Here is a 115,343-nt window from a genome sequence, read left to right on the forward strand (position 1 = left end):
GGCGTTCAGGATGTCCTCAGGGCCGTTCACCAGCCCCGGAATCGCAGCGTCGGGGCACTGGGTCCAGCATTGGGCGCACCCGGTGCAGTTCTCCGCCACGAAGGCGGGAATCTCCATCCGGACGCCGCTCATGTCGCGCACCGCGCCGGTGGCGGCCGGAATCGCGCTGATGGCGGCAAAGGGGTCGGCGATGCCGTCCAGCCCTGTCGTGCAGCTGGAGCAGACCTGCTCCCAGAAGCGGCCAGGATTGCCGATGCCCGGTTCCGCGTCCGCCACATCGAGCATGCGCGGGATGTGCGCCACCGTGCCCGGCGCGTCGGGGGCGATGCTGGCAATCGCCTCGACCGGGTGGATCTCGTCGAAGCCGCGGCGGATGACGCGGACGTTGTCTTCCACGACCGCCGCCCCGCGGTGGCCGAACTTCTTCTTCAGCTGGTCGCGAATCCCGTCGAACAGCCGTGCCTCGCTCACCTCTTCCTGCTTGAGCATCGGCGAGGCGCGGAAAAAGGCGCCGAGGAAGGCGGCACCCTGCATCCGGTAGCGCAACTCGACGTCGCTGGCTTCCTCACGGGCGATCGCAAAGGCGTCCAGCACAAAGACCTTGATGTGCCGCTCGCGGATGGTGGTCCGCGCCTGCGCCGGCAGGGTCAGCCAGAACTCTTCGGGGGTCAGATCGCTCTGGATGACGAAGGTGCCCCCCTCGGCGAGTCCGGCGAGCGGGTCGCTGTGCCGGAACACGTTTGGATCGGGAGAGAGCACGACGTTGACATGCTTGAGCTCACAGTTCAGGCGCACCGGGTCGTGCGCGAGCACGGCGTAGAAGGTGGTCGGTTGCCCCTTCTTCTCGGAGCCGTACTTCGGGTTGGCCTTGATCTGCATGCCGAACAGCTCGAACGCCGTCATCGCGAGGTTCTTCCCCATCGTGATGGCACCCCAGCCGCCGACGGAGTGAATGCGGACCGCGGTGGAACTCTCGGGTAGGAGGTTGATGTGCCCGGCGGACGGCAGCGACAGTGCGCCGACGTCGGGGTAGCTGTCGAGCATCCGCTCCTGCCAGATCTGCAGTTTCGGCAGACGGGTGTCCGGCCGCACGAAGTCAATGCCGAGATAGAACTGGCGCTTCCGGGCGCCGCCCGGGAGCATGTTGTCGACCGCCGCCACGATGTCGCCGGGTTGGAGGTCGCGGCTGCCGAGCCCGAAGCACCCGGAGAAGAAATCGGGCACCTGGGTCGCCTTGAGGGCGGCGACGCCGGGGTAGGGGAGCTCATCGCCGGTGACGCGGCCGTTTTCCATCGCCTGCGACATCGCGCTGCGAATCTCGCGAAGCATCGGCGGATCGACGGCGAGGGGCTGGTCGGTCCGCTCCAGCACCACGACACCCTTCTTCCCGGCCAGCGCCTGGCTCAGCAGGTCGGCGGGGAAGGGACGGAACATCGTCAGGTTGAGCACGCCGACCTTCAGTCCGCGCTTGGCCCGCAGATAATCGGCGACCGCCTCGGCGTTGGATACCACCGATCCCTGACCGACGATCACATACTCCGCATCCTCGAGCCGATAGCGGCCGATCCGGGCATAGCGCCGGCCGGTCAGGGCGGCGTACTCCTCCATCGCCTGGTCGGTGAGGCCGAGGATGTGGTCGAAGTAGAAGGGGCGCTGCGCCGCCACGCCCTGGGCGTAGCTCTCCTGGTTCTGGACGACCCCAAGCATCGCGGGGTAGTCGAGATCGAACATTTCTGGGATGCGGCGCCGCGTCTCGCCGAACACCATCTGCTGGGCGGGCGTGGGCGACGGAATCCGGTCGGCGGGGTCGCCGAGGTAGGCCTTGATGAGCTCGCGCTCCGGCAGGCGCAGCGATTCGATCACGTGCGACGTCAGGAAGCCGTCCTGCGCGCAGATGCCGGGGTTGAGCGACAGCTCGGCGATTCGATGCGCAATCAGGTTGAGGTCCGCGACTTCCTGAACGTCCTTGGCGAACAGCTGAAAGAACCCGGTGTCGTCCACCGCGTGGTAGTCGTCGTGCCCGGCATGCACGTTGAGGGCGTGCTTGGTCATGGCACGCGCCGCCACGTTTAGCACGTAGGTGAGGCGTTTGCCCACCGCGGCGTAGAGCGACTCATGCATGTAGGCGATGCCCTGGCCGCTCGAGAAGTTCGTGGAGCGGAGGCCTGCCATCGACATGCCCGCGGTCACCGCGGCTGCGGCATGCTCCCCTTCGGGTTCGAAGAAGAGGAGGCGGCGGCCGTTGACGTTTCGGCTGCCGTCGGCGACCGCCGCAGCCCACCCCTCCCCCATCTGCGTCGACGGGGTGATCGGGTACGCACCGGCCGCTTCTCCGGCGGCCGTCTCCATGGCCACCACGGCGTAGCTGCCGTCGAGCGCCTCAAGGGTTCCTGGGAACGGAGGAGGCGCAGGCGCCTTGGCGTCGCGCTTGGGCCGAAAGATCGAGGTCATGCTGCCGCACTCCTGGACAGAGAAGGCTCCGGGACGAACTGGACCCCGTTGAGCCAGACAATCGCGCCGGTCGGGCACCTGGCAATCGCACCCTGATCGGCCTGCGCATCAAAGTTGTAGTCCACCACGGCCACACCACTGGCGACGCTGATCAGCCCGTCGGGGGCATCCTGCACGCACTTGCCGCACGCGGTGCAGGCCACCGTGCACTGTTCGAGTGCCACGTCGCCATTGAGGAGGTTCTTGCATTGCACGAAAAGGTGGGTGTCCACCGGGAGCATGGTGAAGAGCCCCTTGGGGCACGCCTCGACGCAATCGCCGCACGCGGTGCACTTGGCGGGATCCACGGACGGGAGCCCGGTATCGGTCATGGTGATTGCGCCGAAATCGCACACCCGCTCGCAGTCGGCGAGTCCGAGGCATCCCCAGGCGCATCCCTTGCCGCCCCCAGCCACGGCGGTGGCTGCCGAACAGGTCTGCAGCCCGCGGTACTCGGCCAGCGCCCCGGCCACGTCGTGGCCACCCGCGCACTGCAGCCTGGCCACTCGGCGTACTGCTGTCCCCGCATCGACTCCGAGGAACCCGGCAATGGCCTTGTGTGCCTCATCGGTGCCAACCGTGCACTGACTCGGCTGTACCAGCCCCTCGACCGCCTGCTCGGCAAAGGCTCGGCACCCCGGGAGCCCGCATGCGCCACAGTTGGCGTTGGGCAGCAGGGACGACACGACGTCGATCCGGGGGTCTTCCCAGACCCACAGGCGGCGGTTGGCCAGCGCGATCAGGACCGCGAAGACCAGCGCTACCCCGCTGAGGATCAGGACCGCCAGCATCGTCATCGGTTCAGCTCCCGGCGAGTCCGGACTGGCCGAGCAGCCAGCTGGCGATCCGGTCCACGGCATCCTCGGCACCCACGGCCGGCTTCGCCGATCCGCCGTTCACTGGAATGTTGAAGGGGGTGCGGCCAAGGTCGGCCAGGAGGGTCCGCTCTTCCCCCATCTGCCAGGCGCTGGTGCCACCCACGGCCTTGCGGGGTTCCTCGCCGAGGGTGCGTACGGTCAGGCGCTGCCACGGTTCGTGCCCGGCCGTCGGGTCATGCAGGAAGACGGCCGAACCCTCGGGCATGACGGCCGCCACAGCGGGGCCGTCGAACGTGGCAACGCGATCGAGGCCGGTGCCATCGATGGTCTGGAGGACGAAAGTGCCGGGGGTGATGCAGCGCGCGAGCGGAGCGGGGGCCGCGGGGCCCCGCACCACGAGCACGATCTTCTCGCGCCCGTCGGCGAAGTCGCTGAGCGCTCCCACGTGCAGGTCGGCGCCCTCGAGCGAGACGATGAGCGGCGGGGCGTAGCGCCGGGCCGCCTTGCTCCACGACCGGAATTCCACTGGATCGAGGAGCGCGTCGTGTTCCTCCGGCTGGTACCGGCCGCCGCGCACCACCTCCGAGAGAATGACGGCGCCGAAGGCGCGGCCAATCTCCGCGAGTGCGTCGCCGACCGCGACACCGAGGCGGCCGCCCTGCTTCAGGTCCACGAGAAAGGCCTGGTCGCCCTGGTCGCGCAGCCCCTGGAGGGTCGCGATCGCACGGTGCATCGCCGCAAGCGCCGCGGGCTCGACGGGATTGACCGCGGGAAAGAGCTCCGCGAAACGGGTGGCGTCGACGCGACCGGCGGCAAAGCTTCCGAGCTCCATCCCGGCGCGCTGCCCGCGCTGCCCGGCGTCCGCGGCCTGTTCGACGAGGAACGCCTCGGCCTGGGCGAGCGCGCCCTCGATGAGGGACCGGAATTCGGCGATCGGCTGTGCCATCGCCGCGACCGCGTCGGTGAATCGAGTGTCAGACGGCATAGCGATCCAACTCCGCGTCGATCAGGGTGACCCGCTCTTCCGGCGTGCGGGGCGGTACTCGGCGAATTTCCTCATAGCGCGGCCGCGAGGGGTCACGGTAGAGGACACCGAGATGGATGTGGTCGGTGGAGCTCGCGACGCGCCGGGCGGCATCGAGATCGTGTGGATCGTGCCGCACCTGCGAGCGGTAGATCTTCTCGAGCTCGGGGACCACGACGCCGTCGTCGTGGATGAGCATCGCGATGTTCGCCGGATCCTGCACCGCCGCCTGGTAGACCGCCGCGGAATAGATCGGGCAGCGCTGCAGGATGCGCACGAAGCTGAGGCCGCGATGGTGATACGCGGCGCGGAGCGTGGCATAGAGATGCGCCGGGACCCACTCCGCGGTTTGCGCCACGAACGAGGCGTTGGTCACGCCGAGCGACACCGAGAGCGGGTTCAGCGACGGCAGCACGCCGCCCTGCGGCATCGTGTTGCTGGAAAATCCCTGGGGCGTGGTCGGCGACGTCTGCTTCTTGGTCAGGGCGTAGATCCCGTTGTCGAGCAGCAGGACCGTCAGGTTGACGTTGTACCGGAGGGCGTGCACCCAGTGCGCCGCGCCGATCGAGGTGCAGTCGCCGTCACCCATGACCACGAACACCTGCAGGTCGGGGCGGGTGAGCTTGATGCCGGTCGCAACCGGCAGCGCCCGGCCATGGATGCCGTGGAATCCGTAGGTCTTGAGGTAATGCGGGAATCGGCTGGAGCACCCGATGCCGGAGACGAACATGGTCTGCTCCGGCGTCAGCTGCTCGGCGGCTAGGAGCTTCTGGACCGAGGCCAGGATGGAGTGGTCGCCGCAGCCGGGACACCAGCGCGCGCGGGCGCCTTCATAGTCGTTGAGTTCGTAGTGTGACTCGTGCTCGCCGGGCTGGAGCACCGGCAGGAGCCCGCAGGTGATACTCATGCTGCACCTCCCCGCGGGGTACGCTCGCGGATGGCGTCGAGGATGGAACCGGGCCGCAGTGGCTCGCCCGGCACGCGCGTCCAGCAGTCCACATCGACCAGTGTGGTGGCCCGGAGGACCCAGGCCAGCTGGCCGCGGCGGCGATTCTCGTCGGTGATATAGGGATCACCGGGCTCGTCGCTGTAGTTGATTTCCACCGTACACACCTTGGCGAACCGGGCGAAGATGTCCTTGAGGCCCGGCTCGAGTGGCGACAGGAACCGGAGATGGACCGCCGAGACGCGGATGCCCTCGCTCCGCGCCCGGTCCACTGCCTCCTCGATGGCGCCCTTGGTGCTTCCCCAACCCACCAGGAGCAGGTCGCCCTCGGCATCGCCGTAGAGCGGTGGGGGCGTCAGCAGCGACTGCAGCACGGCCAGCTTGCGGCTCCGCATCGCTGAGGAGCGCTGGTGGACGCCGGAACTGTAGGCCACCTTGCTTCCCTCGTCGTGCGACAGGCCGGTCACCGTATAGGCGCCACCCGGCTGCCCGGGGACGATCCGCTGCGACAGGCCGGTCTCCGGATCCCACTGATATGCCTTTTGGCCCGTGGCCACCGGTGCCAAATCGATTGGGGCGGCCTGCCAGCTCGTGTCGGGCTTGGGACGCGGGAAGGGGGTCACTCCGGTGGCCAGGTTGGCGTCCGACAGCACCATGACGACGGTGCGGAACGCTTCGGCGATCCGGCGGGCGGTCACCATGATGTGGAAGCATTCCTCGATGGTCGCCGGCGCCATCACGACATGCGGGGCGTCGCCCGGGCTTGCGAAGAGCGCGGCGAGCAGGTCCGACTGCTCCACCTTGGTCGGCAATCCGGTGCTCGGCCCGCCGCGCTGGACGTCGACCAGCACCAGCGGGATTTCCGTCATGATGGCCAGCCCGAGGAATTCGGTCTTGAGGGCGAGGCCGGGACCGGAGGTGACGGTCAGGGCCACCTTCCCGGCGTAGGATGCGCCGATCGCCACGCCCACGGCGGCAATTTCGTCCTCGGCCTGGTGGACAATGCCGCCGAACTTCTCGAACACCTCGCTCAGGTAATGCGACACCGAGGTGGCCGGGGTGATGGGATACATGGAGCAGAGCTCCATCCCCGCGGCGATCGCGCCAAGGCCGCACGCCTCGTTCCCGTTCATCACCACCAGCGCCTCGGTAATCGGCGGAGGCGTCACGTCGATCCGGAAGTCGATGTGCTGTTCCGCCCAGGCAAACCCGAGCTCAAGCAGGGCGACATTCTGCTCGTAGACTTCCTCGCTCTTCTTCCGGAAGGTGTGCGCGATCTGCTCCTTGATCCGCTCCATGTCCCGCCCGTAGATGCAGGCCAGCATCCCGAGCGCAAACATGTTCTTCCCCTTGCGGGGGTTGTCCACCAGCGTCAGGCACTCCACTTCCATCGGCACCGGGATGATCCGGTACTGCCGGTGGGAGAGCTCCTCCATCGCAGCGGTCCAGGCCGCCCGGATCTCGGGGTCGTCGTGGGTGGCCCACTTGTCCTCGACGATGAGCACCGCGTCGGGGGCCAGCGCGTCCAGGCGGTGGCGTGCTACAAGCACCTGTTCATTGAACGCCATGGCCAGGTTGGTGGCGTCGCCCCAGTTGGTGACGGGACCTGCGCCGAGACGGATGCGGTACCCACTGGCCCCCTCGGGAGCCCGCGGCGGGGGCTGAATTTCAGCCGGGATGATCTCGACGGTCCAGACCCCGTTGCCCATCTTGGCAGAGACGCCGCCGAAGATTTGCCCACACTTCTGGGCGCCCTCTCCGGAGTCGGAGACGATTTCGATGGTGTGCTCGGGCAGGCGCGTGATGGTCGGCGCCGGCGGCACGATGGTCGAACTGGAGGTAGCGGTCACGAGTCGTTCTTCCTCACGTGAGGGTGCCGAAGCGGCGTCGCTCGGCCATGATGTCGTGGGCGATAGGCTCCGTCGGTGGAGCGGGGTGCCGGTCGCGCCCCCTGTTCTCCCGAAGGAGCGCCAGTTCGCCCAGCAGGTCCTCGTACACCTCGACGTCGAGCAGCACGGCGGCGGAGCGCCCGTGCTGGGTCAGAATCACGGCGCGTTTGGTGTCGCGGATTTGCTGGAGAAAAGCGGAGGCATGTGCCCGGAATTCGGTAACCGGGCGCACGTCCTGCGAGGGACAGAGGCGGGGCAGTTTGCGGTTCGTCATAGCGTACGCTCACAAGTACATGTGAACAGGCTGTGACGGAGTTTGCAAAGGGAGTCGTGAAGGACTTATGAAGGTGCGATGAGCCAATCCAGAAGGTCGGAGTCGGTGCCCGGCGAGGGGCGAATCAGTCGAGCGACTTGCGCATCTGGACCATATGGACCGGTTGCTTCAGCTTGCCGGGGGCGGGGAAGGGGGTGACGCCCACCGGTGTGAATCCCCACTTGGCGTAGAACGATGGAAGCTCGGTCCGGAGGTTGACGATGTCGATCTCGAGCATGCGGCATCCCGCGGCCCGGCAATGGGCTTCCGCCGCCTCCACCAGGGTCCGGCCGAGGCCGGTTCCCTGCACATCGGGGTCGACCGAGAGCAGCCCGAAGTACCCGCAGTCGCCGCGGAGTTCGACGTAGACCGCGCCGGTCAGCCCGCCACCTGACACCCCAGGGGTCACCAGGAAGTCGGAGTTGCTGGCTTCGATCCTGGCCCGGACCTCCGGCTCGGCGATGCGCTCGCCATTGATGAAGAACGCCTCGACCCGATAGGCGGTGTTGATCAGCCGGGTCAGGACCGGTGCATCGGCGGGGGTGGCGAGGCGGGGTATCGTCATCATCCTCCCAGGGCAATTGCTATTCCCGACTGAATCGCACGAACCGGGGATAGTAAATCGTTGAATCCCCGACGAGGCTGTCGAAGTCGGCAGAGGTGTTCGTGGAATAGGACAGGACGAGGTCGGCACCGGCAAGGTGCGGGTGCGCCTTTCCCTGGTAGATCATGATCCGTGGCGTATCGTACTCCGGCGGTCGATAGAGCGTGTCGGGGTTGGACCAGGGACCGGTCAGTTTCGGGGCGGAGCGCACCACCAGGACAGCAGGACCGAATCCCACCGACTGCACCTCAAGATAGCATCCGCTGATGTCGTCCCGATGGACGGTCAACTCGGTCGCGCCATTGCGCATCACGGGTGCGGGCTCGCGTTCCGACACGCCATCCGCAATCCATGTCCCATCCGCGGCCAGCCACGCCATGTCGCGAAGGTTGCCTTCGTAGGCGCTCGTGTCCGGCCATCGCACGAGATAGACATCGCCGCCGCGTGGTTCACGGGAGCTGTAGGCGTAGAGGTACCCGTCTTCGGCGAGCACGCTCGCGGAGCCGACGATGGCCTGGAGCTCGTTCTTCGGCGTGTCGAGCCAGGAGACGTCCCACTTCGATGGCTCCGCGTCGGGATTGGCGATCAAGACCGCCCGCCAGTCGGCGACCTCGAAGCCCAGCCCGGTCGGGATGCCATGGACCTCCATCAGGAAGAGCAGCAGTCGATCCCGGATGCGGATGCCGTGTCCCGGCCAGTACCGTACCTCGCCGCTGTCCGGAAAGTAGGCGATCGGAACTCCCTGGAGATCGGTGCCCCAGTAATACCGGATGGTGGCGCCAGCGGGGTCATACCCCTGCTGGATAGCGACGGTGTTGCTCACCATCCTCGTCGCCGGATTCCGCCGAGCGCCCGTTGCGTCAGGATCGATGAACGTATCGCCGAAGAGCCAGAGCACGCGTCCTGCGCCCAGGTCAACGGAGTAGGCACCGTCTGCTCCGACCCAGTTGGGGTCGCCGCGGAAGAGCTGGTCGGCTGATTCCCATGCCTCGGCCTGAAACGCGGGAGGGCAGGCGGGTGGCCTCGCGTCATCGCACGCGATCGTGCACGCAGCGAGGACGACGACGGGCCGCGCGAGCTCTAGCAGGGGGTATCCCGAAGGCACAGGTCAGTCATCGGTGCACCTGGGTGGGGAGGCCGAGAGGGCGTCTCAGCCCGCGCTATTCGTCAGGAGATGGCAACCTACCGGTGGGTGGCGACTTCGCCAGCATCGTCAGCCTTGCCGCCACCCCCTCCATCTGGCGGGCGCGGTTCTGGGCCCAGCGGGGGAGACGGAGGGCGCCCACCATGAAGAGGACTCCGCCGGCGAGTACGAGGGGGAGCAGCTGTTGGATCGCTTCGCCAAGCCCGCCCTCAGATACCAGGACCACCGCCGGTCCCAAGGCAATGCCCAAGAGCGCCAATCCACTGAGCATCAATCCTCGGGCATTGCCGTTCACGGTGCGCAGCCGGAGTCGGTCACCGCTTGGGGTCGGTTCGAGGAGCGCCTGGAGATTGCCGTTGGTCCACTGCCGGAGGGAGCCATCCCGGCGGACATGTCCGCGGGCGTGAAAGGTCTCCCGCAGGTCCACTACGAGCTGGTCCCACTCCTCGTCGGTCAGCCGCCGCCCGAGCTCCACGGTCCTGCCAACGCCGAGGGGAAGGCCGAGGAACCGCCGGCCCGCCGGCAGTCCAGCTCGGTCAAGCCCCTGCGCCGCCTGTGCCACCAGTTCCATTGGGATTCCGACCTCGCGGCCGATCTCCTGCAGGTCGGCCAGAGTCATCCCCTCGCCCGATGGCAACTGCCGCCGGGCGGTCTGCTGTGCCTCGGCGGCCCGCTTGAAGATTTCGGCGACTTCCTGTTCGTTGTAGCGGCGGTCAGTCATTCGGTATAAGATGCCTCGCCCCTCGGGTCCGTGCAAACGGCGCCTCGGGGATATACTGGGGGCAGGTTTGGACGGGCTATCAGGCCAGGGAGGCGACTCATGCGGGGCAAGGCGCACGACGACGAGTATGGCGACGAGGAACCGGAGTGGGAGTCAGGGACGCTCTCCGAGCATCTCGACACTGACGCCGAGACCGAGATCGAGTGTCCCTATTGCGGCGAGATCGTCGAGATCGTCATCGACAAGGCCGGTGGGGCCACCCAGGACTATGTGCAGGACTGCGAGGTCTGTTGCCAGCCCTGGCAGGTCCATGTCAGCCTGGGAGTCGGTGGGGCCGTGGAGGTGCGGGTGGAGCGGGCGGGTTGAGCTCAGCAGCAGCCGGCATATACGGCTGCCACGACAAACGGGATCAGGACGCCCACCCCGATGAGGATCAGCGTCTTGGACGTGCTCGCGATTCCAACCCGAATTGAATCAACTTCGCCGAGCGGAATTGAGACCCGGCAGTTGGTGCACGTTGCCTCTAACTTGAACGGAATCCCGCTGAGGGTATCGGGGGTGATCTGCACGGCCCGGAGCCAGAGCACCTGATCGGCGGTCCATACCTTGTATTGCGTGTTGGGCGGAACCTCAACCGGCTCGACTCCCCGCGCAGACGACCAGGAGATGCACGCTGGAAGCGGTAACGTGAAGCCGAGCAGGAGCGCCGTCCGGGCGATTGCCATTTTCGAGTGATGCCGCATCCACCCCCTCCGCGAGACCATCGGGGAATCGCCCCCCCCCACGGGGGCCGTCCCTCCAGAGCAGCCAACCGCGCCCTGATCACATTCACAAGCGGCGGGGCATCCACCGGGTCGTGGTCGTGCCCCTGGCCGGATGCTCCGTCATGCTACGGCCCCGCGGGCGCCGTCCACAGATTGTCCGCCCGGTCCACTTCCGGATAGACGTGCGCCGGGTCGATCTCGATCTGGGTCAGGGCCGGGCTCGCCGGCGCGCGGAAGGCCCAGGTGGCGTTGTCCCCCCGGAACCAGGTTTCCACCGGCAGCTTGACCGAGCGCGTGGTGCCGTTGGCAAAGGTGATCTGCAGCGCCACCGGTGCCACCATGTCGCCGCGGTTGGACAGGAAGACCCGGACCAGGTCCTGGCCGTTGGTGGTCGTGACCTTGACCGAATCGATCGCCTGATCGAGGTGGTCGGTCCGGTAGAACCAGCTCCGCCAGAACCAGCTCAGGTCCTCGCCCAGCCCGTCGTTCATCGAGCGGAAGAAGTCGGCAGGCGTCGGGTGCTTGAAGGCCCACCGGCGGGTGTACTCGGCAAACGCCTCGTCGAAGGCCGTCGAATCCACCACCTGATCCCGCAGGAAATGGAGTCCCACCGCCGGCCGTCCATAGGCATTCCATCCACTCATCAGTCCGTTCGGCTCGCGATCCTGCGGCACCATGATCGGTTCTTCGGGGCCGCGCCGGGCCAGGAACTGCTGCCAGGATCCCATGTAGCCGAACTCCAGCGACTTCACGCGGGTGGTGTCATCGGGATAGCGGTCGCGGAAGCTGAAGTAGTCGATGAAGGTGTTGAATCCCTCGTCCATCCACGGGTAGAGCCGCTCGTTTGAGCCGACGATCATCGGGTACCACTCATGCCCCTGCTCGTGGGCAATCGTGTAGTACAGCTCCTTCGGGCTGTCGGCGTCGTCGAAGGTCATCATCGGATATTCCATCCCGCCCACCGGCCCCTGGGCACTTACCGCGCTCGGATAGGGGTAGTGGAACCAGCGGGAGTGCAGCATCACCGAATGCCGCGTCATGTCGGCCGCGTCCTGCCAGGTGTCGAGCTGCGAGGGCGGATAGAAGGCCTGCATCAGGATGCCGCTCCAGCTGCTGGCGTCCCACAGGTAATTTGGCGCCGTGGCCCACGCGAAGTCGCGCACGTTGTCCGCGTGCCAGCGCCAGGTGCGCGTGGCACCAACGCGTGCCGGCAGCAGCGCCGCCGTGCCGACTTCGTCGGGACGGATGATGCGGACAATCGTGTCGGACTTGGCCGCTGCGGCCAGCCGCGTCCGCAACATGGCGGGCAGGACTTCGGTCGGATTCTGGAGCAGGCCGGTGGCCGTCACGGTGAATCCGGCGGGCATGGTGATGGCCACGTCGAAGTTGCCGTATTCCAGGTAGAACTCACCGCTCCCGATGTACTGGTCGGTGTTCCATCCCCGGACATCGTCATAGACCGCCATGCGCGGGTACCACTGCGCGACCTGGTAGAGCCAGCCCAGGTCGCCCTGCTTGGTGCGGCCGGTGCGGCCCTGCCGTGGGATCTGGTGATGCCAGGCGATATCGAGGCGTACCACCCCCTTCGGGGGGAGGGGCCGATCCAGGTTGACCCGCATCATCGTGCTGTTCATGCGATACGTGAGCGGCGCCTTCGTGGTCCTGGCGGCAGGCCCGCGCACCACATTGAGTCGCTCGATGGTGGCGCCCGCCTGGAATCCCGCTTCCTGGCGTGCATTGGGGTTGGCCAGCGGCGCCATCCGGCCGTCCGGGGCGCCGATGTTCATGTCCACCTGCATCCAGATGTACCGCAGGGTGTCGGGCGAGTTGTTGGTGTAGGTCAGCGTCTCCTCGCCATGGATCGTATGGGTCGCGGTATCGAGCGAAACCCGGATGTTGTAGTCGGCCCGCTGCTGCCAGTAGGACGGCCCCGGCACGCCGGACGCGGTGCGGTAGACATTCACCGGCCCAAGGTCGAGTTGGCGGAATGGAGAGGTGTCCGCGGTGCTGGGCGGCACTGGCGGCGGGGCGTCAGATGTGGATGGTTGCTGCGCGGCCGCGGCGGTCGACCAGAGCAGGGTGGCGCAGAGGAGGAGCTGGAGCGGCCGGCGGCCGGCGCCAGAAAGAGAAGCGTGGAGGATGGACATGCTCTACCTCGTCGAGAGTACCGTGGCTGTTTCGGCCAGTGTTTCGTCATGGAAGCTAGTCAATCGCGTGCTGGCTGCGTCACTCCTCGAGTAGTTCCCGGGCCCGCTCGAGTTCGGGGCTCGGTACCGAGAGCCGGATGGCCCGTGGCACCGCCCCCTGGAACGACGGCCCGAACACCCCCGCCTGGTCGTTCTGCCGGAGTACCGGGATGCCGGCGCTCTCCAGCTGCGCCTGCACGATGTCGGCCTCGAGGCCGGTGCTGTACGAGCCGATCTGGATCCACTTCGCTTCCATGTCGGTTCCCCGGGTGAGTGTGTGTTCCCGCTTGAAGATGATCCCCTTTCGCGCAATTCCAAACCCGCCTCGGGCGGCTCCCCGGTGCCGCCGAGAAAATCCCGGTGGACAGCACCACAATTCCGCCTCCCTCCCCGATACCAGCCCCGCTACCGCATAACGCCAGATGGATTCCTGCCGGATCAGGCAAATTGCTGCACTTCACAAAGCTAAGTCATGATAAGACAGTCACATAGCCAACTGCACTTTGTGGTACAAGGGGTGCTCTCCATTGGGGAGTCTCGTGTGTCAAAATAATAGTCAGTTTGTCGTGTGGCCCAAGGGGGCCTCCGGCCGGCTCTACAAACCGCTCGATCGAGGAGAAGCATCATGAACCGCAGGATTGGCTGGATTCACCTGTTCACACTCGTGGCCGCACTGGTGTTGCCGGGCCGCGTGCTCGCCCAGGCGGCGACCGCCCCGCAACCGCTGGTCATGACCGCCACGAACCTCATGGCCGGCGACCAGCGACACAAAGACGTCGCGCAGAATGGCGGGGACCAGAACGCCCTCATGGCCGGCGATGTGGTCCGCTACCGGCTGGTGTTCACCAACCTGAACGCCGACTCCCTCCGGAACGTCCAGTTCACCAACCCGATTCCCGGCGGGCTGCGCTATGTGGCGGCCTCCGCCGGCGCCGACCGGAGCGACGTGACGATCGATTTCTCGATCGACGGCGGCAAGACCTGGTCGGCGCAGCCGATGATCGAAGTGATCGTGGACGGGAAGCCGGTGCGCAAGCCGGCGCCGGTGTCGCAGTACACCACCATCCGCTGGACCGTCGGCGGCTGGGTGCAGTCGAAGTCGCAGGTGACCGCGGAGTACAAGGCTGAACTGCCGGCGCCCTCGGGCGCTCCGGCTGAGCGATAGATGCACGCCGAAGGAGCGTTTTCGAAGTCACACCTTACCACCCACAAGGAGTCGAACACCATGCGCCGCACACCCTTCATCCAGAGGACCCTGTCGGTCCTCACCGGCCTGCTGTTGGCCGTCGCGGTTTCCGGGCTGTACGCCCAGAGCCCGACGCCCGAGGGCACGGTCATCACCAACACCTCGACGGTGACGTACACCGACGCCAACGGCAACAGCTATACGCCGGTGACGGCGTCCGTCTCCGTCACCGTCGGATTCGTGGCTGGCGTCGACCTGACCGGCGTCGCCTCGGTGAGCCCCGCCTCGCCGAGCACCGCCGACACGCTGTTGTTCACCTACCAGAACATCGGCAACGGCAACGACAGCATCTCGGTCAGCGACGTGAACTCTGATGCCGGGACGATGGTCATCACCGGCTACCGAGTGAACGGGACGACCTACGCCGACCTGACGACGCTGAACGCGGCGCTCGCCTCGATCCTCGTGGCCCAGAACGGCACGCTGGCCATCCGGGTGATCTACAACGTGCCGGCCGGCCGCGGTGGCCTGCCGTCCAACTACACGATGACCGCTGCCTCACGACGGACCCCCTCAGTGACTGATGCGGCCACCACCATCGTTTCCCCGAACCTCTCGGCGGCCGTGAACGTCACGCCGGACGGAGCGCAGAACCTGCAGCAGCTGCCCAGCAATGCGACGAACTACACCTTCACCTTCACCGTCCAGAACGCCGGCAACGGCCCGGACAACTTCAACCTCGTCGCGTCACACCCCGGCACCGCGATTTCCATCGTCTCGGTGAACGGCACCGCCGGCAGCAGTGCGCTGCTCAGCGGCCTCGCTTCCGCAACGTCGCAGACGGTCGCCGTGGTCTACACGGTGCTGAACGTGGCGGCCGGCAGCAAGGACTCCCTGTTCCTGACCGCGACATCCGTCGGCAACAACACGGTCTCGGACAACGGCTTTGCCGACCTCACCGTCATCATGCCCAGCCTCACGATGGCGAAGGAGGCGTATCGCAATGACAAGCTGACCCTCATCACCGGGTCCGACCGCGTGCTGCCCGGTGAATTCATCCAGTACAAGATCACCGTCACCAACACGGGAACTGCCCCGTCTTCGGTGGTCCAGATCACGGACCCCCTCCCTGTGCAGCTCACCTACGATAGCGCGACCGGTGACGCGGCCGGCTGGACCTTCAGCAACGCGGGCAACAACGTGACCGCCGACCTGACGGGCACGCTGGCTGCCGGTGCAAGCAGGTTCATCTGGGTTCGTGCCCAGGTGAAGTGAGCGGACTGAACCGCTCGCATGAAGTTCGTTAACGCGGCGCATACGGCGACAGGCCGTTCGAGGCTCCATCCTGCCCAGTGGGCAGGGTGGGGTCTTGGCGTGCTTGCCCTGTTCGTGTCCGTCGCCAACCTGCGCGCCCAGGCCCTGCCGGCTGGGACCCAGATTTCGAATGTCGCGCAGGTGTCCTGGCAGGATGAAAACGGGCTGGCCTTCACGGCCGGCTCGAACATGGTGGTGCTGACCGTTGGCCAGGTTGCGGGCGTCGATGTCGAGCCGCCCCGCGCGTCGGTCAGCGATCCCGGCGCGACCGTGTGGTTTGCGCACACGCTGCAAAACATCGGCAACGGGACCGACAGCTTCACCGTTGCCGCGCGCTCCAGCGCTGGCTGGCCGCTCCGCGTCTACCAGGACGCCAACGGCAATGGAGCGCTCGATGCAGGGGAACAGCCCGTGGTGGGGCCGATCTCGCTGGTGGCGGGCGCCACCGCGAACCTGCTTCTCGCCGTGGATGTCCCCGCCGTGGCGACGGTCCGCGGCACCCTGGACACCCTCTGGCTCAGTGGTACCTCCCAGTTCGACGCTGCCGTCAGCGACAGCGTCGCCGATCAACTCCAGATCCGGGATGTCGGCATTGCGGTGTCGCTGGCGAAGTCGGTCGACCGGCCGACCGCGTCTCCGGGCGACATCCTGTCCTATACTATTGCGTACCAGGCGACCGGTCCCGATTCGGCCTCCAATGTCCGGATTGCCGACCAGATCCCGGCCGGGACCGTCTACCTGCCGGGCTCGCTCCGCCTGAACGGAGCGCCTCTCACCGACGCCGCCGGCGACGACGCGGGCACCTTCGACGCCCTCAACAATGTCGCGGTGTTCTCCCTGGCCACCGTCGCCGGGGGCTCCAGCGGTACGGTGAACTTCCAGGTCCGTGTCGGGCAGCAGGCCGTCACCAACACCGCCAGCGCCACCTACCAGACCGTGGCGGGCACTGACTCGGTGGCCTCCAACGCGGTGCAGACCGCCGTGGTTGCCCCGGAGGTGAGCCTGGTGAAGTCGCTCATCGGGCCGTCGACGGCCGGCATTGGCGACGCCGTGCAGTACCAGATGACCTGGCGCAACGCCTCGCCGACCGCGGTGGTGTCCGGCGCCGTGGTCACCGATACGATTCCGACCGGACTCGACTACGTCTCGTCCCTGCCGGCTGCCGTCCTCTCGGGGCGGGTGCTGCAGTGGTCGCTGGGCGACCTCGCCGCCGGCAGCACGGGGCAGATTCAGCTGACGCTGGCCGTGGCCGCGACGGTCACCGATACCCAGCGGGTCAGCAACACCGCTGTGCTCACTTCGGGCAACGCCCCGGAGCAGAGCTCCACCGCCTCTGAAGTCCTGCTCGTCGGGCCCGCCTCGCGGGAACTCTCCCTCACCAAGACCGCGGATGTCGTCGAGGTGAGCCTCGGCGAGACGGCGCCCTTCACCCTGGTGGTGGGCAACCGGGGCGTCGTCGACCTGTCGGACATCCAGATCCACGACCGACTGCCCGAAGGCACCCGGTATGCCAAGGGCACCGCCACCGGGGTGGACTCGGTGCAGTCGAGCGGGCGGGACCTCACCTTCTTCATCGCCGGTCCGTTGGCGCCCGGTGCCGAACACTCGGTGCACTACGCGGTCGCCGTCGTCTCGGCGTCGTCGACCACGCTGGAGAACACGGCGTTCGCCGTCGCGGGCGGAGTGACACGCTCCGCCAACGCGGTCGCCTCGCTCCAGGTCAACCGCTCCTGGGCCATGCAGGACCGCGCCGTGATCGGCAAGGTCTGGGTGGACGCAAACAACAACGGGATTCAGGACGTTGGTGAGGGCGGGATGCCGGGCGTGGACGTGTGGACGGAGGACGGCGATATCGCCACCACCGATACGGATGGCCGCTTCTCGTTCCGCAACATGCAGCCCGGCACCCAGCACGCGTTCCGGCCCGATCTCGCCACCGTCCCCCCCGGCTACCAGTTGGCGGACTCGGGCGTGGAGCGCTTGATCGTCACCCGCGACGCCACTGGCTGGACCACGCCCCGGGTGGATTTCCGCCTCGTGCCGAACGCCGCCCGCATGGCGGGAGTGCGGCTTCCCATCGGCTGGAGCCTGACGGCCCAGTCCATCGCGACACCCGTCGACACGGCCACCACCGCAACGAGGCTGCAGCAGCGCGACTCCGTCGCCGAGCACGGGTACCTGGACATCCCGCCGGTGGAGGTCCGGAACGTTGAGTTCGCCTCCAACAAGTCTGTGCTCTCGCCGGCGGCGATTGGCATGCTGGACACCCTTGCTCCCTGGTTCAACGCGAACCCGGAACTCTCGGTCATCCTCCGCGGGCATACCGACGCCGTCGGTTCCGTGGAACACAACCGCCAGCTTTCCGAGGAGCGCGCCAAGGCGGTCATGCAGCAATTGGTGGCGGCCGGTGTCGACCCCAGCCGTCTCATCCCGGTGGCGTTCGGCGCAACCAGCCCGGTGGCGGGCAACCAGACCGCCGAGGGTCGCGCGCGGAATCGCCGGGTCGAGCTGCGGATCGTCTATGCGACCCAGATCCGCGAGGTCGACGATCAGATCAAAGTGCTGAGCGCGGAGCCGCCGGCGGAATCGATGATGCTCGAGGTCGGCCTGCAGAACTCCTACGGGATGCCATTGTCCGACCTGAGCGTCACCTTCCCGGTTCCGCTCGACTCCGCCGAGCTGCTGATCAACGACTCCGTGGTGGGCCGCGCCGCCGGGGCGACGGTAGCGTTGCCGGCCATCCCGGCGCACGCCGCCTTCGCGCTCCGTGGCTGGAGCCGCCGACCGGACGCCGCCGCCTCCGCTGAACTCTCGCTGAATGGCAGTGCACTGAGCCGACTGGAGGTCGCCCTGGCTGACTCTGTCGTGCGGGTCACCGGCGTGACCGCTCCTGCCGTCACCACCGACAGCCTTCCCGACCTGGCGGCCCTGCCGCCCGGCGGCGAGGTGGCGGTCACCCTCTCCGCTCCCGAGGCGGGATGGCAGAACCAGACCACCTTTGTCCTGCCCTCCGGGTGGCGCACGCAGACGGACAGCGCCGCGCCGGTCTCGGCACCGGCCACCGCGCGGGTCGTGGAGGGGGGCGAGGCCCTGACCTGGAAGCTCCCCGAGGAGCCGACCGGACCGATGACTCTCGTGGTCCGCCCCGCGGGCGCCGTGGCGCCAAGCGCGCCGGCACGTTTGGAGCCGCTCCGCCCGCAGGAGGCGCGGCTCGCTGAGCAACAGAACGCGTTCCTGACCGGGCCAGGCGTGGAGATCTTCAGCCCGACCGACGGCTCGATTCTCAAGAGCGACCGCGCATACGTGGGCGTCCGGGGTGAGCCCGGTGCGCCGGTCACCCTCTTCGACGGCGACTCAGCCCTGGCGGAGGCCCGCCTCCGTCCCGATGGCGTGCAGGACTTCATCGCGGTGGAGCTCAAGCCCGGCCCGCATCGCCTGCGAGTGCGCATGATGAACTCCTGGTCGAAGGAGCGCTGGGACAGCAGCTCCGTCCATGTGACGGGAGCACCGGAGTCGTTCCATTCGGAGCAGCAGCGTGTGGCGCTCGTTGCCGACGGGCAGACGATCGCGACGGCCCGCGTCCGGGTGCTCGATGCCTGGGGCGTGCCGGTGGTGAACGGGCCGCAGGTCACTGTGGTCGCGGAAGGCGCCGAGGTGGTGAACCCCGACGCGGACGGTTCGTCGGTTGGCGTCCAGGTGGCGGCCGACGAAGCAGGCTGGCTGACCATTCTCCTCCGTCCCGGACATTCGGTGGGCGCGGGAAGCCTGCAGCTCTCCTACGCGGCCCTGCACGGGGAACTCCCGCTCGACGTCCTGCCAGCGGTCCAGCCGCTCCTGCTCACTGGCTCGGGCCTCATCGGTATCGGCGCCAGCTACGACGCCTATGGTGCCGTGACGGCCCGCGGACATCTGGACGACCGGACCTCGTTCCTGCTGAGTTACGACTCCCGGCGCCTCGATGCAGGGACCGACGCCTTTGCGCGCAGCGCCGACCCGCTGGCCGAGGCACAGTATCCCATCCTGGGCGACGCCAGCATCTACCGGACCTCCAGCGCCTCGACCTACCAGCTCTCCGCCCGCGTCGAACGCGGGTACGATTGGCTCGCATTCGGCGACATCGGCATCAACGGCGGACTCGGCTCGGAGTTGGGACTCAGTGACTACCGGCGCGCGCTGCCGGGCCTGGCCGCCCGCTACACGACCGGGCCGGTGGTGTGGCAAGGCTTCGGCGCGGTGACGACGCAGCTGTTGCAGCAGACCCAGATCCGGGGAGCTGGCTCATCTGGCCCCTATACGTTCGGCAGCACGATCCGCTTCGGCACCGAACAGGTGACGGTGGAGACGCGGGAGCGCAACAACGCCGAGCATATCCTCAGCCGCGAAGTCCTCACGCGGTTTGTGGACTATGAAATCAACTATGAGTCGGGTTCGCTGCTCCTGAAGCGGCCGGTGCCCGCCGCCGACACCTACGGCAACCCGGTTTACCTCGTGGTCATCTACGAGGCCGAGTCCGGCGGTTCCAGCAGCGAAGTCTGGGGCCTGCGTGCCGCAGTCGACGGCACCAGGTGGATCCGGAACACGCCGCTCGATTCGGCGCGTGTGGGCGCCACCTGGGTGCACGAGAGCCCCGATGCCGGCGGCCACCAGCTGCTCGGCGCCGACCTGCACCTCGTCGCACGGCAGGGGTTGACGCTGGGCGGAGAGGTGTCGTTCTCCAACGGTCCCGATTCGAGCGGCACCGCCACGGCGTTGGCTGGTTCGTACGGATTCCTCGGCGGGGCGGGGCAATTGACGGCCAAGTGGCTCGGGGTGAGCCGCGAGTTCGGGAACCCGGCGAACCCGGCGCTCCAGGGTGGCACCAGCGCCATCAACCTTGGCGCACAGTACAAGCGGAGCGGGCGCGAGTTTCAGCTCGGGTACAATTGGCAGCGATTCGACGTGCAGGACCAGGAGCGCCAGGAGGCGAGGGCGAGCGTCCTCCAGCCGATCGGGTCCGAGGTGCAGGTGCTCGGGTCGCTGGCCAGCCATCGCTTCCTGGGCCCCAATCTGGACGACGATGTCTGGGGCGCCGAAGCCAAGGTCAGCTGGAAGCCGGAGGGTCGTCTCGGGATGTGGACCGAGGGACGCGTCGATCTGGGGGGCACCGGAGCGTCGCAGAGCCCCAGCTTCGTCGGCGTCGGGGCCTCCTACGACGTCACGAGTGGCGTCTCCCTCGAAGCCAGGCATCGGCGCGCCTTCTTCCCCGGCGACTCGGGCAGTTACAGCGTGACCGACCTCGGGGTCCGGACCCGCATCGGGACGGGGACCGAGGCCTATGGTTCGTACCAGTTGGCCGGCATCTCCGGCGCCGACAACGCCGCCCTCGTCGGCCTGCGGAATCGCCTCCAGGTCGGATCGAGCTGGACGCTCAACACGCTCTTCGAGCGGCGGATGGGGCTCAACGCGGCCGGCACCCTCGACCCGGTGCGGGCCGCGCCCTTCCTGCAGCAGGAGGAGAATTACTGGTCGGTTGGCGCCGGGGCCGAGTACCTTCCACAGCTGGCGCCCTATCGCCTGAGCGCGCGCGCCGAGTTCAAGGATGGCGACATCAACAGCAACCGGTTGCTGTCCCTGGCGGGCGACGTGTCGCTGAATTCAGGGCTCGCCATTCTGACTCGGCAGAATGTGCTCAAGACCGAGCAGACGAACTCGGATACGACGATCTTCGGCCACGCCTACGGGTCGCTGTGGGGCGTCGCGTTCCGGCCGACACGCAGCAACAAGCTAAACGTCCTGGCCAAGTTCCAGTGGATCAACGTCCTGAATCCCAACCGCGGCAGCGTGCTGGGCGGCTCTGGCGAAGAGGGGCGGACCATCGTTGCGGTGGAGGGGATCTACCAGCCCTCGGCCATCAGCGAAATCGCCGCCCGTTTCGCGAGCCGGCGGAGCAGCTCAAGCCTCGTCGCCTCCGACGGCACCAGCGTGGCGCTCGGTTCACTGGCCGACTTCGTAGGGTTGCGGGGCAGCCTCGTGGTCATGCCTCGGCTCGAGGCCCGGCTCGATGGGCGGCTCTTGATGGAGCGGACCAGCGGTGAATCGCGGTATCAGCTTTCGCCGCAACTCGCCTTCCTGCCCCAGCAGACGCTCGAGGTCGTGACGGGGTACCGGTTCGGCGACCTGCAGGACCCCGATTTCGCCACCGATGGCGGCGACGGGTGGTTTGTCACCTTCAGCGCCCGCGTGACCGAGCAGAGCATCGCCTCGGCCGCCGACTTCTGGCGCCAGCGTTTCGGGGGGAGGTAGGTGTTCATGCATCGCATCCGCCTCTCGACGCCTCGCCGGGCGGCCCCACGGGTGTGGGCGTGGCTCGCGCGCACGATACTGGCGACCGTGGTGCTTGCCTCCCTGCCCGCAACGGCCGCGCATGCCCAGCTGCAGATCTACGGCACCAACGCGAACGGCATCTACCGGATCAACAGCGCCACAGGGGCGGGCGTCCAGGTGTACACCGGCACCCCATTCTCGGGAGGGTATGCCGCCGGCGCTGCCCAGCGCCCGAGCGACGGCGTGCTCTTCTTCGTGGTGGGCAGCGGGGGCAACGACGCCCTCTACCGCTGGGACCCGGCCACCCCGGCCACGGCGCCGGTATTCGTCGGCAACACCGGGGTCCCGTACATGCCCCGGCTTGGCTTCAGCACGTCGGGCAGCCTGTACGGCGTGGACATGGGGACGAACAGCATCTACCTGCTGAACCAGTCCACCGGTGCGGGCACCGCGACGGGTGCGGGGCTGACCGGTGGACCGGCCGGCAATACCGGTGGCGACCTCGCCTTCCACCCCAGCAACGGCTACATGTACATCCCGACGGGCACCGGCAACCCCTACACCCTCTACCGGGTGCCGGTAACGGGTGGGGCGCTCGCCAGTGTCGGCACCTTCACGGGCATGCCGTGCGACCCATCCGGTGCGGCGTTCGACGCCGCGGGCACGCTGTACGTGCAGTGCTCCACTTCCAATAACCTGTACACGGTGCCGCTCACCGGCGGGGCCGCGACATTGGTGGGGACGGGGCCCGCGGCCCTCCAGGACCTCGCGTCGGTGCCGGCGCCGCCTCCCACCGTTGCGATGAGTTTTTCGCCCGGCACACTGGGCGCCCCGGGTGCGACCTCCGTCCTCACCATTACGCTCACCAATCCCGCCTCCGTGCAACAGCGCGGGGCCGCCTTCACGCTCGGCTACCCCGCCAACCTGGTGAACGCCCCGACCCCTGCCGGGGCCACGACCTGTGGCGGCACCGTCACCGCTGCGGCGGGCGGCGGAAGTGCGACGCTCTCCGGCGGGACGATTCCCGCTGGTGGAAGTTGCACGGTCACGGTGACCGTGACGACGACCACGGCTGGCAGCTACGTCGTCACCCTTCCCGCCGGTGGCCTGCTCACGATCATCGGGGCCAACCTCTCATCGGCCTCCGCGACCCTCACGGTCGGCGCGTCGATCTCAGGCAGGGTGTTCGAGGACGCGAACTACGGAGGCGGCGCAGGCCGCAGCCTCGCGGCGTCGGGTGGCGTGGGGCTGGCTGGAGCGCGGGTGGAGCTCTACAACGGGGCGGGGGCGTACGTGGGCTTCACCACCACCGACGGTACCGGCGCATACAGCTGGCCGAGCCTGGTGGCCGGGAACTACACGGTCCGGGTGGTGAATCTCACGGTACCGTCCTCGCGCAGCGGCTATGTGGCCAGCCTGATCCCGGTCCAGACCTACCGCACCACCGCTGCGAGCGGCTCCGCGGTGGCGGTGACCGATCGCGTCGGCGGGCAGGACCCGGACGCCGTGGACGCCGGCAATGGTGGCGCCGGGACGACGATGAACATCGCCACAGGCGTGTTCACCGCCGGGATCACCGGGCGGGCGCAGTCGATTGCGCCGGTCACGATCAGCGGCGCCGGCAACATCGCCAGCGTGGACTTCGGATTCAGCTTCGACGTGGTGGTCAATCGGAACACCGCCGGGCAGGGGAGCCTCCGGCAGGTGATCACGAACGCCAATGCCCTCTCCAACACCGGCCTGGCGCAGGCGGGGCGGCCTGCCGGCACCGAGAACGCCATTTTCATGCTCGCTAATGGGACTGCGTTCCCCGGGACGAACATCGGGTACGCGAACCAGTTCGCCGGCGGCGTGGCCACCGTCAACCTGACCAGCGCCCTGCCGAGCATCACTTCGGCGCTGGTCCTCGACGCGCAGACCCAGCCGGGCTGGTCGGGGGTGCCGATCGTTGAACTGAACGGCAGCGGTGCCGGCAGCGGAAGCGACGGGTTGACCATCACCTCGGCCAACAATGTGGTGCGCGGTTTCGTGATCAACCGGTTCAGCGATCAGGGCCTCGTGCTCAGCGGTACCGGCGCCACCGGCAACCTGGTGGCTGGCAACCACATCGGGGTAAACGCATCTGGGAGCGCCACGGCAGCCAACGGCGGCTACGGAATCCAGATCCTGGGCGGCGCCAGCAATAACACGATTGGCGGCACGACCGCCACGACGCGCAACGTGATCTCCGGCAATGCCTCAGGAGGCGTCTGGCTGCGTGACGCGGCGAGCACCGGCAATGTTATTCTCGGCAACTACATCGGCCTTGATGCCGGCGGCACGGGCGCGCTGGGCAACGCCGGGGCCGGTGTTATGGTCAGCAACAGCGCGCGCGACAACACGATTGGTGGCACGGGTGTGGGAGACGGCAATCGGATCTGGTACAACCAGGGGGACGGCGTCGTGGCGACGTCGAACAACACGGATCGGATCGCCATCCTCGGGAACTCAATCTCGCTCAACATCGGCCTCGGCATCGACCTGAGCAACAACGGGGTGACAACCAACGACGGCAACAAGCGCAACAACCGCACGAACGACGGCATGGACTATCCGGTTTTTACCTCGGCGTCGGTGAGCGGCGCCCTGCTGACGGTCGCGGGATATGTCGGCAGCGCGCCTGGGCAGTCCGCGTTCGGCGGCGCGCGGGTGGAGGTGTTCAAGTCGGACAACGATCCCACCGGCTACGGCGAGGGTCCGGTCTACCTTGGTTTCCTTACCGCCGATGCGAACGGCAACTTCAGCGGCTCTCTCTCCCTGGGAGGTGTGGGCGGCGGCGACCGAGTCACCGGCACCGCCACCGACGCCAACAACAACACCTCGGAGTTCGGCCCGAATTTCCTGGTAAACTCGCCTCCGCCGGTGCTCACACTGACGAACACCGTCTTCCCGAGCGGCGCCCAGCAGCCCGGCACCGACCTGGTGTACACCCTCACCTTTGCCAATACCGGGGGTGCTGCTGCCACGGGGGTGGTGCTCGTTGATTCGCTGACGCCCCGGGTTGATTTCAAGGTGGGCTCGGTCACGTCCAACCTCGGCACCACTGGCCTCACGGTCACGGTGACGTACTCGAACAACAACGGCGCCACCTTCGCCTACACGCCGGTGAGCGGCGGCGGCGGGGCGCCGGCTGGGTACGACCGCAATGTGACCAATGTACGCTGGGCATTCACAGGAAGTTTGAGCGCCACGCCGCCCAACCACGCTGGGAGCGTGGGGCTTGCGGGGCGCATCCGCTAGCGCCCTCTCCGGCGCTAGAGGGCGAACACCATCCCCTCGCGCGCAATCGTGAACCCCCGCCGCACAATTTCCGTCTGTTGAGCCCCACCCTCGTCGAGGGCGGGGTTGGAGTTGTTGAGGTGGGTCAGCACGATCTGCGTTTCACCCTGGTCTGCCACCGCCTGCAGCGCGTCCATCGTCTGTGTCATCAGCGGATGCGGCACCTCCTCCACCGTCCGCCCAGGCAGTTCATCCATCGACCAGAACGAGCCATCCAGCAGCGCCACATTTACGCCCGCCACCGCCTCGGCGATGCTCCGTTTCCAGAGTGACCACGAGTTGATATCGGGAATGAAGAGGAGCGTCGCGTCTGGCCCGCGGAACAGGAACCCGACCGTGTCCGCCTGTTCGTCCCGGTGCGGAACCTTCCAGAGCTGGACTTCGAGGAGCGGATCGATGCGATGCCATCGGTCGAGCGACAGGGGCCGCAGGTCGATGCGACCCTGCTCGACCAGGAATCGCCAGGGATAGTTGCCGGCCAGGAAGTCGGCCATGGCCTGCGTGCAGTAGACCGGCGTCTTCTGCATTCCCATCCCCTCGTTGCCCAGCACGGCAAGGCCGGCGTAGTGGCCGATGTGGGCATGGGTGAGGAAGATGCCGTCGAATGGGCGGCGTGCGGCAGCCCGTTGACGAAACGCCGGCTCGGTGATCAGGTCGATCTGCCGAGTGATGTCGGGAGTCGCGTCCACCAGGTAGAACCGCTCTGCCTCCGGCTCCACCAGGGCGAGGGACGAGACGAATCGTCCATGACCTGCCGCCTGGAGGGCGCGTCCCTCGTTGCAGCGGTCGGTATAGCAGCCGACCTGGGGGAAGCCGGCGTCCTGCACCGAGCCAAGGACGAGGGCGTACAGGTCTGCGCCGGCGGGCCGGGAGATTGGTGGCCAGCCCGACGTCAGCCAGGACCGTGGCACCATTCCACTGGCGGCGAGGGCGGAGAGGAAGTGACGTCGGTTCATCATGGAATGCGCTGCCCCCTCGTGGCCTGATCGCCTGATGCACCATCCAAGATGGAGCGTGGAGAGTGTCGACGCCACCCGCCACGCTGTAGCCGGAACCGATGGCCGCATGGCTCCGTAGGGAAGCAATCACCAAGGAGAGTATTGATGATGCTGTGGAACCGGAGCGCCCGGACCGTTGTGCTGTGCCTCCTGGCGGGCACCCCCCTCCAGGCGCAGCGCGCCATCCCGCCCGACACCCTGTTCACGGTGTTCGACGGCGACACCATTCCCGACATGGGGGCGGTCGGCGGCGTCGCCGTCGACAAGCTGGGTTACGTCTATGTGGCGGACTTCCGCAACCAGCTTTGGCGCTACACGCCCGGGGGCTCGGTCGAGCGGTATGCGGACGGGTTCTACGGCTCGTCCGGGAACGCCGTCGGTCCGCGGGGCGAGGTCTACCAGTCCAGCTTCCACGGGAACTACATCACGCGGGTCAACCGCGACGGCAGCACGGAGCTGTGGGCCGACCGGGGGCTCGACGGCCCCGTGGGGATCGCGGTGGGGGAGGGCGGGGAACTCTACGTCGTCAATTGCCGCGGTGGCTTCGTTTCCGTGGTGCGACCCGACCACGAAGTCACGCGCCTGGTCGACGGGCCGCTCTTTGCATGCCCGAACGGGATTACACGGGACGACCAGGGCGATTTCTTCGTGGTGAACTTCTCGAATACGACGATCGTGCGGGTTACCCCCGGGGGCATGGCCAGCGTCTTCGCCGACGTGCCGGGCGCTGGGGGCAACGGCCACATCGTGTATGCCCGCGGCGGGTTCTATGTCACCAAGCTCCGCGGCCACCAGGTATTTCGCGTGGAGCGGGACGGGACCGTCTCGGTCGTGGCGGGAACCGGGGTGCAAGGGCAGTCCGACGGGCCTGCCACGACGGCGTTGATGAGTCAGCCGAATGGAATCGCCGTGTCGCCCTCCGGGCAGGAGTTGTGGGTGAACGAGCTGGTGTCGGGCGGCGGCGTCACGGGCGGCGCCGCCCGGTCGGTGCTGCGGCGAATCCGGCTGGTGTCGATGACCGACGTGCTGTCGACGACCACCGCGGGGGACGGGAGCGTGGAAGCCGCCTACCTGGCCTATCGGACGGCGCGGCCCAACGAGGAGACCTCGGCGAGCGCCATTGCGGTTGGGTACCAGTTCCTGCAGACGGGGCGAATCCAGGACGCCCTCGCGGTGTTTCGCCTGAACGCCACGGACTTCCCTGACGACCCCACGAGCCAGTACCAGCTTGGCGAGGCGTACCGGTTTACCGGCCAGCCGGAGCAGGCTGCGGCTCAGTACAGGACCACCCTGCGACTCGATCCGAACTATCCGCAGGCGGCCGCCCGACTGAAGGCGGTCGGCGGGGAGTGACGGAATCGAGGCGCTAGATGGGCCTGGTGGACCGGGGGTCGAACGACAGCAGCGCTGCCAGGACCAGTGCAGCCACCAGTCCCCATTCCAGCCCCGCGGGATGCGCGCCGACGACCCAGCATGTGAGGAGCATCCCGACATTCGCGATGATCGCGGCCACCCACAGCCCGCGCGCCTTCATGCCGTACCAGTAGTTGAGAATGTTGATGGCCCCGAGGTACACGAAGACCAGTCCGACGATGACGCCGATCTCGTCCATCCAGGGCGTCACTTCGATGAAGGTGTTGGCGATGAAGTAGGCGCCCGTCAGCGCGATCGCGCTGCCGGCAATCAGGTAGAGGTACCGCATCAGGCCTCCGTCGCGAGTGCGCTCGGAATGGGGGGGGAGAACGGCTCTCCACGCAATCTGGAGGCCGTCCCCGTGTCTCTGCTGATGGAACGGTGCAACAGGGCGATGCAAGGCAAGACAGAGAAGGCGTTTGCGGCCGGCAGCTCCCGCTGCCGGGGCGGCGGTCGCGGAGGGGCGCGCGTGGGGGTACGGTGCCGCTGACGGGCGTTTTGGGGGCCGCAGGGGGATTCTGCCGCAGTCCCTCCAGCCCACAGGAGGCGGTCCCCGTGGTTAGGATTCGAATGAGCGGACCGTCGGCCGAACTCGCGCAGCGAGGTGATTGCGCGGCGCGTCGTCGTCCGCAGGCCTGAAGGGAGGGTGCGCCGCATGATCGCCAGTACCTCGATTCCCCCGATCATCCAGGGTGGCATGGGCGTCGGCATTTCCGACTGGCGCCTGGCGCGGGCGGTGGCCGAGCGGGGGCAGCTGGGCGTGGTGTCTGGCACCGCCATCGATACGGTGCTGGTGCGCCGACTGCAGGACGGCGATCCTGACGGCCATATGCGACGTGCCATGGCTGCCTTCCCGATACCCGACGTGGCTGCGGAGGTGGAACGGCGCTACTTCCTCCCTGAGGGCCGTGAGCCCGGCGCACCGTACAAGCTTCTTTCCATGGACAAGCAGGTGGCGAGCACGGCACGGCAACTGGTCGTCGTCCTGGCCTCGTTTGTCGAGGTCTATCTCGCGAAGGAGGGCCACGAGGGGATGGTGGGGATGAATCTCCTCACCAAGATCCAGAGCCCGACCCTGGGGGCGCTCTACGGCGCCATGCTGGCCGGGGTCGACGTGATCCTCATGGGTGCTGGCATTCCCCGGGAAATTCCCGCCGCGCTGGACCGCCTCGCCGAGCATGAACCTGCAAAGCTGCGCTTCGAGGTGGAGGGGCTTCCCGCGGGCCAGGAGGAATCCCTCACGTTCGACCCCGCGGCCCTCTGGGCCACGACCCCGCCGGTGCTCCGACGGCCCCAGTTCCTGGCCATCATCGCCAGCAATTCACTGGCAACGGTCCTGGCCCGGAAGGCCAGTGGCAAGGTGAACGGGTTCATCATCGAGGGGCCAACCGCCGGTGGCCACAACGCCCCGCCGCGTGGTGCGCCGACGTTCAACGAGCGTGGTGAGCCGGTGTACGGCGCGCGGGATGAGGTGGATCTTGCGAAAGTGGCGGAGCTGGGCTTGCCCTTCTGGCTGGCCGGCGGCACGGGTCGGCGCGGAAGCCTGGGGGAGGCGCTGGCCGCCGGGGCCAATGGCGTCCAGGTGGGGACCTTGTTCGCGTATTGCGATGAGTCGGGGCTGGCCGACGAACTGAAGTATGGGGTGCTCTCCCATGTCGAGTCGGGCGAGGTCACGGTAACGACCGACCCGCGAGCGTCCCCGACCGGGTTTCCATTCAAGGTGGTGACCTGGCCCGGGGCCTCCGGAGCCGGCGGGGGACGCGAGCGGATCTGCGACCTTGGGGTGCTCCGGGTGCCGTATCACACGCCGGAAGGCAAGATCGGGTATCGGTGTGCGGCCGAACCGGTCGATGCCTACGTCAAGAAGGGCGGCAAGGCCGAAGACACCGAGGGCCGCCGGTGCCTTTGCAACGGACTCATGGCCGACCTCGGGCTGGGGCAGACCCGCGCGAATGACACAGTCGAGCCCCCTCTCGTCACCAGCGGCGACGACCTCCAGGCCATCGGTGCATTCCTGGCGGGACGGAGCCACTACAGCGCGGGGGACGTGCTCGACTACCTGTCCGCCTAGCTCGAACGAACCAAGTCTGGCGCAGGCAGGTGGCGTCTGCGGTATTTTGGTCGGCATCTTGTATGTGATGTGATACATCATGTTATAGACTGCAATCCATGCTATAGCAACGGATTATGTAGTTATACACAGGCGTGCCATACTGGCTGGACGGCCTCGCTGTCCCGGGGGTTCGCTTCCCTCAATGGTTCAGGGGGATTGACACGATCCTGCGCCGTGCTATCTTCCCCTTAATTATTCAGGGGAAACAAAATGGCCGACCTCGACCTGCTGCAGGGCACCCTCGACCTGATCATTCTGAAGGCGCTCATTTGGGGCCCCTCTCACGGCTATTCCATCGCGCGATGGGTTGCCGAGACCACGGAGGGGGATCTCCAGGTCGAGGAGGGTGCACTCTACACGGGCCTGCACCGGATGGAGCGGCGCGGCTGGATCGCCGCCGAGTGGGGGCTGTCGGAGAACAACAGGAAGGCCAAGTTTTACAGCCTGACCCCGGTTGGCCGGCGCCAGCTGCACGACAAGACCGCCGAATGGAACCGCTACACCCGTGCCCTCTCGCGTGTTCTGCAGACCGCCTGAGGACGGACGCCTATCATGCATCCCCGCTTCCGCCGCCTCTTCCGCATCGATCGCGGTGCCGTGGACGTTCCCGCGGCCATCGCGGACGAGCTCGACTTCCACTTCGCCGCCACCATCGACGAGCTCACCTCCCAGGGCTGGACCACCGAGCGGGCAACGGCGGAGGCCCATCGTCGGTTCGGCGACTTCGACCGCACCCGCCGTGACTTGCAGGCGATCGACCGGGGCCGGGTCAGCCGGGAGCGGCGCGTCCGGTGGTGGAACGGCATAGCCCAGGACACCCGCTACGCGCTGCGCGGGCTTCGGCTCTCCCCCGGCTTCACGCTCGGAGTGATGCTCACGCTGGGCCTGGGGATCGGCGCCAACGCGATGATGTTCGGGATCGTTGACCCGATGCTCTTCCGGACGCCCGACTACCTCGCCACGCCGGCGAACGCCAACCGGATCTACGTCCGGTCGGCCTATCAGGGGAGGACGTTCTATCGCGGGTCGCTCTCCTACGGCCTGCTGCAGGATATCTCGCGCGACACGCACAGCTTCTCACAGATCGTCGGATACTGGTCCTCCAAGCTGGCGGTTGGCGATGCCGACGCGGTGGAGGAACGGGTCTCCGGCGTCAGCGCCTCCTTCTGGCAGATGTTTCCTGTCCGGCCCGAGCTCGGCCGGCTCTTCTCCGAGGCGGAGGACCGGTATCCCGTCGGCGATCCGGTGATCGTGCTGAGCTGGCCCTACTGGCAGTCCCATTTCGGCGGCCAGCGGGATGTCCTGGGCAGCCATCTCAGGATCGGCCGGTTCGACTATACGGTCATCGGCGTCGCGCCCCGTGACCTGCTCGGCCTCGAGCGTCGCCGGACGATCGGTTTTGTCCCGCTGACCAGCCTCGCGGCCAATTCCTTTCCGGCTCGACGTTCCGGCATTCCCTACGACGGCTACAACATGAGCTGGTTGCAGGTGGCGGTCGAACGACGGGCCGGAGTGGACCTGGCCGTGGCCGCCGCCGACCTGCAGGATGCCGTCCTGCGCTCCTACCAGCGACGCCACGAACTCGAGCCGCAAAGTGCTCCCGTGTCCGAGCTCAAGCCGCAGGGCATTCTCGCCCCGATCCAGGAAGAAGCGGGCCCGAATCGCTCGGCCGTCACCAGGGTCGGCACCTGGCTCGCCGGTGTCGCCCTGCTGGTGCTCCTGATCGCCTGCGCCAACGTCGGCAACCTGCTGCTCGCCCGCGCGCTCCGACGCCGTCGGGAGATTGCCCTGCGTCTGGCGCTCGGCGTGTCGCGCGGCCGGCTGCTCCGGCAGTTGCTTACCGAGAGCCTCCTCCTGGCCATGCTCGGGGGTGCGCTGGCCATTGGCATGGCCAGCGTCGGCGGCGGCCTCCTTCGGCGCACAATGCTGCCCGGCTCCGAGGGACTTGGCACGCTGAGCGACCCGCGGACGCTGGTGTTCTCGGCGGTCGTGGCGGTGCTGGCGGCGGTGCTCTGCGGCCTGGCGCCGGCGGCACAGCTGCTCCGTTCGGACCTCGCCAGCGCGCTCAAGGGGAGCAGCCGGGAGGGGAGCTACCAGCGGTCACGCGTGCGGATCACCCTGCTGGTGCTGCAAGGCGCGCTGTCCGTGGTGCTGCTGGTCGGCGCGGGGTTGTTCGTTGCCTCGCTGCGGGCGGTCCGGGCCGATCCACTGGGGTACGACGCCGATCGCGTGGTGTACGTGGAGTCGGTCTATCGCGGCGAGACGCTGACCCGCGACGCGATGGACCAGCTGCAACAGCGGCTGGTGACGCGGGCCGGTGCGCTCCCGGGGGTCGAGGCCGCCGCCCGGACTGCCACCGTGCCGTTCTACATGGATTGGGGGGAGGACATCTTCGTGCCGGGGGTGGATTCCGCCAGCAACCGGGGCGATTTCATCTTCCAGGCGGTCAGCGGCGACTACTTCCAGGCGATGGGGACGCGCATTCTGCAGGGGCGGGGCATCACCAACGAGGACCGCGCGGGCTCGAGACCGGTCATCGTGGTGAGCGAATCGATGGCCGCCCTCCTCTGGCCCGGTCAGAATCCGCTGGAGAAGTGCGTCCGCGTGCGCAGTGAATCCGCGCCATGTCAGGACGTCATCGGGGTGGCCGAGGACATCAAGCGTGGATCCCTGCGGGAGGATCCGGGGCTGATGTACTACGTTCCGCTCGAACAGGTGCCGACGCCCACCAACGGAATCTTCGTCCGGACCACCGCTCCCGCGTCCGTTGCCGCGGCGGAGGTGCGCCGCCAGTTGCAGGCTGAAATGCCGGGCACCGCGTACCTCACGGCCGTTCCCCTGAGCGACCTCGTCGCGCCGGAAATGCGGTCCTGGCAGCTGGGGGCCACGCTGTTCACGGTGTTCGGCGGGCTGGCATTGCTCGTGGCCAGCATCGGCCTCTATAGCGTGGTGGCGTTCACTGTGGCGCAGCGGCGGCAGGAGATGGGAATCCGCGTGGCGCTGGGCGCGACGACCGGCGGCGTGGTGCGGATGGTGGTCGGCGACGCCGTCCGTGTCATGGGGCTGGCGGTCGGTCTCGGACTGGCAGCCTCACTCGCGGCCGCACGCTGGGTGGAGCCGATGCTCTTCCGGACGTCGCCTGGCGATCCGGTCATTCTCGGCGGCGTCGCGACGACCCTGCTCATCGTCGGCGTGGTCGCATCACTCGCCCCGGCGTGGCGCGCAGCACAGACCGACCCGGTGGCCGCGCTCAAGAGCGAGTAGGGGATTCATCTGCTCCAGCGGGGACCGTGCCGGGGCTAGCTCTTGCCCCGACGCGGGCGGCGGGTCTTCTTCCGGCGCGAGACCACCAGCGCCGCCTCCACCCACTCCTGCAGCTCCTCGGGGTTCTCCAGCACGTCCTCGGGTACGGTGTAGTACTGCATGCTCCCGCCGCCCGGGCCGTAGGGCTCGAAGGGCCCCATGCCCCGCGCCTCGAACATCGCCCGGTTGCTGTCATCCACCTTGAAATAGACGGTGTCCTCGTCGATCAAGGCGAAGAAGAGATCCGCGCTGTAGATCCCGACCCCGCCGAACATCGAACGAGCGCGGATGGCCGGCGCCACGCGACCGAGCTGCTCCAGCACGTAGGTCCGGAACGATGGGGAGACGCTCATGGGACACCCGCGCGGTCAGGGGGCGCGTACTGGCCGCTCGCCGAGTATGCGGTCCAGCGTCGACAGGAGATGGTCGATGTCATCGGCGTCCACAGTGAGCGGTGGGCGGATCTTCAGTACGTTGTCGTCCGGTCCCTCCGTCCCGATCAGGATCCGTTCCTGGCGCAGCCGGTTCTTGACGTAGTGGGCCACCCGCGTCGCCGGCGCCCGGGTGGCGCGATCGGTCACGAGATCGACGCCCACGAAGAGCCCGAGTCCCCGCACGTCACCGATGACTTCATGCCGAGCGTGGAGCGCCCGCAGCCCGTCGAGGAGGTGGGTGCCGGTCGCTGCCGCGTTGGCCTGCAGGCGGTCCTCCACCACGAGCCGCAGCACCTCGGTGCCGATGCGGCAGGACAGCGTGCTCCCGCCGAACGTCGAGAAGAACTCGATCCCGTTGCCGAAGGAGCGTGCAATCGCCGCGGTCGTGATCACCGCTCCGATCGGATGCCCGTTCCCCAGCGGCTTGCCGAGCACCACGATGTCAGGATCGGCCTGCTGCTGCTCGAACCCCCAGTAGTACGCGCCCAGCCGCCCGAGCCCGGTCTGGACCTCGTCGGCGATGCAGACCCCTCCCGCCGCCCGGATGCGCTCGTAGACGGCGGGTAGATACCCTGTCGGCGGGATGATCTGCCCCGCGACGCTCGGGAAGGTCTCCGCGATGAACCCAGCCAGGCGGCCGCCGCGGGCCTTCACCCGCTCGAGCGCGCCATCGACGGTACGCGCATAGCGCACGGCCGCATTGTCCCCGCGGTGCTCCCCGCGATAGGTGTCAGGCACCGGCACGACATGGACCCAGTCTGGTGCTCCTCCCCCTCCTGGCTTGTTGAACTTGTACGCCGAGATGTCGATGGCCCCGGTGGTGTTGCCGTGGTAGCCGTGGTCCACGACCACCATGTCCTTGCCTCCGGTGTGGGCGCGCGCCAGGCGGAGAGCCAGCTCGTTGGCCTCGCTCCCTGAATTGACCAGGAAGACGTGAGTCATCTGTGCGGGCATCTTGGCCAGCAGCGCCTTGCGAACTCGATCTGGGCGGGATGGAGGTAGCGGGTGTTCGTGTTCAGCCGTCCCATCTGGTCACACGCGACCGCGGCGAGCCGCGGATGCGCATGCCCCACGTGTGGCACGTTGTTGTAGGCGTCCAGGTGCGGGCGGCCCCACTGGTCGTACAGGTGCGTGCGCCAGCCGCGAACGAAAAGGCACGGTTCGTCGTAGCTGAGCCGGAGGTTCGACGCGAAGCGATCGCGCCGCTTGCCCGTGATCCCCGCAGTGTCGAGGGGCCGATACGCGACACGATCGTCCGGAAGGTTCAGGAGCGGGGCGGGGTTGGGAGAAATCGCACGCCAGAGGGCCAAGTCGTCGGGGTCGGCAACGCCGGGCCAGTTGGCCGGCATCGCCTCGGGCGCCGCCACCAGCTGGAAATGGAGGTGGGGCTGCCAGCCGCCGTTCTCCCCGGGCTCTCCAAGGTTGGCGAACACCTCTCCCCTCGCCACACGCTGGCCAGGCTTCAGCGCATCAACCATCGCCGAGGAGAGGTGGCCGTACAGCGTCGCGAAATCGTCGCCCGCCGGGGTCGTATGACGCAGGACGACCATGCCGCCGTAGTCCAGGTGCCCCTCCCGATACGCCACGACAGCTACGACCGCGTCACAGGGTGCGTGCACCTGCGTGCCGGCCTCCATGAAGAGGTCCACGCCAAGGTGCACGGTGCGTCGAGGGGCGCCACGGTAGGGTCCCGCGCGAAAGGCGGCGTCGGTGTAGATGCCGCGCGGCTCGCCGTAGCGACCAATCCATGCGGCCGTGCCGTGGACGTCCGGCCCGAGCGCCCGCGCCTCGGCATCGCGCATCTGGTCGAGATCCCGCGGCATCGCCGATTCGGCGAAGGCCAGGGAAACGACGGGGGCGGAAGGCAGGTCGGCGGGTACAACCGGGGCAAAGGAGCCGCGTGAGGAGTCGAGCCACGCAAGCACGCGGCCCGCCGCGTCCGTCGCCGGCAGTCCGCAGGCTGCCCGCAGGTGAGCCGCCATGCGCGCTTCCGAAAAGTCCTGCGCCCGCTCGAGGAATCGCCAGGCGGGTGCCTCGGAGACGACGACATACGAGTCACCCGGCCGCTCCTTTGCCACCATTGCCGAGTTGACGACGCTCACCGCCAGGCGCGTCAGCAGTAGCGGCCAGATCAGCTCGAGCTGCGCGCCCGACAGCGGTGTCTCGGCGTGGTAGCCGGCCACCAGTGCGGCGATCGCACGCTCCGGATGCGGATGATCGAGCGCCACGTAGGCAGCCGCGATGGCAATTTCCGCGACGATCGGCCCGAGGATGAGATCGCCGAGATCGAGGATGCCGGTGACGCGTGGGGTGCCGTCCTCCTCCGGCGCGACGAGGACGTTGTAGTCGTTCACGTCGTTGTGAATCGGTGCCAGTGGTTGCCCGCTGAGCGCGGACAGGAGCTTGGCGTGGCGCGCCAGCACGCGGCCGAGCAACGCCCGGCGATCAAGGTCCCCAATGCGGTCGAGATGCGCGGCGATCCATCCGGCGTGTCGCAGGTCCCACTTCATGCCCCGCTGCAGTTGCGGATGCGTGAAGCCCACCAGTGCACGATCCAGGCGGGCCACGCAGCCGCCGAGCTCATGGATGAGGGGAAGGGTGTGGGGGAAAGTGGAGGCGTACACCTCCCCGGGCAGGGCGGCGAGGAGCCACAGGAACCGGGGCTGCCCACGCTCGTCAGGCCGGGCACACCACAGCTCTCCGGAAGGAAGCGGTAGCACTGGCGGGACCGGGACCGTGTCGTCGCGTGTCCGGATCTGGACGTGCGCGGTGCAGAGCATCTCGACGAACGCGTGGTCCGATGACGACCGCATGACCTTCAGCACGAACTGTCGGCCATCGTGCGCGTCCACCCGGAAGTTCAGGTCGAACTCGCCCGCGAGCGGGTGCAGGTCGCCCTCGATTCCCCAAGCCTGGTGCAGCTGCTCCGCCCAATGCGCCCTGCCGTCCGTCATTGCGGCTCCCGTGGGTTGCCCTGCCGCAAAGCTAATCGGGGACGGCTACGCGCCGTCTGGAATGTTGGGCTCAACGAGGTGGGCCAGCAGCGCCAGCGACTCCTGCCAACCGAGGTGGCAGAACTCGACCGGAATGGGGGCCGGAATCCCTTCTTGGACGACCGTGAGTTCCGTCCCGCACGAGACGGGAGCCAGCGAGATCGAGACCTGCATTTCACCCGGTAGATTCGGGTCGTCGAATCGATCGGTATACCGAATTCGCTCGTTCGGGGTGAGTTCGACGTAGGTACCACCGAAAGAGTGGCTCGATCCGGTGCCGAAGTTGGTGAAGGACATGGTGTAGCCGCCACCCACGCGCGCGTCCATTTGGTGGACCCTGCCGGTGAAACCGTGTGGCGGCAGCCACTTTGCCATCGCATCAGGGTCAAGCAACGCACGGTAGACGCGCTCCGGCGGCGCCCGGAGGACCCGGTAAAGGCGGACGGTGCCTGTGGACATCGGTGGTCTCCGGCCCGGGTAACTGTCAGGTGGTGGATCGGCCGCGGGCGAGCCAGGCGTCGAGACTGTATGGGCCGGCGCCCCAGGCCGCAAAGGTCAGCCAGATGAAGGAATAGAGCAGCACCATCTCACCGCGATTGCTCCACCACCAGATCTGGCCGCTGTTGGCGGCATGGACCCAGAAGTAGGCCACGGCCATCTCGCCCGAAGCGATGAAGGCCGCGAGGCGGGTGCCGAGGCCCAGCACCAGGCAGGTGCCCGCGACCACTTCGATGACGCCCGCTGCGCCGAACCGTGTCATGAGGTCCACGGTGCCACCGTCGGAGCCCATGCCGCCAAACCACCCGAACAGCTTCTGCGCGCCGTGGGAGAAGTAGGTCAGGCCGGCCGCAATGCGGAGGGCTGTCTGGGCCGCGGGGAGGTAACGGCTGTTCGTGGGAGGGGTCACGGAATCACCTCGGGACGGAAGAAGAAAGTCTGGAGCGGTGCCCTCCGCGCTGCGCGCAGAGGACACCGCTACAGTGCCCGGTCAGAATGTCAGTTATTGCACTCGCTGGATTCCCGGTGGCAGCCACGTCCCGTTGAGCGCCTCCTCCTTCGGCCAATACAGGCGGAGCACCATGTAGATCGGGCCATTCGGCGCCGGCAGCCAGTTGGCCTTCCGGGCAGGGTCGGTGGGTGCGTCGTGCTGGATGTACATCGTCAGCGACCCGTCGGCGTTCTTCTTCAGCTGGGGGAGCATTGGCGAATTGATGAGGTAACGATTGATCGGGTTCTCGACCAGGAGTTGCGACTTGGCGTCGTACATCGTCACCGACCAGAACGCGTTCACCGGCGGCAGGGCATCGGCTGGAAAGGTCAGCGTATAGTTGGCCTGGGAGCCGTCTAGTATCCCGCCGTCGGCGTCGTTGTGCGTAATGGCATACGCCGCCTCCGCGGGGTCATTGGCCAGGATGCCGCCGACCGCCACCGCCGAGAGCTGTGCCCAATCACCGTTGTACACGCTGCGGTCGCCGATGCCCGAGGTGACATACACCCACCCAGCGACCTCCTTGCCGAGGGTCTGCAGCTTCGTCTTGATCGCCGCCTCGGCCGGCTTGATGGCCTCGGCCATCGCCGCCTTCGTGGAATCGCTCAGCGCGACGGTGGGGTAGGGCTTGCCGGCCTCGATGCCGATGCTGGCGAACTGCTTCCGGAGCGGCACCTCGACCGCGGCCGGTCCGGTGGGTGGGGCAAACTGGAGCAGGAAGGCGAGGTAGCGGAACACACCCGATCGCTGATCCGCCTTGTTGGTCGCCGGCCAATCGATTGCGGGAGCCGCCGGGGGGGCGGCCTGACCCAGGAACGCCGACAGCGGCTGGACCTGGTACTTCGCCTGAATCGCCTTCACGTTGTCGAGGTCGGCCGCGTTGAACAGCTGCGTCCTGAATGTGGCAAGCGCAAAGTCCGTCCCGGAAATGAAGACCTTGCCCACGCCGTCGGGAGTCGCGCCGGTCCAGGAGGGGCCGCCCACCATGTAACAGCCAGCGCCGTTACCGGTGGTCCGACTGCCCATGTACCCAAAATTGTAAGTGTAGAGCGACGTCAGCATGACCGAGTAGTAGCGATCCTTCTCGATCTCCGGCACACAGATCACCATGGGCTCCGCGCGCAGGTCCATCCAGAGCCAGGAGTATGGCGTGTCGCTGTTGGGAGTGATGATGGCGCTGTCGAGGGGAGTGTACACCTTCGGGACATTGGCGATCGTATTGAATGGCCCCTTGTACTCGCTGGAGCTCGTGTCAATCGCGTAGGGGTACATGATCCCGTACACCATGGACATGGGCAGTCCGTAGAGGAACGCCTGCTCCGCGATCGGCGTGACGTCGGCCGGGGATGGCGCGGGCTTGGCACAACCCGTCGCCAGGGAGATCGCCAGCGCAGCGGCAAGCGGGATGCGAAGTGCAGCGGCATGCGTCGTCATGGATATCGATTCGGTTGAGTGGGGGATGGAGCCATGGTGGATTGCGAATGGGGCGAACGCCCACCTGGTACCGAATCATAGGACGGACCTGCTGCCGGGGAAAGTGCACGTCCGATTGGGCGCCCGCCCGGCGCCAACCGGCCCCACTTGTCGATGGGTCGGCCAGCCGCCACGCCCCCCCCCTGCTACTGGCCTTGGGAAGCCTGCTGCCGCTGGAGTTCCGTGACCGCCGCCTCAAGCGCGGCGTCCCGGTTGGCGAGAAAGTCCTGAACCGTCCGTGGCACCAGGAGCTGAGGCTGTACCCCACGGCCCACCAGGTCGGTGCCGACGTTTGCCGAGGTGGAGACGCGCCCAAACCCGCCGCCGGGCAGCGCGAAGCCCACCGGGTCACCCGTGGTGCCTCCGGTCGCTTCGCCGATGATCGTTCCTCGTTCCATGGCCCGGAAGGTCTCGGCGAACACGTCCGTCGCCGAAATCGACCGGGGGCCGGTCAGGAGCACCACCGGCTTCCTGTAGTAGGCACTGGGCTGGCCCGGCGCGGTCTGCTTGTCGGCCGTGTACCAGGACCCGGCCGTGCCCCAGGCGCGCAGGGTCGGTACATACTGGCGCGACTTCCACTGCGGCAGGGGAATCGCGACCGGGGAGAGATAGCCGAGGATCGCGTACGCGATCAGCCCGCTCCCGCCATCGTTTTGCCGCACATCGATGATCAGACCATCGCTGGCCAGAACGGCGGGCCACGCGGCGAGCAGCGGCTCCTCGATGGCCGGGTCCCCGAAGGTATTGATGGCCAGGTAGGCCAGGTTGCCGGGCAGCTGGCGAAACTCCATCGCCGGAAGGGAGGTGACCTTCGTGTATCCTGAGCGAGTGAGTCGCAGCGTGAACTCGGCTCCCGTGGGCCGCCGGAAGCCGACCGTTACGGGAGTCTCGCGGTCACCGGCAAGCAGCCCGTAGGTGTACCGCAGGACCTCGGTGTGCTGCGGCGAATTGCTGCTCACGTATGGCGCGCGCTCACGCGCGACGAAGGCGGGGAGCGGCGTCCCGTCGATCGACACAATCTCGAGACCGCGCGACACGCCGAGCGAGTCCAGCGACGGGCTCTCCACCGCGGCCACGAACACGCGGTGGTCGATGACCTCGAGGCGAAGCGGTGGCGCGCCTTGCCGCCTCGTGATGTCCTTGGGCATGAAGACGTCGGTGTGCCCATCGTGGAGGAGGGCGACCATCGACTGGAGGACCCGATAGTACTCATAGGTGCTCGTCGTGGCGCGCACCTTCGGGATGTAGTCGATGAAGGTCTTGTCCCAGTCGAGGTCCGGCACCAGCGCGAAGTTCGGGAAGTTGATCTTCACCTCCATCCAGAGGCGACTGAGGCCGGCAATCTTCTCGTCTTCCGTGATGTTCTCGGCATAGGGCACACCCCAGGCGGCGTCGCTTCCCCAGATGACGCCGTCCCGTTCGAGCAGTTCCTGCCGGGAGGGTGTGGGCGATTGTGCGGCGGCAAGCGGGGCAGTGGCGAGGAGGATGGGCATGAGCAACAGGACCGGGAGTCGGCGGGGCACCATCGTGGCGGGCTCCTCAGGCGGCAGGTTCCAGTGCGGGGACGATGGTATGTCCTACGGACCGGGCGTCGGAAAGTGTCGCCTGGTTTGCGGCTCGGAAGCGGCCAGCGTACTGTAGATGTCGACTGCGACCAATTGTCACACACCGGCATCCCGACAGAGGTCCATGGCCACTCCAACCCTTCCCCAGAACCGGAGCATGACACCGATGCTACGTACCCTGTGCTGCCTGATGGTGCTGAACGCCACCGCACTCGCCGCCCAGCAGTCTCCCTTTGCCGGGACATGGCGGATTTCCTATCCGGTCGGGGCAACGATTGAAAACGGGGTAGCCACCCCGATCCTGGGCTCCGGTACGCTCGCCATCGCCACCGTAGCCGACTCCCTGGTCGGTGAACTCAACATGGACCCCGATCCCGAATTTCCCCCCCGGCCGGCACAGCGCCTGGCGGCCAAGGCAGCGGCGCCCGAGGCCACGTTCGTGTCGCACACGGAGGCTACCCTGAGCATGAACGGATCGGAGAGCAAGGCGACCGTGATCAGCACGTGGAAGCTGACCGTGAAAGGCGATTCGCTGTCCGGGACGGTGGAGCGGGTGCTGGAAGGGTACGAGGCCGCCAACCAGCCGCCGCACGAGGTGACCGGGGTGCGGCAGAAGAACTGAGGGGGCGGGGCAGCCTAGAAGCGAAATCCCACGCCGAACCCAATGGTCATCGGATCGATCTTCAGCTCCGCCAGATCGCTGCCGGACGATTGAAAGGTGAGGCGGTCGGTATTCCACCGCAGGTCAAGATTGAGCAGGACGGCCGGGGCGAGCGCGAACTCGACCCCGGCCTGGACCGCCGGGCCGAGGTACGGGGGAACATCAAGAGTGTCCAGCACCCCGGACTTTTCCCAAGCCACGGTGAAGGTCGCGCCGAGCCCCAGATATGGTTGCCAGGCTCCGTGGACTCGGGGCTGATACTGGACGAGCAGACTCATCGGCAACAACTCCACCGACCCATACCGCAGGGAAGGCCCGCTCGAGGGCACGGAATCGACTTCGCGGGACTCCGTGCGCAGGGTGAACGCCGCCGCCCAGCGCGCCCCGATCTGTCGCTGGAGCGCGATCTCCAGGCCGATCCCGCTGTAGCTCTCGAAGCCCGCCGGGGAAGAGCTGTACGAGCCGCCGGCGACAAAGGCCCGGGTAAACAGCGTCCAGTTCGGGGCTGTGGCCTCCTGGGCCTGTGTCGTTCCGATCACCCCGACAAGGAACAGGGTGAGCGCGAGGGCGGGTCGGTACTGGGTACGGAGGAGACGCATCGGTCGGTCCCGTGGAAGTCGCCACAATGATGCGGGCCCAGTCCTGAAGACCCCGTGAATTCGTGCTGAATCCATTGCACGGGGCCCGGCTTCAACCCATGCAACCCCCTGTTCGCGGTCCACCTGGGTCCACCCGATCGAGCGCTTGAGGAATCGCGGGGAGAGAGCCAGGGCGGCGAGAGCACCACGCCGTGCAGCCGGCACCAATACTGGGCTGATGGTAGGCTAAGGCCAGGGGAGGTAAATGGTTATGGCGTCAGGAATCGGGCGACGTGCAGCGGTGCCGTCATCGGGGTCAGGGGATCCAGGGCAGGAGGGAGGAACAGGCCGAGCAGGGTGAGCGCCAGGATCAGGGTGCCGAAGATGATGAGGGCGACGTTGGCGCCTGAAAAGTGGTCGTTCCGGGGGGCCTCGGGTGTCAGCTGGGCGTTGATGGCGTTCGCGGTCCTCTGTGCAGGGAGGAGCGGAAGAAAAGAGAATATTGTGATGAGCCAGTACGGATCGGGGAGGCGCCAGCACCCAAGCATGATGAAGTAGGCCGTTGCCATGGCGCCGGCGCTGAGGGCCGGCACGCCGGTCAGCCGTGCGCCCTCCCCGCGGATGCGCTTGAACAGGCTGTACGCAAAGAGCGGCGAGAAGAAGGCGCGCCAGAAGAGCGAGAGTGGCTCACCGGTCTGCGCGCGTTCAAACTTCCACTGCTGGTAGAACCAATAGACGTCGTACATGCCAAGTGAAGCGATCGAGAGCACGGACAGCTTGACGGCCGAGACGGCGAAGAACCGTGGTGTTGGTGCGGTGTCAGCGCCGGGTCCTGGCGTAGCGCTCATCTCACCCTCCATGGCATGTCAGAGCGGCCGGGGGATCGGGCGTCCCGTAGCTGGCCCGGAGGAGCCGGGGCGGCAGGCTGTCGGGCAGCTCGAGAACAAAGATGGTCGCGTTCTCGCCATCGCAGAGCTCCGGCACTGCCGGCCCACCCAGCGCGGCGATAAGCAGCCCAACCGTATTGGAATGCCCCACAATCAGCGCCGCGCTGCCGGGCTCCATCAATCGGATGGCTTGCGCGGTGGCCGCGGCCTGGGCCGTCTTGTCGCCGTGAATGGGAATGGACGTCGGCGTCAGGTGGAACGCCTCCGCTGTCGGGGCCGCCGTCAGCAGCGTGCGCCGGTATTCCGATACAAAGATCCCCTGGAGTGGAAACTCGGCGAGCGTGGTGCGCAGCGCCTGCGCGCGAGCCATCCCTGCCTCGGTCAGTGCCGGGTCTCCGCTCTCGGCCTGTTTCTCCGCGTGACGGACGATGACCACCGCGGACGCCTGGGCGGCCAGGGGGGTGGTGGTGAAGACGACGGCCAGCGCCAGTGCAGGGAGGAGCCCCTTGGCGGGGATCAGTCGGGCGACCCGAAGATCGCCGGCCAGTGCGCATGCCATGAGCTCGTCTCCCGCCTTCAGTCCAATGCGGTACAGGAAATCCCAGTGTAACCCCGGGTTGACTTGCGTCAAGCGGGCCGCGGAGAGGAAGGGGGGAGACGAGCCCCGGTCACTGCACGAGGAGATTCCTGGCGGGATCGAGCCGGGCGGCGCGCCACGCAGGGATGATGGCAGCCGCGAGCGCCACGGCGAGGAGGGTGAGCATCCCGATCGCGAAGGACCACGGATCGGCGGGCCCGACCTCGACAAGCATCGCCGCCAGCACCCGAGTAAGGAGGAACGCACCGACGAGTCCGACAAGTGCGCCCGGCAGGACAATCGTGGCGGCCCAGCGGACGACGAGTCCGATCAATTGCCCGGGCGTTGCCCCCAGCGCCGTGCGGACGGCCAACTCCCGCGTGCGCTGCACGACCGCGTGGGCGAGGACGCCATAGACGCCGATGGCGGCGAGCAGGAGTGCCACGCCGGCAAAACCAGTCAGGAGCGACAGGGTGAGCAGCCGGGGTGCGAGCTGACTCCGGAGGCGTTGGTCGAGCGTGCCGATATCGGCAGGGATCTGCGGGTCGATGCCCAGCAGGCGTGAGCGCACCGCCGCCATGAGCAGCGCGGCGGGCATGTCGGAGCGGACGACGAGGGTCATGCCCCGCGACCAGAAGGGAAGCTGACGGACGGAGGTGTACATCTCTGGCTCTGGTTCCGCTTCGAGTCCCCACTGCCGCACGTTGTCCACGACCCCCACCACCGTGATCCACGGGGCCGGCGATCCGTCGGGGCTGAATTCCATGCTGGTGGCTCGCACCCGCTTGCCGATCGGGTCCTGGTCGGGCCAGTACCGGTCCACCATGGCGCGATTGACGACTCCCACGCGTTGCGCGCCGGACGCATCGGCCTGTGTCAGCACCCGGCCCCGGAGCAGTGGGATCTCCATCGCCGAGAAATAGTCGTCGGTCACCACGCGGTACCCTGCGCCGGCACCCGGGCGCTCGAGGCCTTCGACCTCGACAAACGAGGTGCCTGCAAATCCGAGGGGAATCCAATTCCCCGCGCCGGCTGCGGTCACGCCAGGGAGCGTTCGCATCGCGGTGAGCGCGGCATCCCAGTAGGCCAGCCGCTGGGCCGGATCGGAGTCATAGCGCGGACCCGTCAGGGTGATCTCGGCGGTCACCACACCACGGTCGAAGCCGAGATTGCGGTCAAGGAGGGTCTGGAAGGAGCGAATGAGCAGGCCGGCGCCAATGAGCAGCAGCAACGCCACAGCGACCTCGCCGCCGACGAGGACGGCGCCGGCGACCCCCCGATTCCCGCGAGTGGAACTGCGTCCACCGCTGGCCAGCAGTTGGCGCAGGGAGACGCGGGAACCCACGAAGGCGGGGACGATGCCGGCGGCGACACCGGCCACCAACGACAGCCCGACGGCGAAGAGCATCACGCCGACATCGAGATGCACGTGGTTGGAGCGGGGGATTTCCGCGCCCCAGGCGGCGAGGACGGCGCGCAGGCCCGCCGCGGCCAGCCCCATGCCCAGGGCCCCACCGGCCAGCGCCAGCAGCAGGTGCTCCACCAGCAGCTGTTGCACCAGCCGACCGCGTCCCGCTCCAATCGAGGCGCGGATCGCCATCTCGACGCTTCGCGAAGCGCCGCGGCCCAGGGTGGCGGTCGCCACGTTGGCGCACACAATGAGCAGCAAGAGCACCACCGCCCCCATCAGCAGGCGGAGGTAGGTTGCGGCGTCGCCCACGAGCGCGTCCTGCAGCGGGGTGACCCCGACCCCGTACGAGTAGAGCGCCTGCGGGTCGTCCGCCCGGATACCCTGCGCCACCCGGGAGAGGTCCGTCTCCGCCTCCTGGGGGGAGACTCCGGGCCGCAGGCGGGCAATGGCGAGGAAGTTGATGTTGGTCCGGGCGCCTTCACTGCGTACCGTGCGAGGGAGCCAGACATCTGTCCCCTCGGGATAGACGTCGGCGGAGGCAACGACGCCGATGACGGTGTAGGGACGGGAGTCCACCCGGAGTGTCATCCCGAGGGTCGTTGCGGCACTCAGCTGTTCACGCCAGAGGGCCTCGCTCACCACCGCGACCGCGGCATGGGCCTCGACCTCGTCCGGGCTGAACCCACGGCCCGCCACGAAGCGTCCCCCGAGAACACGAAAGAAATCCGCGGTCACCCGCTGCCCCGATACCTTGCGCGAGCCGGACTCGTCACTCAGCGCCATCCGGGAGCCGTACGTGTACAGCGCGGTTGATTCGAGGGTCCGCGACTCGCGTTGCCAGTCGAGCCAGTCGGCGGCGGACACGGTTGTGACCTGCTGATGCAGTGAATCCTGGCCGGTCAGTGCGACCAGCTGCTCCGCGGCGGGGAAGGGAAGCGGCCGGAGCAGGATGCGCTCCACCAGCGTGAACATCATCGTGGCGACGCCGATGCCCAGCGCGAGGGTCAGCATGGCCAGCACGGCAAATCCGCGCGCCCGTCGCAGCTGATGGAACGCGCCGCGCGCATCGGACCAGAGGGCACCGAGACGATCGCGCGAATGGAGCCGGGCGTGACGGTCCCGTGCCGCACGGTGGAGCTGGCGGCGCGCCGTGTCGAAATCCCCAAAACGGGACCGGGCCTCCCGGGCGGCGGCCTCGGCTGACATTCCGCTTCGCACGAGGTCGTCGATCCGGAGTTGGAGGTGCGCCTCGAGTTCCTGGTCCATCTCCTCGTCGGCGCGAGGACGCAGCCGGAAGAACCGCCGGTAGGTGCTCATGGGACGACCTCAGGCCGTGCGGGTCGCAAGCGTCAGGATCGCGGTCACGGATCGGGTGTAGCGAAGCCAGGTGGCGGTCTCGGCGCGGAGGTGATCCCGGCCTGGTCGAGATATGGTGTAGTACCGGGCGCGGCGGTTGTTCTCCGTCAGCCCCCACTCGGCCGTTACCCAGCCGCGGCCTTCCATCCGCTGCAGTGCCTGGTAGAGTGCGCTGTCGTCGACGGAGATTTCCTTCCGCGACTGCTGCTCCAGCCACGAGGCGATCCCGTAGCCGTGCATTGGTCCGAAGGAGAGCGCCTTCAGGATCAGGAAATCGAGGGTGCCCTTCAGCAAGGGCAGGGCGGGTGTGTCAGTCGTGGCCACTCTTCTCTCCCCGTGTGTGCTAAGGGGAGAGTCTACCGGGGAAGGCGCGGCGCGTCAAGGCCGGTGCGGGGCAGGTCGGGATGTCCGCTGTGGCGTTGTTCCGTGTGCACCTGAGCCACGGCGAGTCGTCCTCGTCATCGTGCCGCTACTGCCCACCTCTCCACTTGATCACGGGAGCCACTGCATGCGCCGTCCCTCGACACCGACCCTCCTGGTCCTCCTGGCCCTGGCGTGCGCCCCGCCGCTGATCGCCCAGTCGCCCGGTGCCTCGGCATATTTGGAGGCGTCAGACTCGTCCCGTACCGTCGGACAGGAGTACCTCCAGGCCTACATCGCGCTGGACTGGGATCGGATCGAATCGATGCTCGGCGACGCCGCCAGCTTCCAGGATCCCACAGCCGAATTGATCTTCGGCGGAAAGCTCGTGTCCGGCCGCGACAACATGATGGCGAAGTTTCGCACGGGATACGCGGGAATCCAGATGTCGTTTGTCGAGACGCGGGCCGTCTACTCGGGGCACTACGCGATCATCGAGGGGCTGCTGACCTGGTCGGCGCCGCTCGGGGACGGACGGCGGGTTACCGCCAAGGACTCTCCGTTTGTGCTGATCCTGCGCATCGAGGGCGGCTTGGTGGTGGAGCATCGGGACTACGCCGACTACCATCCCTTCATCACGGCGATGCGCGCGATGTGACCCTCCCGGCCCTCACCATGCCACATGCCCCTAGTGCGCCATCATCCCAGTTGAGTCGTGCGCCATGGCGTGGTGCGCGTGGCGCTGGTAGGCCAGGAACTCGTGTACCGCCGCCACGGCGGTCGAATCGCTGGTCCGGATCATCACCTCGCCGCCGCGGGGCAGGGTATCCATCGTATAGGTGATCTCGTTGCGCTGCGCGGCCATGACGGCGGTGCCCGGCACCGTCTCGCCGTGCACGAACCCGGGAAGGTCGAAATCCCCTTCCGCAAACGCGGCGGCAATCGACGCGAGATGCGCGCGGATCGTTCCCGTACCGGCGGTGTCGGGCGCGTTCCGCTGGAGCACGATGCGGCCCCCGTCCGGCAGCGGCTCGAAGATATGTGACGAGGAATACTGGTCAACGCCCATCGCCATCTTGCCGCGCTCCTGCATGGCGGCGAAACTGGTGTCCGCGGCTGCCGTCGGTTGGGCGACCGGTGTCGAGTGGGCGCATGCCGCGAGTGCTGCGGCCGCGAGTGTCACCGTGGTCGAGCGGATGGTCCGCACCCTAGCCTTCTCCCAGACGAGGTGGGTCGTCACCGGGCTTGAGCGCAGGCCCCGCGCGTCGGGCGAGCAGCAGGGCCGCCGTGGCCGAGCCGCTGCCGAGCACCACAAAGATGGTCAGGTTGGCCAGGGCGGCGGGGAGGGACCAGGCGTGCCAGGCGTTGGCCGCCAGCACCCCGTAGAGCAGCAGGCCGCCGCCGGCACCCAGCGCGGCAATCCGGGGGACGGTGAGCTTCTCGAACGAACGGCCGCGTGCCGTTAGCGCCAGGAACCCCGCAAAGGCCATCCCGATCGGGAAGGCCCACATGGCGCTCGCGACGACGACCCTGATGAGCTCAACATTGCGCTCCATCCCCGTGACCAGCCAGGCGACACCCGCAATGACCGACGCGATCACGCCGACGCCCACGGAGAAGATCAGTCCGGTCCCGACCATCCCGCGAAGAACTCTCAACCAGCGTGGCATGTCCAACCTCCTTCGGTGATGCCAGCGTGCCCCGGATCGTATACCAGCCGGAGAATGCGCGGCAACGAAGGCCGCGGGTGTTGCCGGCTAGATCGTGTAATCGGGCAACGTGATATCGTCGCGCATGTCGCGGCCGACCAGCAGGTCGGCGACGACCGGCAGGCGCAGGAGGCGACTCACCTTGTCCCGGAAGAAGACGCCGAGGGCGGTCTTCGGCGCAAAGGCGGACGCGAACGCTGCCGCGGATTCCTGCTTGCGCTTCAGAAAGGGCCGCATCCGCTCCTCGTACCTCGCGAAGGCCGTGCGATGATCATCGTGGGCCCGGGCGAGTTCGCCAGCCAGCACGTAGGCCTCGGCCATGGCGAGCCCCGTGCCCTCCCCGGCCAGCAGCGACACGCATGCAGCGGCGTCGCCGACCAGTGCCGTGCGACCCTGGGTCCAGAACGGCATCCGAATCTGGCTCACGCGGTCGAAATAGACATCACGGACCTCCCGCATGGCCTCGAGCACCTGTGGGCATTCCCATCCGACATCGGCAAAGACGTCAGCGAGGACGGCCTTGCGGTCGTGCGCGCCCACCGCCCCCCCGCCCGGCAGGTACTCGTCGCGGAAGACGAAGAGAAACAGGGTCTTGTCGTCGCGCATTGAGAACCGGGAGATCTGCCTCCCGGGGGCCCCGTGGCTGACATAGACGAGTTCGTCCCGCGGGCGATACCCCTCCAGCTCGAACGCGGCGACGTGGTAGCCGAGGGAGGCCTCGCAGTGCTCCCGGGAGCCGAACGCGAGCTGGCGGACGCGTGAATGGAGGCCGTCGGCGCCGATGACCAGGTCGACGTCGCGCGGATCGGCGTGCTCGAAAGTGACGCGCGCGCCGGTTGCGCTCTCCTCGATGGTCGCGATGGAGTCGCCGAAAATCGTCTCGACCTGCTGGGCCAGCGCCTCGTGGATCGTGGCTGCGAGATCCGATCGGCGGAGGCTCGTGAAGCGACCCGATGTCATGCGGGCAAACACCTCGGCCGGGAATCCGCCGCGCGTGCGGCCGCGTGCATCGACGTACCGGACCTCCCGCACCTGGTACCCCAACGCGTGCAGCCGGGGCAGGAGGCCCATCCGCTCGGCGATGTCGTAGCCCACTCCCCAGAAATCGATCACGTAGCCGCCGCGGCGGAGCCGGGGTGCCTCTTCGACGAGGAGCACCTCGTGGCCAGACCGCTGGAGCCAGTAGGCGAGCGTTGGGCCGGCAATCCCGGCACCGTTGATGACGATCTTCATGTTGGTGTTCCGCCCAGCCGGATCGTGCGATGCAGTTCTTGCCGTTCCTCGCCAGCGTTCAGGTAGCGAAGATCTGCGCGTCGTTGTGGAACGCCTTGAACTCGAGGGCGTTGCCCGAGGGATCGAGGAAGAACATGGTGGCCTGCTCGCCGACCTCGCCCTCGAACCGGATGTAGGGCTCGATCACGAAGGCGACGCCTGCCTGGCGGAGCCGGTCGCGCAGCGCCTTCCAGTCGTCCATTGTCAGCACGACACCGAAGTGCGGGACCGGCACGTCGTGCCCGTCCACCGCGTTGTGGTGCGGGGCCTCCGTGGGGGCCGGCTTGCGGTGTGCCACCAATTGGTGACCGAAGAAGTCAAAGTCCACCCAGTGGTCGGAACTCCGTCCCTCGGCACAGCCCAGCAGCCCGCCGTAAAAGCGGCGGGCCTCGTCGATGTCCCGGACCGGGAAGGCCAGGTGGAAGGGGCGCACAGCCGTCATGGCTTGAGGGCCTCCCACTCCTGCGGGGTCGCCGCCGCGAACTGGTGCTCCATCACGACGACCCAGCGGCCGTTCGCGCGGATGAGGAGCGACTCCATTGGGATGTGGTAGGAGGTGGCCTTCCCGGCGCTGTCCACCACGGTGTACTTGAACATGCCGGTCTCGAAGGCGGTCTCGGCGTTGTCCAGCCGCTTCGTGAACCGGAACTCGACCGTGGCAGTTTCGCCCCGTGCCTTGGCCGTTTCCATGTCCTTGCCCCACTGGGGGAGCTGAGTCCGGGCCGGCACGGTCCTTCCCGGCGTCACCACCACGGCATCGGGATGGTAGGTGGCGGCCATCGCGTCGATGTCCTGGTCGACCACCGACGCCGAAATGGCTGACCAGACCTGCTGGTCGATGGCGGCGGTGGAGCCGGCGCCGCCCGCCGGAGTGCTCGACTGGGCCACGGCGGCGGCAGGCAGGGTGAGGGCGATCGCGGCGAGGGCAGTGAGGAGCTTCATCGGCGTACCCCGGGGGTGGACGGTGGCGCATGGCTGGGCACAGGGATATCGGAGCCTACGCCCGCCGCGAGGTAATCGTTTCACGGGCATGACTCAGACCTGAAGCAGTCCGCGGAAGCCCCTGCCCGCGTAGTACGACTCCGCGCCGTTGTGGTAGGTGAACACCGTGTCGTAGCGACGATCGCAAAAGAGCGCGCCGCCCAGCGCCCGGATCCCCGGCGGCGTGAGGATCCAGCTTGAGGTCTTCCGGTCAAACTCTCCCAACTCCTGCAACCCCCGATACTGCTGCTCCGTGAGCACCGTAATGCCCATCGAGGATGCCATCTCCATCGCGCTGCCGCCCGGCTTGTTCGCCTTGCGGGCGTCGAGCGCCTTGCGGTCGTAGCAGAGGCTGCGCCGGCCGGCCGGGCTTTCCGGGGAACAGTCCACGAAGAGAAACCCGTCGGAATCCACCGCACGACCGATCACGTCGGGTTCGCCCCCGGTGCGTTCCATCTCCCGCAGGACCTTCAGGCTCTTGGGAGCGGCCAGCAGTCGCGCCTGCACCGAGCTCCAGTCGATCCCTGCGTGGCGGGGCATGTTCGCGCCGAAGCGGGCCATGAGGGTCTTGAGAAGGAGGTCCGGTGCTGCTGCCATGTCACAGGCTCCCATGTTGGAGGTGAGCCGTTCGCGTGGCTCCTGAGCCCGCTCGCTATGCGGCGCCGTCGGCGGGCAGGGCGATCGTCAGCAGTTCGTGGGCCGCGCTGGTGGCTTCGGTGCGAATCGTGAGCACGCGGAGAACTCCGTCAAGCCGGACGTGCAATTCTCCTTCCTGGACTGGCACACGGCCGGTGTCCAGTACCGCCATGACCTTGAACCGGTTGATGAGGGTGCTGAACACCTTGATCGGGAGCTGCATGACCGGTTGCCATTGGCCATCGATGTCGTAGTCGATGCCCCCATGCTCGGCATCGACCGGTACGGCCCGTATGCCACGTGCACCGCTCTTGAAGGCGTCCGTCAGCATGAGGTTGCACAAGTTGACAATCGGTGGGGCGGACACGTGGCCAACCGCCAGATCGTATTCCTGTCGGAACAGCTTCGCCACCGCGTCTCGGTCCCTGGTCATACTCACCCCCGTTTGCGCACCGCAACGCGCTGTCCGGCGGTTGCCGAAGGTGGGCCTCAGCCCGCCGTTTCGATGAGGGGCAACAGTCGCGAGTCCTCGATTGCCGCGAGCCGATGGCCCAGACCGCCAAGGTATGCCTCATTCGAGGCAAACGACAGGAAACTCTCCTGGCTTCGATGGCGCACCAGCACCGCCAGGTCCCAGCGTTCGTCTGGCGGACCAATTAGATAGTCGCCGCCCGACCCGACAAACAGAATGTCGCCACCGGCCTCGGTGAGGAAGGGCAACGTGTGTGCGACGTACCGATCGTAGGCTTCGGCCCCGGAGACTGGGGCCGTCGGAGCCAGCGACGGGGTGGCCGAATAGTCCGCGACCGCCCGGAAGCGCAACAGGTTCAGCATGACGACAGGGCCGACCAGTCCACGCGAGAAGTAGCGCCGGCCGGCGTCCTGTGTCGGCTCAAGATATGGTTTACCTGGTTGCTCGGTCATGTCGGGGCTTTTGTGTTGAAGTGAGAGTGTGGGCGCCGCCTGCGGGCGCGGGCGTCATTCGGCCGAAGCAAGCTCGTACTCGAACAGGTACGAGTGTCTCCCGCCTTCAACGATGATCTGCATCGATCCCGACAGTCCCGACAGTTCCTCCGTGCCGGAATCAGGGACGACGGTCAGATGGAGGCTCGGCTCCCCCCGGTTCATCGTGCCGCTGTGCTGCAGCACGAAACTGCCCTGCCGACCCTGGAGCGTGCCGGTGACCTGCTCCATGGCCACATAGCCGGCGGAGCCCTTCACCGACGTGTTGAACGCCAGCATGTGCCCCTTGCTGGTGGCCTCCAGGTCGCCGTGAAAGGCCTTGTCGATGGCCAGGCTGCCAAGGCTCGCCGCCCAGTCGAGCAGCTGGGGAGTGAGCTTCACGTCAAAGGGGCCGCTGGCAGTCATTGTTCACCGAAAGGCAGGGGGGAGTGGCACCGAGGCGCAACAGTAATCGTCATCCGAATATAGGCAGCGAACGGGGAACTCGCTGGCGAGCAAGGTCTCCCGTCGGTATGTTGCACCATCGAGTCGTGTGAGTACCCCCCGCCTTTCCGCCGACGCTTGGAGTCGTATATGAAGAAGACGCCCACGCGCAAACCGGCCAAGAAGGCTGCCGCTGCCACGCCCACCCGCTCCCCCATTTCGATCGTGCTCATCGATGACAACCGGCTCATGCGGGAGGGGCTCACCGCGATGATCCACAGGCAACCGGGCTTTCGGGTGCTGGCCGCGTCCGCGGACGTCGAGGAGGCGCTCGCGAAGGTTCGGGAGGAGCAGCCGGACATCGTCCTGCTGGACTTCGGACTGGCCGACCACGACAGCATCGGCCTGACCGCCACGGTCCGTGCCGATGTCCCCTCGGCGCGGGTCATCGTGATGGGCCTCCTGCCCCTCCAGGAGCATGTCGCGGACTACGTGCACGCCGGCGCGTCGGGCTTCATCATGCTCAATGCGTCGTTCGACGAATTCTTTGAGACCATCCGTGCCGTGGCGGACGGCGCCGAAGTCCTGCCGGCCGCGCTTACCAGCTCGCTCTTTTCCCAGATCGTCCGCAACGCACCGCTCGAGAACCGGGCACTCGCGCTCGAATCGGTCCGCCTGACCCTCCGGGAACAGGAGATCGTCGCGCTCCTCGGCGAAGGGCTGAGCAACAAGGAGATCGCGGCGCGGATGGGTGTCGCGGTGCATACCGTCAAGAGCCACGTCCACAACGTGCTCGAGAAGCTCGCCCTGAACAGCCGTCTCGAAGTCGCGGCGTTCTCCCACAGCCGGGGACCCTCCATCGACTAGGCGGCTCGTCCCGGGCGTCCCGTCCCGGTCAATGCCGTCAGTGCAGTCGTCGTCCTCCCCTGGATCTAGTCCCTAATCCAACCCATCGAGCGATACCCGGCCCCGGGCCCGGTGCGTAGCCTTCTATCGTGAAGGTCGCGCACCCTGTGGTCGTTGCTCTGGTCGATGGATGAAACCGGGTTGCAGCGCGTGCGGGGTCCTGATCGGCATGAAGCAACATCGAGGCGGGAGTCGCCGGCATCGGCCTGTGGTTCCACCTGCGGTGAGCAGTCCCGGCGCGATTGCGCCGTTTCACCCAATAGAGGTCAAGATGGCAAACATGATGATGGCCGGGCTCGTCGCAATCAACTTCCTCGCTTGCGGCCAGGGCGCACCGGCAGGAACGGCGGCGAAGGCCGCCGCCAACCCGTCGCTGGCCAACGGCACCACGATCGACGTGACGACCTCCAGGACGATCACCTCCCGCAGTGACAAGGAGGGCGCGTCGCTGATGACGACCGTCGACGCCGACGTCAAGAACAGCGCGGGACGGGTTGTCATCCCCGCCGGGTCCACCGTCGAGCTGGTCATCACCGAGATCTCGCCGGCCAAGACCAAGAGCGCGAAGGACGGCACCCTGACTCTGCGTGTCGCCGGCGTCACGGTGGGTGGACAGACCTATCCCCTGGCCGCGGACATCACCTCCATCTCTCACTCGCTCAAGGGGCGTGGCGTCACCGTGGGTGAGGTGGAAAAGGTGGCGGCGGGTACGGCCATCGGTGCGGTCGCGGGGCGGATCATCGGCGGCGACTCCAAGGGCACGATTATCGGGGCCGCGGTCGGGACCGCGGGCGGGGCCGTAGTGGCCAACGAGACAGCGAGCCGGGACGTCGTGATCGATGCTGGATCGCCCATCGAGCTGACGCTGACCGGTCCACTGACCTTGGCGGCACGATGAACCGCACCGTGAGCCTGGCTGCCGGCGTCGTATTGATCTGTCTGGGCGCGTTCGTGCTGCTCAAGGGCGCCAACGTCACGTCCCGGAAGGACGTGCTCAGCGTGGGCGATGTGAAGATCACGGCCAATGAATCGCGCAGCGTCCCGCCATGGGCGGCGGGCATCGCCGTCGCCGCCGGCGTCGTGCTGCTCGTGGCCGGCGCGCGGCAGCGCACGTGAAAAAGCCCGCGCCCTCGCGCTCGAAGAGACCGATCCGCCCACGACTCGAGGTAGATCCCTCGCGGGAGGCGGCGCGGATCGCATACGACAAGGCCAAGGCAGCGCACGAGGCGGCCGAGAAGGCGTCCCCGAGGGGGCTGCCCCGATGATGCAGGAATATGCGGTGCACACGGGATGGATGTGGGTGCCGGCGGTCGTTGGGATCCTTGTCCTGTTCCTGCTGATGCTGATGATCGGCAGGACGTCCAAGAAGTAGTCCTTCCATCCGGACTTCGGTCCAGGAGCACACCATGGATATCGTCACCTGGCTGATCGTCGGCCTGGTCGCCGGCCTGCTTGCGAGCTTTGCCATCGGGGGAGTGGGGTACGGCATTCTGGGGGACATCGTCGTCGGTATCGTCGGTGCGTTTGTCGGAGGCTGGTTGTTCAACCAGCTGAACATCGCCTCGCCGTGGGGCGGCCTCGCCGGCGTCATCTTCGTCGCCTTCGTCGGCGCCGTGGTGCTCCTCCTCGGCTTGCGCGCCCTGCGGCCGATGCGCGCGCGATAGCCCGACCGGTGGCAGACCACAACCGGCGCCAGACCTAACTCAACACCACTAAGGACAGCACACATGGCAACACGACGTATCGTTCCCGCTCTCATCCTGCTGCTTGCCCTCCTGTTCGCGGGCACGGCGCAGGCGCAGTCCCAATCTGTGCATTTCGGTCCCCGGCTGTCGTACCAGTTTGATGCCGAGGCCATCGGGCTGGGCGCCCAGCTCAGCGTGCCGATCGCCAGTCACGTCGAGTTCTATCCCTCGTTCGATGTCTTCTTCGTCGATCCAGGGTCGCTCTGGAGCCTGAATGTCGACCTCAAGTGGCGGGTGGCGCCGGCGTCGGCCAGCTGGCTCTACCTCGGCACCGGTTTGAACATCATGGATGGCGGTGGGGATTCGCAGGCGGGGCTCAACCTGTTCGGTGGCATCCAGTCGCTGAAGGGGCAGGTCCATCCCTTTGCCGAAATGCGGTTCGTGGTGAATGACAACTCCACCGCGCAGCTCGCCGCCGGCCTGAACTTCGTCCTGTAGGTCGGTGCCCATGCCGGGAGCAGTGTCCGCATGACCAATGCCGCACCACGGATGCCGACGAGCTTGCTCGTCGGCATCTTCCTCATACTCCTGACGGCGGCACTTCGCCTCGGCGCCGGCCTCCTGCTCCCCATCGCGATCGCCGGGATGTTCACGCTGCTGCTCGACCCCGCCGTCCGCGCCCTGCGGCGGCTGGGGCTTCCGACGACCCTCGGCGCGTTCCTGGTGGTGTTCGGGACGGTGGGTGTCCTGGCCGGTGGGGCGACCATGCTGGCCAAGCCGGCATCGGAGTGGATGGTGTCTGCCCCGGCCGTGCTGACGAAGGCGCAAAAGAAGATTCGCCGCATGACGAGGTCGATCCAGGAAACCGCCATCCAGGTCGAGAAGGCCACCGAGGCGACGCCGCAGTCCGGCCCTCCGACCGTACAGATCAAGGCCCCCGGGCTGCTCCAGCGCCTCCAAGTGAGTACCACGAGCCTGGCCGTCACCTCCGTGACCGTCGTGTTCCTCACCTATTTCCTGCTGGCCATGTTGCCGCGGTTCCGGAAGAAGCTGGCTGACCTGATCGGCGACCTGGCGGGAACGAAGGACATGGAGTCGGTGATCACGGAAATCGAGACCCAGATGTCGCGGTATGTCCTGCTCAACACCGTGACCCGCGCGGGAGTGAGCCTGGCCGTCTGGGTGCTGCTGGCGGCGGCGGGGCTCCCCGGGGCCATCTTCTGGGCGTTGCTGACCTTCCTGCTCAGCTTCATCCCGTATGCGGGCGCGCTGGCAGCGACGTTCCTGGTCGGCCTCGCCGCCTTGGTGTCGTTCGACGACACGGGCCGGATCCTGGTCGTGTTTCTCGGCAGCGGCCTGATTCACGTGGTCGAGGGCAATTTCGTGACCCCGCACCTGATGGGGCGGCATCTGCCGCTCAACCCGGTGGCGATCTTCGTCTGCCTGCTCTACTGGGGGTGGGTGTGGGGACCGGTCGGCGCGCTGATGGCGGTGCCGCTGACGGTCATGCTGCAGATTCTTCTCCTGCGCAGTGCCCGGTTGCGTCCGGTCGGCATTCTCCTGGACAACTGAGCGGGGGGCCGCCACCCGGCGCCGTCATCACGACGCCGAGTGGATCCGGGCCCGGGCCACGGAGCCTCCTAGATGAACTGTGCCGTCTCCGTGCTCCCCTCCAGCGCCAGCGTCGAGCTCTGGCCCGCCGACACCACCTGCGCCACGGCGTCGAAATACCCGGCGCCCACCTCCCGCTGGTGCTTGGTGGCCGTGTACCCGTGGGCTTCGGAGGCGAACTCGGCTTGCTGCAACTCCGAATAGGCCGACATTGCCCGCTCCCGGTACGCTCGCGCCAGCTCGAACATCGAGTGGTTGATGGAGTGGAACCCGGCCAAGGTCACGAACTGGAACTTGTAGCCCATCTCGGCCAGTTCCCGCTGGAACTTGGCGATGGTCGGCTTGTCGAGATGCTTCTCCCAGTTGAACGACGGGCTGCAGTTGTAGGTCAGCAACTTGCCGGGGAACTTGGCATGGACGCCCTCGGCGAACTGCCGTGCCTCATCCAGGTCCGGCGTCGAGGTCTCACACCACAGCATGTCGGCGTACGGGGCGTATTCGATGGCCCGTGCAATGGCCATCTCGACGCCGTTCCGGATATGGAAGAATCCTTCCGGGGTCCGCGGCTCGTCCTTGATGAAGGGGCGGTCGCGCGGGTCGGCGTCGCTGGTGATCAGCGTGGCGGAGTCGGCGTCGGTGCGCGCAATGAGAATCGTCGGCACGTCGGACACGTCGGCGGCGAGCCGCGCGGCTACCAGCGTCCGGATGAACTGGCTGGTCGGTACCAGCACCTTGCCGCCGAGGTGGCCGCACTTCTTCTCGGAGCTCAGCTGGTCCTCGAAGTGCACGCCGGCCGCCCCCGCCTCGATCATCGCCTTCATCAATTCGAAGGCGTTCAACGCGCCGCCGAACCCCGCCTCCGCGTCCGCCACGATCGGCGCAAACCAGTGCGTCTTGCTCGGCTTCCCCTCGGCGTACTCGATCTGGTCAGCCCGCTGCAGTGCGTTGTTGATCCGCCGCACCATCATCGGGACCGAGTTCACCGGGTAGAGGCTCTGGTCGGGATACATCGAGCAGGCGTCGTTCCCGTCGGCCGCCACCTGCCAGCCGGAGCAATAGACAGCCGGCAGCCCCGCCCGGACCTGCTGCATCGCCTGGTTGCCGGTCACGGCGCCCAGCGACTGCACGTATTCCGTTGTGTGCAACAAATCCCAGAGCCGCTCGGCGCCGAGGCGGGCCAGGGTGTGTTCCACGCGCACGCTGCCGCGGAGACGGGTGACATCGGCGTCAGTATACGGGCGCGTGATGCCGGCCCAGCGGTTGCCTTTGCCATTGGTCGAAGACATGGGGGCTCTCAGTCGGTCAGGGGGTGTCGAGCATGGGATACGCCGGGAGCGTCAGGAACTCGACGAACTCCCTGGCGGTGGACAGTTCGGTAAACAGGTCGCGCGCCTCGTCGTACCGCGCCGCGGTGAAGCGCGCCTCGCCGACTTCGTCCTTGATGCCGGCATACTCCTCAGTCACCATCCGGCGAAAGGCGGCGTCAGTCAGCACGGCCGAGGTCCCGTCGGCCATCGTGATATCGACCTCATTGTGCAGCCACTGCCACACCTGCGAGCGGCAGATTTCCGCGGTGGCGGCGTCTTCCATCAGGTCGTAGAGCGGGACGCAGCCGTTGCCCGACAGCCATGCCGCCAGGTAGTGGATGCCGACCCGGATATTGTGCCGCAGCCCCGCCTCGGTCCGGGTCCCTTCCGGTACCGCCAGCAGGTCCGCGGCGGTGACCTGCACATCCTCGCGGAGCACGCCGAGCTGGTTGCGCTTCGTGCCGAGGACGCTGGTGAAGACCTCCAGCGCGATCGGGACCAGGCCGGGATGGGCCACCCAGGTGCCGTCGTGTCCGTCGCCCGCCTCGCGCCGCTTGTCAACGCGGACCTTTTCCAGGGCCGCCTCGTTGCGCGCGTCATCTCCCTTGATCGGGATCTGCGCCGCCATCCCGCCCATGGCGAAGGCGCCCCGGCGGTGACAGGTCTTGATGAGGAGGGTGGTGTACGAGCGCATGCAGTGCGCCGCCATCGTCACCTGGGCGCGGTCGGGGAGAACGCGGCCCGGGACCGCCTTGAGCGTCTTGATGACGGAGAAGATGTAGTCCCAGCGGCCGCAATTGAGCCCGACGATATGGTCGCGCAGTTCGTACAGGATCTCGTCCATCTCGAAGGCCGCCGGCAGCGTCTCGATGAGGATGGTCGCGCGCGCGGTGCCGACCGGCAGGCCGAGCGTCTGCTCAGCGTAGGTCATCACCTCGTTCCACCACCGCGCCTCGAGATGCCCCTGCAGCTTCGGGAGGTAGTAGTAGGGGCCGGACTTCCGCGCGAGGAGCTCCTTCGCGTTGTGGAAGAGGTAGAGGCCGAAGTCGAAGAGCGGTGCCGGAACCGGGGCGCCGTCCACGGCGAAGTGGCGCTCCTCGAGGTGCAGCCCGCGAGGCCGCACCAGCAGCACGGCGATCTTCTTGTCGAGCCGGTACGACTTCCCGCTGTTCGGGTCCACGTAGTCGATCTGGCGCCGGACCGCGTCCATCAGGTTCCCCTGGCCCGCGATCACGTTGTCCCAGGTGGGGGAAAGGGAGTCCTCGAAGTCGGCCATGAACACCTGCGCCCCGGAGTTGAGCGCGTTGATGATCATCTTCCGGTCGACCGGCCCGGTGATCTCGACCCGGCGGTCGAGGAGGTCGGCGGGAATCGGCGCTACCGTCCAGTCGGACGCCCGGACCTCGGCGGTATCCTCCAGGAAGTCCAGCTGTTCGGTGCCGGCATCGAGACGCGCCTGGCGCGCGGCGCGCGCCGCCAGCAACTCCTGGAGGGGAGCTCGAAACCGGCGGGTCAGGTCTTCAATGAAGGCGCGCGCCTCAGGGCTGAGAACGCGAGCGAGATCGGCGGGCGCGGGGGCGGCCTGCAGGGCCATGACAGGTGCTCCGGTAAGAGTCACACGAAAAGTGGTGCGGGGTGGTACTGGAGACCGTGGGATTATCGTGAAAATCCGGTGCGGCTCACGGAGCGACACGAGAGGCAAGTTCCGGGCTTGGAAGGGAGTCCCTGTCGGATCTCGTAAGGTATTAAATATCAAAGACTTAAAGCAGCAAGTCGAGCGGCGCTGTTGCATGCAGGAAACGGTCAGGCCGAGGCCCCCTGCGACAACATCCGTATGGATGCGGAGTGGTGACGCGTTCGGACCTATGGCCCAGCCGCCCCGCTGCCCCGCTGCCCCGCCAACTGCCCACACGCCGCCTTGATGTCCAGCCCCCGGCTCCGCCGGACCACCGCCTCCACGCCGCGCGCCTGCAACCGCCCAGCAAAGTTCTTGATCTTGTTCGATGGAGTCGGCTCCAGCCCCGGCGCCCCGCCCGGATGAAGCGGCAGCAGGTTTACCAGCGCGCCGTGCCTATTGGCCAGGGCCGCCAGGGCGTCGGCGTCCTGGTCGCTGTCATTCTTCCCGGCGATCATCACGTACTCGAAGGTGATCCGCTTCCGGAACGCCGTCGCCGCCTGGAGGACCGCCTCCAGGTCGTATTTCTTCTCGATCGGCATGATCGCCAGCCGCCGCGCCGCCGTGGGTGCGTGCAGCGAGATGGCCAGCCGGAACTGTTCCGGGCGGGCCGCCAGCTTCTTCATGCCCGGGATGATGCCGACGGTGCTCACCGTGATGTGCCGCGCGCCGATGCCGAGCCCGTCCGGGTTGTTCAGGATGCTCAGGGAGACGTCCACCCCCGGCCAGTTGAGGAGCGGCTCCCCCATCCCCATGTACACGATGTTGCTCGGTTTGTCGGCCGGGTCGCGCAGCATCACCTCGCGCACCTGGCCGGCGATCTCGAAGGGGCTCAGGTTCCGGCGAAACCCCATCAACCCTGTCGCGCAGAACACGCATCCGAGGGCGCAGCCTGCCTGTGAGGAGATGCAGAGAGTACGGCGCGAGCCGGACGGAATGAGCACCGACTCCACCGCCTCGCCGTCGTCCAGCCGCCAGAGGAACTTCCGCGTCCCGTCCTGGGAGAGCTCCGAGAGCTCCTCCTTGAGACGTCGGAGTGGAAAAGTCTCGTCCAGCTCGACGCGGAGTGCCGCCGGGAGCTCGGTCGCGTCGCTCCAGGCCCTGATTGGCTGAACCCAGAGCCGGCGGTGAAGTTGATCCGCGCGGTAGTTCGGGAGCCCCCGCTCCTCGACCCACGTCGTCAGCCGCGCACGCGCGGCATCAGGGGTGAGGTCGAGAATGGTATCGGCCGGTGGAGCGACTCGAGGAGATGTCATGCTCGAAAGATACTCGCTCGGTCGTGGCGAGGGGTCCGCCAGCGCGGGCCGACACGGCGATCCGGGGCACCTAAGCCCTTCTGTTTGAATTACTTGCCCGTCCCTCGGGCGGCGGTTACGTTTCCCGTAGCCGCGGCCCTCCGCCGCCCTCCCGACTCCGCAAGGAAACCGCCGCATGACGGCTACCGCACACCGTACGCACCTCTGTGGAGCCCTGACCCGCGACGACGCGGGCCAGACCGTCCGCCTCGGCGGCTGGGTGCACCGGCGCCGCGATCTCGGCGGCCTCGTCTTCCTCGATCTACGCGACCGCGCCGGCCTGGTGCAGCTCTCCTTCGATCCGCGCTGGAGCCCGCCCGATGTCATCGCGCGCGCCGCCTCGGTCGGCCCCGAGACCGTCGTGCTGGTCGAGGGCGAAGTCGAGGTTCGCCCCGAGATCGGCCGCGACGCGGGGATGGCCTCGCGTGAGGTCGAGGTGCACGTGCGGCAGCTGACGGTCGCAGGCCCGGCGGTCACTCCCGCCATTCCGGTGGCGCGGAAGGAGGGCGAGGAACTCCCGTCGGAGGAACTCCGTCTCCGTCACCGGGTGCTGGACCTCCGCCGCCCCGAACTCCAGCGCAACCTGATCCTCCGGCACCGGCTCCTGCAGCGGAGCCGCCGGACGATGTCCGAGCTCGGCTTCCTGGAAATCGAAACGCCGATCCTCACCAAGCCGACCCCGGAGGGTGCGCGCGACTACCTCGTCCCCAGCAGCGTCCATCGCGGCGAGTTCTACGCGCTCCCGCAGTCGCCGCAGATCTACAAGCAGCTGCTGATGGTGGCCGGGTACGACCGCTACTTCCAGCTGGCGCGCTGTTTCCGCGACGAGGATCTCCGCGCCGATAGGCAGCCCGAGTTCACCCAGATCGATATCGAAGCGTCGTTCGTCGGCCCGGAGGATGTGCAGGCCGTCGTCGAGCAGGTGCTGGTGGACCTCTGGGCCGAGGCGGGGCATGCGATCGCGCATCCCTTCCGCCGGATCACCTACCGGCAGGCGATGGAGTTGTATGGCGTGGACAAGCCCGACCTGCGCTACGGCTTCGAGATCCAGGACCTGACTGCGCTCGTCGCGCCGGACGCCGCCCCGTTTGTCCGGACCGCCATCGACGGGGGTGGCCGGGTGCGCGGCATCGTCGCGGCGGGCCAGGCCGACGCCAGCCGCAAGGAACTCGACGCGCTCGGCGCGCTCGCGAAGGACGCCGGCGCCGGTGGCCTCATCTGGGCCAAGCGGACCGCCGCCGGGTGGGAAGGGCAGGGGGTCAAGGCCATCGGCGCCGCGACGCTCGCGCAGCTCGGCGGCACCGTGGGCGACCTGCTCCTCGCGGTCGCCGGCCCCGACGCGGTGACCTCCCCGGCGCTGCATGCGGTCCGCAGCGGGCTCACCCGGCGCCCGGGCGTCCTTCCATCCACGGAGCACGCCTTCTGCTGGGTGGTGGACTTTCCGCTCTTTGAGCAGGATCCGGCCAGCGGCGAGTGGTCGCCGGCGCACCATCCATTTACGGCACCGCATCCCGACGACGCTGCGCGGCTCCGCAGCGAGCCCTGGTCGTGCCGCGCCCTCCACTATGACGCCGTATACAACGGGAACGAACTCGGCAGCGGGTCGATCCGCATCACGACGCCGGAACTCCAGACCACGATCTTCGAGCTGCTGAAGATTCCGGAGCCCGACATCCGCCGCCGCTTCGGCTTTCTCCTCGACGGCCTCGCCGCCGGCGCGCCGCCGCATGGCGGCTTCGCGCTCGGTTTCGACCGGATCGTCATGCTCCTCGCCGGCGCCACGTCGCTTCGCGACGTGATCGCCTTCCCGAAATCCACCGCCGCCCGTGCCCTCTTCGAGGGCGCCCCCACCACCGTGGACGCGAAGGATCTCGCCGCGCTCCACCTGGAGGTCACTGGTGAAGGCTGACGCCAACGACGTCGTCCATCGCATCTCCACCGAGGGCGCTGATCCGCTCCTCCTCGGCGGCGTGAACGACGTGAACCTGCTCGAACTCCAGCGGGCCCTCGGGGTGCGCGCCACCCTCCGCGGCGAGACGTTGACGCTGGGTGGAACCCTCGAGCAGATCGAACGGGCCACCCCGTCGTCCAGGGGCTCATCGACCTGGCGCGGATGGGCGAGTCGATCGCCCCGGAGGACGTCTATCGGATCGCCTCGGAGCCGGGCGCCGAGTTGCCGGCCACCAACACCGACGGGCGGATCGTGCTGCCCGGGATGCGCCGGGCCATCGTCGCCAAGACCGGCGGGCAGAAGGAGTATCTCGCCGCCATTACCGCGCATGACATCGTGGTGGGCATCGGGCCCGCGGGCACCGGCAAGACCTATCTTGCCGTCGCCAAGGCCGTCGAGGCGCTGGCCCGCAAGCGCGTCAAGCGGATCATTCTCGCCCGTCCCGCGGTTGAGGCCGGTGAATCACTCGGCTTCTTGCCGGGCGACCTGCAGGCCAAGGTCGATCCGTATCTCCGTCCCCTCTACGACGCGCTCGAGGACATGATGCCCTCGGAGAAGGTGCAGAAGGCGCTCGAGACCCGCATCATCGAGATCGCGCCGCTTGCCTACATGCGTGGGCGCACCCTCTCGGACGCCTTCATCATCCTCGACGAGGCGCAGAACGCCACCGGCGCCCAGATGAAGATGTTCCTCACCCGTTTGGGCGTGAACAGCCGGGTGGTCGTGACCGGCGACAAGACGCAGGTGGACCTCCCCAAGCGCGAGGACTCCGGCCTGATCCAGGTGGAGCGCATCCTCCCCGGGATCGAGGGGATCTCCTTCTGCTACCTCCAGGACACCGACGTCGTCCGCCACCGGCTGGTGCGCGACATCATCCGCGCCTACGCGGAAGACCAGGTCGGCTGATGGGGAAGGGGCAGCGTGGCCGCGGCCGCTGACGTGACGGTGCACGGACGGGTGATTCCGGTCCCGGCCGCCGCCGTGCGCAAGGCCGTGCGCACCGTGTTGGCCGGTGAGCGCCGCCATGCCTCGGTGTCCGTCACGTTTCTCGGGCGCGAAGCGATGCGCCAGATGAACCTCCGCCACAAGGGCCACGATTTTCCGACCGACGTGATCAGCTTTGCCCTCCCCGATCCGCGCGGCGGGCTGCTCGGCGATCTCTACCTCTGCCGCTGGCAGGCGGAGCGCGAGGCCCGCCGCCGCGACTTGCCCCTGCGCGAGGAGTTGCTGCGTCTGGTCATCCACGGCACGCTGCACATCCTCGGCTGGGACCACGACGAGGGCGCCGGTCGCGAGGCGTCCGCGATGTGGGTCAGGCAAGAGCGTTACCTGCGGAAGGTCCTGTGAGCGCCTTCTTCCACGGCATGCTGTCGCCCGCGGCCCTCGTCGGGTTCACGCTCTGGGCGGCGTGGCTCGCGCTCGCCGCCGAGTCGGAGGGCGACCTCCCCCGCGCCGACGGGGACGTGACGCTGCCGCTCGCCCGTCGTCTCCACATCGCACACCTCGCCTTGCTGGTCATCGCCGGCGCCGCGGCCGCGACGTCCGTCGTCTGGTGGGCGTGGCCGCCGCTGCGGGGCGGCCTCTACCTCGCGCTGGCCGTGACGGTGGTGTGGGTGGTGGGTGACCTCCTCCCGCGGCTCCTCGCGGCCATTGCGCCGGAACTCGCGCGGCTGGTGCGCCCCGGCGCGGCGCGCTCGCTTGCCATCTTCCGTCCCCTCTTCTACCTGGTGACCCGTGTCGACCAGCGCGGCATGCGGCAGAGCCTGGCCCCGGCCCGACCCGGCGCGCGCACGCAGCGCGACGCGGTCATCGGCGTCTTTGCCCTCTCCGACATGACCGTCGCCGAGGTGATGACGCCGCGGATCGACATCGTGAGCGTCGACGTGGGAGACTCCCGCGAAGAGGTGGTGTCCACGCTCAGCCGGGCCGAGCACGCCCGGCTCCCCGTCTTCGAGGGGCAGCCCGATGCAGTCGCCGGCGTGGTGTACGCCAAGGACATGCTCGCGCATCTCGACGACGCCGATGACGACCCCCTGCGGTGGACCGCGCTGATCCGTCCCGTGCCGTTCGTGCCCGAGGGCAAGACGCTCGACCGCCAACTGCGGGACTTCCAGCGCGGGCCGAGTCATCTTGCGGTGGTGGTGGACGAGTTCGGCGGGACGGCGGGCCTGATCACGCTCGAGGACATTCTCGAGCAGGTGGTCGGCGAGATTCACGACGAGTACGACGTCGACGAGGTCGAGCCGGTGGTGACGGTCGACGCCGACACCTTTCGGGTGCTCGGTGGGGTGGCGCTCACCGAACTGGAGGCGCTCTTCCATCAGGACCTCGGCCACGAGGATGTCAGCACCGTCGGCGGCCTCGTCCTGGCCCAGCTGGGTCGGGTTCCCCGCGCCGGCGACGAAATCCGGGTCGGTGAGGTCGAACTTCGTGTCGAACAGGTGAGCCGCCGCCGTGTCCGGCGCGTGCTGGCCAGGCGGGTCCCGGCCAGCGCCGGCCCGGCACCGGAGGAGGCGGCATGATCTGGGGAGTCTTTGCCCTCGGCATGGCGCTGACCCTGCTCGGGTCCATGGCGGGGGCGGCCCTCGTCTATGTGAGCCGCGCCGAGTTGGCGCGTGCCGTCTCCCGGCAGCTGCGCGGCGGTTCGTCGGCGCTCGCGTGGCTCTCGCGCATCGAGTCGATCCTCACCGCTGCCGCCGCCACCTCCGCCTTCGGCGTGATTCTCCTCGGCGCCGCCTTTCCCGCCGTCTTTGCCCGGCAGGGCGCCGTGCTCCTCGCACCCCTGATCGCGCTGGTGGCGGTGCCCTTTGTCCTCTTCAGCGGATACCTGGCCCCGCGGTGGCTCAGCGCCTCGCGCGCCGAGCGCGTCACCAGCATCGCCATGCCGCTCCTCGAGCCCTGGGCCCGGTTCCTCGGCGTGCTCCTGCCGGCGCGCCGGCCGTCCCGGGCCACGGAGTTCCGCACCCTCTGGCGGGAAGGGGCCGCGGTCGGCCTCCGCGCCGACGAAGACCTGAACACCGTCAGCGGCGTGATGGCGTTTGCCAGCCGACCGATTCGCGAGATCATGACGCCGCGGACCGACCTCATCGCCATTCCCGAGGATGCGACCCTCGCCGACATCGTGCAGGTGTTCGCGCAGAGCGGCTACAGCCGAATCCCGGTCTACCGCGGGACCCTCGACGAGATCGTGGGCATGCTGCACGCCTTCGACCTCTTCAAGCTGCGGCCCGGCGATCCGCTCCCGGTGCGCCCCGTTGCCATCGCCGCGCCCGGCCGCGCCGCGGGCGAACTCTTCCTCGACATGCAGCGCGAACGGCGCCACCTCGCGGTCGTGATCGACGAGTTCGGCGGCACCCTGGGTCTGGTGTCGCTCGAGGACCTGCTGGAGGAACTGGTCGGGGAGATCTACGATGAGCACGACCAGGTGCCGGTCAGCGTGCCGTCCGTGGGTGGTGCCGCATTGGCCGACGTCGACGGGTCCACCCCCATCGTCGACCTGGCGGCGCAGTTTGATGTCGCCTTGCCGACGTCTGGCGCATCCACCATCGGCGGCCTCCTCGCCGGCCTGGCGGGGCGCATTCCGGCCGCAGGCGAGCGGTTCATCATCGGCGGAGTGGAAATCGACGTGGTGACCGCGACCGCCACCCGCGTGGAACGGGTGCTCGTGCGTCCTGGGCCGGTCGCGCTGGTCCCCCTCGCGAGGGAGCCCTCATGAGCCCGCGGGCCGCGAAGAAGAAGAAAGAGAGCCTGCCCGATCTCCTCCGCGCCGGGCGGATTGACGAATTCGTCAAGCTCGCGCTCGACATGGAGCCGGTCGACCTGGCCGATGTCCTCTCCTCGCTCGATGACGACGAGCGGCTGACCGCCGTCCGCGCCCTGCCGCCGGAGGTCTCCGGCGAGGCGTTGACCGAGATGCCGGAGGACGAGCACGCCGAGGACACGCTCGCCGCGCTCGAACCGGAACAGGCCGCCGACATCGTCGACGAGATGGCGGACGACGACGCCGCCGACCTCCTGCAGGACCTCGATCCCGAGGAGCAGGAACGCATCCTCTCCGAGGTGGAGGATCGGACCGAAGTGGACCGCCTCCTCGCCTATGACGAGGAGTCGGCCGGCGGCCTGATGACGTCGCACGTCGTGACCGTGCTCGATTCGGCCACGGCAGGGCAGGCGATCGAGGCGATTCGTCGGCAGGCGGAAGAAATGGAGGGGTTCTACCAGGTGTTCGTGGTTGACACCGGGCACCACCTCATCGGCCTCCTCCCGCTCAAGGACCTGGTCACCAGTCCTCCCGACCGGAGCATCCGGGAGTTCATGGAGACGGCCGACATCACTGTCACCCCCGACCGCGACCAGGAAGAGGTTGCACGGCTGATGGCGCGCTATAACGTGCCGAGCGTGCCGGTCGTCGACGCCACCGGGGTCCTGCTCGGACGGGTCACCTTCGACGACGTGATCGATGTGGTCGAAGCGGAGACCACCGAGGACCTCCTGCAGTTCGGTGGCGTGTCGGCGGACGAAGAACTCAGCGCTCCCTGGACCGACGCGGTCCGGAGCCGGCTGCCCTGGCTCTATGTGAATCTGCTGACGGCGTTCGCGGCCGCCTCCGTCGTCCTCGTCTTTTCCGATGCCATTCAGGAGCTGAAGTGGCTGGCGGTCTTCATGCCGATCATCGCCGGGATGGGGGGCAACGCCGGCACCCAGGCGCTGGCGGTGTCGGTCCGCCGGATTGCGCTGGGGCAGGTGCCGGCGGGGGACGAAATTGGCATCGTCGGCAAGGAGATGCTGGTCGGACTGGTCAACGGACTTGCCAGCGCCCTCGTGGCCGGCGGCATCGGGTGGATGGCGGCGGGACCGGAGTTCGGGGGTGTCGTGGCGCTTGCCATGGTGGCCAACCTGGGCGTCGCCGGATTCGCCGGGGCCTTCGTCCCGCTCTTTCTCGAGCGCCTCCGGATCGACCCCGCCATCGCCAGTTCGGTCTTTGTCACCACCTTCACGGACATGTGCGGCTTTTTCCTCCTGTTGGGGATGGCCACACACTTCCTGCTCTAGCTTGCCCCGGTTCCTCTTCCGGGTGACTTTTCGTCATGGATCGTGAAGCCCTGCTTGCCGGCCTGCGAGAACGCCAACCTGCGGCGCTGGCCCGGGCTATTTCGGTGGTCGAGAACGGGCGCGAAGGGTTTGAACCGCTCCTCAGCGCGCTGCATCCCCAGCTGGGCCGCGCGCACCGGATCGGGATCACCGGGCCGCCCGGGGCGGGCAAGTCCACGCTCACCGAGCGCCTGGTGGGTGCGTTCCGGGCCCAGGGACACACCGTTGCGGTGGTGGCGGTCGACCCCACCAGTCCCTTCTCCGGCGGCGCCCTCCTCGGTGACCGGATCCGGATGGAGAGCATCGCCCTCGACCCGGGTGTGTTCATCCGGTCGATGGCCACGCGGGGATCCCTGGGCGGCCTCGCCACTTCCACCCGCGAGGTGTGTGACGTCCTCGACGCCGCGGGATTCGACCGGATCCTGGTGGAAACGGTTGGGGTAGGACAGTCGGAGCTGGCCGTGTCGCGGATGGCGGATACCAGCCTGCTGCTCCTGGTGCCCGAGTCGGGCGACGGCATCCAGACGCTGAAGTCGGGCGTCATGGAGGTGGCCGACGTCTTCGTGGTGAACAAGGCCGATCGCCCCGGTGCCGACAAGCTGAGGCAGGAAATCGAGATCACGCTTGGCATCCGGCGTGGGAACGCCTTCCGCCACGTCCCGGCCCACCACGGATTCAAGGCCCGCGCCAGGGCGGAGGCCGATGCGCATGCCGCGGAGTCGAGTGAAGCGTGGAAGCACCCGGTCCTCGCGACGATCGCCGCAAAAGGTGAAGGCGTCGAGGAGGTGATGGCGGCGCTGGATGCCCACCGCGCGTGGCTGGAGGCCTCGGGCACGATGCGCGAACGGCGGCGGCGCCGGTTGGAAGAGCGCACCCGCGAGGTCGTGGACCGCGCGCTGGTGCGCTGGGTCTGGGACGAGACCGCCGCCGAGCAGGCCATCCGCGACCGGCTGGACGAGCTCGAGTCAGGGCAGGTGAGCCCGTACGAACTGGCGGCAAATATTCTGGACGCACTCAAGCAGGGGGCACGGCCATGAGCGCAGCGGACACCAACGGCGATCGGGAGCAACTCGCGGCCCAGGCACGGGAACTCGCCGCCCTGCGGTCCGAGGTCGCCGCGTGGCGGGAGCGGTTCGGCAAGCTCCCCCTCCGGGACGATTCCGACTTCACCTCGGTGTCCGGCCGGGCCGTCGAGCCGGTCTACACGCCGCTCGACCTCTCGCCGGAGCTCCTCGGCCAGGGGATCCTGCCCGGCCAGTTCCCCTACACCCGCGGTGTCCATCCCAGCGGGTACCGGGGCAAGCTCTGGACGATGCGCCAGTTTGCCGGGTTCGGCACCGCCCAGGACACCAACGAGCGCTACAAGTTCCTCCTCTCCCGGGGCCAGACCGGCCTCTCGGTGGCCTTCGACTTTCCCACCTTGATGGGCTACGACGGCGACCATCCCCGCTCCGAGGGCGAAGTCGGCAAGTGCGGCGTCGCCATTTCCTCGCTCGCCGACATGGAGACCCTCTTCGACGGGATTCCGCTCGACCAGGTCTCCACCTCGATGACGATCAACGGCCCCGCCGCCATCATCTTCTGCTTCTACGTGGCCGCCGCCGAGAAGCAGGGCGTGTCCATCGAGAAGCTGCAGGGGACGATCCAGAACGACATCCTCAAGGAGTACATGGCGCAGCACGCCTGGATCTTCCCGGCGGAACCGGCGCTGAAGGTGATCGTGGACATGTTCGAGTGGGCGGCGGAACACACGCCCAAGTGGAACACGATCTCCATCTCCGGCTACCACATCCGGGAGGCGGGGGCCACGGCGGTCCAGGAACTGGCGTTTACCCTGGCCAACGGCTTCTGCTACGTGGAGCATGGCGTCGCGCGGGGACTCGACGTCGACAGCTTCGCCCCCCGGCTCTCGTTCTTCTGGGACGTCCACAACGACTTCTTCGAGGAGATCGCCAAGATGCGGGCCGCCCGGCGGATCTGGGCGCGTCACATGCGCGAGCGGTACAACGCGCGCGATCCCCGCAGCTGGATCATGCGGTTCCACAGCCAGACGGCCGGCGTGACGCTCGCCGCGCAGCAGCCGCTCATCAACATCGTGCGTGTCGCCTACCAGGCGATGGCCGCCACCCTCGGTGGCACCCAGTCGCTCCATACCAACGCCTTCGACGAGACGCTGGCGCTCCCGACCGAAGATTCGGTGCGCATCGCGCTCCGGACCCAGCAAATCCTTGCCTACGAGACCGGCATTCCGAACGTGACCGACCCGCTGGGCGGCAGCTACTACGTCGAGGCACTGACCGATCGGCTGGAAAGCGAGGCGGAAGCCATCTTTGCGGAAATCGAGGCGCAGGGTGGCGTGGTCAAGGCGATCGAGGCGGGATGGTCGCAGCGGCAGATTGCACGCTCCGCCGCGCGCTTCCAACACGAGATCGAGCAGCACCAGCGCACCATCGTCGGGGTGAACGAATTTGTGGAAGAGGACGAGACGGCGGTGGAAATTCTGAAGATCGGCAACGAAGCCGAGGCGTCGCAGCGCGAGCGGCTCGCCCGGCTGCGTGCCACCCGAGACCAGGCGCTGGTGGAGCAGCGCCTGGAGGCGCTCCGCCAGGCGGCCGCCGAGGACCGAAACGTGATGCCTGCGATGCTTGACTGCGCGCGGGCCTATTGCACTCTCTTTGAAATCCGCCACGTGCTCGAAGGGGTCTTTGGAACCTACCGGGAACCGGTGTTCTTCTGACCCCTCGGCCGTCGGCCTGGAGGAAGTCATGGCACGTACCACCAAGCCCGCTGCGGGCAGCATCGCGGCGCAACTCGACCGCCTCAACAACTTCCGTCCCGGGACGCACCGGGTCGTCAGCTGCTACCTGAAGGTCGAACCCCGCGATCGCGCGCGTGGCAAGTACCTCATCAAGGTGAAGAACCGGGTCCGCGACCTCGAGGCTGCGCTGCCGGAGCTCGGGCTCGAGCGCGCGGCGATGGAGGCCATCAAGGCGGATCTTGCGCGCCTGCTCGCATTCCTCAAGCAGCCGGGCAATCTCCCCCATTCCCAGGGCCTCGCCATCTTTGCCTGCGGACCGCAAAAACTGTGGGAAGTCGTCCCGTTGCCGTTCGTCCACCGGTCCCGGCTCGCCGTCGACCGCACGCCGCTCGTCCGCGAACTCGCCGCCGCCGAGGACGAATTCGGGCGCATCCTGACCGCGGTACTCGACCGGACCGCCGCCCGATTCTTCCAGGTGACGGCGTTCGGTGCCACGGAGGTGGCCGACATCACCGCCGACGCCACGCGCGGGAGCCGCTTCTCCGGGTCGCAAGACGGCCGCCCAGGATGGGGAGAGCACAACTACAACAACCGGCTTCGCACCGAGCGGCAACGGCATCTCGAGGCGGCCGCACTCCAGATCCAGGCGCTCGACAAGGCGGATCCGGTGCGCGGTATCGTGCTCGCCGGCATCGGCACGGACGCCGGCGTGCTGCAACCGTACCTGCACCCCTACCTGCTCGACCGCGTGATGGGGTCGGTCCGGCTCAATGCCAAGAAGGTCACGGCCGCGGAGGTGCTCGAGGCGACGCTGGCGGTGCGGGCCGATTGGGAGCGCACCTCGGAGTTGCTGCTGATGCACGACCTCGAGGAAGGCCTCGGCACCGGCTGGGCCGTGGACGGAGTGCACGAGACACTGAAGGCACTGGCCCGCGGCCAGGTGCGCACGCTGCTGGTCGATCCGGACGTCGCCGAACCAGGATTCCGCGGTATCTCGTCGGGCCGCCTGGCGCTGATGGAGGCGGACCTCCGCGGGGAGAAGGACGTGGTCGCCGTCATCGATGTGATCGACGACGCGATCGAAGAGGCGCTGCGGCAGCGGGTCACCGTCAATGTGGTGTTCGAGCCGGCGGCCAAGCAGGCGATTCACGGGCTGGCGGCGCTGCTGCGCTTCCGGTAGCCCCGCACCATTCCAGACAGGAGCTCGCGCGCATGACACGCACGAAGTCGCTCTCCCGGCCGATCCGGGTGCTCGTGGCCAAGCCCGGCCTCGATGGGCACGACCGGGGGGCCAAGGTCGTCGCCGCCGCCCTGCGTGACGCGGGGATGGAGGTGATCTACACCGGCCTGCACCAGACGCCGGAGATGATCGCCGCCGCGGCGGTGCAGGAGGATGTCGACGTCGTGGGGTTGTCGATTCTCTCCGGCGCCCACATGACGCTCTTTCCGCGGGTGCGCCAGATGCTCGACGCCCAGGGCCGGAAGGACGTGCTTCTCACCGGCGGGGGCATCCTGCCGACGGAAGACGTCGAGGCGCTCGAGAAGCTCGGAACGGGGCGGCTCTTCGGGCCCGGAACCCCCACCTCCGACCTGGTGGAGTACATCCAGGCCTGGGCCGCCGACCACTTGAAGGACTGACGTGAAGCCTTCCCGCACGGACCCCCACGCCGGCCGGCTCCGCACCCTGACCGACGAATATCGTGAGTTGGCCCGCCGCCTGGAGCAGGGCGGCGGCGCCAAGCGCGTCGCCAAGATGCACGCCAAGGGGCAGCTCTCCCCCCGCGAGCGCGTCGAGCAGCTCCGCGACCCCGGCACACCCTGGGTCGAGATCGGGCTGCTCATCGCCTACGACCAGTACGACGGCCAGGCACCGGGCGCCGGGGTCATCACCGGCGTCGGCGTCGTCGAGGGGAGGGAGGTCGTGATCGTTTCCAACGACGCGACCGTCAAGGCGGGATCGTGGTGGCCGGAGACGATCAGGAAGATCCTGCGCGCGCAGGAAGTGGCCATGCGCCAGCGGATCCCGATCATCTACCTGGTGGACAGCGCCGGAGTGAACCTGCCCTACCAGGGCGGCGTCTTCCCGGGCCAGTACGGCGCGGCCCGGATTTTCTACTACAACTCGATCATGCGTCGCTACCTGCATGTGCCGCAGGTCAGCGCGGTCATGGGCAGCTGCGTGGCGGGTGGCGCGTACCTCCCGGCGTTGTCCGACGTGATCTTCATGGTCGAGGGCACCAGCTTCATGGGACTCGGCGGCCCCAATCTCGTGAAGGGCGCGACCGGGCAGACGGTGGATGGCGAGTCGCTTGGCGGGGCGCGTACGCACACCGAAGTGAGCGCCGTCGCCCATTATCGCGCCGCGACCGATGTGGAGTGCCTCAAGCGGATTCGCGAATACGTCGGCCGGCTCCCCCGGCTCCCAGGGGTACGGCAGAGCGTGCGCGAGGCGCACCCCCCGAAGCGGGACCTGGCCGAACTGTACGACGTGCTCCCGCAGGATCACCGCATGTCGTACGACATGCAGCACCTCCTCGACTGCCTCCTCGACGACGGGGCGTTGGACGAGTTCCAGCCCGACGTCGCCAAGGAGATGATCTGCGGGCACGCCCACCTCGAAGGATGGCCGGTGGCGGTCATCGTCAACCGGCGCGGCCTCGTCAAGGGTGCGGCGGGCACGCGACCCAAGTTCGGTGGCATCGTCTATACCGAGAGCGCCGAGAAGGTGGCCTACTTCATCGAGACGGCCAGCCGGGAACGAATCCCCCTCCTGTTCATCCAGGATGTGAGCGGCTTCATGGTCGGACCCGAAGCGGAACACTCCGGGATCATCCGGGCGGGCGCGCGGTTCGTCGAGGCGATGGCCACGGCCGTGGTCCCGAAGATCGTGCTGACGGTGAATCACGCTTCTGGCGCCGGGTACTACGCGATGGCGGGGCAGGGGTTCGATCCCGACTTCATCCTCTCCTGGCCCACTGGCCGGATGGCGGTCATGGAGGGGGAGTCGGCGGTCACGGCCGTCCACGGCCCCGATATCGAAAAGGCCCGGCAGGCGGGCGGCGAGCCGTCCGACGCGGTGCAAGCCTCCATGGACTCGATGCGCGAGGACTATGAGCATCAGCTCGACGCCAAGTTTGCCGCCGCCCGCGGCTACGTCGACGCCATCATCACCCCGGAAGAGACGCGCGACCAGCTCGCCTTCCTCCTCCGCACCGTCGCCAATTACGGCGGACCGCATCTCGGTCCCTTTGTCCTTCCCCCGCTTGATTCGGTGCCCCAGCGCTAATGCATATTCGTCCAGTCGCACTCCTCGGTGTCTTCGCGCTCGCATGCGCCCCTGCAATCCAGCAGCCCAAGCCCAACATCGATCCAGGCCGTGCCGAGGCCCCGGTGGTCACGGTGCCGGAACCTGGCACGCCGCCGCCGACGGTGCCGCTCGCTCCGGCAGATGCGGCCTACGCCAAGGGGTGGATGCCGCTTGCCGCCACGGGCATCCCGGATTTCCTCGCGCTGCATCCCGTATGGGATGGCCGCGGGGTCCTGATCGGCATTCTCGACAGCGGGATTGACGCCGGTGTCCCCGGTCTGCAGCGGACCCCGAACGGCAGCCCGAAACTGCTCGACCTGCGCGACTTTTCCGGAGAAGGCGCGGTGACGCTGTCACCGCTCTCGCCCAAGGGGGACTCGGTCCGCATCGGCGGCATCACGGTCGGCGGGATGAGCCGCGTCCGCGCCCTGAGCGCCGCCGGCCCGTGGTATGGCGGCATTCTGTACGAACGTCCACTGGGCGACCTCCCTGCCTCGGACCTGAACGGCGACGGCGACAATGCCGACTCGCTGGCGGTCCTGGTGACCCAGGCCAGCGACGGCTGGATCGTCATGGTGGACACGGACGGCAACGGTACGTTTGCGGGCGAGCGGCCGGTGCACGACTACCTGCGCGGGCGCGATACCTTCGGCTGGGCCCAGCCCGGCCAACCCTCGCCGCTTTCGGTGGCGGTCAACATCACCGTGACCGACGGCACGCCCACACTCGACCTCTTCTTCGACACGAGCGGCCACGGGACGCACGTGGCGGGTATCGCGGCCGGCAACGACATGTACGGCGTCGGCGGGTTCGACGGCGTGGCGCCTGGCGCTCAGCTGCTCGGGCTCAAGATCGCCAACAACGCCCACGGTGGTGTCACCGTGACAGGCAGCATGCTCTCGGCCATGGACTACGCGATCCGCTTTGCGAAGGCGCGGAAGATGCCGCTGGTGCTCAACATGAGCTTCGGCGTCGGGAACGAGGCCGAGGGTACCGCCCGGATGGACCGGATCGTGGACTCGGTGCTCGCGGCGAATCCCGATGTGGTCATGGCCATCAGTGCCGGCAACGAGGGACCGGGGCTGTCCACCGTCGGGTTTCCCGGGTCGGCGAACCTCGTGCTGACCGTGGGCGCCACCTTCCCGCTTGCATTCCTTGCCGGCGCACCGGAAGACGGCAGCCCCGACCCGGTGGCCTATTTCTCCTCCCGCGGCGGTGAACTCGCGAAGCCGGACATCGTCACGCCCGGCGTCGCCTTTTCGACGGTGCCCCGATGGAACACCGGCGACGAGCGGAAGGGTGGCACCAGCATGGCGTCGCCCTACGCCGCCGGGTTGCTGGCGCTGCTCCGTTCGGCTGCGGTTGCCGAGCGGATGACGCCGAACGCACGGCAACTGAAACAGGCGCTGATGGTCACGGCGCGGCCGTTGGTCAACGCCACCTACCTCGACCAGGGCACCGGCATCCCCAATGTCGGGTCGGCGTGGACGTGGTTGCGCGAAGGCCGCGAGGTTCCGAACGTGGTGAGCTTCGTGCTCGGTGCCACCCCCGCCGCGTTCGACGAGCCCGGCGGGCACACCGACTCGATGCCGACGTTCTTCGTCGGGGGGACGGCGGACGGGACGCTCACCGCCATCACCCTGCGCAGTGACAGCCCCTGGCTGGAAACCCCGCCGTCCCTCGGCGAGAGGTACCAGGGGACCACCATCGATGCGGGTGGGGCGGTATCGGGTCGGCTCGTGCGACTGCGCTACAATTCGAGCAAGCTTGGGACGCCGGGTGCTCATGTCGGGATTGTCACCGGCTGGGGACCCGATACTCTGACCGGCCCGCTCTTCCGTCTCGTCAACACCGTGGTCGTCCCCGTGCCCTCTGACACCACTCTCGACCGGATTGCCCTGGAAGCCGGATCAACCGAGCGCGCCTTCTTCCCGGTGGACTCCGGCCGGCCGTTCATGGTACGGATAACGTCCGGTGCGGATAGCCCGACCCTGCTCGGCGCGCTCTTCGCGCCAGGCGGCCGCCCGTCGCTCGACGACAATGTGCTCCCGGCCGGCGGCGGTGCACCGGCCGAGTTTGTGGTGGATGGGGACGATGCGACCCAGGGACTCTGGGAGGCCGATGCGATCGGGTCACCAGTGGCCCGGGGAACGACGAGCCTCTCGTTGCAGAGCTCTCCTGTTCGGATCGACCTGGGCCGGAACCCGAAGGGCGTCGACCTCTCGATGGAGAACCTCTCGACGCACGCCGCCACGCTGCAGGTCGGGGCCGCCCTCATCGGCGGGGAGCGAGGTGCCGTGATCCCGGGGCGGGGAAGCCACGAGGAGTCGATCTCCTTCACCGTGCCGGCATGGGCGCGCGAGCTCGTGATCGACGCGGTCATGCCGAAGCTCGACTGGCCGCGCTTCACCGACTTTGCCTTCACGCTCTATGACCGCGCCGGGAGAATTGTCGCCGAGGAGCCGTTGAACTTCGCCGACGTCAGGTTGCGACTGGAAGTTCCCGACTCGCTTGCCGGAGAGACGCTGACCCTGCGCCTCACCCCGGCGTTCGCCGACAGTACCGACACGGGGGTCTGGAATCTGAAGGTACGGATCCGGCTTTTTGCCTCGGAGGCCGCTCCGCTCGATGTGGCGAGTGACGAGGAGCACCGCACGGTCTTTCTCGAGCCGGGTGCCAAGGCGGCCGTTCGGTTCCTGATGGCCACCTCGCCCTGGCCGCTCCCCGATGGGTTCTTCCCGCTGGGGCAGGGGGTCGTGATGGAGGGTGACACAATTTGGACGCGGACCGGCGGATTGCCGGTCCCGACTGGACCGGTGATGCGATGACAGGCAAGGTCGTGCGAATTGCGGGCGGGCAGGGCTTCTGGGGCGACTGGCTCGAGGCGCCAGTCCGCCAGGTGCGCGACGGCCCCATCGACTACCTGATGATGGACTACCTGGCCGAAGTCACGATGTCCATCATGCAGAAGCAGCGGTCGCGGAATCCGCACGCGGGTTACGCGCGGGACTTCGTGCCGCTGATGGAGCGGATTCTCCCGGACATCGTCGAGAAGGGAATCCGCGTCACCTCCAACGCCGGCGGCGTCAATCCGCGCGGGTGCGCGGAAGCGGTGCTCGAGTCGGCGCGGAAGCTCGGGCTCGGCGGGAAGCTCAAGATCGGCCTGGTCACCGGGGACGACCTCCTCCCGGACCTCGACGCGCTCATCGCCGCCGGCCATGAAATGCGGGACATGGAAACCGGACGCCCGCTCTCCGACATCCGCAACCGGGTCCTCTCCGCCAACGCCTACCTCGGCATGCAGCCGATGGTCGAGGCGCTGGCACGGGGTGCGCAGGTCGTGATCACGGGGCGGGTGACCGACACCGGACTCACCCTGGCCCCGATGTTCCACGAGTTCGGGTGGGATTTTGACGACTGGGACAAGGTCGCCGCGGGCACCGTGGCGGGCCACATCATTGAATGCGGGGCACAGAGCTCCGGCGGCAACCTGTTGAAGGACTGGCGCACGGTGAAGGGGCTCGCCAACCCCGGCTTCCCGATCGTCGAGGCCTCTGCCGACGGCAGCTTCGTCGTCACGAAGCACCCCGGCACCGGCGGGGTGGTCTCGATTCCGTCGGTCTCCGAGCAGCTGGTCTACGAGATGGGCGACCCCCACGAATACATCACGCCGGACGGCGTGGCGGACTTCACCACCATCCAGCTCACGCAGGCCGGGAAGAACCGGGTCAAGGTGAGCGGCATTCGGGGCGGACCGAAGACCGACAAGCTCAAGGTGTCCATCGCCTACTTCTACGGCTACAAGGCGGTCGGCACCCTCGTATACGGCTGGCCCGACGCCTACGAGAAGGCCAAGGCCGCCGACGGCATCCTCAGGCAGCGGCTCAAGAACCTCGGGCTGCAGTTCGAACAGATCCTGACCGAGTATGTAGGGGTGGATGCCACCCACGGCAGGCTGGCCGGCAAGGCCAGCCCCGACCTGCCAGAGGTGCAGCTCCGGGTCGGCGTCCGGTCGACCGACAAGGCGGCCGTTGAGCGGTTCACCCGGGAAATTGCCCCCCTGGTCCTGACCGGCCCGCCCAGCGTGACCGGCTTTGCTGGCGGCCGGCCACAGGTCGAGGAAATCGTGGCCTACTGGCCTGCCCTGATCGACCGGACCGCCGTCGAACCGGGTGTCCGGGTCGAGATCCTGGAGGCATGATGGCCACCGCCAAGCCCGTTTTGATGCAACTCAGGTATCTGGCCCACGCCCGTTCCGGGGACAAGGGGAACACAGCGAATGTCGGCTTGATAGCACTTGAACCTGAATGGTATGATGTTCTGGTTAAACAGGTTACTGTGGCACGGGTGAGAAGGCACTTTAAGGGAATGGTGAGCGATGTGGAAAGATTCGAGTTGCCGAATCTCCATGCCCTGAACTTCCTCCTCCACGACGCACTCGATGGCGGCGGGACGATTTCCCTCAAGACCGACGCGCAGGGGAAGGTCTATTCCACGGCATTGCTGCGGATGGAGATTCCGGTGCCGGCCGCGGTGGCGCGCCAGGCGAAGAAGAGGGCGGCATGACCGACTCCCTCCTCGTGGCGCTCGACGCCGGGGTCCTGACCCTGACCCTCAACCGCCCCGACAAGCGAAACGCTCTCGACACCCCGACGCTCGACGCCCTCCACGCCGAGCTGGAGCGCGCCGATCTGGACGCGGAGGTGCGGGTGGTGGCTATCCGGGGGGCCGGGAAGGACTTCTGTGCCGGGGCCGACCTTGCCGAGCTGCTGGCCAGCGCCGGGCAGACCGCCGAGGAGAACGAGCGGGCGGCGCTCCACCTCGGGGGGCTCTTCGTCAAGTTTCGGGAATTGCCGAAGCCGGTCGTTGCGGTGGTCCACGGTCGGGCGCTCGCCGGGGGGGCCGGGCTCGCCACCGCCTGCGACCTCGTCCTGTCCACCGCCAGCGCCAAGTTCGGCTACCCGGAAATCCAGCGCGGCTTCGTGCCCGCCATGGTGATGACACTCCTCCGTCGACTGACGGGAGAAAAGCTCGCCTTCGATCTCGCCGCCACGGGGCGAGTCCTGACCGCCGTGGAGGCGCACGCTGCCGGCCTGGTCTCCAGGGTCATCGACGACAGGGATTTCGAGGCCGAATCCGCGCGCATACTCGGGGCGCTGTCGTCCGCGAGCGGGTCGGCTCTCGCCCTGACCAAACGGCAGTTCTACCAGCTCGACGGGATGAGCTTCGAGGAGGGCATCGCCCTCGGTGCGCAGGTCAACGCCCTTGCACGGAGCACCCCCGACTTCAAGCGCGCCATCTCGGCCTTCCTCGACAAGTGAACCCACTCCGGCTCTTTACCGCCCTGATGGGCTTCCTGGCGGCGGCGCTCGCCATCGCCCGGGACGACAGCACACTCGTGTGGATCGCGATCGGCCTGCTCGGCTCCTCCATGGCGGTCCGGATTGTTCAGAAGCTCCAGTCGAAGGATCGGCCGGACGATGCCGACCCATCCGACCGCGACAGCTGACCCGCGTTTGCAGGCACCTCAGCGCAGGCCCCCGGTGACACCACCGACCGACTGAAGCCCCATCGTACGGGGTGACGACTCCCCTCCCCGCGCGCCTCGCCCTCGCCCGTGCTGCCCTCCTTCGCCATTTCGGTTTCCCCGATTTCCGCCCCGCCCAGCGGCGAGTGGTCCAGTCCGTCCTTGCGGGGCGCGATACGCTGGCCGTGCTTCCGACCGGAGGCGGCAAGTCGGTCTGCTTCCAGGTGCCGGCGCTGGTGCTTGACGGCCTGACGGTGGTCGTTTCGCCGCTCCTCTCGCTGATGCAGGACCAGGTGGAGTCGGCGCGGAGGCGCGGGATGGCCGCCGCGGCGCTCAACAGCGCCCAGGAACCGGTGGCACAGCGCGCCGTGCTCGAGGCGGTCAGGGCGGGTGAGGTCAAGCTGCTCTACGTCTCACCGGAGCGGCTCGAGCGGCTGGCGGGGCGGCTGACCGCGCTCGGCGTGCGGGTGGGGCTGCTGGCGGTGGACGAGGCGCACTGCATCAGCGAGTGGGGTCATGATTTTCGGCCGAGCTATCGGCTGCTCCTGCAGGCGCGCATCCGGCTTGGTCGTCCCCCCGTGGTGGCCCTCACCGGCAGCGCGACGCCGGAGGTCCGGCAGGACATCGCCACGTCGCTCCGGCTCGGGGCCGGTGGGCGCTGGGACCTCCATCTCGATTCCTTCGACCGGGCCAATCTCTGGTTCGGCGTGGAGCGGGTGAAGACCGACCGGGATCGGTTCCGCGTGCTCATATCGCAACTCGCCCCGCGGCGCGGCACGGCCATCGTCTATGGCCCCACGCGCCGGATCACGGAGGGGCTGGCGCGGTCCATTCACTACGCGGGCTTTCGGTCCGCGGCGTATCACGCGGGACTCGATCGCGAACGCCGGGAGGAGGTGCTGCATCGCTTCCTGTCGGGCGGGCTCGATGTGGTGACGGCCACGAGTGCCTTCGGCATGGGCATCGACAAGCCCGACGTGCGGGTGGTGGTCCATTGGATGACGCCACCGACGCCGGAGTCGTATTACCAGGAGGCGGGCAGGGCAGGGCGGGACGGCGCTCCGTCGCGCTGTGTACTCCTGTTCGCCAAGGGAGACGCGGCACTGCACCGGCGTCAGCTCAACGTCACCTTCCCGGCGGAGCGAACGGTCGAAGCGGCGTGGAGGGACCCTGCGGCGCTGGCCAAACTGCCGGCAAATGTGAAGGAGTCGGTCGAACGATTGCGGAAGGAACTCGGTGTCGATGGCACCGCTACCGATTGGAGGCGGGTCCGCGAGCGCCGGAAACGCGCGGAGGCGCGCATTGCGGCGATGGAACGGTATGCGTCCGCCGCGCGATGCCGCCGCGGTGCGCTGCTGCGCTACTTTGGCGAGAAGCTGGAGCGATGCGCCGGTTGTGACAGGCACTCGGTGCGCTAGGTTCTGCCCCGCATACCCGCTTACCCGCTTACCCGCTTACCCGCTTCCCCGCCTACTTCAGGCTCAGCGCCGCGGTATCCGCGCCACTCGCGACAAAGATGCCGCGAGCCTGGCCCGTCCCCAGGCGCACCTGCAGGGTCGTCGCGTCGTCCGGCGTCCGCATTCGGAGCGACGGTGCGCCGCTGCGCTGCAGGTTCAGCGTGACGACCGGCTGAGCCACGGTGTCGAGCAGGAACATCGCAGGCCGCCCCGTGGGATCAACGAGGAAGCCGGCACGCCAGAGCCCGCGGTCGTCCTGCAGGTTCAAGCCGACACCGGCCGCGTCATACGCGAAGGTGCCGCGCGTCGCGCCGGCGTCATCGGTCACCACGAACCCCTTCGCCTCGATGACCCCGTTCCTGGGCCACACCCGCCCCCACATCAGGCTCAGGATGGAGAGGATCAGGGTGAGCAGCACGGTCCACCGCAGGCTCCGGTTGTGCTTTTCAAGTACCCGCACCCGTGATTCGATTTCCTCGACGTCTGACACGTAGCCCCCTTGTGCATCGATGCATGTTGCCCAACAGATTGTCACCCCGGCGACAGCCGGGGTCCATATGCTCCCGGGTACATGGATACGGGCTTGCGCCGGGATGACAGCTCGTCCGACGTATACCTGTCTCCCTGCCTCCCTGCCTCCCTGACTACTCCGCCACCAGCTTGTACACCCGCCCGCTCGCCATCGCGATATACACCTCGCCATGCGCATCCTCGCCGAAGCCGGCCACATTGTCCGCGGGAATCGCCGGGCTCCAGACGGTCACGTCGCTGACGGTACCGGTCGAGGATCCGTGTCATGCCGCGGAAGGTATTCCGCAGAAGTCGCCGCAGAGATAAATCCCCGTCGCCCCGGAATCGCGGAGCCCCGGTACACACACCGCCGGATGACCGAACACCCGTCGGCATGGGAGTAGGCGTAGAGCGGCGCGGTCAGTCCCGCCGATGGGCAATCCGTTGCCGGAATCCAGCAGTCGTTCCCCGCGATACGGCCATCCGTAGTTGAGCCCGCCCACGCCGGCGCGCGAGAAGTTGGATCTCCTCCTGCTGTCCTCACCCACGTCTCCCCACCAGAGATCGCCGGTCTGCCGGTCCACGCTCCAGCGGTAGGATTACGCAGACCCAGGTGGTAGATCTCCCGCGCCATCCCGGACGCCTAATGAATGGATTGTCGCCCGGAATGCCATAGGTGTCGCGCCATCGACGCTGATGCGGAGCATCTTGCCAGCGATGACGTGCTGTCCTGAGCCGGGCTGGTCAGGACGGCACCGGTCTCTCCATCGCCGGTGGCGAGCAGACCGTCCTTCCGAACGTCACCGTGCCGCCGTAGTGGATGGCATAGCTTGGCTGGGAGAACTGGAGGATGGTACGCACGGGGACCGGGCTGGCGTGGTCGAAGCTCGCCGAGGCGGTCAGCTCGATCAGCCGCGTGTCCTCGTTCTGGTCGATCAGGTAAGCGAAGAGCCGTCGGTTGGTGGTGGCGTATTGCGGGTGAAAGGCGATGCTGAGCACGCCGTATTCGCGCGCCACACCGGGGACGCCGGTGAGGGCCTGACAGGTTCACGAACGCGGAATCGACACGCACGCCGTTCTTCCGAGCATGACGCGCCCTCCTGTTCCAGGCCATGAGCCGGCCGGGTGTCGCCGAGGGCGATGACCTGGATTGAAGTCGTAGCCGCTGCTGTCGATCGCCGCCAGCGTCAGGTCGGCTGTAGGGCGGGGCGGAGGGCCCCTGACGCGTCGCTCGCACAACCGGCCGCGACCCGAGCAGGATGGGAGGGCAAGGCGAATGGCGTGGTCGAACGGGGCACGTGATCCTGCCGACATTGCAACTCCTGCGACGTAGTTCTGGGAGCGCCCCTGGGCGCCGACGGAATCTAATGGGTGGGGCGGGGTGAAACCCCGCGCCCCCGGTGGGAGATTGCAAGGACCATTCCCCCTGCATGGACGGCCCATGGACCTGCCATTCTATTTCGGCGAAGAGCACCTCCAGGTGCGCGAGATGGTTCGCGACTTCGCCCAGACCGAAGTCGTGCCCGTCGCCAAGGAGCTCGACCGCACCTCCGAGTTCCTCTGGGACAACGTCGCGAAGATGGGGTCGCTCGGCCTGCTCGGCGTCCCCTGGCCCGAAGAGCTCGGCGGGGCGGGGATGGATCAGATCTCCTACTACATCGTGCTCCATGAGCTCGCCAAGGTCGACGCCAGCCACGCCCTGACCATCAGCGCGCATACCAATCTCGGCACCTCCCCGATTGTCGAATTCGGCACCCAGGCCCAGCGCGAGCGGTACGTTCCGCTCCTCGCCTCGGGCACGGTGCTCGGCGGGTTCGGCCTGACCGAGCCGGGTGCCGGCAGCGACGCGGGCGGCACCGCGACCACCGCCGTGGACAAGGGCGACCATTACGTCCTGAACGGCTCCAAGGTGTTCATCACCCACGCCGGCGTCGGGGAGATCTTCTCCGTCACCGCGCGCACTTCGCCCGGGTCCGACCACCGCGGGATAACCAGCTTCATCGTCACCAAGGACACGGTGGACCTCGACCGGTGCCGTGCCCTCGGCGTCGGGCACGCGGAAGAGCTGCCGAAGACCAAGGGGCTGCGCGCGGGGAAGAAGGAAGACAAGATGGGGTGGCGCTCGTCCGACACCCGCGAGCTCATTCTCGAGGATGCGATCGTCCCGAAGGAAAACGTGCTCGGCACCGTCGGCGAGGGCTTCGTCAACTTCCTCAAGACGCTGGATGCCGGCCGGATCGGCATCGCGGCCGTCTCCCTCGGCATCGCCGAGGGGGCGTATGAGGAGGCGCTCCGGTACGCCGCGGTCCGGAAGCAGTTTGGCAAGACCATCGCGAGCTTCCAGGGGATCAGTTTTCAGCTGGCGGACATGGCCACCGAGATCCAGGCCGGCACTCATCTCCTCTACCACGCCGCGTGGCTGAAGCAGAACGGCAAGCCGTTCAAGCAGGAGGCGGCCATGGCCAAGCTGTACTGCTCCGAACTGGCCATGCGGGCCACGACCAAGGCGGTGCAGATCTTCGGTGGGTACGGCTACACCACCGACTATCCGGTCGAGCGGATGATGCGCGACGCCAAGGTCTGTGAGATCGGGGAAGGGACCAGCGAAATCCAGCGTATCGTCATTGCCAGGAACATCTTGGCGGCGCTCCAGGCCTAGCAACCGCGGCGCTATTGCCCCAATCAGGGGCATGTCCTATGATTGTAACATGAAGTCGGCTTCACCTACTCCTATTGCTGTCATTTTCGCCTCCCGGGTCCGAGCCTGGGGGGCGACTGTGTTTGGTCTGATTTCTCGGTTGTCCGGGCTCACCCCATCCCACGAATGCCCCCTGCCGGTCGGTCCGGCGGGGCACTCGGCGACGGGGAGCCCGGAATTGCATTTTCGTCGTTCTGATTTGCTGCCGGCGGGTTCCCCGCCTTCTGTCTTGTCCCACCTGAGTTCGATCCTCACCCTCCACGCCGGGGCGGGCCTGCGGGCTGTCCGGCGTGGCCTGGGCGAGGGATGGTCGACCCTGTGGGATTCCCTCGTACTGATCGGTTCCGCCTTCGACCGGGCCCTGCTGGGCCCTGCCGCTGCATGGCAGCCGATCGAGGTCTTCACGCGTGAAGCGCGAAATTCTTATCAATGGAGGCCGGCGGGAGACCCGCGTGGCCATCCTCGAGGACGATCGGCTCGTCGAGCTCCTCTACGATCGTCCTGATCAGCGCCGTTCCCTCGGCGACATCTATCTTGGCCGCGTCGACGCGGTGCTCCCCGGCATCCAGGCCGCCTTTGTAGACATCGGCCTGGAAAAGTCGGCGTTCCTCCACGCCTCCGACCTCCTCGAACCCGAGGAGGACGACGATCCCGATGAGGACGATGTCGCGGATGTCCCCGAGACCGATGCCGCGGAAACATCCGCCGGCAACGGCCGGGACAAGGCCGCCCCTCGCCAGCGCGAGGTCGACCACCGGGCCGCCGTCCCCGACATCTCGGAGCTCCTGAAGAAGGGGCAGACCATCCTGGTGCAGGTCACCAAGGAGCCGATCAGCACCAAGGGCTCCCGCGTGACCGCGCAGATTTCCCTCCCCGGGCGCTTCCTTGTCTACATGCCCTTCGCCTCGCGCGTCGGCGTCAGCCGCAAGATCGAGAGCCGGGAGGCCCGGTCCAAGCTGCGCGAGATGGTGCGCAAGGCGCTGCCCGAGGACGCCGGTGGCGTCATCGTCCGCACGGTGGCCGAAGGGGTGACCGAGGAGCAGGTGACCAGGGAAATCGAGTCCCTCCTCGCGCTCTGGAAGAAGATCAACCGGAAAAAGGGGTTCGTGAAGGCGCCGGCCCTGGTGCAGCGGGAGACGAGCCTGACGCGCGGGATCATCCGGGATCTCTTCAGCGCCAAGGTCGACGCGCTCCACGTCGACTCGAAGGAGCTCTTCAACGAGGTGGAGCAGTACCTCGAGCAGGTCGACCCCGACCTGCTGTCGCGGGTGCATCACTACACCGAGGACCAGCCCCTCTTCGACAAGTTCGACATCGAGTCGGAAATCCGGGACCTCTTCAAGCCGCGGTGCGAGCTTCCCACCGGCGGGTCGATCATCATCCAGCCGACCGAGGCGCTGGTCTCCATCGACGTGAACACCGGCCGGTACACCGGCAAGAAGGATCCCGAGAAGACGATTCTTCGCACGAACATGGAGGCGGCCAAGGAAATCGCGCGGCAGCTCCGGTTGCGCGATGTCGGCGGCATCATCGTCTGTGACTTCATCGACATGGACACCCGGTCCAACCGGGAAAAGGTGCTGCAGGAGCTGCGAACCCACCTGACCCGCGACCGGGCCCGAACCAAGGCCTTCGCCGTGTCGGAACTGGGCCTGATCGAGATGACTCGCCAGCGGGTCCGCCCGTCCCTCTGGGCCTCCCAGACTACCGAGTGCCCCACCTGCGCCGGCAGCGGCCGGGTGTTCAAGCCCGAAATCGTCACCCGGAGGCTGGAGCGCTCCCTCCGAAGGGCCGGCCACGAGCACCGGGAACGGCAGCTGGCGGTCCGGCTCCACCCCGAGGTGGCCATCTACCTGCTGGAGGAGGAGCCCAAGCTCCTCCAGGCCCTTATCCGGGCCACCGGCTTGGAGTTGGAGCTCCGGGACGATCCGATGATGCGCCTCGACGAGTTCCGGCTCATGAGCCGGCCGGCTGGCCGGGATGTAACGGAGCTTTACGCGGTCGCGTAGAGCGGCGGGGCAGGGGAGCAGTGGGGCGGGGAGGCAGGAGGGCCGGGCGCTTGACCTAACGCCTGCCCCCGGCTAGACTTCAGGGCTTGCAACGGAACCACCTTTTGGCAACGAGTTAAGTCATGTACGCGATTTTCAAGGCGCTGGGCAAGCAGTTCCGTGCGGAGAAGGGCAAAGTCGTGCGCCTTCCCCTCATGGAAGCCGAGCCGGGCTCCAAGGTCACCTTCGACGAGGTGCTCCTCTCCTCCGACGGCACCACGGTCAAGGCCGGTACCCCGTTGGTCAAGGGCGCCAAGGTCACTGCCGAGGTGGTCGGCGACGGCAAGGAAAAGAAGATCTACGTCTTCAAGTTCAAGCGGCGGAAGGGCTATCGCCGGAAGACCGGTCACCGCCAGAAGTTCACGGAAGTCCTGATCACTGACGTCAAGGTAGGGTGAGGCTCTCATGGCTCATAAAAAGGGCGTAGGCTCCAGCCGCAACGGCCGCAACAGCAATCCCCAGTATCTCGGCATCAAGAAGTTTGGTGGCGAGAACGTGATTGCCGGCAACATCCTGGTCCGCCAGCGGGGCACAGTCATCCATGCCGGCAAGAACGTCGGCCAGGGCACGGACGACACCCTCTTCGCCAAGGTCGACGGCGTGGTCAAGTTCGAGTACCGCGACAAGGGGCGGAAGAAGGTTTCGGTCTACCCGAAGGAAGCCACCGCGTAAGCCGGGCGGCTCCGATGACAACGGGGGATGCGGCTGGCGCCGCATCCCCCTTATTATTGCCCAGAACCCCCAGTCCAGGGTTCGAAATGAAACATTCCGGCCCTGTCGGCCGTCAGGTGCGCAGATCCCGAACACGGAGAACCACCATGTCATCCATCTTTTCCAAACTGAACACCGAACTCGAGAGCTTCGGCCGGCGCGCCAGCGCGGCGCTGGATGAGGGCCGCCTCCAGATCGAGTTGCTTCGCGTCAAGCGGCGTCGCGACAATGCGGCCCGCGACCTCGGCATGATCGCCTATCATCGTGAGAAGGGTGTGGAGCAGGACCAGCGCCGGGTGGATGCCCTGGTCCTCAAGCTTGGCGACCTCGAGACGCAGATTGCCTCGATCGAGGCCCAGATCGCGACGCAGAAGGCGGTGGTGGTCTCCGTGACCGACACGCCGGATGAAGCGGCGGAGGCTGCGGACGAGGTGGAGCTGGACGCCGAGGAGCCGATCATTGACGAAGCGGCGGCCGCCCCCCAGGGGGATGGGAGCTAGTCGCTACAGACCGCTGCTCGAGACCAGTTCGAACTTCAGGGGGGCGCCGCTCATCTCCACTTTCAGGACGGTGTGCGGCGCCCGCTTGAGAATCAGGAACTCGACGTCTGTCGCGCCCCCCGACAGGCGAACCCGGTAGGCATCGAAGGCGCCAGCTGGCACCATCGCCGTTTCCTCGCCCAGCACGTAGAGCACCATCTCCGTCACCGAGTTCGTTCCCGCGCTGTACATCCAGAAGTTCCACCCCGCCCCTTTGGCCCACGGCAGGGAGGGAAGCAGCGCCTGCACTGAGTTGTCGTCCACCGTACCCGTTGGCACGGTGGTGTCGACGGTGAAGTGCTTCGGCCCGGTGGAGGTGACCGCGTCGACGGTGCCGGTCACCCGTCCATTCGCGTAGGCGATGTTGATGCCGCCGGGAGTGTCGCGCACCTTGCCCGACTGGGTCACCCGCCGCGGCTCACCGGACTTGGTCATTTCCACCGTGGTGATCTGCGACATGGCCGTGCCGATGGTGGTGTTCTCATGCGTCACGAAGCCGTCGCCCTGCTTCTCAATCCCCCAGACGCTGGTGCCCATCGGCTGATTGTTGACCAGCACGGTCATGCTGTCCCGGTGCGGGATGAGCCGCTTCGCCTCCACGGGCAGGGGCCGCGCCAGTGAGGCATCGGCCGCCGGCGCCGGGTCCTGGGCATGGGCGGGCGCGGAGAGCGCGAGGGCAAGTGCGCCGAGGGCAGCGAGGGTGTGACGCATCACGACAGGCTCCTGGTGGCGTTCAGCGAGTGAGAGTGGGAAAGAGCCGAAGGCTCGTCTCGGACAAAATAGCGCGCTGTACCTCGGGCGGCAGCGGCAGCGCACGGAAGGCGTCGAGGTTCTTGCGCAGGTCGTGGACGCCGGGACTCGGCCAGTCGGTGCCCCAGATCGTCTTGTGGGAAATATCTGTCAGCCGGGGAAAGTACTCGAGGAGCCGCGCCGGCGGGATGCCGGACAGCTCCAGGAAGACGTTCGGATGACGGCGGAGCACGAAGAACGCCTCCTCCATCCAGAGCGGCCGCCCGCCGTGCGCCATGACGATCGTCAGCTTGGGATAGTCGATGGCCACGTCGTCGATTTCCATCGGGTTGCCCCACTTCGAACGCGCGCCCGGAAAGATGCTGGTGCCGGTGTGGATCAGGACCGGCAGTTGCCGCTCCTCGCACCGCCGGTAGATCCGGCCCAGCGCCTCCAGTCCCTCGGTGTATGCGTTGGCGGGATACATCTGGTGGGGCGGATGGATCTTGAGGCAGCGAATGCCCATGGCAATCAGGCGATCGACGTCCCCTTCGGGATCCGTGGTGAAGCGCGCGTGCACGCCGCCGTACGGGAGGATGCGCTCGGGGTCGGCCTCGGCATACCGGGCCGAAAACTCGTTGGTCGAGTCGTCAAACCCCATCAGGTCGGGACTCGGGTAGTTGATCAGCGCCACCCGCCACACGCCGGAGGCGTCCATGACCTCGAGCAGCGCCTGGGGATCGTCCATGAGCGCAATCAACCGGTCCCAATGCGCTTCCTTGCCGACCCGCATGACATCCGCCACCGCCGGCTTCAGTTGCCGCCACGGCTGGATGTGGATGTGCATGTCGGAGACTGGATAGGTCATTCTGATCCTTGGCCCGTTGGATCCGTCCCCCCTCTCCATGACATGGAGAGGGGGACAGGGGGTGAGGCTACCGTCCCTTGAACTCCGCCGGCCGCTTTCCCATGAACGCGGCCACACCCTCGGCCTTGTCGTCGCTCGAGAACGCGAGGCCGAACAGCGTCGTCTCCTGACGAAGCCCCTCGTCGAGCGGCACCCGGAGCGACGCCCGCACCGCCTCCTTGATCAGCTGCAACGCCACCGGGCTCTTCTGCGCGATGCTCTCCGCCATTGCCATGGCCCGCGCCCGCAGTTCGGCCGCCGGCACGACCTCGTCCACCAGGCCGATCCGGAGCGCCTCGGCCGCGCCGATGAGATCGCCGGTGAAGAGGAGCTTGTACGCCGCGCCGGCGCCGACCAGGCGGGGGAGCCGCTGCGTGCCGCCGCCGCCAGGAATGATGCCGAGGTTGACCTCGGGCTGCCCGAGCTTGGCGGTGTCGGCGGCAATGCGGATGTCGCAGGCCATCGCGAGTTCACAGCCGCCACCGAGGGTGAACCCGTTGAGGGCCGCGATGACCGGCTTGGGGAAGCTGTCCACGGCCTCGAAGATGGTACGGCCCGACATGACGCGGAACTGGTCGATCGGGCTCCGTCCCTCGAACTCCGAGATGTCGGCACCCGCCACGAACGCCTTGTCGCCGGCGCCGGTGAGCACCACCACCCGGACGTCGGGGTCCTCGCGCAGGGCGTCGAGGAGGGCCAGCAACTGCGCGCGGGTGGCACCGTCGAGGGCGTTCCGTTTCTCTGGGCGGTTGATGATGAGGAGGGCGACGCGCCCGTGGATTTCCTTAAGGACGTGCTGGGGTTCGCTCATGATTGGGACCAGTCGTAGAAGCCGTGGCCGCTCTTCTTGCCGAGTTTCCCCTCGGCAACCAGGCGGCGAAGGATGGCCGGGGGCGCGAACCGATCGGCGCCCAGGGCCTGGTGAAGGTAATCGGCAATGCGGAGCCGCACGTCGAGCCCGACGAGGTCGGTCAGCTTCAGGGGACCCATCGGGTGGTTGTACCCCAACTCCATGGCGCGGTCGATGTCGGCGGCGCTCGCCACGCCCTCCTCCAGCATCCGCATCGCTTCGAGGCCAAGGGCAATGCCCAGGCGGCTCGAGGCGAAGCCGGGAGAGTCCCGCACCACGATCGGTTCCTTGCGCATCGCGCGCACCACCGACAGGGCGTCGTCGGTGGACGCCTCGTCCGAACCGTCGTGCACCACGATCTCCACCAGCTTCATCAGGTGCACCGGATTGAAGAAGTGCATTCCGATCAGCCGCTCGGGACGGGGGAGGTCGGCGGCGATGTCGGCGATGGAAAGCGACGAGGTGTTGGTGGCGAGGAGTGCCGAGGGCTCGGCCCAGTCACTGGCCTGGCTCATGACGTCCCGCTTGACGTCGAGATCCTCGAGCACCGCTTCGATGACGAGGTCGGCGCCCTGGCAGGTGGTACGCATGTCGGGCGCCGTCCGCAGCCGATCGAGAATGGCGTCGCGGCCGGCCGCATCGAGCTTGCCGCGCTGGACCGCACCGTCGAGCGTCCTGGCGATGCTGTCGAGCGCCCCCTGCAGCGCCTCGGGCCGGGCGTCGGTCAGGGTGGTGGGCCACCCCGCCGTGGCGGCGGCCTGGGCGATCCCGGCCCCCATGGTCCCGGCGCCGATCACGGCCACCCGGGTCGGAAAGCTGCTCATGCCGCCACCGCCAGCCGGTCGGGAAAGTTGCCGCAGAGGCCGTCCACGCCCATCCGGCCGAGGCGGGCTGCCGCCACCCGGTCGTTGACGGTCCACGCGATGAGGCGTGCCCCGGCGGCGTGCACGTCATCCACAAGTTCCTGGTCGATCATCGTCCATTCCTGCCAGAGGGTCGTGGCGCCCGCCAGGCGGAGGACGCCGGCCGGATCGACTACCCGCGCCGCGAGCAGCGCGCCGAGCGGAAGATCCGGACGTCGCTGGCGCAGGCGGGCCGTGATCCGGTGGTCAAAGCTGTGGACGGCGTAGCGGGCGGGGAAGGGGCCGGCGTCCATGGTGGCCAGGAGGGCGATGTCGTGCTCGGGCGGCAGCGCCTTGACCTCGATCCAGACATCCCGGTCGCCGATCAGCTTCAGCGCCGTCGCGAGCGAAGGCACCGGTTCCCCATTGGGAAGCACGGCCGCGGTGGCCTCGGCGAGGGTCAGCGAATCGAGGGGACTGCCCCCGGTCAGCACGGGATCGTGATGGACCACGATCCCCCCGTCTGCCGTGGAGTGGACGTCCAGCTCCACACCGTCCGCGCCGCGGACGACCGCCTCACCAAAAGCCGTGGGCGAATTTTCGTACGCGTAGCCGGAGGCGCCCCGATGGGCGATGACCAGCGGCCGCGTCAGTTGTTCTCCTCGAGCTTCCTGAACTCGATCCAGTCCGGCTCGTCGAGCAGGTCCTTCAGCAGCGTGCGGTCGGCGTCGTTCGGCAGCACCGACTCGAGGTACGCCGGGTAGTTCTCCGCGGAGAGGGACTCGCCGGTGATGGTAAAGTGCTGCCGGGCATAGAGCCCGATCTTCCGGTTGAACTTCACGTCGGGCACGATCAGGTGCTGGTCCGGGTCGGGGATCGCCGTGTTGAGCCGGTCGACCAGGCGGGTGATTTCCTGGCGGTACAGCTCGCGACTCGCCTCGTTGAGATGCGCCACGTTCGCGTCGTCCGGCGCTTCCCGCTCGTCGAATCGACCCTTCAGTCCCCACACATAGGCCCAGTGTGCGCTGCTGGAGTTGTCCGTGCCGAACAGGTCGAAGGCGGTGGGGACCCACTTGTTGAAGTAGCGCTGCACCACCTCCGGCGGCACGCGGCCAGCGCGAAGGATTCGGCGCAGACCGTTGTTGCCGGTGCCGAGGTGGAAGCTCTCCTCCTTCAGCATCGGGCCCATGGAGCGGGCCAGGGGGTGGAACGACGACGTCGACAGCATCTGGAGCTGGAACTTGCCGTCGCGGTCGATGAACTGGGTGTAGGTGAAGAAGTCGAGCCAGTTCTCCACGATTTCGTTGAAGGAGCCAAGGAGCCGCTCGCCCTCTTCCGCGCGGCGGTCGAGCAGCTTCTGCGCCTCGCGCTTGCCCTCGTCGCCGAAGTGGGTGCAGAGGAGGTACGACATCTGCCACCCGTGGCGCATCTCCTCGCTCATCACCCGCATCAGCGAGAAGAGGTCGTAGTCGCTCGGGGCCCGCTCGAGGAGCGCGCGCTGCTGCTCCACCGAGGCGAACTCGGTGTCGCCCTGGAAGACGATCAGGTTGAGCAGCGCGTCGCGGATGCGCTGGTCGGGGATGTGCATGATGGTCGGCCACTTCGTCTGGCCCTTGTAGTGGCCGAACTCGATCGTCTCGGCCTCGGGCTCGCCGAACTTCGCGTCGAATCCGACTTTCCGGAACGGCGTGCCGGCCATCTCCTTTTCGGAGATGCCGATCGAATCCTGCCAGTAGCGGAAGTAGTCGATCCAGTCGTCAAAGTTGTTCACTTTCCGCATCTCGTCCTCACCGTCCGTGGAATTCGGGAACTCGTTTGGCGTGATACGCCGCCAACCCCTCGGCGGCGTCCTCGCTGCGAAAACATTCTTGGCAATGCCGTGCCTCGATCACCAGCGATTCGGCGAGCGTCGTCGATTCCGCCTCGCGCACGGCGCGCTTGGCGAGGCGAACGGCAATCGGCGGGAGCGCCGCCAGGCGGTGCGCCCAGGCCTCGGTCTCATGCGCCAGGTGGTCGTCCGCCACCACCCGGTTGACCAGCCCCAGCTCGCGGCAACGGGTGGCCGCCAGCATGCGCGGTGTCCAGAAGAGCTCCAGCGCGGTGGCCGACCCCGCCAGCCGCTGCACGAACCAGCTGGTGCCCAGGTCGGGGTGCAGCCCAAGTCGATGGAAGACCAGTCCCATCGAGGCGCTCTCGGCGGCGATCCGAAGATCGCAGGCCAGGGCGAGTCCAGCCCCTCCTCCCGCCGCGGGCCCGTTCAGGCTGGCGAGTACCGGCTTGGGCGCGCGGTGCAGCAGCTGCACCACCTCCGAGCCGACCCGCACCAGCTCCATCGCTTCCGCCTCCCGAAGCTCCCCGGAAGGGCCGGTCAGCCCGTCGAGGTCGGCGCCCGAGCAGAACCCCCGGCCACTGCCGGTCAGGACGATGACTCGCACCGACTCGTCGGCGATCATGGCCCGCACCGCGTCGGCGAGCTCCCGGAGCATGTCCACGTCGAAGGCGTTCAGACGCTCGGGGCGGTCGAGCGTGATGGTCCCGACCCCCTGTTCGACCTTCGTGAGCAGTGCGCTCCTGAGCATCACATCCTGCATAGCGACCCTCGCCTCAGGCTTCGGTCATCTCGAACACCGTCGCAATCCCTTGTCCCACTCCGATGCACATGGTGGCCAGTCCGTAGCGGCCCCCGGTTCGCCGCAACCCGTGGATGAGCGTCGCCGCCATCCGGGCGCCGCTGGCGCCAAGGGGATGCCCAAGCGCGATGGCACCGCCGGACACGTTGACGCGCGCCGGGTCGAGCTCGAGTTCGCGCATGCAGGGGATGGCCTGGGCCGCGAATGCCTCGTTCAGTTCGATGAGGTCGAGATCCTTCACCGTCATGCTGAGCCGGGCCAGCAGCTTCTGCGTGGCGGGGACCGGCCCGAGGCCCATGCAGCTCGGGTCGACGCCGGCCACCGCGGTGCCGACAATCCGGGCCATCGGCTTCAGGCCATGCGCATCGAGGGCGGCTGCGCTGGCGATGCCCAGGGCCGCCGAGCCATCGTTGATCCCGCTGGAGTTGCCTGCCGTGGCCGTTCCGCCCTTGGCGAAGGCCGGCTTGAGGCGGGCCAACCCTGCTGCCGTCACGTCGGGGCGGGGATGTTCGTCCGCGGTGACGGGATCCATGGTGCCTGGTCCCGTGACCGCCACCAGCTCGTCGTTGAAGTGACCGGCCTCCATGGCCGCCTTGGTGCGCCGCTGGCTCTCCGCGGCAAAGGCATCCTGTTCCTCGCGGGTGATGCCGTGCAACTGCGCGACCTTTTCCGCCGTCTCCCCGAGCGAGATGGTCCACTCCGCGGGCATCAGGGGGTTGGTGAACCGCCACCCGACGGTGGAGTCCGACACCTGCGGATTCCTCCGGTCCCAGGCGCTGCCGCTCTTCAGCATGATGTACGGCGCGCGCGTCATGCTCTCGACGCCGCCGGCCACGAAGAGATCGCCTTCGCCCGCCTTGATGGCGTGGGCGGCGCTGGCGATGGCCTGCAGGCCGGAGCCGCAGAGTCGATTGATCGTCTGTCCCGGCACCTCGATCGGAAGCCCTGCCAGCAGGAGGGCCATCCGGGCCACGTTGCGGTTGTCCTCGCCGGCCTGGTTCGCGCAGCCGAGGATGACGTCGTCGATGTGGGCCCCGGGAAGCCCGCCCCGCTCCACGGCCGCGCGGATGGCGATGGCGGCGAGATCGTCGGGGCGCACTCCGGCCAGCGCCCCGCCGGCCCGGCCGATCGGGGTGCGCACCGCCGAGACGACGAACGCCTCGGTCACAGCGCAATCCAGACGGACTTGGTCTCGGTGTACCCCTCGAGGGCGGTGCGTCCGAGGTCCCGGCCGAATCCCGACTGCTTGTACCCGCCGAAGGGGGCGGCCGGATCGTACATGTTGTAGGTGTTGACCCAGACGGTGCCGGCGCGGATGGCGTGGGCCACCCGGTGCGCGCGACCGATGTCACGGCTCCAGACGCCGGCCGCCAGGCCGTACATCGACTGGTTGGCCAGCGCGACGGCCTCTTCCTCGTCGTCAAAGCCGAGCACGGCGAGCACGGGGCCGAAGATTTCCTCGCAGGCAATCGTCATCTCGGGGGTCACCCCGTCGAAGATCGTCGCTTCCACGAAATAGCCCTTGCCGTTGACCGTGGCGGCGTTGCCGCCCGCGACGACCGTGGCGCCCTCGGCCTTCCCGATGCCGATGTACTTCAGCACGCTCTCCTGCTGCTGCTTCGAGACGATGGCCCCGAGGCGGGTCTTCTTGTCGAACGGGTCGCCGGGTACAAGCTTCTTGCTTCGCTCGGCGAGCTGTTCAACCACTTGATCCTTGATCTTCCGGTCGACCAGCAGGCGGCTGCCGGCGGCGCAGACCTCGCCCTTGCCGTAGAAGATGCCGGTCTGCGCGCCGCGCACCGCGGCGGCGATGTCGGCGTCATCGAAGATGATGTTGGGGCTCTTGCCGCCGAGCTCGAGTGTCAGCCGCTTCACGGTGTCGGCCGCGTCCTTCATGATGCGCTGGCCGACGCCGGTGGAGCCGGTGAAGGAGATCTTGTCCACGCCCGGGTGACGCACCAGCGCCGAGCCGGCCGTCGAGCCGTGGCCGGGAACGACGTTGAAGGCGCCTGCGGGGAGGCCGGCTTCCGCGAAGATCTCCGCCATCAGCAGCGCGGTCAGCGGCGTTTCGGAGGCGGGCTTGAGGACCACGGTGCATCCCGCGGCCAGGGCCGGGGCAAACTTCCACCCGGCGAGGTTCAGCGGGAAGTTCCATGGGACGATGGCGCCGACAACGCCGATCGGCTCGTGCCGGATGTACATCAGGACGTTGCCGTCCACCGGGACGGTTTCACCGCCGAACTTGTCGCACCACCCGGCGTAGTAACGCAGGGTCTCGACGGTGGACGAGACGTCGATCTTCGACTCGAAGAGCGGTTTGCCGTTCTGCCGCGTCTCGAGCTCGGCCATCTCGGGCAGGCGGTTGGCGAGGATGTCCGCGGCACGGTAGAGCATTGCGCCACGCTTCCGGGCCGACAGGCCGCGCCACTCCGCCGATTCGAAGCAGGCGCGGGCGGCGGCCACCGCCCGGTCGATGTCCGCGGCGTCTCCCTCCGCCACCGAGACCAGCACGTCCTCGGTGGCGGGGTTGATCACGTCGAACCGGCGGCCGCTTGCCGCCGGGGTCCACGCGTTGCCGATAAAGAGATCGGTCTGCACTGCCTACTTGGCCTCGAAGTTGGGCATCCGCTTCTCGACGTACGCGGCCAGGCCTTCCTTGGCGTCGGCCGACGCGAAGAGCTGCTGCTGCAACTCCCGCTCGAGGGTCAGTGCGCTTTCGAACGGGAGATCCATGCCGGACTGGACGCTCCGCTTGATGGCGCCGACCGCCTTGGCGGCCTTGTTGGGCGGGCAGAACTGCTTGGCGTACATCAGCACCTGGTCCCAGTAGCCGTCCTTCTCGAAGACGTGGTTGACCAGGCCCATTTCCTCCGCCTTCTCGAAGGAGAAGGTTTCGCCGGTCACCATGAACTCAATGGACTTGGACTTGCCGATGAGCCGGCAGAGGCGCTGGGTGCCGCCGGTGCCCGGAAGCACGCCGAGGTTCACCTCGGGAAGTCCGATCTTGCCGGCATTGCGGCAGGCGATCCGGATGTCGCAGGCCATGGCGATTTCGAGCCCGCCGCCGACGGTGTGGCCGTTGAGGGCCGCGATGGTCAGCTTCGGGGTCTGCTCGAGGCGGCTCAGCGTCTCGTTGGCGTGCAGGCAGAAGAAGTACTTGAAGCGGGGGGTCACGTTGTTCAGCATCGAGATGTTGGCGCCCGCCGAGAAGAACTTCTCGCCATGGCCCCGGATGATGATGACGTGCACCTCGTCGGCCATGCGGGCGTCGAGGATGGCGGCGTCCATCTGCCGGAACATCTCGTACGTGTAGGTGTTGGCCGGCGGGTCGTTGAGCGTGATGATCGCGAGGCCGTCGCGGACCTCGTAGTTCACGAGGACCTTGTCGGTAGGCGCCGGGGCGCCGGGACGTGGGGAGGTCAGGGTAGCGGTCAAGGGGTCATCCTCCGTGCGTGGCGACCAGTCGGGCGGTCGCAGGGTGAGCAGCGATGTAGCCGTCCAGGAAGAGCGAGGCCAGCTCCTCGGCCAGCGTGGCTGGCGAGGCGGGACCCGCGGGGTGATACCAGGTGTAGATCCAGTTCATCATGCCGAAGAGTGCGTAGGCCGCAATGTGCGGGTCGGCATGGGTGCCGGGGACATCCCCGAGGAGTTCCTCGAGCAGTCCGACATATTCCTTCTTGCGCCGGCGGAGCTGCGCCCGCATCGTGCCGGTGAGCTCGGCCTCTTCATGGGCGAGGACCTTCATCTCATCCATGTGCGCCGCAAAGAAGATTACATGATGTTGTATGAACGCGCGGAGTCGCGATTCAGGGCCGGTGGCGGCCTCAAGCGCCGCGCGGGCTCCCTCGAGCACCTGTGCAAAGCACCGGTCCTGGATCTCGAAGAGCAGCGCCTCCTTGCTCTCCACATAATGGTACATCCCGGCCAGGCTGAATCCGCTGGCCCGAGCCAGGTCGCGCATGGACGTAGCGTGGTAACCCCGCTCCGCGAAAGTCTTTGCGGCTGCGGCGAGGAGGGCATCCAAACGCTGGTCATAGGGCTGCATGTACCGTCCGAACGATCGTTCGAAGGAAGTTACCCGACTGTTTGTGTCGGGTCAACGCTTAACAACGGCTGGTTTGACTCGTCTATGCCCACTGAATGCCATCCTTGACCGGGCTCGATGGGCCATCGGACGCCGCCCTCGCGGAGGCGTGGCGGGCGGGAAGCGAGCAGGCGGCCACCGACCTGGTCCGGCGGCACGCGTCCGGGCTCGCGCGCTTCCTGAGCGGGGCGGGGGCCGGCCCCAGCGAGGTGGAGGATCTGGTGCAGGAGGCCTTCTTCAAGGCCTTCCGCGGGCTCGACGGGTGGCGGCAGGAGTCGTCCTTTCGAAGCTGGCTGTTCAGCATAGCATCAAACCTCCTCAAGGACTCATACCGTCGAGGGAAGGGGCGGGTGATTCTCTCGATCGAGGACCACGACATGCCGGTGCACCGTGACCCGGGTGACGAGATGGTCGCCGAGGAGACGGCGGAACGGATCAAGGGGGGGCTGACGAACCTGCCCCGGCTCCAACGCGAGGTCTTCCTGCTGCGGGTGCAGCAGGGACTGGACTACGCGGAGATTGCCGAGTCGCTCGGCACGACGGCAGGGGCGGCACGGGTTCACTATCATCATGCGGTCAAGCGGTTGAAGGAGTTGGTGCCATGAGTTGCCAGGAGCTGTCGGACAAGATGCCGAGTGTGGCGAGGGGTGAGGTCGCCTGGACCCAGGAGGAGGCGCGGCACGTGGCCGCCTGCGCAGCCTGTCGCGCGGAATGGGAGGTTGTCTCAACGGGAGCGGCCCTCGCCGACGATGTGACGATCGACGCCGACGCCCTGGCCGAACGCGTCCTCCTGCGGCTGCGGACGGAACCGGTCGTGAAGCGGTTCCCCCGCTCGCGCTGGATTGCGGGAATCGCGGCCGTTGCGGCCGCAGTGCTGCTGGTTTCGAGAGTGGTGACCACCGCCCCGCTGCCCCCCGGCCCCGCCGCCCCGCCGACTGTTCTCGGGGCCGTGGACGTTCCCGGGCTCACCTCGCTCAGCGAAGACGGGCTCGCTGAGGTGCTCGAATCGATGGCCCCGCAGTGGACAGACACACCGACAATCGACACACCGAGTCTCGACGACCTGGATCCCCGGGAACTCGAGCAGGTCCAGCACCTTTGGGAGAGCTGATGCGACGACTTGGATGGGTGCTCACGGCGGTCGTGCTGGTGGCGGCGTCCCCGCTCCGGGCCCAGGACAGTGGCGATGACTCGCCGCAGGCCGCGCGGATTCGCCAGCAGATTGAACAGCGCTTTGCCCAGCAGATCCAGACCAATCTCGGGCTGACCGACGAGCAGGCGGTCAAGCTCCGGGCGACGTTCAATACGTACGCGCCGAAGCGCCGGGCCATGGAGCAGGAGGAACGGGCCATCAAGCGCGGCTTGCAGGGGCAACTCCGGCCGGGCATCGCCGCCAACTCCGACAGCGTCGCGAAGCTCGTGGACCGGTTGCTCGAGATCAAGGTGACGTACGCCCAGAGCTTTGTGGACGAAAACCGGGAGATGTCCAAGTATCTCACCCCGGTGCAGCGGGCCCAGTTCCAGGTCATGCGGGAGCGGCTGATGGCGCGGATCGAGGAGATCCGCCAGCAGCGGCAGCAGCAGTTTCGTCAGCAGGGCGCGGTCGGGGCCCAGCAGCCGTAGTCTGCCGTCGCGGTTCTTGCGCCCCCGGGACAGACTGCCCATCTTCCTGCCGCGGCGCCCGAGTGGCGGAATGGCAGACGCAGCGGACTCAAAATCCGTCGGGGGCAACCCCGTGCGAGTTCGACTCTCGCCTCGGGCACTTTCCTAAGCTGTTGAAATCGAAATCGTTACGTGACGGGGGCCGTTCCGAAGAGGAGCGGCCCTCGGTCGCTTTGGGGGGCGGTGGGTCTGAGTTGGGTCTGAGTTGGGTGGGGGGCGACGCGCGCGGGCCCCAAGGCTTCCCGGATTAGGCTGCTGGGCGCGCAGTCTTTCCGGATTCGGCCACGAGTGCTACTGTGTGATTATGCTGCGGAGTCTCGCAGCCTTAGCATTCTTGGGCGAGCTACCGCTCGCAGTCCAATGGTAGTTAGGCAGCAACCACCACTCTCTGAGCGACTATGCGAGCCTATGCCTTGATCATCGCGCTTCTTGGAGCGACCTCTGCTTCCGCCCAAGAGTCTCATCACGCGGTCATAACTAGCACAGGTACCGGGCAGGCGGCCTTGACCCCGACCGCTGCACAGATTCGGTTCTCGATCGACACCCGTGCACCGTCAGGCTCCGCTGCCGCCGAGGAGAACGGTGCTCGTCAAGCGCGTATGATCGACGTACTGCAGCGAATGGGCCTCCCGGACAATCGGATCCAGTTGACCTCCTACGAGGTCCGAGCGAACATGAACTATCAGTCGGCCAAGATTGTTGATTATGGGGCATCCGCCTCGGTCACCGTTGCGGTCACTTCGCTGAAGGACATTGGGCGCGTGATTGACTCAGCACTCGCCGCTGGAGCGACCGAAGTCGATCGTGTGGACTTCGTCTCGGACAGCGTTCCAATTGTTCGCGAGCACTTGCTTGCAGCCGCGGTTGCGTCTGCCCGTCGCGATGCTGAGGCGCTCGCTGCAGCGGTCGGCGGCAAACTCGGCCCGCTGCTGAATCTGTCGACCGCGCCTTGCGAAGGGTCACCAATTGATCGGGTTACGGAAGCGTTGGCGCTCCAACCCGGTGTGGTTGGAGGCCATACATCGCTCGCCGACATCATGCCTGGGAAGATTTCGACACGAGTATCGGTCTGTGCACGGTGGCAGCTCGCCACCTGAGTGTTGGTTGCTGCCTAACAAGCGCATGCAGCTGCCGAGGGCGCGCTCTATCTGCGGCAGCCGCCGCGCTTTATACTACTGGCGAGGCCGCGCGGCGGCTGCCGCGAGCGCCCTCGCAGCTGATGCGCCAATTCGTTAGGCCGAAACGCGGAGGACACAGCCATCCGACGACCCGCTAGCAAGCATCCCCTCCTATTGGTTCCCTTGCTCCTCGTTGTGTGCTTGGCGGCCGGCTGTCGTTCGTCGACATCGTGGCGCGTTGGTTTCCGGGCGTATGGCCCACTCGAGTTTGGCATGACGCTCGCCGAAGCATCAACGGTCTTGGGTGAGCAACTCACCCCAGGGGAAGAGGAATCTGCGCCGGGGTGCTCATACATTTACCCCAAGACCCTCCCACGCGGTGCGGCCTTGATGGTGATCGACGGCCGCATTGAACGCATTGATGTTGATTCGGCCGGGATTCTTGCCACAACGGGTGCGGGCGTGGGTTCGACAGAAGCTGCGATCGGTGCAATGTTCCCGGGCCGGGTGAGCGTTGAGCCGCATCCCTATGACCCGCCGCCCAACTACCATGACCTGATAGTCGAGTCCGAGCTAGCTTCCGACTCTATGTTTGGCATGGTATTCGAGACTGATGGCAAACTCGTGTATCAGTACCGCGCAGGCCGCAAACCCGCGGTCTTGGCGATGGAAGGCTGCTCCTAACCGCGTTCGGCCTAACCAGCGCATGCAGCTGGCGAGGGCGCGCTCTATCTGCGGCAGCCGCCGCGCTTTATACTACTGGCGAGGTCGCGCGGCGGCTGCCGCGAGCGCCCTCGCAGCTGATGCGCGATTCTCCAGGTGGCACGGGGAGGTTACTTGGCTGACGACGAGTTGACCCCGCAGCAACTCCGCGAGATCTACGGCACCGGCACACTGAAGCAACGCTACCACATTGCGTGCCAGAGGATCGACCTGCCCGATCTTGGACCAAGCGTGCTTGTCAACGCTGTTTCTGCTTTGGAGGGATTTTCACGCGCTGTCGCCGTCCATGCCCTCGTTCAAGCAGGAATGTCGCTGCGTGACGCATACGCATATCATCGCAACACTGGGACGGTCGATCTCATTTCGAAGCACATTTGCCCGTGGCTCCGCACGACGCCCACGAGGGCCTTCGGTGCAAGCGCCTGGAAACAGATTCCGAGCGCAGTTCTCTTTCGTAATCTGCTGATCCACGAGGCGACCTTCCTTAATGGCGGCACCTGCAAGCGGCTGATAGCCGCGTCGCGCCACTGCCTCGACAAGTTAGCAGCCCTGACCAGTGCCGCGTAACCAGGCATGCTGCAGCCGAGCGCCCTTGATTGCGAGCTTGGCGCAGAGGCGCTAGAGCGTATGAGGTGATCGGCGGGGAAGTCATCTGGGTTGGGTTGAGCCTTGTCCCCGGGTCGATGTGAAGCGAACTTGAGGTCATGTTCGAGAGCAACTCCGAAGGGGCGGCGCGGCACGCCGCCCGCGCGACCCTTTTCGTGCTGGAAGCGACGACCGGCCCGATGGGGTTGATACTCGCGCTTGTGCGACTTCTCCTCGATCTAGCAGATGAGCAGGCAGCAGCCGACCCGGCACTCCTAGCCGAGGTGGTGCGACGTCTTGAAGTGCTCGAAGTTCCGAAACTCCCAGGGCGACGCATCCCCGGGCGACAGGCCGAGATATTAGAGTATCTGCTGCGCCGCGATATCGCGGCGCTTTGGACGTACCCTGGCATAGACGAGATGATGGCTGCGCGCGGCCTGACGCCCAAGGAGGCTGCGGAAAACATTGCCGAGTTGGTGGAACTTGAACTCGTGCATGGCGATCCCAACCTGAACCATCCGAGCGGGCTCGCCCGCGCCCGATTGCACGATTCCGCGTACCTTCGCGTCGGCTCGACCCTGCTCCCGGATGTCCCTGTGGTGGCGGACTGTCTCCGGCTGATGCGCCATCTTGGCAACTCAAGCGACTACTACGAATACTCCGAGGGGATCGTTGAAACACTTGCCATTCCTGTGACTCGCTTCGACCTCGCCGCGCGGGGGCTGGTCGCGAGCGAATTGATCGAGGGTGGCGGGTCCGGCGGGGAAGATTGGGGCACCTACCTGCATCTGCGCCTCCTGCCCTTGGGGCGGCGCGTTCTCCGCGGCGATGATCCTTTCATCTCCTAACGGTGAGGCGACATGAAGCTGGACTTGGATCTTGTGCGGTCGATTCTCATGGAGGTGGAGGATACGCCGGCGAATCAGGCGGCCGGGAAGATCACGATCGCAGATGTGGATGAAGCGACTGTCCTTGAACACCTCGAATTACTGAAGGATCGGGGGTTGATCGACGCGCGACTAGTGCGTAGCGGGATGGGTGGGGACCGAATACTGGCTGCAAACGTCGAACGGTTGACTTGGGAGGGGCACGATTGGCTCGCAGCGGCTCGGAATGACACGGTGTGGCGGAAGACAATGAAGTTGATAAAGGAGAAGGGCGGCGGAGTCGCGTTCGAGCTGATCAAGCCCATCTTGGTCCAAGTGGCGATCCAGCACTTCGGTGTTGCTGGTTAGGAGCCGCTGGTCTCGGGGACTCTGGCCGCTGATGGCCCGTCTTGCTGGCGGTGCCAAGGCTGTATGGACCCGTCCACAGCCTGTTAGAACGCCCCGGGAGACGATCCCCGGGGCGTTGTCGCTAGCGCGAGGCGGTGAGAAGGGCGTCGCGCGCCTCGGCGGAGCGGCGCTTGGTGGCGACGGCGACGTGACTGTAGACGTTCGCGGTGAGGGTGATGGTCGAGTGCCCGAGCCGTTCGCTGACGCTCTTGAGGTCCTCTCCGGCGGCGAGGCCGAGGGAGGCGCTCGAATGCCTCAGGTCGTAGAGGCGGAGTCGGTCGAGCCCCGTCGCCGCGAGGGCCTCGCGGAGGGCCTTCGCCCGGGTAGCCTTGGCGGCGCGGTGGGCCGCGAGGGAGTGCCCGGCGAGAGAGAGGGGTGGGGGAGGGACCTGGCCGGTGAGGCGGAGGGCGAGGGCCCCGACGATCTGGCGGAAGCGGTCCCGCACCACGTCCGCGTTACAGGGCCCACCCGTCGCACTCGCAAAGATCAGCTTCCGATCCGTATACGCCGGGCCGAGCGCGAGGCGGAGGCGGCGCTGCCGGGCGCGATGGGTCCGGAGGGCGCGGGCGCTGGCGGCGGTCAGCACGAGCTCGGTGTGCTTCCCGGTCTTGGTCGCCTTGAAGGCCCAACCTTTCCCGTCGCCGACCGAGGCGGCGCGGCCGCTGAAGCGTTCGAGGGCGCGGCGAATCTGGAGCGTGCCGGCAGCCTCGTCCCAATCGTCCCACCGCAGGGCGTAGAGTTCCCCTGGGCGTGGCCCTTCCATCAACAGGAGGGTGAAGAGCGCCGCATCCACATCGTCCACTAGGCCGTCCGCGCTCGCCGCCGCCCGGGCCGCGTCGTTCGCCTCGGCTTCGGCGAGGAAGAGCGCGGCCTCTTCGCCGGTGAGCCAGCGGTAGGTACGCCGGACCTGCTTCGGGGGATCGGTGAGGGTGGCGACGTTGCGGAGAACCTTGCCGAGCTTGAGCGCCCGATTCAGCGCGGCGCGCACGTCCCCCCGGACCATCCGGATCGTCGTCGGACTCAACCCCCGTTCAGCCATCCCGTTCAAGACCGTCTGAACGTCGGTCGGCGACAACTTCGCCAACGGACGCGCCAGCAACCACTTCGGCAAGTAGCGCCGTCCCCGGGCGCGGATGTCGTGTTGGGAGCGGGCGCTCTTCCCGGTCATAAAGGTCGAGAGCCACTCCTCCCACCAATCGCCCAAGCGTTGCGCCGAGGGGACGGTGCGCTGGCCGTCAGCTTTGGCTCCGAGGATCCGAGCTAATCCTGTCTTGGCCTCGCGCTCGCTGGCGAACGTGCCCTTCCAGTACCGGCCATCCGCGAGATAGGCTCGCGCCGACCAGCGACCCGTCGGGTCCGTCGTCTTCACGCGGCGACCGTTCTTCACGACGACGCGCATCTTGGGCCGGACCGAGCCGGTGCCTCGGGGGCGGGGCGTTGTCTTAGACATCATTCCTCCGATCTACGGGTAGGGAATCAACGTCACAGAATGGAACGCTAACTCCCGGAATCTCTTGAGAAGGCCCCCGACTTCGCTAGGCACTCCCGGACCCACCCCGGACCCACCGTTTCGGGGCCGTTGGCGGACAACAACTTAGGAGGCCCCGTCGCCTTCGGAATCCGCCGGGGCCCGGGCCTCCTCGGGGCTGTTCTCCGGTGTGCCGGGCCGAGAGGGGCCCCGGAGGCAGGCCAGGAGGCTTCGAGCGCGCCGGCACAGTGCCCCGCGTGCGTCCCGCAGCCCCCGGACTAGAGGGCCTTCCGGTGAACGACCCATCGGGCCGCGATCCGATCCGAGGCTCCGACGGCGAGGGCGAGGGCGTCGCCCCGGTCCGGGCTCCGACCGAGCCGGGAGCGAACGGCGTCCTTGGACTCCAACTGGATCTGCCCGGCGGCGGTGAACTCGTATCGGAGCGCCGACAAGTCCGCGAGCAGTTCATCGTCGTCCGGGAGCGACACCCGTCCCGCTTCCATCGCCGCCCGCAAGCCCCAGAACAGTTCTGATCTGCGCTGCCGGAAGCGCTTCGGTTCGGCGGCCCCGGCCCCGAAGTTTACGCCTTCCACCGGCACCCCCATCTCGCGCAGTCGATCCACGACTCCCGCGCCGACACCCGCCTCGTCCACCCGCGTCCGGGACGGACCGTATTGGGCGACCAGGTGCGCGACCCGGGCCACCGTTTTCATCGCATCGGGCTCCCGCCAGAGATGGAGGCCGACCAGCTTCCCGCCGCGACACGCGGCCACGCAATTCGCATCGCCGTTCACGCTCCGGGCGACGTCCACCCCGAGCACCACCGACGCCTCCGCCGCGTCCGGGAGCTCACGGCCCACCGCCGCCTCCAACATCGACAACGGGAACAACACCCCATCGCCCGCGTCCGCGAACCGTCCGAGCACTCGGCTTTCGTACAACGGACTCCCGACGCCCCATTCCCGGGCCCGCGCCTCGCACCACGCCTCCGACACCAGCGAGGAGTCAGTCGACGGAATCGCAAACACCGTCCACCCGAGCTCCGGCCCCCGCGTCACCACGCGCCAGAAGGGGCCTTGGACCCCGCCGGGCGTCGAGCACACGAGGAGACGCGTATCCCCGTGACCGGTCAGCGTTCCCTGCAGGGCATCAAACACGTCCTGCGGCACGCCTTTGGTCTCGTCGAGGATGAGCAGCACGTGGTCGCCGTGAACGCCCTCAATTCGTTCCGGCTCGGTGGCCGGGATGCCGCTCGCGCCCCACTCGGGGCCGTGGCCACTCACGACGACGCGCCCGGCCAACACCTCCAGCGGCATCGGCACGACCGACCGCCGGACCCAGCGCCGAATTTCCGCGAACACAACACCGCGAACCTGCCGCTCGAATTGCGGCGCACAAATCACCACGCGACTCATTGGGCGCGTCAGGAGCCACCAGACGGTCGCTTGCGCGATGGTGGCCGTCTTTCCGACGCCATGTCCGGAGATCACGGCCGTCGCGGGGTTCGCAGCGACGGAGCCGAGAATCGCGGTTTGGTAGGCGGTGCCGTCGCTGCGCCGGGTGGCGGAGGGATGGCGCGGCCAACACCGCGCCGCCATCCCCGCCGGATCATCCCGATAGGTCGCAAATGGGGCGAAGTCATCCCCGCCGCGTCCGGCGAGGGCGGCCCGCGCGGAGCGGGTCCGGCGCTCTACGGCGTCGAGGCGCGCATCACGGCGCATCGCCCTAGGCCACCGCCCGCGCCGTGCGGGCCTGCTTGAGTTCCGCTTCGAGCTCCCCGATCCGGCGTTCCGCGACCTTGATGCGTTCCTGATCGAGGCGGAGGTTTTCGATCCTCGCCCACTCCGCGACCGTCTTCGCAATCGCCGAGGCGCGGGACGGGGTCATGTCGCCGCGCATGGTGAGGTCGGTCGCCCGCGCTAGCAGCCGTTGGGCATCCGCGGTGTCGTGCAACCTGAGGTCGCCAAGGTCCGCCGCCCGGAGGCGGGCGAGCTCCTGGGCGGCGACGGTCGTGGCCTTTGCGTGTCCGCCCGCGGAGGCGTGGTCCTTGATGTTGGGATTCATCGCAGCGCCTTGAACGCGGCGAGGCCGTGGGTATCGATGTAGTCGGCCTTCTCGGCATCGCTCATGTCGCGGCGGCGAAGGGTCGTCAAGCCCTTCTCCTTCAACATCCCCTGGTCGGCGGCGTCCTCGATGGCGGCGATGGTGCGCTCGACGGCCAGCGCACTCTCGGCGATCAGTTCGGCCCGGGCGGCGAGGCGCGCTTGGGCCGCGGTGTCGACCTGGACAGCGCGCAGAATCCGTTGAAGCCGGGCGTGCTGCTCGGGAGCGAGGCCGGTGATGGCCGGGTCCTCGTTGGCGAGGGCGGCGAGCTTGACCGGGCTCGTGCCGTTCATCGCCTCGCCGACCCATGCGGTCCGCTCCGCCGGACTGAGGGTGGCGAAGCGCTGAGCGACGGCGAGTTGGCGGGCGAGTTCGGGGTCGCTGAGCTTCGGGGCGCTGACGGTTGCTTCGAGGGCAGCCGCGTCGCGCTGGACGACGGTGGCGGCGGCGTCGAGGGCCGCCCGGTGCCGATGAAGAACGGCGAGGTCCGGGAGACTGAGACGCGTGAACTCGGCGGCCTTGCCGGCTTCGGAAAGATGCTCGTTGGCGGCGACTTGTTCCGCGCTGATGGCGGCGCGCGTGGCGATCTCGCGTGCTTCAAAGCCCGGGAGGGCGGCGTCGTTGTTGGTCTGGCGAATGTCGGCCGCGACGCGGGCGGGCGGGGGCTCGGCGGGGGTGAACGCCCACGCAGCATCCTTCATCGTCGGCGCGCTCACCGGATGGCTCCCGTCGGATGCAGCGACGTGATGGGGGTCTCGGCGCGGGCCGTGCCGGTGCGGTCGAGCGGATTGTCGGTGGTGATCCGGTCGTTGGCCGCGCGGAGGGCGGCGGCCTGTTCGTCGTAGGACGCCGTGCCGGGCGTCATGGTCTTTGAGCCGTTCTTCACTGGGTACGCTCCTGGTGGTCGGTGGGATGGTGCGCGAGAAACCGGGCAAGCCACGGGCTCACCACGACACCGTCCCCCGCCACAGGCAGGGTCCGGTAATTGTGCGGAATGAGGTAGAGCACCTTGCCCCGGGCCCCGAGCGCCCGAGCCATCCGGCGAAACTCGCTCGGACGCCGCCGCTCTAGGGCCGGGTCGAAGATGTAGACAATCGCGTTGTTGTTCACTCGTTCTTCCTCCTCGTCGAATATCTTGAGCCCACTGAGGCGATGGCTCTAGGCAAAGTCGCGCGCGGCGTGCGTCGCGCAGGAGAGATCGAGAGAGCAGGGCTACGCATCGAAGGGGCTACTTCCATCACCCAACGGGCTACCGCTTTTCATACAGTAGCCCCTGCCGATCCGAGGCCGCCGCACCACCTTACCACCCCAAGGGGCTACTGGGGCTACCGTTCTTGACTGAAGACTCGCGCGTAAGGCCGCTGTCATGTTTGCACCTCGAAGTACTGTGCACACTGCATCCGTATAGGTCTCTCTCCAGGTCGGGAGAAGTAGCCCCAGTCGCCCGTTGGGGGCCTAACCCTCGCCCGCTCCTGAGGATTGCTTGGGGCTACGCCGTCGAATCGGTAGCCCCTTCGCCCTCGGAAGTAGCCCCTTCACCCGCGAAGACGTCCGCCCGCATCACCAGCACGGCCACCCGAGCGCCCGCGATCCCCCGTCGGACTTCGAGGTAGGTCTTCCCACCCCGGGTCTCGGTGGCTTCGAGATACCCGGCCTCGTGGAGCCGTTTCTTGAGCGCCGTCAGCCCCACCGTCAATCCTTCTGGTCCCTCGCGCGCGAGACGCTGGGCGGCGGCATAACACGCCTCCGCGACCAGGAGCAGGTGCCCGCGGGCGGGATCGAGCCAGCCGAGGCGCGGGCCTTGCGGCACATAGACCGGAGCGACCGGGCTACCGAGCGCGTCGAGATACTGCCCATCCTCCCATCGCGTCCCGGCCTCGGTCGTCCGCAGACGCCATCCCCACCGCTCCGGATCGTCCGCCGGGGCCTCGCCGGTGAAGGTGGCGAAGTGTCCGGCACCGCTGGCCACTACCACGCCCACAAGCTCCACGAAGCGCCGGGCCGGATCAGCGCCCGATTGGTAGATGACTTGCCGCTCCCCGACGTCCTGAAGGACGGTCCACCACGCCTCCCAACTCGCATCAGCTTCCGCCGCGGTCCAGAGGCCCGCGCTCACCGCGTAGTCCGCGAAGGAGCGCAGGCCCATGGCAAGCTGGGCGACGAGGTCTGGCGTCCGGCGGTGTTGCCCGGCCGCCCGGGCCCGCAGAGCCGCCACTTGGGCGGGGAGGGCAGCCCGCATCGCGTCATAGCGCCCGGCGAGCCAACAGATGTAGCCAGCCATCGCCTCGGCATATCGACCGGCGGCGGCATCGGCTTGGGCGCTGGAGAGCACCCTCCAGTCCATCGCCTCGGGCCCGAGTTCAACAATCGCGATTCGCGCCCGCACACTCTGGCCGGCCGGGAGGTCCTCGCCGGTCATGAGGAACATGCCGCGGGGTGCCTTCTCCGGGCGCAGCGTCCCATCCGCCCGCATGCGGCCTCGTCCGGCCCGGTTGCCTTGATTGCGGAACAGCCGATCCGCAGCGGCCTCCAGCTTGTCGCGATTCTGGCGACCCGCGCCGGGGGCCCAATCGTCCACCACACACAGCGCATCCTTCGCGGCAAAGCCGAGCCCTTCGGTGAAGTTGGCCGTACCGGACCAGTTGCCCGGGAGGTGACGCGCGGCGAATCCGGGGCCGAAGTGTTGCTGCGCGAGGGCCGCCAATTCGGACTTCCCCGCGCCCGTCGGTCCGACGATGGCCGCCGAGGCATCCATCCCGCCGAGCACAACCCGGTAGATCGTGGCGAAGACCGGCAGCGTAACCCCCAGCGGCGCAACCCCGAGCATCCCGAGGCTGGCGCGGAGCGCGGGGCGCGGATCGGCGGGCGGCTCGGGCAACTCCAGCGGAGCGAGGGGCGCCGGGAGCCGTACCTCCACCCCCGGCACCGAGCCCTTCGCGCCAAGCGCACCCGCGGCGTGGAGATAGACAGGGCCGATGTCGGCGCCAAGGTCGTCCCGCCAGCCCGTGTGCGTGTAGCGGCGTTCTTCCGGCACCGGGAGGGAGACGGTCTGGATCGCGGCGCGAAGGTGGTCCCGGGCATAGGGGGCCGGATGTTGGATGCACTCAGCCCCACCGATCCGCGCCACCCATGCCATGCTCGCGAAGTCTCCGGCCGCCACTTCCCCCGTCCGGACCCGCCCACGCCGCTGGACTTCGAGGGCGAAGAGGACTTGGGCTTCGGTGCCGTCGTCGTCGATGCGCTCGGCCGTGATGCGAGCGGCAAAGTTGCTGAGCGGAATCTCTTGGACCGCGCCATGCTCCGTCGTCCGGCGCAGGACCATCCCGCCGTCGGTGGCGGCGTAGGTGCCCTGGGCGGCGGGCGCGGCCCGATTCCGCATGCTGCCGCCGAGCCACTGCACTATTCGGCGCACGACACGTTTGTCGAGCAACTCGCCAAGGTGCGCGAGGCCGGTGTATGCCTTGCCCTCCGCGAGACACGCGCGGGTCGTGGCCACTGCCGCCACCCGATCTTCCACCTCCTCATCCCCCGCAACCTCGGCCACCGCGCGGATGAACTCCGATGCTGGCTCATCATCCCAGTCGAGCCACCCGAGCAGCACGCCCGCGAGCGCGAGCGCGAGGTCGTGGCGCGCGCCGGATTGCGGCCATGCCTGCGCCACAAGGGCGGCGGCGGCCAGCTGGCCCACATCACGGAGGAGCTCCGAGGCCTCCACCGCGGCGGGCTCGCCGCTTTCATCCCACCGGACTACTTCCCCAGACGGATGGACGCTTGGGGGCACCATCGTTTGGCCACCGGTGCTGCGAAGTTCGAGCAACGTCACGCGCTTGCCGTCCGCCGTGCGTGCGGTGGGGTGCTGGTAACGGATGGTCTTCGGAATGGAGGCCAGATAGAAGCAGTGAGAGCGCGGCTTGCCGTCGCGCCCGAACACCGCCGCGGTGTCTGGAAGAAAGGTGGGGGCGAGCGCCGCGGCTTCCGGCGTGTCGAGGTCGACGTCCACCAGTCCGCCGCTCGGCGCACCGGTCAGCACCCCGATGTTGGCGCCATTCGAAAACTGTTTCGGCAGTTCCTCGACGGTATGACGGGCGTTCTGCCACGCCCGGGCGCGTGGCTTCTTGCCTCCTAGCTCCAACGGAATCGGCGCCCAGCCTCGTGATGCGTAGTCGAGTGCGGCATCGAGGCTAGTCATCGCGCCGCCCTTTGCCTAGCGCAAGCACTGAGGTCAAACGTATTTTCCGGACGCCTGCCGATTGCCGCTTCTTGAGTCGCCCGCCGTTCGCACCGGCGGGCGATTCCTTTGGTTGCCTGTCGCATTGCCGTCCGCTCCGTGAGAGCCTTCTCGATCAGTTCAGGCGGGGACACCCCGGCCACGATGGTCACCGGGGTGCGCTACGAGGAGCGTCGGGGGCTCCTCCGGGGGCCCTTCCGTCCCGGTGTGGGGCCAGGTTTTCGGCGCCAACCACCACCTGGGTAGCGAGAGCCACCGGCGGCGACCCAGGCGCTAAGTTGTTCGCGGGTGAGAAAGAAGGATTGGCCCACCCGGACATGGGGGAGGACGTTTGCGCGGCAGTATTTCCAGATTTTCGCGGCTGACCACGGCGGACTGGTCGGGAAGATGTCTTGCAGGTAGGCGGCGGCCTCGGCTCCGCGCATTGCGGGGCTCCGGCCATCGGGCGGTGTCGGCATTACGCCATCCTCCGGAAAAAAGCGCGGGCCCCGGAGCCATGAGTCGCTGCAGCCTCTCACTGAGGCGGCGGGATTCATTAGCGCCGGGGCCACGGGCACCGACTGGAGGATCGTCCCGGACTCGGGGGCTGCGCGGGCAGCGAGTCAGGGGGACCTCCGCGCCTTCGCTCTTCACTAGCGGAGAAAAGGCGGGCCGCTTCAGCTAATCGCCGAGCGACATCTCGATAGTAATGAAGACTTCGAAAAAGAAAAGGCCGGAGTTTCTTCGGACGTTACTTTGGTACACCTACGCAGTCAGTTGATCCCATGCGCCCTCACAATCGCTCAACTCCGACAGCACTCGGCGACGGCGCACGTAGTGCATCCGGCTCGTGCCCGCCCGCTCGACCAGCGGTTCGAGGCGCTCCGACGGCACGATCCACGCCCGCGGCATCGTGGTGACCTCCTCAAAGCGACCCTCGTAGCCGAGGAACACGAAGAAGTGGGTCGGCGCGACGAGCGGGCGGCTGCCCAGGATCCAGTCCAGCTTCTTGGCGTTGGCCTTCACCTCCACCGTGAGCCCCGGAGCGCCGTGGCGGTGGAGGACGATGTCGACCGACTTCTTGTTGCCCAACGTCAGGAGCGGATCGAGCCCGAGCCGGGCCAGCGTGGCCATGACGTGGAATTCGCTCGCGAGGTTCGTGTTGTAGCCGCGTTGCTCAGCCATCGAGGAGGCCCCGGTCGGTGGAGATCGGTAGTGTCGCCCGGCGAAGGAGCGGCGGCAAGGGTCGGTGGGCCCGGCGGTGGGCCCGGGATTCGGAAAACGGGTGGCGAGAACACTTGCGAACGGCCGTAAACCGAGATCAATTGGGAGAGCCGTAAGCTCGTGCCGGGGCACCGAGTTACGCGAACGGTCGCAAACTCAAGCGAACAAATCACTTCGCTCTCAAAATCCGCCGGGGGCGACCCCGTGCGAGTTCGACTCTCGCCTCGGGCATGACAGGACGACGATGGACAGAAACGACGAAGGGCCGCCCAGGAGGGCGGCCCTTCGTCATGCCGTCGCCTCAGGTCATGGCGACTCGAAGGCGAAAATCCGCTTCCAGTCGTTCTTCATGCTGATGACGGTCCAGCCCTTGGCCCTCGCCTCCGCCATGAGTGAGTCGCTGAAGGTCCCGATGTGCGACTGTGCGCCGTAGGCGTATTCCCGGGTCGCATCATCGTGGTGCACCAGCATCCGGAGCCGCTCACCGCCCTCCGGCACCCATTCCAGCATCTGCCGGTCACCGTCGGAGTTGCCGAAGGCCGCTGCCGGCCGCCGGCCGATCATCGCGTTGATGCCTACCGGCTTGCCACCCTTGTCGTCAATGAACTCCAGTTTGGCTTCCCGCATCAGCACCGGACCGTCCTTCGTCATCTGATAGGTGGTCTTGATCCGGCTGCCGACGACCTGCTCAGGGGGAATCCCGTACACCTGCTCGGTCCAGGGGCGCATGAACTCCACGCCGCCCCCCGAGACGATATAGGTCTTGAACCCGTTGGCGCGGAGGTAGGCCAAGAGTTCCACCATCGGCTGGTAAACCAACTCGGTGTAGGGACGATTGAACCTGGGGTGGCGCGCGGTCGCCATCCACTGGCGGACGATCTGCTCGAACTCAGTGGTGGTGATCCCGGCGTGGGTGGCCATGACGATCTCGAGGATGGCGTGGTCCCCCCCCGCCAGCGCGGCCGAGAGGTCGCCCTTGAGGAGCGACGCGAAGGGCTCCTGCGTCTTCCACTCCGGGTGCTGCGGCGCCAGCACCTTGACCCGGTCGAGCGCGAAGGCGAGCTGGGTGTATATCGGCTGCTCCACCCAGAGCGTGCCGTCGTTGTCGAAGGTGGCGATCCGCTCGGAGGCCGGAATGAAGCCCGGCCGCCCGGCGGTGGTGGCCTCCGTGACGGACGCGACGATGGCTCGCTTGGTGGCGCCGTCGTTCCAGGAGGGGAGCGGGTCCTGGGCGGTGGCTGTGGTAGCGTTGGCCAATGCTGCGGCGAGGAAACCGAAGGCCACAATCCCGCGGCGAAGGCGTAGCATCACGATCTCCAAAGAGGCGCTGGGGGAGGTGTATGAAGGTCTGGCAGCCGGATTCTAGGCCGCTGCTGACGACGAGGCAAGCCGCGTGGGACCGGTTTCCTCTTCTCGGAAGGGAGGGTGTTCGTGCACCGAAGATGGCGCCGAGTCAGCCCCGGCGCGTCGAGGCGCCATCGGCGTTGCCGAAGTGGAGGCGGGCCGTCCCGCGTTCACCCCAGCGCTTCGACCTGCTCCCGCAGGACCGTGAGCGCCAGGTCGATCGTCCTCCGATGAGTCCGGTGGGTGACAGCCGCCATCCTGAGGGTGTACCGGCCGTCGAGCATCGTCGATGACAAGAAGATCCGCCCGTCGCGCTGCGCGCCTTCGATGATGGCCTTGTTCAGGGCGTTCGTTGCTTCAAGCTCCAGGCCGGGCGGTGCCCAGCGGTAGGTCACGACCGAGAGGTCTGGCTCGGGGCCGACTTCAAAACCCAGCCGTGCCACTTCCATCCTGAAATAGCGTGCGAGGAGCAGCTTCTCGTCGAGCGCGGCCCGGAATGGCTTCGTCCCGAGCAGCACCAGCGGCAGCCACATGCGGAGCGCCCGGAAGTGCCTGGAAAGTTCGGGTGAGAGGTCGGCGGATGACACCTCACCGGTGTCGCGCAGGGCGTCCTGCATGTAGTGGCCGGTATAGGTGTTGGTGGCGGCGAGCGTCGCGGCGTCCCGCGCGATCACCATCCCGCATCCATAAGGCAGGAAGAGAGTCTTGTGCGGGTCGAGGACGACCGAATCGGCCCGCTCGATGCCGCGCATCGCTGCCTTCCCGTGGTCGGTCAACAGGAAGTATCCGCCATAGGCCGCGTCCACGTGGTACCAGCAGCGTTCCCGCTTCGCGACATCGGCCAGCGCGTCGAGCGGGTCGATGGCTCCCGTGTCGGTGGTGCCTGCGGCTGCCACGACGAGCCACGGATTCAACCCCGCCGCGCGGTCGGCGGCGATGGCCTCGGCGAGCGCGTCGGGCCGCATGCGCCACCGGTCGTCCATCGGCACACGGCGGAGGGGTGCCTCCGCCATGCCGGCAATACGGAGCGCCTTCGCGATGCAGTGATGCGCCTGGTCCGTGAGGTAGACCACCGCCGTCGCGTAGTCGGCGCCTCGCAGGCCGTGGGCATCCCGCGCGGCCGTGATGGCGCTCAAGTTGGCGATGCTGCCGCCGGAGACAATCGCACCGCCGGCGGTGGTCGGGAACCCGACCAGATCGGCGGTCCACCGCACGAGCATGTTTTCCATTCGCGCGGGGCCGGGCCCGGTAAAGAAGAAGCCGGCGTACTTGTTGGTGACCGCGGCGTAGAGGTCGCCCAGGGCGGCGTGATAGAGTCCGCCCCCCGGGATGTAGGCGAGGTGGCCGCCGGAGGCGGTGGCGGCGCCGGGGCGGACCACGTCGTGCTCCAGGTGCCCGATGACATCAGCGAGCCGAAGGCCCCGTTCACGGATCGGCGCGTCGAGCAGGCCGATGGCCTTGTCGTCGGTTTCCTGGAACGCGTTGCTACTGGGGAGTGCGCGGAGGAATCGTTCGGCCGAGGCGTTGACGGCGCGGAGCAGGTCCCGTCGACGGCTGGTGCCCGGCTCGAGCGGGCGAGCCTGTCGCTCGAGAAGGCGGAGCGCAGCGAGAAGCGCGTCTCGGTCCATCAGAGGGGCCGGTTCATGGTGATGCTGCCCGGAATCAGGATGAGTCCACCGTTGCCGGAACGCGCCAAGAAAGGGCTTGCCGAGGCAGACCAGATAAGGGAGTGCTGGCGGAGTATGCTGAGGGACGTGTCGAACGACAAGGAGGTCCCAGTGCGCTACATGCGTCGGCTGCCCGCAACCAACCCCGTCACGAAGGGAATCAGCCAGATCACCCAGACGACCACGCTCGTCCGGTGGAAGGTCCGGAGGCGTGCCTCGTTCCCCCGCACCAGGACCGTCGTGGCCCACACCGCGTGCAGCAGCATGAGGAGCAGCGCGAGCCCGCCGGTCGCCGTGTGAAATCCCCAGCGAAATCCCCCCGCCATCTGTCGCATCAGTTCGGTGCCGGCGGTGTCGGAGGAGAAGCCGAGCCAGAAGAGCAGGGCATGCCACGGCTTCAGCCGATGGGAGAGCACAGCCGACCAGACGCCAACGGTGTAGAAGGCGAAAGCGGCGAACATGAGAGAGACGGCGGCCCTGATGATGGGAGGCATCGCACGCCTAAGGTACGGAATTCGGAGGATCGTTGCCTGAAGACTCCCTCAGAATCACTTGCAACTCCCTTGTGAACAATGGTGCAATCTTCGATATGGGAATAACGAGATATCCAGATAGCTCCATCGTACACCGGAGGGCCACGTGACCGCTGCAACGAAACCGATTTCCGACGAAGTCCTGCAGACGGCTGCCCGCGTCATCAAGTGCCTGGGCCACCCGCTGCGCCTTCGGCTCCTCG

Annotated in this window: 110 protein-coding genes and 1 tRNA gene (1 of these 111 running past the window's edge); 49 read left to right on the forward strand and 62 right to left on the reverse strand. The window is 67.6% G+C overall.

The features are described from left to right. From R2910_01985 to R2910_02025, 9 genes are all read right to left on the reverse strand, one after another. The coding region (locus tag R2910_01985) for a 2-oxoacid:acceptor oxidoreductase family protein (protein MEZ4411742.1) at positions 1–2,451 on the reverse strand (2,451 nt) is incomplete at its 3' end. Beyond that, positions 2,448–3,287 (reverse strand): RnfABCDGE type electron transport complex subunit B, encoded by an 840-nt coding sequence (locus R2910_01990; GenBank protein ID MEZ4411743.1) that lies wholly within the window; start codon positions 3,285–3,287, stop codon positions 2,448–2,450. The genes R2910_01990 and R2910_01985, both read right to left, overlap by 4 nt. A gap of 4 nt (positions 3,288–3,291) precedes the next feature. Then, a complete protein-coding gene (locus R2910_01995; protein MEZ4411744.1) occupies positions 3,292–4,293 on the reverse strand; it encodes a hypothetical protein in 1,002 nt (333 codons plus the stop codon). Continuing rightward, positions 4,283–5,239, reverse strand: a complete 957-nt coding sequence (locus R2910_02000; GenBank protein MEZ4411745.1) for a thiamine pyrophosphate-dependent enzyme — start codon at positions 5,237–5,239, stop codon at positions 4,283–4,285. Before R2910_02000 ends, R2910_01995 begins: the two co-directional genes overlap by 11 nt. Then, complete coding sequence (locus tag R2910_02005) at positions 5,236–7,128, reverse strand: 2-oxoacid:acceptor oxidoreductase subunit alpha (GenBank protein MEZ4411746.1); 1,893 nt, start codon at positions 7,126–7,128, stop codon at positions 5,236–5,238. The genes R2910_02000 and R2910_02005 overlap by 4 nt, the downstream gene beginning before the upstream one ends. A gap of 13 nt (positions 7,129–7,141) precedes the next feature. Further along, complete coding sequence (locus tag R2910_02010; GenBank protein MEZ4411747.1) at positions 7,142–7,441, reverse strand: type II toxin-antitoxin system Phd/YefM family antitoxin; 300 nt, start codon at positions 7,439–7,441, stop codon at positions 7,142–7,144. Between the two features lie 124 nt (positions 7,442–7,565). Next, complete coding sequence (locus tag R2910_02015; GenBank protein ID MEZ4411748.1) at positions 7,566–8,045, reverse strand: GNAT family N-acetyltransferase; 480 nt, start codon at positions 8,043–8,045, stop codon at positions 7,566–7,568. 19 nt (positions 8,046–8,064) lie between these two features. Then, a complete protein-coding gene (locus R2910_02020; GenBank protein ID MEZ4411749.1) occupies positions 8,065–9,189 on the reverse strand; it encodes a DUF4185 domain-containing protein in 1,125 nt (374 codons plus the stop codon). A 55-nt stretch (positions 9,190–9,244) separates the two neighbouring features. After that, entirely contained in the window at positions 9,245–9,949 is a 705-nt protein-coding gene (locus tag R2910_02025; GenBank protein ID MEZ4411750.1) for a hypothetical protein, read from the reverse strand. Between the two features lie 99 nt (positions 9,950–10,048). Here R2910_02025 and R2910_02030 point away from each other — a divergent pair, with 99 nt between their 5' ends. Continuing rightward, complete coding sequence (locus R2910_02030) at positions 10,049–10,315, forward strand: CPXCG motif-containing cysteine-rich protein (protein MEZ4411751.1); 267 nt, start codon at positions 10,049–10,051, stop codon at positions 10,313–10,315. 2 nt (positions 10,316–10,317) lie between these two features. On the opposite strand, the gene R2910_02035 is transcribed toward R2910_02030, so the two are convergent. From R2910_02035 to R2910_02045, 3 genes are all read right to left on the reverse strand, one after another. Then, complete coding sequence (locus R2910_02035; GenBank protein ID MEZ4411752.1) at positions 10,318–10,674, reverse strand: hypothetical protein; 357 nt, start codon at positions 10,672–10,674, stop codon at positions 10,318–10,320. Positions 10,675–10,838: 164 nt separating this feature from the next. Then, on the reverse strand, positions 10,839–12,860 hold the full coding sequence (locus tag R2910_02040; GenBank protein MEZ4411753.1) for a M1 family metallopeptidase: 2,022 nt from the start codon (positions 12,858–12,860) through the stop codon (positions 10,839–10,841). A 79-nt stretch (positions 12,861–12,939) separates the two neighbouring features. Then, on the reverse strand, positions 12,940–13,155 hold the full coding sequence (locus tag R2910_02045; GenBank protein ID MEZ4411754.1) for a DUF2007 domain-containing protein: 216 nt from the start codon (positions 13,153–13,155) through the stop codon (positions 12,940–12,942). A 369-nt stretch (positions 13,156–13,524) separates the two neighbouring features. Between R2910_02045 and R2910_02050 the strand changes: the two genes are divergently transcribed. The 4 genes from R2910_02050 (at position 13,525) to R2910_02065 (ending at position 24,981) form a co-directional block, all read left to right on the forward strand. Further along, positions 13,525–14,064, forward strand: coding sequence for a hypothetical protein (locus tag R2910_02050; protein MEZ4411755.1), 540 nt, complete (start codon positions 13,525–13,527; stop codon positions 14,062–14,064). A gap of 60 nt (positions 14,065–14,124) precedes the next feature. Next, positions 14,125–15,360 (forward strand): hypothetical protein, encoded by a 1,236-nt coding sequence (locus R2910_02055; protein MEZ4411756.1) that lies wholly within the window; start codon positions 14,125–14,127, stop codon positions 15,358–15,360. Between the two features lie 99 nt (positions 15,361–15,459). Continuing rightward, the gene (locus R2910_02060; protein MEZ4411757.1) at positions 15,460–21,681 is read left to right on the forward strand and encodes an OmpA family protein; all 6,222 of its coding nucleotides are present in this window, start codon (positions 15,460–15,462) and stop codon (positions 21,679–21,681) included. 6 nt (positions 21,682–21,687) lie between these two features. After that, positions 21,688–24,981, forward strand: coding sequence for an SdrD B-like domain-containing protein (locus R2910_02065; GenBank protein ID MEZ4411758.1), 3,294 nt, complete (start codon positions 21,688–21,690; stop codon positions 24,979–24,981). A gap of 14 nt (positions 24,982–24,995) precedes the next feature. On the opposite strand, the gene R2910_02070 is transcribed toward R2910_02065, so the two are convergent. After that, entirely contained in the window at positions 24,996–25,976 is a 981-nt protein-coding gene (locus R2910_02070; protein MEZ4411759.1) for an MBL fold metallo-hydrolase, read from the reverse strand. A gap of 147 nt (positions 25,977–26,123) precedes the next feature. Between R2910_02070 and R2910_02075 the strand changes: the two genes are divergently transcribed. Continuing rightward, on the forward strand, positions 26,124–27,371 hold the full coding sequence (locus R2910_02075) for a tetratricopeptide repeat protein (protein MEZ4411760.1): 1,248 nt from the start codon (positions 26,124–26,126) through the stop codon (positions 27,369–27,371). A 13-nt stretch (positions 27,372–27,384) separates the two neighbouring features. Here the strand turns inward: R2910_02075 and R2910_02080 are convergent, their stop codons facing one another. Then, the gene (locus R2910_02080; protein ID MEZ4411761.1) at positions 27,385–27,720 is read right to left on the reverse strand and encodes a hypothetical protein; all 336 of its coding nucleotides are present in this window, start codon (positions 27,718–27,720) and stop codon (positions 27,385–27,387) included. A gap of 366 nt (positions 27,721–28,086) precedes the next feature. Here R2910_02080 and R2910_02085 point away from each other — a divergent pair, with 366 nt between their 5' ends. From R2910_02085 to R2910_02095, 3 genes are all read left to right on the forward strand, one after another. Next, positions 28,087–29,502: a nitronate monooxygenase gene (locus tag R2910_02085; protein MEZ4411762.1), complete on the forward strand. Its 1,416-nt coding sequence runs from the start codon at positions 28,087–28,089 to the stop codon at positions 29,500–29,502. Between the two features lie 252 nt (positions 29,503–29,754). Beyond that, on the forward strand, positions 29,755–30,081 hold the full coding sequence (locus R2910_02090; GenBank protein ID MEZ4411763.1) for a PadR family transcriptional regulator: 327 nt from the start codon (positions 29,755–29,757) through the stop codon (positions 30,079–30,081). A gap of 15 nt (positions 30,082–30,096) precedes the next feature. Next, positions 30,097–32,808 (forward strand): ADOP family duplicated permease, encoded by a 2,712-nt coding sequence (locus tag R2910_02095; protein ID MEZ4411764.1) that lies wholly within the window; start codon positions 30,097–30,099, stop codon positions 32,806–32,808. 35 nt (positions 32,809–32,843) lie between these two features. Here R2910_02095 and R2910_02100 read toward each other — a convergent pair whose 3' ends face one another. The 7 genes from R2910_02100 to R2910_02130 all read right to left on the reverse strand — a co-directional run bounded on the left by R2910_02100 (position 32,844) and on the right by R2910_02130 (position 40,261). Next, a complete protein-coding gene (locus tag R2910_02100; protein ID MEZ4411765.1) occupies positions 32,844–33,200 on the reverse strand; it encodes a TfoX/Sxy family protein in 357 nt (118 codons plus the stop codon). 15 nt (positions 33,201–33,215) lie between these two features. After that, positions 33,216–34,223: an aminotransferase class III-fold pyridoxal phosphate-dependent enzyme gene (locus tag R2910_02105; GenBank protein MEZ4411766.1), complete on the reverse strand. Its 1,008-nt coding sequence runs from the start codon at positions 34,221–34,223 to the stop codon at positions 33,216–33,218. Beyond that, entirely contained in the window at positions 34,220–36,235 is a 2,016-nt protein-coding gene (locus tag R2910_02110; protein MEZ4411767.1) for a peptidoglycan DD-metalloendopeptidase family protein, read from the reverse strand. Before R2910_02110 ends, R2910_02105 begins: the two co-directional genes overlap by 4 nt. A 45-nt stretch (positions 36,236–36,280) precedes the next feature. Beyond that, positions 36,281–36,733, reverse strand: coding sequence for an SRPBCC family protein (locus tag R2910_02115; protein MEZ4411768.1), 453 nt, complete (start codon positions 36,731–36,733; stop codon positions 36,281–36,283). A gap of 25 nt (positions 36,734–36,758) precedes the next feature. Then, positions 36,759–37,181: a DoxX family protein gene (locus R2910_02120; protein ID MEZ4411769.1), complete on the reverse strand. Its 423-nt coding sequence runs from the start codon at positions 37,179–37,181 to the stop codon at positions 36,759–36,761. A 93-nt stretch (positions 37,182–37,274) separates the two neighbouring features. Further along, the gene (locus tag R2910_02125; GenBank protein MEZ4411770.1) at positions 37,275–38,696 is read right to left on the reverse strand and encodes a DUF1254 domain-containing protein; all 1,422 of its coding nucleotides are present in this window, start codon (positions 38,694–38,696) and stop codon (positions 37,275–37,277) included. Positions 38,697–38,881: 185 nt separating this feature from the next. Beyond that, on the reverse strand, positions 38,882–40,261 hold the full coding sequence (locus R2910_02130; GenBank protein MEZ4411771.1) for a S41 family peptidase: 1,380 nt from the start codon (positions 40,259–40,261) through the stop codon (positions 38,882–38,884). 205 nt (positions 40,262–40,466) lie between these two features. On the opposite strand from R2910_02130, the gene R2910_02135 reads away from it, so the two are divergent. Beyond that, positions 40,467–40,922 (forward strand): hypothetical protein, encoded by a 456-nt coding sequence (locus R2910_02135; protein MEZ4411772.1) that lies wholly within the window; start codon positions 40,467–40,469, stop codon positions 40,920–40,922. Positions 40,923–40,936: 14 nt separating this feature from the next. On the opposite strand, the gene R2910_02140 is transcribed toward R2910_02135, so the two are convergent. The 5 genes from R2910_02140 to R2910_02160 all read right to left on the reverse strand — a co-directional run bounded on the left by R2910_02140 (position 40,937) and on the right by R2910_02160 (position 46,094). Beyond that, positions 40,937–41,560, reverse strand: coding sequence for an OmpW family outer membrane protein (locus tag R2910_02140; GenBank protein ID MEZ4411773.1), 624 nt, complete (start codon positions 41,558–41,560; stop codon positions 40,937–40,939). A gap of 248 nt (positions 41,561–41,808) precedes the next feature. Beyond that, the gene (locus R2910_02145; protein MEZ4411774.1) at positions 41,809–42,387 is read right to left on the reverse strand and encodes a hypothetical protein; all 579 of its coding nucleotides are present in this window, start codon (positions 42,385–42,387) and stop codon (positions 41,809–41,811) included. 1 nt (position 42,388) lies between these two features. Beyond that, complete coding sequence (locus R2910_02150) at positions 42,389–42,985, reverse strand: phosphoglycerate mutase family protein (protein ID MEZ4411775.1); 597 nt, start codon at positions 42,983–42,985, stop codon at positions 42,389–42,391. 109 nt (positions 42,986–43,094) lie between these two features. After that, positions 43,095–45,731 (reverse strand): ABC transporter permease, encoded by a 2,637-nt coding sequence (locus tag R2910_02155; protein MEZ4411776.1) that lies wholly within the window; start codon positions 45,729–45,731, stop codon positions 43,095–43,097. A 9-nt stretch (positions 45,732–45,740) separates the two neighbouring features. Then, positions 45,741–46,094 carry a PadR family transcriptional regulator gene (locus tag R2910_02160; GenBank protein MEZ4411777.1) on the reverse strand — a complete coding sequence of 118 codons (354 nt, stop codon included), beginning with the start codon at positions 46,092–46,094 and terminating at the stop codon, positions 45,741–45,743. Between the two features lie 184 nt (positions 46,095–46,278). On the opposite strand from R2910_02160, the gene R2910_02165 reads away from it, so the two are divergent. Next, positions 46,279–46,788 carry a nuclear transport factor 2 family protein gene (locus R2910_02165; protein ID MEZ4411778.1) on the forward strand — a complete coding sequence of 170 codons (510 nt, stop codon included), beginning with the start codon at positions 46,279–46,281 and terminating at the stop codon, positions 46,786–46,788. Between the two features lie 30 nt (positions 46,789–46,818). Here the strand turns inward: R2910_02165 and R2910_02170 are convergent, their stop codons facing one another. The 9 genes from R2910_02170 to R2910_02210 all read right to left on the reverse strand — a co-directional run bounded on the left by R2910_02170 (position 46,819) and on the right by R2910_02210 (position 52,096). Continuing rightward, the gene (locus R2910_02170) at positions 46,819–47,337 is read right to left on the reverse strand and encodes a hypothetical protein (GenBank protein MEZ4411779.1); all 519 of its coding nucleotides are present in this window, start codon (positions 47,335–47,337) and stop codon (positions 46,819–46,821) included. Between the two features lies 1 nt (position 47,338). Further along, positions 47,339–47,800, reverse strand: a complete 462-nt coding sequence (locus tag R2910_02175) for a hypothetical protein (protein ID MEZ4411780.1) — start codon at positions 47,798–47,800, stop codon at positions 47,339–47,341. Between the two features lie 87 nt (positions 47,801–47,887). After that, complete coding sequence (locus R2910_02180) at positions 47,888–49,072, reverse strand: FAD-binding domain (GenBank protein ID MEZ4411781.1); 1,185 nt, start codon at positions 49,070–49,072, stop codon at positions 47,888–47,890. A gap of 58 nt (positions 49,073–49,130) precedes the next feature. Further along, positions 49,131–49,553, reverse strand: coding sequence for a VOC family protein (locus R2910_02185; protein ID MEZ4411782.1), 423 nt, complete (start codon positions 49,551–49,553; stop codon positions 49,131–49,133). Further along, entirely contained in the window at positions 49,550–50,053 is a 504-nt protein-coding gene (locus R2910_02190) for a nuclear transport factor 2 family protein (GenBank protein ID MEZ4411783.1), read from the reverse strand. Before R2910_02190 ends, R2910_02185 begins: the two co-directional genes overlap by 4 nt. A 93-nt stretch (positions 50,054–50,146) precedes the next feature. Beyond that, positions 50,147–50,689 (reverse strand): DUF4256 domain-containing protein, encoded by a 543-nt coding sequence (locus R2910_02195; protein ID MEZ4411784.1) that lies wholly within the window; start codon positions 50,687–50,689, stop codon positions 50,147–50,149. A gap of 55 nt (positions 50,690–50,744) precedes the next feature. Beyond that, on the reverse strand, positions 50,745–51,161 hold the full coding sequence (locus R2910_02200) for a hypothetical protein (GenBank protein MEZ4411785.1): 417 nt from the start codon (positions 51,159–51,161) through the stop codon (positions 50,745–50,747). A gap of 56 nt (positions 51,162–51,217) precedes the next feature. Further along, a complete protein-coding gene (locus R2910_02205) occupies positions 51,218–51,652 on the reverse strand; it encodes a hypothetical protein (protein ID MEZ4411786.1) in 435 nt (144 codons plus the stop codon). 54 nt (positions 51,653–51,706) lie between these two features. Then, positions 51,707–52,096 (reverse strand): DUF3224 domain-containing protein, encoded by a 390-nt coding sequence (locus tag R2910_02210; protein MEZ4411787.1) that lies wholly within the window; start codon positions 52,094–52,096, stop codon positions 51,707–51,709. A 168-nt stretch (positions 52,097–52,264) separates the two neighbouring features. Between R2910_02210 and R2910_02215 the strand changes: the two genes are divergently transcribed. From R2910_02215 to R2910_02240, 6 genes are all read left to right on the forward strand, one after another. Beyond that, complete coding sequence (locus tag R2910_02215; protein ID MEZ4411788.1) at positions 52,265–52,981, forward strand: response regulator transcription factor; 717 nt, start codon at positions 52,265–52,267, stop codon at positions 52,979–52,981. A gap of 310 nt (positions 52,982–53,291) precedes the next feature. Beyond that, positions 53,292–53,918, forward strand: a complete 627-nt coding sequence (locus R2910_02220) for a hypothetical protein (protein MEZ4411789.1) — start codon at positions 53,292–53,294, stop codon at positions 53,916–53,918. Beyond that, positions 53,915–54,136 carry a hypothetical protein gene (locus R2910_02225; GenBank protein MEZ4411790.1) on the forward strand — a complete coding sequence of 74 codons (222 nt, stop codon included), beginning with the start codon at positions 53,915–53,917 and terminating at the stop codon, positions 54,134–54,136. Before R2910_02220 ends, R2910_02225 begins: the two co-directional genes overlap by 4 nt. Before the next feature lie 290 nt (positions 54,137–54,426). Beyond that, the gene (locus R2910_02230; GenBank protein MEZ4411791.1) at positions 54,427–54,684 is read left to right on the forward strand and encodes a GlsB/YeaQ/YmgE family stress response membrane protein; all 258 of its coding nucleotides are present in this window, start codon (positions 54,427–54,429) and stop codon (positions 54,682–54,684) included. A 63-nt stretch (positions 54,685–54,747) separates the two neighbouring features. Then, a complete protein-coding gene (locus R2910_02235) occupies positions 54,748–55,203 on the forward strand; it encodes a hypothetical protein (protein MEZ4411792.1) in 456 nt (151 codons plus the stop codon). 30 nt (positions 55,204–55,233) lie between these two features. Beyond that, positions 55,234–56,277, forward strand: coding sequence for an AI-2E family transporter (locus R2910_02240; protein ID MEZ4411793.1), 1,044 nt, complete (start codon positions 55,234–55,236; stop codon positions 56,275–56,277). A gap of 68 nt (positions 56,278–56,345) precedes the next feature. Here R2910_02240 and aceA read toward each other — a convergent pair whose 3' ends face one another. The 3 genes from aceA to rlmN form a co-directional block, all read right to left on the reverse strand. Beyond that, entirely contained in the window at positions 56,346–57,602 is a 1,257-nt protein-coding gene (gene aceA, locus R2910_02245; GenBank protein MEZ4411794.1) for an isocitrate lyase, read from the reverse strand. Positions 57,603–57,618: 16 nt separating this feature from the next. After that, positions 57,619–59,217: a malate synthase A gene (gene aceB, locus R2910_02250; GenBank protein MEZ4411795.1), complete on the reverse strand. Its 1,599-nt coding sequence runs from the start codon at positions 59,215–59,217 to the stop codon at positions 57,619–57,621. Between the two features lie 269 nt (positions 59,218–59,486). Beyond that, complete coding sequence (gene rlmN / locus R2910_02255; GenBank protein ID MEZ4411796.1) at positions 59,487–60,554, reverse strand: 23S rRNA (adenine(2503)-C(2))-methyltransferase RlmN; 1,068 nt, start codon at positions 60,552–60,554, stop codon at positions 59,487–59,489. Positions 60,555–60,729: 175 nt separating this feature from the next. Between rlmN and aspS the strand changes: the two genes are divergently transcribed. The 17 genes from aspS to R2910_02340 all read left to right on the forward strand — a co-directional run bounded on the left by aspS (position 60,730) and on the right by R2910_02340 (position 80,645). Further along, positions 60,730–62,502, forward strand: coding sequence for an aspartate--tRNA ligase (aspS, locus tag R2910_02260; protein ID MEZ4411797.1), 1,773 nt, complete (start codon positions 60,730–60,732; stop codon positions 62,500–62,502). A 204-nt stretch (positions 62,503–62,706) separates the two neighbouring features. Beyond that, a complete protein-coding gene (locus R2910_02265) occupies positions 62,707–63,450 on the forward strand; it encodes a PhoH family protein (GenBank protein MEZ4411798.1) in 744 nt (247 codons plus the stop codon). A 15-nt stretch (positions 63,451–63,465) separates the two neighbouring features. Beyond that, positions 63,466–63,891 carry an rRNA maturation RNase YbeY gene (ybeY, locus tag R2910_02270; GenBank protein ID MEZ4411799.1) on the forward strand — a complete coding sequence of 142 codons (426 nt, stop codon included), beginning with the start codon at positions 63,466–63,468 and terminating at the stop codon, positions 63,889–63,891. Continuing rightward, entirely contained in the window at positions 63,888–65,066 is a 1,179-nt protein-coding gene (locus R2910_02275) for a hemolysin family protein (protein MEZ4411800.1), read from the forward strand. Before ybeY ends, R2910_02275 begins: the two co-directional genes overlap by 4 nt. Next, the gene (locus R2910_02280; GenBank protein MEZ4411801.1) at positions 65,063–66,259 is read left to right on the forward strand and encodes a hemolysin family protein; all 1,197 of its coding nucleotides are present in this window, start codon (positions 65,063–65,065) and stop codon (positions 66,257–66,259) included. Before R2910_02275 ends, R2910_02280 begins: the two co-directional genes overlap by 4 nt. Then, entirely contained in the window at positions 66,256–67,596 is a 1,341-nt protein-coding gene (gene mgtE, locus R2910_02285; protein ID MEZ4411802.1) for a magnesium transporter, read from the forward strand. The genes R2910_02280 and mgtE overlap by 4 nt, the downstream gene beginning before the upstream one ends. Before the next feature lie 35 nt (positions 67,597–67,631). Further along, a complete protein-coding gene (meaB, locus tag R2910_02290; protein ID MEZ4411803.1) occupies positions 67,632–68,672 on the forward strand; it encodes a methylmalonyl Co-A mutase-associated GTPase MeaB in 1,041 nt (346 codons plus the stop codon). Next, the gene (locus tag R2910_02295) at positions 68,669–70,372 is read left to right on the forward strand and encodes a methylmalonyl-CoA mutase family protein (GenBank protein MEZ4411804.1); all 1,704 of its coding nucleotides are present in this window, start codon (positions 68,669–68,671) and stop codon (positions 70,370–70,372) included. Before meaB ends, R2910_02295 begins: the two co-directional genes overlap by 4 nt. 28 nt (positions 70,373–70,400) lie before the next feature. Beyond that, positions 70,401–71,573, forward strand: coding sequence for a hypothetical protein (locus R2910_02300; GenBank protein ID MEZ4411805.1), 1,173 nt, complete (start codon positions 70,401–70,403; stop codon positions 71,571–71,573). 32 nt (positions 71,574–71,605) lie between these two features. Continuing rightward, complete coding sequence (locus R2910_02305; GenBank protein MEZ4411806.1) at positions 71,606–72,031, forward strand: cobalamin B12-binding domain-containing protein; 426 nt, start codon at positions 71,606–71,608, stop codon at positions 72,029–72,031. A 1-nt stretch (position 72,032) separates the two neighbouring features. Beyond that, complete coding sequence (locus R2910_02310; GenBank protein MEZ4411807.1) at positions 72,033–73,679, forward strand: carboxyl transferase domain-containing protein; 1,647 nt, start codon at positions 72,033–72,035, stop codon at positions 73,677–73,679. After that, complete coding sequence (locus R2910_02315; GenBank protein MEZ4411808.1) at positions 73,679–76,528, forward strand: S8 family serine peptidase; 2,850 nt, start codon at positions 73,679–73,681, stop codon at positions 76,526–76,528. The genes R2910_02310 and R2910_02315 overlap by 1 nt, the downstream gene beginning before the upstream one ends. Beyond that, the gene (locus R2910_02320; GenBank protein ID MEZ4411809.1) at positions 76,525–77,901 is read left to right on the forward strand and encodes an acyclic terpene utilization AtuA family protein; all 1,377 of its coding nucleotides are present in this window, start codon (positions 76,525–76,527) and stop codon (positions 77,899–77,901) included. The genes R2910_02315 and R2910_02320 overlap by 4 nt, the downstream gene beginning before the upstream one ends. Continuing rightward, positions 77,901–78,266: a hypothetical protein gene (locus tag R2910_02325; GenBank protein ID MEZ4411810.1), complete on the forward strand. Its 366-nt coding sequence runs from the start codon at positions 77,901–77,903 to the stop codon at positions 78,264–78,266. The genes R2910_02320 and R2910_02325 overlap by 1 nt, the downstream gene beginning before the upstream one ends. Continuing rightward, positions 78,263–79,021, forward strand: a complete 759-nt coding sequence (locus R2910_02330; protein MEZ4411811.1) for an enoyl-CoA hydratase/isomerase family protein — start codon at positions 78,263–78,265, stop codon at positions 79,019–79,021. Before R2910_02325 ends, R2910_02330 begins: the two co-directional genes overlap by 4 nt. Then, entirely contained in the window at positions 79,018–79,209 is a 192-nt protein-coding gene (locus R2910_02335; protein MEZ4411812.1) for a hypothetical protein, read from the forward strand. Before R2910_02330 ends, R2910_02335 begins: the two co-directional genes overlap by 4 nt. 71 nt (positions 79,210–79,280) lie before the next feature. Continuing rightward, on the forward strand, positions 79,281–80,645 hold the full coding sequence (locus R2910_02340) for a RecQ family ATP-dependent DNA helicase (GenBank protein MEZ4411813.1): 1,365 nt from the start codon (positions 79,281–79,283) through the stop codon (positions 80,643–80,645). A 52-nt stretch (positions 80,646–80,697) separates the two neighbouring features. Here R2910_02340 and R2910_02345 read toward each other — a convergent pair whose 3' ends face one another. Both R2910_02345 and R2910_02350 read right to left on the reverse strand, forming a co-directional pair. Continuing rightward, the gene (locus R2910_02345) at positions 80,698–81,174 is read right to left on the reverse strand and encodes a hypothetical protein (GenBank protein ID MEZ4411814.1); all 477 of its coding nucleotides are present in this window, start codon (positions 81,172–81,174) and stop codon (positions 80,698–80,700) included. A gap of 764 nt (positions 81,175–81,938) precedes the next feature. After that, positions 81,939–82,211 (reverse strand): hypothetical protein, encoded by a 273-nt coding sequence (locus R2910_02350; protein MEZ4411815.1) that lies wholly within the window; start codon positions 82,209–82,211, stop codon positions 81,939–81,941. 424 nt (positions 82,212–82,635) lie between these two features. Here R2910_02350 and R2910_02355 point away from each other — a divergent pair, with 424 nt between their 5' ends. From R2910_02355 to R2910_02375, 5 genes are all read left to right on the forward strand, one after another. Next, a complete protein-coding gene (locus R2910_02355; GenBank protein MEZ4411816.1) occupies positions 82,636–83,853 on the forward strand; it encodes an acyl-CoA dehydrogenase family protein in 1,218 nt (405 codons plus the stop codon). Positions 83,854–84,344: 491 nt separating this feature from the next. Further along, positions 84,345–85,901 carry an Rne/Rng family ribonuclease gene (locus R2910_02360; protein MEZ4411817.1) on the forward strand — a complete coding sequence of 519 codons (1,557 nt, stop codon included), beginning with the start codon at positions 84,345–84,347 and terminating at the stop codon, positions 85,899–85,901. Positions 85,902–86,023: 122 nt separating this feature from the next. Continuing rightward, positions 86,024–86,338 (forward strand): 50S ribosomal protein L21, encoded by a 315-nt coding sequence (gene rplU / locus R2910_02365; GenBank protein ID MEZ4411818.1) that lies wholly within the window; start codon positions 86,024–86,026, stop codon positions 86,336–86,338. Positions 86,339–86,345: 7 nt separating this feature from the next. Next, positions 86,346–86,612 (forward strand): 50S ribosomal protein L27, encoded by a 267-nt coding sequence (gene rpmA, locus R2910_02370; GenBank protein ID MEZ4411819.1) that lies wholly within the window; start codon positions 86,346–86,348, stop codon positions 86,610–86,612. Between the two features lie 146 nt (positions 86,613–86,758). Continuing rightward, complete coding sequence (locus R2910_02375; GenBank protein ID MEZ4411820.1) at positions 86,759–87,151, forward strand: hypothetical protein; 393 nt, start codon at positions 86,759–86,761, stop codon at positions 87,149–87,151. A gap of 3 nt (positions 87,152–87,154) precedes the next feature. Here R2910_02375 and R2910_02380 read toward each other — a convergent pair whose 3' ends face one another. The 11 genes from R2910_02380 to R2910_02430 form a co-directional block, all read right to left on the reverse strand. After that, positions 87,155–87,901: a hypothetical protein gene (locus R2910_02380; GenBank protein ID MEZ4411821.1), complete on the reverse strand. Its 747-nt coding sequence runs from the start codon at positions 87,899–87,901 to the stop codon at positions 87,155–87,157. A gap of 22 nt (positions 87,902–87,923) precedes the next feature. Continuing rightward, positions 87,924–88,787, reverse strand: coding sequence for an amidohydrolase family protein (locus tag R2910_02385; GenBank protein MEZ4411822.1), 864 nt, complete (start codon positions 88,785–88,787; stop codon positions 87,924–87,926). A 67-nt stretch (positions 88,788–88,854) separates the two neighbouring features. Continuing rightward, positions 88,855–89,637, reverse strand: a complete 783-nt coding sequence (locus R2910_02390) for an enoyl-CoA hydratase-related protein (protein ID MEZ4411823.1) — start codon at positions 89,635–89,637, stop codon at positions 88,855–88,857. Further along, positions 89,634–90,500 (reverse strand): 3-hydroxyacyl-CoA dehydrogenase family protein, encoded by an 867-nt coding sequence (locus tag R2910_02395; GenBank protein ID MEZ4411824.1) that lies wholly within the window; start codon positions 90,498–90,500, stop codon positions 89,634–89,636. The genes R2910_02390 and R2910_02395 overlap by 4 nt, the downstream gene beginning before the upstream one ends. Further along, a complete protein-coding gene (locus R2910_02400) occupies positions 90,497–91,204 on the reverse strand; it encodes a glycerophosphodiester phosphodiesterase (GenBank protein MEZ4411825.1) in 708 nt (235 codons plus the stop codon). The genes R2910_02395 and R2910_02400 overlap by 4 nt, the downstream gene beginning before the upstream one ends. Continuing rightward, a complete protein-coding gene (locus R2910_02405) occupies positions 91,168–92,289 on the reverse strand; it encodes a Phenylacetic acid catabolic protein (GenBank protein ID MEZ4411826.1) in 1,122 nt (373 codons plus the stop codon). The genes R2910_02400 and R2910_02405 overlap by 37 nt, the downstream gene beginning before the upstream one ends. A 16-nt stretch (positions 92,290–92,305) precedes the next feature. Beyond that, on the reverse strand, positions 92,306–93,097 hold the full coding sequence (locus R2910_02410; GenBank protein MEZ4411827.1) for an enoyl-CoA hydratase-related protein: 792 nt from the start codon (positions 93,095–93,097) through the stop codon (positions 92,306–92,308). Between the two features lie 25 nt (positions 93,098–93,122). Next, entirely contained in the window at positions 93,123–94,316 is a 1,194-nt protein-coding gene (locus tag R2910_02415) for an acetyl-CoA C-acyltransferase (protein MEZ4411828.1), read from the reverse strand. Next, complete coding sequence (locus tag R2910_02420) at positions 94,313–95,746, reverse strand: aldehyde dehydrogenase family protein (GenBank protein MEZ4411829.1); 1,434 nt, start codon at positions 95,744–95,746, stop codon at positions 94,313–94,315. Before R2910_02420 ends, R2910_02415 begins: the two co-directional genes overlap by 4 nt. 3 nt (positions 95,747–95,749) lie before the next feature. Further along, a complete protein-coding gene (locus R2910_02425) occupies positions 95,750–96,583 on the reverse strand; it encodes an enoyl-CoA hydratase/isomerase family protein (GenBank protein ID MEZ4411830.1) in 834 nt (277 codons plus the stop codon). Between the two features lie 4 nt (positions 96,584–96,587). Further along, on the reverse strand, positions 96,588–97,193 hold the full coding sequence (locus R2910_02430; protein MEZ4411831.1) for a TetR/AcrR family transcriptional regulator: 606 nt from the start codon (positions 97,191–97,193) through the stop codon (positions 96,588–96,590). A 95-nt stretch (positions 97,194–97,288) separates the two neighbouring features. Between R2910_02430 and R2910_02435 the strand changes: the two genes are divergently transcribed. The 9 genes from R2910_02435 to R2910_02475 all read left to right on the forward strand — a co-directional run bounded on the left by R2910_02435 (position 97,289) and on the right by R2910_02475 (position 102,555). After that, positions 97,289–97,837, forward strand: a complete 549-nt coding sequence (locus tag R2910_02435; protein MEZ4411832.1) for an RNA polymerase sigma factor — start codon at positions 97,289–97,291, stop codon at positions 97,835–97,837. Further along, complete coding sequence (locus R2910_02440; protein ID MEZ4411833.1) at positions 97,834–98,343, forward strand: hypothetical protein; 510 nt, start codon at positions 97,834–97,836, stop codon at positions 98,341–98,343. The genes R2910_02435 and R2910_02440 overlap by 4 nt, the downstream gene beginning before the upstream one ends. After that, positions 98,343–98,855 carry a Spy/CpxP family protein refolding chaperone gene (locus R2910_02445; protein MEZ4411834.1) on the forward strand — a complete coding sequence of 171 codons (513 nt, stop codon included), beginning with the start codon at positions 98,343–98,345 and terminating at the stop codon, positions 98,853–98,855. Before R2910_02440 ends, R2910_02445 begins: the two co-directional genes overlap by 1 nt. 56 nt (positions 98,856–98,911) lie before the next feature. Beyond that, a tRNA-Leu gene (locus R2910_02450) sits at positions 98,912–98,994 on the forward strand. A 313-nt stretch (positions 98,995–99,307) separates the two neighbouring features. Next, positions 99,308–99,991, forward strand: coding sequence for an SIMPL domain-containing protein (locus R2910_02455; GenBank protein ID MEZ4411835.1), 684 nt, complete (start codon positions 99,308–99,310; stop codon positions 99,989–99,991). Positions 99,992–100,285: 294 nt separating this feature from the next. Beyond that, entirely contained in the window at positions 100,286–100,696 is a 411-nt protein-coding gene (locus tag R2910_02460; protein ID MEZ4411836.1) for a hypothetical protein, read from the forward strand. A gap of 153 nt (positions 100,697–100,849) precedes the next feature. Then, positions 100,850–101,302 (forward strand): hypothetical protein, encoded by a 453-nt coding sequence (locus R2910_02465; protein MEZ4411837.1) that lies wholly within the window; start codon positions 100,850–100,852, stop codon positions 101,300–101,302. Between the two features lie 137 nt (positions 101,303–101,439). Further along, complete coding sequence (locus R2910_02470; GenBank protein ID MEZ4411838.1) at positions 101,440–102,168, forward strand: hypothetical protein; 729 nt, start codon at positions 101,440–101,442, stop codon at positions 102,166–102,168. A gap of 12 nt (positions 102,169–102,180) precedes the next feature. Next, a complete protein-coding gene (locus R2910_02475) occupies positions 102,181–102,555 on the forward strand; it encodes a DUF2513 domain-containing protein (GenBank protein ID MEZ4411839.1) in 375 nt (124 codons plus the stop codon). Positions 102,556–102,676: 121 nt separating this feature from the next. Here R2910_02475 and R2910_02480 read toward each other — a convergent pair whose 3' ends face one another. The 11 genes from R2910_02480 to R2910_02530 all read right to left on the reverse strand — a co-directional run bounded on the left by R2910_02480 (position 102,677) and on the right by R2910_02530 (position 115,101). Next, the gene (locus R2910_02480) at positions 102,677–104,044 is read right to left on the reverse strand and encodes a tyrosine-type recombinase/integrase (protein ID MEZ4411840.1); all 1,368 of its coding nucleotides are present in this window, start codon (positions 104,042–104,044) and stop codon (positions 102,677–102,679) included. A gap of 296 nt (positions 104,045–104,340) precedes the next feature. Beyond that, positions 104,341–105,783: a hypothetical protein gene (locus R2910_02485; GenBank protein MEZ4411841.1), complete on the reverse strand. Its 1,443-nt coding sequence runs from the start codon at positions 105,781–105,783 to the stop codon at positions 104,341–104,343. Positions 105,784–105,787: 4 nt separating this feature from the next. Next, positions 105,788–106,126, reverse strand: a complete 339-nt coding sequence (locus R2910_02490; GenBank protein MEZ4411842.1) for a hypothetical protein — start codon at positions 106,124–106,126, stop codon at positions 105,788–105,790. Beyond that, positions 106,123–106,881: a hypothetical protein gene (locus R2910_02495; GenBank protein MEZ4411843.1), complete on the reverse strand. Its 759-nt coding sequence runs from the start codon at positions 106,879–106,881 to the stop codon at positions 106,123–106,125. Before R2910_02495 ends, R2910_02490 begins: the two co-directional genes overlap by 4 nt. Beyond that, complete coding sequence (locus tag R2910_02500) at positions 106,878–107,051, reverse strand: hypothetical protein (GenBank protein MEZ4411844.1); 174 nt, start codon at positions 107,049–107,051, stop codon at positions 106,878–106,880. Before R2910_02500 ends, R2910_02495 begins: the two co-directional genes overlap by 4 nt. After that, a complete protein-coding gene (locus R2910_02505; protein MEZ4411845.1) occupies positions 107,048–107,275 on the reverse strand; it encodes a hypothetical protein in 228 nt (75 codons plus the stop codon). Before R2910_02505 ends, R2910_02500 begins: the two co-directional genes overlap by 4 nt. Positions 107,276–107,654: 379 nt before the next feature. Continuing rightward, positions 107,655–110,354, reverse strand: a complete 2,700-nt coding sequence (locus tag R2910_02510) for a bifunctional DNA primase/polymerase (GenBank protein ID MEZ4411846.1) — start codon at positions 110,352–110,354, stop codon at positions 107,655–107,657. A gap of 783 nt (positions 110,355–111,137) precedes the next feature. Then, complete coding sequence (locus R2910_02515) at positions 111,138–111,557, reverse strand: hypothetical protein (GenBank protein MEZ4411847.1); 420 nt, start codon at positions 111,555–111,557, stop codon at positions 111,138–111,140. 345 nt (positions 111,558–111,902) lie between these two features. Then, positions 111,903–112,904, reverse strand: coding sequence for an HAD family hydrolase (locus R2910_02520; GenBank protein MEZ4411848.1), 1,002 nt, complete (start codon positions 112,902–112,904; stop codon positions 111,903–111,905). 206 nt (positions 112,905–113,110) lie between these two features. Then, entirely contained in the window at positions 113,111–114,568 is a 1,458-nt protein-coding gene (locus R2910_02525; GenBank protein ID MEZ4411849.1) for an aminotransferase class V-fold PLP-dependent enzyme, read from the reverse strand. 155 nt (positions 114,569–114,723) lie between these two features. Continuing rightward, positions 114,724–115,101, reverse strand: coding sequence for an HsmA family protein (locus tag R2910_02530; GenBank protein ID MEZ4411850.1), 378 nt, complete (start codon positions 115,099–115,101; stop codon positions 114,724–114,726). 145 nt (positions 115,102–115,246) lie between these two features. Here R2910_02530 and R2910_02535 point away from each other — a divergent pair, with 145 nt between their 5' ends. Continuing rightward, positions 115,247–115,343 carry the start of a metalloregulator ArsR/SmtB family transcription factor gene (locus R2910_02535; GenBank protein MEZ4411851.1) on the forward strand. 224 nt of this gene lie beyond the right edge of the window, so the window shows 97 of its 321 coding nt (coding positions 1–97); it begins with the start codon at positions 115,247–115,249; its stop codon lies off the right edge, out of view.

This window comes from Gemmatimonadales bacterium (assembly GCA_041390145.1).
Taxonomy (GTDB): Bacteria; Gemmatimonadota; Gemmatimonadetes; order Gemmatimonadales; family GWC2-71-9; genus SPDF01.

Coding starts and splice junctions, on each gene's coding strand:
- R2910_02315 (MEZ4411808.1), top strand. CDS start 73,679: ATGCATATTCGTCCAGTCGCACTCCTCGGTGTCTTCGCGCTCGCATGC.
- R2910_02085 (MEZ4411762.1), top strand. CDS start 28,087: ATGATCGCCAGTACCTCGATTCCCCCGATCATCCAGGGTGGCATGGGC.
- R2910_02390 (MEZ4411823.1), bottom strand. CDS start 89,637: ATGAGCGAACCCCAGCACGTCCTTAAGGAAATCCACGGGCGCGTCGCC.
- R2910_02105 (MEZ4411766.1), bottom strand. CDS start 34,223: ATGACTCACGTCTTCCTGGTCAATTCAGGGAGCGAGGCCAACGAGCTG.
- R2910_02035 (MEZ4411752.1), bottom strand. CDS start 10,674: ATGGCAATCGCCCGGACGGCGCTCCTGCTCGGCTTCACGTTACCGCTT.
- R2910_02490 (MEZ4411842.1), bottom strand. CDS start 106,126: ATGAATCCCAACATCAAGGACCACGCCTCCGCGGGCGGACACGCAAAG.
- R2910_02305 (MEZ4411806.1), top strand. CDS start 71,606: ATGACACGCACGAAGTCGCTCTCCCGGCCGATCCGGGTGCTCGTGGCC.
- R2910_02195 (MEZ4411784.1), bottom strand. CDS start 50,689: ATGGCAGCAGCACCGGACCTCCTTCTCAAGACCCTCATGGCCCGCTTC.
- R2910_02000 (MEZ4411745.1), bottom strand. CDS start 5,239: ATGAGTATCACCTGCGGGCTCCTGCCGGTGCTCCAGCCCGGCGAGCAC.
- R2910_01990 (MEZ4411743.1), bottom strand. CDS start 3,287: ATGACGATGCTGGCGGTCCTGATCCTCAGCGGGGTAGCGCTGGTCTTC.
- R2910_02030 (MEZ4411751.1), top strand. CDS start 10,049: ATGCGGGGCAAGGCGCACGACGACGAGTATGGCGACGAGGAACCGGAG.
- R2910_02460 (MEZ4411836.1), top strand. CDS start 100,286: ATGACGCTCGCCGAAGCATCAACGGTCTTGGGTGAGCAACTCACCCCA.
- R2910_02100 (MEZ4411765.1), bottom strand. CDS start 33,200: ATGAGCGTCTCCCCATCGTTCCGGACCTACGTGCTGGAGCAGCTCGGT.
- R2910_02480 (MEZ4411840.1), bottom strand. CDS start 104,044: ATGTCTAAGACAACGCCCCGCCCCCGAGGCACCGGCTCGGTCCGGCCC.
- R2910_02385 (MEZ4411822.1), bottom strand. CDS start 88,787: ATGACCTATCCAGTCTCCGACATGCACATCCACATCCAGCCGTGGCGG.
- R2910_02155 (MEZ4411776.1), bottom strand. CDS start 45,731: ATGAGCACCTACCGGCGGTTCTTCCGGCTGCGTCCTCGCGCCGACGAG.
- R2910_02055 (MEZ4411756.1), top strand. CDS start 14,125: ATGCGCCGCACACCCTTCATCCAGAGGACCCTGTCGGTCCTCACCGGC.
- R2910_02205 (MEZ4411786.1), bottom strand. CDS start 51,652: ATGACCGAGCAACCAGGTAAACCATATCTTGAGCCGACACAGGACGCC.
- R2910_02010 (MEZ4411747.1), bottom strand. CDS start 7,441: ATGACGAACCGCAAACTGCCCCGCCTCTGTCCCTCGCAGGACGTGCGC.
- R2910_02215 (MEZ4411788.1), top strand. CDS start 52,265: ATGAAGAAGACGCCCACGCGCAAACCGGCCAAGAAGGCTGCCGCTGCC.
- R2910_02445 (MEZ4411834.1), top strand. CDS start 98,343: ATGCGACGACTTGGATGGGTGCTCACGGCGGTCGTGCTGGTGGCGGCG.
- R2910_02410 (MEZ4411827.1), bottom strand. CDS start 93,097: ATGCTCAGGAGCGCACTGCTCACGAAGGTCGAACAGGGGGTCGGGACC.
- R2910_01995 (MEZ4411744.1), bottom strand. CDS start 4,293: ATGCCGTCTGACACTCGATTCACCGACGCGGTCGCGGCGATGGCACAG.
- R2910_02395 (MEZ4411824.1), bottom strand. CDS start 90,500: ATGAGCAGCTTTCCGACCCGGGTGGCCGTGATCGGCGCCGGGACCATG.
- R2910_02325 (MEZ4411810.1), top strand. CDS start 77,901: ATGGCCACCGCCAAGCCCGTTTTGATGCAACTCAGGTATCTGGCCCAC.
- R2910_02280 (MEZ4411801.1), top strand. CDS start 65,063: ATGATCTGGGGAGTCTTTGCCCTCGGCATGGCGCTGACCCTGCTCGGG.
- R2910_02130 (MEZ4411771.1), bottom strand. CDS start 40,261: ATGGTGCCCCGCCGACTCCCGGTCCTGTTGCTCATGCCCATCCTCCTC.
- R2910_02080 (MEZ4411761.1), bottom strand. CDS start 27,720: ATGCGGTACCTCTACCTGATTGCCGGCAGCGCGATCGCGCTGACGGGC.
- R2910_02070 (MEZ4411759.1), bottom strand. CDS start 25,976: ATGAACCGACGTCACTTCCTCTCCGCCCTCGCCGCCAGTGGAATGGTG.
- rlmN (MEZ4411796.1), bottom strand. CDS start 60,554: ATGACATCTCCTCGAGTCGCTCCACCGGCCGATACCATTCTCGACCTC.
- R2910_02200 (MEZ4411785.1), bottom strand. CDS start 51,161: ATGACCAGGGACCGAGACGCGGTGGCGAAGCTGTTCCGACAGGAATAC.
- R2910_02175 (MEZ4411780.1), bottom strand. CDS start 47,800: ATGCCACGCTGGTTGAGAGTTCTTCGCGGGATGGTCGGGACCGGACTG.
- R2910_02230 (MEZ4411791.1), top strand. CDS start 54,427: ATGGATATCGTCACCTGGCTGATCGTCGGCCTGGTCGCCGGCCTGCTT.
- R2910_02115 (MEZ4411768.1), bottom strand. CDS start 36,733: ATGTCCACAGGCACCGTCCGCCTTTACCGGGTCCTCCGGGCGCCGCCG.
- R2910_02375 (MEZ4411820.1), top strand. CDS start 86,759: ATGTCATCCATCTTTTCCAAACTGAACACCGAACTCGAGAGCTTCGGC.
- R2910_02225 (MEZ4411790.1), top strand. CDS start 53,915: ATGAACCGCACCGTGAGCCTGGCTGCCGGCGTCGTATTGATCTGTCTG.
- R2910_02220 (MEZ4411789.1), top strand. CDS start 53,292: ATGGCAAACATGATGATGGCCGGGCTCGTCGCAATCAACTTCCTCGCT.
- R2910_02525 (MEZ4411849.1), bottom strand. CDS start 114,568: ATGGACCGAGACGCGCTTCTCGCTGCGCTCCGCCTTCTCGAGCGACAG.
- R2910_02190 (MEZ4411783.1), bottom strand. CDS start 50,053: ATGAAGCTCCTCACTGCCCTCGCCGCGATCGCCCTCACCCTGCCTGCC.
- R2910_02470 (MEZ4411838.1), top strand. CDS start 101,440: ATGTTCGAGAGCAACTCCGAAGGGGCGGCGCGGCACGCCGCCCGCGCG.
- aspS (MEZ4411797.1), top strand. CDS start 60,730: ATGACGGCTACCGCACACCGTACGCACCTCTGTGGAGCCCTGACCCGC.
- R2910_02185 (MEZ4411782.1), bottom strand. CDS start 49,553: ATGACGGCTGTGCGCCCCTTCCACCTGGCCTTCCCGGTCCGGGACATC.
- R2910_02135 (MEZ4411772.1), top strand. CDS start 40,467: ATGCTACGTACCCTGTGCTGCCTGATGGTGCTGAACGCCACCGCACTC.
- rplU (MEZ4411818.1), top strand. CDS start 86,024: ATGTACGCGATTTTCAAGGCGCTGGGCAAGCAGTTCCGTGCGGAGAAG.
- R2910_02520 (MEZ4411848.1), bottom strand. CDS start 112,904: ATGCTACGCCTTCGCCGCGGGATTGTGGCCTTCGGTTTCCTCGCCGCA.
- R2910_02300 (MEZ4411805.1), top strand. CDS start 70,401: ATGGCACGTACCACCAAGCCCGCTGCGGGCAGCATCGCGGCGCAACTC.
- R2910_02265 (MEZ4411798.1), top strand. CDS start 62,707: ATGGGCGAGTCGATCGCCCCGGAGGACGTCTATCGGATCGCCTCGGAG.
- R2910_02430 (MEZ4411831.1), bottom strand. CDS start 97,193: ATGCAGCCCTATGACCAGCGTTTGGATGCCCTCCTCGCCGCAGCCGCA.
- R2910_02510 (MEZ4411846.1), bottom strand. CDS start 110,354: ATGACTAGCCTCGATGCCGCACTCGACTACGCATCACGAGGCTGGGCG.
- R2910_02150 (MEZ4411775.1), bottom strand. CDS start 42,985: ATGGCATGCGCACTGGCCGGCGATCTTCGGGTCGCCCGACTGATCCCC.
- R2910_02125 (MEZ4411770.1), bottom strand. CDS start 38,696: ATGACGACGCATGCCGCTGCACTTCGCATCCCGCTTGCCGCTGCGCTG.
- mgtE (MEZ4411802.1), top strand. CDS start 66,256: ATGAGCCCGCGGGCCGCGAAGAAGAAGAAAGAGAGCCTGCCCGATCTC.
- R2910_02145 (MEZ4411774.1), bottom strand. CDS start 42,387: ATGAGCGCTACGCCAGGACCCGGCGCTGACACCGCACCAACACCACGG.
- R2910_02530 (MEZ4411850.1), bottom strand. CDS start 115,101: ATGCCTCCCATCATCAGGGCCGCCGTCTCTCTCATGTTCGCCGCTTTC.
- R2910_02380 (MEZ4411821.1), bottom strand. CDS start 87,901: ATGCGTCACACCCTCGCTGCCCTCGGCGCACTTGCCCTCGCGCTCTCC.
- R2910_02110 (MEZ4411767.1), bottom strand. CDS start 36,235: ATGACGGACGGCAGGGCGCATTGGGCGGAGCAGCTGCACCAGGCTTGG.
- R2910_02235 (MEZ4411792.1), top strand. CDS start 54,748: ATGGCAACACGACGTATCGTTCCCGCTCTCATCCTGCTGCTTGCCCTC.
- R2910_02180 (MEZ4411781.1), bottom strand. CDS start 49,072: ATGAAGATCGTCATCAACGGTGCCGGGATTGCCGGCCCAACGCTCGCC.
- R2910_02440 (MEZ4411833.1), top strand. CDS start 97,834: ATGAGTTGCCAGGAGCTGTCGGACAAGATGCCGAGTGTGGCGAGGGGT.
- R2910_02320 (MEZ4411809.1), top strand. CDS start 76,525: ATGACAGGCAAGGTCGTGCGAATTGCGGGCGGGCAGGGCTTCTGGGGC.
- R2910_02515 (MEZ4411847.1), bottom strand. CDS start 111,557: ATGGCTGAGCAACGCGGCTACAACACGAACCTCGCGAGCGAATTCCAC.
- R2910_02050 (MEZ4411755.1), top strand. CDS start 13,525: ATGAACCGCAGGATTGGCTGGATTCACCTGTTCACACTCGTGGCCGCA.
- R2910_02210 (MEZ4411787.1), bottom strand. CDS start 52,096: ATGACTGCCAGCGGCCCCTTTGACGTGAAGCTCACTCCCCAGCTGCTC.
- R2910_02485 (MEZ4411841.1), bottom strand. CDS start 105,783: ATGCGCCGTGATGCGCGCCTCGACGCCGTAGAGCGCCGGACCCGCTCC.
- R2910_02095 (MEZ4411764.1), top strand. CDS start 30,097: ATGCATCCCCGCTTCCGCCGCCTCTTCCGCATCGATCGCGGTGCCGTG.
- R2910_02240 (MEZ4411793.1), top strand. CDS start 55,234: ATGACCAATGCCGCACCACGGATGCCGACGAGCTTGCTCGTCGGCATC.
- R2910_02045 (MEZ4411754.1), bottom strand. CDS start 13,155: ATGGAAGCGAAGTGGATCCAGATCGGCTCGTACAGCACCGGCCTCGAG.
- R2910_02435 (MEZ4411832.1), top strand. CDS start 97,289: ATGCCATCCTTGACCGGGCTCGATGGGCCATCGGACGCCGCCCTCGCG.
- R2910_02295 (MEZ4411804.1), top strand. CDS start 68,669: ATGAGCGCAGCGGACACCAACGGCGATCGGGAGCAACTCGCGGCCCAG.
- R2910_02065 (MEZ4411758.1), top strand. CDS start 21,688: ATGCATCGCATCCGCCTCTCGACGCCTCGCCGGGCGGCCCCACGGGTG.
- R2910_02140 (MEZ4411773.1), bottom strand. CDS start 41,560: ATGCGTCTCCTCCGTACCCAGTACCGACCCGCCCTCGCGCTCACCCTG.
- meaB (MEZ4411803.1), top strand. CDS start 67,632: ATGGATCGTGAAGCCCTGCTTGCCGGCCTGCGAGAACGCCAACCTGCG.
- R2910_02355 (MEZ4411816.1), top strand. CDS start 82,636: ATGGACCTGCCATTCTATTTCGGCGAAGAGCACCTCCAGGTGCGCGAG.
- R2910_02475 (MEZ4411839.1), top strand. CDS start 102,181: ATGAAGCTGGACTTGGATCTTGTGCGGTCGATTCTCATGGAGGTGGAG.
- R2910_02330 (MEZ4411811.1), top strand. CDS start 78,263: ATGACCGACTCCCTCCTCGTGGCGCTCGACGCCGGGGTCCTGACCCTG.
- R2910_02165 (MEZ4411778.1), top strand. CDS start 46,279: ATGCGCCGTCCCTCGACACCGACCCTCCTGGTCCTCCTGGCCCTGGCG.
- rpmA (MEZ4411819.1), top strand. CDS start 86,346: ATGGCTCATAAAAAGGGCGTAGGCTCCAGCCGCAACGGCCGCAACAGC.
- R2910_02025 (MEZ4411750.1), bottom strand. CDS start 9,949: ATGACTGACCGCCGCTACAACGAACAGGAAGTCGCCGAAATCTTCAAG.
- R2910_02040 (MEZ4411753.1), bottom strand. CDS start 12,860: ATGTCCATCCTCCACGCTTCTCTTTCTGGCGCCGGCCGCCGGCCGCTC.
- R2910_02015 (MEZ4411748.1), bottom strand. CDS start 8,045: ATGACGATACCCCGCCTCGCCACCCCCGCCGATGCACCGGTCCTGACC.
- R2910_02090 (MEZ4411763.1), top strand. CDS start 29,755: ATGGCCGACCTCGACCTGCTGCAGGGCACCCTCGACCTGATCATTCTG.
- R2910_02075 (MEZ4411760.1), top strand. CDS start 26,124: ATGATGCTGTGGAACCGGAGCGCCCGGACCGTTGTGCTGTGCCTCCTG.
- aceB (MEZ4411795.1), bottom strand. CDS start 59,217: ATGGCCCTGCAGGCCGCCCCCGCGCCCGCCGATCTCGCTCGCGTTCTC.
- aceA (MEZ4411794.1), bottom strand. CDS start 57,602: ATGTCTTCGACCAATGGCAAAGGCAACCGCTGGGCCGGCATCACGCGC.